This is a genomic window from Martelella sp. FLE1502 (genome assembly GCF_053484255.1).
In genome coordinates, this window is record NZ_JBAKFQ010000013.1 from 1 (window position 1) to 110,216 (window position 110,216).

The 110,216-nt window shown below is 62.2% G+C and carries 124 protein-coding genes, 1 tRNA gene, 2 pseudogenes and 1 riboswitch (1 of these 128 running past the window's edge); of the genes and pseudogenes, 80 read left to right on the forward strand and 47 right to left on the reverse strand.

Features of this window, described 5'->3' with window-relative positions; all coding sequences use genetic code 11:
* Both V6767_RS12445 and V6767_RS12450 read right to left on the reverse strand, forming a co-directional pair.
* A partial coding sequence (locus tag V6767_RS12445; protein WP_448473789.1) for a hypothetical protein occupies positions 1–222 on the reverse strand: 222 nt, incomplete at its 3' end.
* 485 nt (positions 223–707) lie between these two features.
* The gene (locus V6767_RS12450) at positions 708–1,643 is read right to left on the reverse strand and encodes a tyrosine recombinase XerC (protein WP_448473790.1); all 936 of its coding nucleotides are present in this window, start codon (positions 1,641–1,643) and stop codon (positions 708–710) included.
* A gap of 196 nt (positions 1,644–1,839) precedes the next feature.
* On the opposite strand from V6767_RS12450, the gene V6767_RS12455 reads away from it, so the two are divergent.
* The 9 genes from V6767_RS12455 (at position 1,840) to V6767_RS12495 (ending at position 12,488) form a co-directional block, all read left to right on the forward strand.
* Positions 1,840–2,781, forward strand: coding sequence for a GNAT family N-acetyltransferase (locus V6767_RS12455; RefSeq protein ID WP_448473791.1), 942 nt, complete (start codon positions 1,840–1,842; stop codon positions 2,779–2,781).
* 57 nt (positions 2,782–2,838) lie between these two features.
* Positions 2,839–5,055, forward strand: a complete 2,217-nt coding sequence (locus V6767_RS12460; RefSeq protein WP_448473792.1) for a primosomal protein N' — start codon at positions 2,839–2,841, stop codon at positions 5,053–5,055.
* Positions 5,056–5,110: 55 nt separating this feature from the next.
* Complete coding sequence (locus tag V6767_RS12465) at positions 5,111–5,497, forward strand: hypothetical protein (RefSeq protein WP_448473793.1); 387 nt, start codon at positions 5,111–5,113, stop codon at positions 5,495–5,497.
* Between the two features lie 335 nt (positions 5,498–5,832).
* On the forward strand, positions 5,833–6,399 hold the full coding sequence (locus V6767_RS12470) for a F0F1 ATP synthase subunit delta (RefSeq protein ID WP_448473910.1): 567 nt from the start codon (positions 5,833–5,835) through the stop codon (positions 6,397–6,399).
* Positions 6,399–7,934: a F0F1 ATP synthase subunit alpha gene (gene atpA / locus V6767_RS12475; protein ID WP_448473794.1), complete on the forward strand. Its 1,536-nt coding sequence runs from the start codon at positions 6,399–6,401 to the stop codon at positions 7,932–7,934. The genes V6767_RS12470 and atpA overlap by 1 nt, the downstream gene beginning before the upstream one ends.
* Positions 7,935–7,957: 23 nt before the next feature.
* Positions 7,958–8,836, forward strand: coding sequence for a F0F1 ATP synthase subunit gamma (locus V6767_RS12480; protein WP_230719079.1), 879 nt, complete (start codon positions 7,958–7,960; stop codon positions 8,834–8,836).
* Positions 8,837–8,859: 23 nt separating this feature from the next.
* The gene (atpD, locus tag V6767_RS12485; protein ID WP_448427150.1) at positions 8,860–10,296 is read left to right on the forward strand and encodes a F0F1 ATP synthase subunit beta; all 1,437 of its coding nucleotides are present in this window, start codon (positions 8,860–8,862) and stop codon (positions 10,294–10,296) included.
* 68 nt (positions 10,297–10,364) lie between these two features.
* Positions 10,365–10,769 carry a F0F1 ATP synthase subunit epsilon gene (locus tag V6767_RS12490; protein ID WP_448427151.1) on the forward strand — a complete coding sequence of 135 codons (405 nt, stop codon included), beginning with the start codon at positions 10,365–10,367 and terminating at the stop codon, positions 10,767–10,769.
* Positions 10,770–10,934: 165 nt separating this feature from the next.
* Positions 10,935–12,488, forward strand: coding sequence for a putative bifunctional diguanylate cyclase/phosphodiesterase (locus V6767_RS12495; RefSeq protein WP_448473795.1), 1,554 nt, complete (start codon positions 10,935–10,937; stop codon positions 12,486–12,488).
* Here the strand turns inward: V6767_RS12495 and V6767_RS12500 are convergent.
* Both V6767_RS12500 and V6767_RS12505 read right to left on the reverse strand, forming a co-directional pair.
* Positions 12,472–13,458 carry a WD40 repeat domain-containing protein gene (locus V6767_RS12500; protein ID WP_448473796.1) on the reverse strand — a complete coding sequence of 329 codons (987 nt, stop codon included), beginning with the start codon at positions 13,456–13,458 and terminating at the stop codon, positions 12,472–12,474. The two genes, V6767_RS12495 and V6767_RS12500, sit on opposite strands and share 17 nt — an antisense overlap.
* Complete coding sequence (locus tag V6767_RS12505; RefSeq protein ID WP_448473797.1) at positions 13,458–14,519, reverse strand: CobW family GTP-binding protein; 1,062 nt, start codon at positions 14,517–14,519, stop codon at positions 13,458–13,460. The genes V6767_RS12500 and V6767_RS12505 overlap by 1 nt, the downstream gene beginning before the upstream one ends.
* A 217-nt stretch (positions 14,520–14,736) precedes the next feature.
* Between V6767_RS12505 and V6767_RS12510 the strand changes: the two genes are divergently transcribed.
* On the forward strand, positions 14,737–15,777 hold the full coding sequence (locus tag V6767_RS12510) for a LacI family DNA-binding transcriptional regulator (protein ID WP_448427155.1): 1,041 nt from the start codon (positions 14,737–14,739) through the stop codon (positions 15,775–15,777).
* 35 nt (positions 15,778–15,812) lie between these two features.
* Positions 15,813–16,772, forward strand: a complete 960-nt coding sequence (locus V6767_RS12515; RefSeq protein ID WP_448473798.1) for a 2-hydroxyacid dehydrogenase — start codon at positions 15,813–15,815, stop codon at positions 16,770–16,772.
* A gap of 9 nt (positions 16,773–16,781) precedes the next feature.
* On the opposite strand, the gene V6767_RS12520 is transcribed toward V6767_RS12515, so the two are convergent.
* A complete protein-coding gene (locus tag V6767_RS12520) occupies positions 16,782–17,216 on the reverse strand; it encodes a MarR family winged helix-turn-helix transcriptional regulator (protein ID WP_448473799.1) in 435 nt (144 codons plus the stop codon).
* Between the two features lie 75 nt (positions 17,217–17,291).
* Here V6767_RS12520 and V6767_RS12525 point away from each other — a divergent pair, with 75 nt between their 5' ends.
* Positions 17,292–17,726: a hypothetical protein gene (locus V6767_RS12525; RefSeq protein ID WP_448473800.1), complete on the forward strand. Its 435-nt coding sequence runs from the start codon at positions 17,292–17,294 to the stop codon at positions 17,724–17,726.
* A 32-nt stretch (positions 17,727–17,758) separates the two neighbouring features.
* On the opposite strand, the gene V6767_RS12530 is transcribed toward V6767_RS12525, so the two are convergent.
* Positions 17,759–18,532, reverse strand: a complete 774-nt coding sequence (locus tag V6767_RS12530) for a gamma-glutamyl-gamma-aminobutyrate hydrolase family protein (protein WP_448473801.1) — start codon at positions 18,530–18,532, stop codon at positions 17,759–17,761.
* 277 nt (positions 18,533–18,809) lie between these two features.
* Here V6767_RS12530 and V6767_RS12535 point away from each other — a divergent pair, with 277 nt between their 5' ends.
* The gene (locus V6767_RS12535; protein ID WP_448473802.1) at positions 18,810–19,928 is read left to right on the forward strand and encodes a TRAP transporter substrate-binding protein; all 1,119 of its coding nucleotides are present in this window, start codon (positions 18,810–18,812) and stop codon (positions 19,926–19,928) included.
* Positions 19,929–20,236: 308 nt separating this feature from the next.
* Here V6767_RS12535 and V6767_RS12540 read toward each other — a convergent pair whose 3' ends face one another.
* Together V6767_RS12540 and V6767_RS12545 are read right to left on the reverse strand one after the other, a co-directional pair.
* Positions 20,237–22,009, reverse strand: a complete 1,773-nt coding sequence (locus V6767_RS12540) for a TRAP transporter large permease (RefSeq protein ID WP_448473803.1) — start codon at positions 22,007–22,009, stop codon at positions 20,237–20,239.
* A complete protein-coding gene (locus V6767_RS12545) occupies positions 22,002–22,580 on the reverse strand; it encodes a TRAP transporter small permease subunit (protein ID WP_448473804.1) in 579 nt (192 codons plus the stop codon). Before V6767_RS12545 ends, V6767_RS12540 begins: the two co-directional genes overlap by 8 nt.
* Before the next feature lie 444 nt (positions 22,581–23,024).
* Here V6767_RS12545 and V6767_RS12550 point away from each other — a divergent pair, with 444 nt between their 5' ends.
* From V6767_RS12550 to V6767_RS12570, 5 genes are all read left to right on the forward strand, one after another.
* The gene (locus V6767_RS12550; RefSeq protein ID WP_448473805.1) at positions 23,025–23,243 is read left to right on the forward strand and encodes an aa3-type cytochrome c oxidase subunit IV; all 219 of its coding nucleotides are present in this window, start codon (positions 23,025–23,027) and stop codon (positions 23,241–23,243) included.
* A gap of 103 nt (positions 23,244–23,346) precedes the next feature.
* Entirely contained in the window at positions 23,347–24,498 is a 1,152-nt protein-coding gene (locus V6767_RS12555) for a Re/Si-specific NAD(P)(+) transhydrogenase subunit alpha (RefSeq protein ID WP_448473806.1), read from the forward strand.
* Between the two features lie 38 nt (positions 24,499–24,536).
* Positions 24,537–24,911 carry a proton-translocating transhydrogenase family protein gene (locus tag V6767_RS12560; protein ID WP_448473911.1) on the forward strand — a complete coding sequence of 125 codons (375 nt, stop codon included), beginning with the start codon at positions 24,537–24,539 and terminating at the stop codon, positions 24,909–24,911.
* A gap of 11 nt (positions 24,912–24,922) precedes the next feature.
* Positions 24,923–26,320: an NAD(P)(+) transhydrogenase (Re/Si-specific) subunit beta gene (locus V6767_RS12565; RefSeq protein ID WP_448473807.1), complete on the forward strand. Its 1,398-nt coding sequence runs from the start codon at positions 24,923–24,925 to the stop codon at positions 26,318–26,320.
* Between the two features lie 129 nt (positions 26,321–26,449).
* Positions 26,450–27,310, forward strand: coding sequence for an extensin-like domain-containing protein (locus V6767_RS12570; RefSeq protein ID WP_448473808.1), 861 nt, complete (start codon positions 26,450–26,452; stop codon positions 27,308–27,310).
* 9 nt (positions 27,311–27,319) lie between these two features.
* Here the strand turns inward: V6767_RS12570 and V6767_RS12575 are convergent, their stop codons facing one another.
* Positions 27,320–27,682 carry an STAS/SEC14 domain-containing protein gene (locus tag V6767_RS12575; protein WP_448473809.1) on the reverse strand — a complete coding sequence of 121 codons (363 nt, stop codon included), beginning with the start codon at positions 27,680–27,682 and terminating at the stop codon, positions 27,320–27,322.
* A gap of 205 nt (positions 27,683–27,887) precedes the next feature.
* Between V6767_RS12575 and V6767_RS12580 the strand changes: the two genes are divergently transcribed.
* The gene (locus V6767_RS12580) at positions 27,888–28,283 is read left to right on the forward strand and encodes a DUF2325 domain-containing protein (RefSeq protein WP_448473810.1); all 396 of its coding nucleotides are present in this window, start codon (positions 27,888–27,890) and stop codon (positions 28,281–28,283) included.
* Here V6767_RS12580 and V6767_RS12585 read toward each other — a convergent pair.
* A complete protein-coding gene (locus tag V6767_RS12585) occupies positions 28,256–28,498 on the reverse strand; it encodes a hypothetical protein (protein WP_448473811.1) in 243 nt (80 codons plus the stop codon). The two genes, V6767_RS12580 and V6767_RS12585, sit on opposite strands and share 28 nt — an antisense overlap.
* Between V6767_RS12585 and V6767_RS12590 the strand changes: the two genes are divergently transcribed.
* Complete coding sequence (locus V6767_RS12590) at positions 28,498–28,812, forward strand: antibiotic biosynthesis monooxygenase family protein (RefSeq protein ID WP_448473812.1); 315 nt, start codon at positions 28,498–28,500, stop codon at positions 28,810–28,812. The two genes, V6767_RS12585 and V6767_RS12590, sit on opposite strands and share 1 nt — an antisense overlap.
* Positions 28,812–29,183: a bleomycin resistance protein gene (locus tag V6767_RS12595; protein ID WP_448473813.1), complete on the forward strand. Its 372-nt coding sequence runs from the start codon at positions 28,812–28,814 to the stop codon at positions 29,181–29,183. The genes V6767_RS12590 and V6767_RS12595 overlap by 1 nt, the downstream gene beginning before the upstream one ends.
* On the opposite strand, the gene V6767_RS12600 is transcribed toward V6767_RS12595, so the two are convergent.
* From V6767_RS12600 to V6767_RS12610, 3 genes are read right to left on the reverse strand one after another with little or no spacing between them, the layout of a single operon-like run.
* The gene (locus tag V6767_RS12600; RefSeq protein ID WP_448473814.1) at positions 29,184–29,552 is read right to left on the reverse strand and encodes a DUF423 domain-containing protein; all 369 of its coding nucleotides are present in this window, start codon (positions 29,550–29,552) and stop codon (positions 29,184–29,186) included. It abuts the gene before it with no gap.
* Positions 29,553–29,554: 2 nt separating this feature from the next.
* A complete protein-coding gene (locus V6767_RS12605) occupies positions 29,555–29,947 on the reverse strand; it encodes a group II truncated hemoglobin (protein ID WP_448473815.1) in 393 nt (130 codons plus the stop codon).
* A 48-nt stretch (positions 29,948–29,995) separates the two neighbouring features.
* On the reverse strand, positions 29,996–30,760 hold the full coding sequence (locus tag V6767_RS12610) for a DeoR/GlpR family DNA-binding transcription regulator (protein WP_448427179.1): 765 nt from the start codon (positions 30,758–30,760) through the stop codon (positions 29,996–29,998).
* A gap of 230 nt (positions 30,761–30,990) precedes the next feature.
* Here V6767_RS12610 and fba point away from each other — a divergent pair, with 230 nt between their 5' ends.
* Entirely contained in the window at positions 30,991–32,055 is a 1,065-nt protein-coding gene (fba, locus tag V6767_RS12615; RefSeq protein WP_448427180.1) for a class II fructose-bisphosphate aldolase, read from the forward strand.
* Between the two features lie 12 nt (positions 32,056–32,067).
* Here fba and V6767_RS12620 read toward each other — a convergent pair whose 3' ends face one another.
* Together V6767_RS12620 and V6767_RS12625 are read right to left on the reverse strand one after the other, a co-directional pair.
* Positions 32,068–33,732 carry an ABC transporter permease gene (locus V6767_RS12620; protein ID WP_448473816.1) on the reverse strand — a complete coding sequence of 555 codons (1,665 nt, stop codon included), beginning with the start codon at positions 33,730–33,732 and terminating at the stop codon, positions 32,068–32,070.
* Between the two features lie 79 nt (positions 33,733–33,811).
* Positions 33,812–36,700, reverse strand: coding sequence for a PAS domain S-box protein (locus V6767_RS12625; protein ID WP_448473817.1), 2,889 nt, complete (start codon positions 36,698–36,700; stop codon positions 33,812–33,814).
* A gap of 248 nt (positions 36,701–36,948) precedes the next feature.
* Here V6767_RS12625 and V6767_RS12630 point away from each other — a divergent pair.
* The 3 genes from V6767_RS12630 to V6767_RS12640 all read left to right on the forward strand — a co-directional run bounded on the left by V6767_RS12630 (position 36,949) and on the right by V6767_RS12640 (position 40,448).
* Positions 36,949–37,025 (forward strand) — tRNA-His (locus tag V6767_RS12630).
* A gap of 257 nt (positions 37,026–37,282) precedes the next feature.
* Positions 37,283–38,923, forward strand: coding sequence for a hypothetical protein (locus V6767_RS12635; RefSeq protein ID WP_448473818.1), 1,641 nt, complete (start codon positions 37,283–37,285; stop codon positions 38,921–38,923).
* A gap of 253 nt (positions 38,924–39,176) precedes the next feature.
* Positions 39,177–40,448 (forward strand): polysaccharide biosynthesis/export family protein, encoded by a 1,272-nt coding sequence (locus V6767_RS12640; protein WP_448473819.1) that lies wholly within the window; start codon positions 39,177–39,179, stop codon positions 40,446–40,448.
* Between the two features lie 106 nt (positions 40,449–40,554).
* Here the strand turns inward: V6767_RS12640 and V6767_RS12645 are convergent, their stop codons facing one another.
* Positions 40,555–41,589: a Fe(3+) ABC transporter substrate-binding protein gene (locus V6767_RS12645; protein WP_448473820.1), complete on the reverse strand. Its 1,035-nt coding sequence runs from the start codon at positions 41,587–41,589 to the stop codon at positions 40,555–40,557.
* A gap of 162 nt (positions 41,590–41,751) precedes the next feature.
* Between V6767_RS12645 and rirA the strand changes: the two genes are divergently transcribed.
* The gene (rirA, locus tag V6767_RS12650) at positions 41,752–42,219 is read left to right on the forward strand and encodes an iron-responsive transcriptional regulator RirA (RefSeq protein WP_448427186.1); all 468 of its coding nucleotides are present in this window, start codon (positions 41,752–41,754) and stop codon (positions 42,217–42,219) included.
* Between the two features lie 7 nt (positions 42,220–42,226).
* On the opposite strand, the gene V6767_RS12655 is transcribed toward rirA, so the two are convergent.
* Positions 42,227–43,657 (reverse strand): aminotransferase, encoded by a 1,431-nt coding sequence (locus V6767_RS12655; protein WP_448473821.1) that lies wholly within the window; start codon positions 43,655–43,657, stop codon positions 42,227–42,229.
* Positions 43,658–43,776: 119 nt separating this feature from the next.
* Between V6767_RS12655 and V6767_RS12660 the strand changes: the two genes are divergently transcribed.
* Both V6767_RS12660 and V6767_RS12665 read left to right on the forward strand, forming a co-directional pair.
* Positions 43,777–45,444, forward strand: a complete 1,668-nt coding sequence (locus V6767_RS12660) for a glycoside hydrolase family 43 protein (RefSeq protein WP_448473822.1) — start codon at positions 43,777–43,779, stop codon at positions 45,442–45,444.
* A gap of 76 nt (positions 45,445–45,520) precedes the next feature.
* A complete protein-coding gene (locus tag V6767_RS12665) occupies positions 45,521–46,453 on the forward strand; it encodes an ABC transporter substrate-binding protein (RefSeq protein ID WP_448473823.1) in 933 nt (310 codons plus the stop codon).
* Here V6767_RS12665 and V6767_RS12670 read toward each other — a convergent pair.
* From V6767_RS12670 to V6767_RS12680, 3 genes are read right to left on the reverse strand one after another with little or no spacing between them, the layout of a single operon-like run.
* Entirely contained in the window at positions 46,450–47,244 is a 795-nt protein-coding gene (locus V6767_RS12670; RefSeq protein ID WP_448473824.1) for an ABC transporter ATP-binding protein, read from the reverse strand. The two genes, V6767_RS12665 and V6767_RS12670, sit on opposite strands and share 4 nt — an antisense overlap.
* Positions 47,237–48,250, reverse strand: coding sequence for a FecCD family ABC transporter permease (locus tag V6767_RS12675; RefSeq protein WP_448473825.1), 1,014 nt, complete (start codon positions 48,248–48,250; stop codon positions 47,237–47,239). The genes V6767_RS12670 and V6767_RS12675 overlap by 8 nt, the downstream gene beginning before the upstream one ends.
* Positions 48,247–49,239 carry a FecCD family ABC transporter permease gene (locus tag V6767_RS12680; RefSeq protein WP_448473826.1) on the reverse strand — a complete coding sequence of 331 codons (993 nt, stop codon included), beginning with the start codon at positions 49,237–49,239 and terminating at the stop codon, positions 48,247–48,249. Before V6767_RS12680 ends, V6767_RS12675 begins: the two co-directional genes overlap by 4 nt.
* A gap of 95 nt (positions 49,240–49,334) precedes the next feature.
* Between V6767_RS12680 and V6767_RS12685 the strand changes: the two genes are divergently transcribed.
* The 3 genes from V6767_RS12685 (at position 49,335) to truB (ending at position 51,768) form a co-directional block, all read left to right on the forward strand.
* Entirely contained in the window at positions 49,335–50,240 is a 906-nt protein-coding gene (locus V6767_RS12685; RefSeq protein WP_448473827.1) for an ABC transporter substrate-binding protein, read from the forward strand.
* 180 nt (positions 50,241–50,420) lie between these two features.
* Positions 50,421–50,831 carry a 30S ribosome-binding factor RbfA gene (gene rbfA / locus V6767_RS12690; protein WP_448473828.1) on the forward strand — a complete coding sequence of 137 codons (411 nt, stop codon included), beginning with the start codon at positions 50,421–50,423 and terminating at the stop codon, positions 50,829–50,831.
* 4 nt (positions 50,832–50,835) lie between these two features.
* Positions 50,836–51,768 carry a tRNA pseudouridine(55) synthase TruB gene (gene truB, locus V6767_RS12695; RefSeq protein ID WP_448473829.1) on the forward strand — a complete coding sequence of 311 codons (933 nt, stop codon included), beginning with the start codon at positions 50,836–50,838 and terminating at the stop codon, positions 51,766–51,768.
* 24 nt (positions 51,769–51,792) lie between these two features.
* Here truB and V6767_RS12700 read toward each other — a convergent pair whose 3' ends face one another.
* On the reverse strand, positions 51,793–52,965 hold the full coding sequence (locus tag V6767_RS12700) for a serine hydrolase (RefSeq protein WP_448473830.1): 1,173 nt from the start codon (positions 52,963–52,965) through the stop codon (positions 51,793–51,795).
* A 256-nt stretch (positions 52,966–53,221) separates the two neighbouring features.
* Between V6767_RS12700 and V6767_RS12705 the strand changes: the two genes are divergently transcribed.
* Both V6767_RS12705 and V6767_RS12710 read left to right on the forward strand, forming a co-directional pair.
* Positions 53,222–54,844 carry an FMN-binding glutamate synthase family protein gene (locus V6767_RS12705; RefSeq protein ID WP_448473831.1) on the forward strand — a complete coding sequence of 541 codons (1,623 nt, stop codon included), beginning with the start codon at positions 53,222–53,224 and terminating at the stop codon, positions 54,842–54,844.
* A 208-nt stretch (positions 54,845–55,052) separates the two neighbouring features.
* Positions 55,053–56,660: an APC family permease gene (locus V6767_RS12710; RefSeq protein ID WP_448473832.1), complete on the forward strand. Its 1,608-nt coding sequence runs from the start codon at positions 55,053–55,055 to the stop codon at positions 56,658–56,660.
* Positions 56,661–56,732: 72 nt separating this feature from the next.
* On the opposite strand, the gene apaG is transcribed toward V6767_RS12710, so the two are convergent.
* The gene (gene apaG / locus V6767_RS12715) at positions 56,733–57,128 is read right to left on the reverse strand and encodes a Co2+/Mg2+ efflux protein ApaG (RefSeq protein WP_448473833.1); all 396 of its coding nucleotides are present in this window, start codon (positions 57,126–57,128) and stop codon (positions 56,733–56,735) included.
* A 53-nt stretch (positions 57,129–57,181) separates the two neighbouring features.
* Entirely contained in the window at positions 57,182–58,366 is a 1,185-nt protein-coding gene (locus tag V6767_RS12720; protein WP_448473834.1) for an O-succinylhomoserine sulfhydrylase, read from the reverse strand.
* 33 nt (positions 58,367–58,399) lie between these two features.
* Positions 58,400–58,477: riboswitch (SAM riboswitch) on the reverse strand.
* A 70-nt stretch (positions 58,478–58,547) separates the two neighbouring features.
* Between V6767_RS12720 and V6767_RS12725 the strand changes: the two genes are divergently transcribed.
* Positions 58,548–59,636, forward strand: coding sequence for a 2'-deoxycytidine 5'-triphosphate deaminase (locus V6767_RS12725; protein ID WP_448473835.1), 1,089 nt, complete (start codon positions 58,548–58,550; stop codon positions 59,634–59,636).
* Positions 59,637–59,675: 39 nt separating this feature from the next.
* Here V6767_RS12725 and V6767_RS12730 read toward each other — a convergent pair whose 3' ends face one another.
* Positions 59,676–59,966 (reverse strand): YggT family protein, encoded by a 291-nt coding sequence (locus tag V6767_RS12730; protein WP_018062808.1) that lies wholly within the window; start codon positions 59,964–59,966, stop codon positions 59,676–59,678.
* Between the two features lie 132 nt (positions 59,967–60,098).
* Between V6767_RS12730 and V6767_RS12735 the strand changes: the two genes are divergently transcribed.
* On the forward strand, positions 60,099–61,358 hold the full coding sequence (locus V6767_RS12735; RefSeq protein ID WP_448473836.1) for an MFS transporter: 1,260 nt from the start codon (positions 60,099–60,101) through the stop codon (positions 61,356–61,358).
* Here V6767_RS12735 and V6767_RS12740 read toward each other — a convergent pair.
* From V6767_RS12740 to hemC, 6 genes are all read right to left on the reverse strand, one after another.
* Positions 61,349–62,071 carry a glutamine amidotransferase gene (locus tag V6767_RS12740; protein ID WP_448473837.1) on the reverse strand — a complete coding sequence of 241 codons (723 nt, stop codon included), beginning with the start codon at positions 62,069–62,071 and terminating at the stop codon, positions 61,349–61,351. The two genes, V6767_RS12735 and V6767_RS12740, sit on opposite strands and share 10 nt — an antisense overlap.
* Positions 62,061–62,549: a tellurite resistance TerB family protein gene (locus tag V6767_RS12745; RefSeq protein WP_448473838.1), complete on the reverse strand. Its 489-nt coding sequence runs from the start codon at positions 62,547–62,549 to the stop codon at positions 62,061–62,063. Before V6767_RS12745 ends, V6767_RS12740 begins: the two co-directional genes overlap by 11 nt.
* A 114-nt stretch (positions 62,550–62,663) precedes the next feature.
* Positions 62,664–64,439, reverse strand: a complete 1,776-nt coding sequence (locus tag V6767_RS12750; RefSeq protein ID WP_448473839.1) for a heme biosynthesis HemY N-terminal domain-containing protein — start codon at positions 64,437–64,439, stop codon at positions 62,664–62,666.
* A gap of 11 nt (positions 64,440–64,450) precedes the next feature.
* Positions 64,451–65,719, reverse strand: a complete 1,269-nt coding sequence (locus V6767_RS12755) for a COG4223 family protein (RefSeq protein ID WP_448473840.1) — start codon at positions 65,717–65,719, stop codon at positions 64,451–64,453.
* A gap of 110 nt (positions 65,720–65,829) precedes the next feature.
* Complete coding sequence (locus V6767_RS12760; RefSeq protein ID WP_448473841.1) at positions 65,830–66,546, reverse strand: uroporphyrinogen-III synthase; 717 nt, start codon at positions 66,544–66,546, stop codon at positions 65,830–65,832.
* An 8-nt stretch (positions 66,547–66,554) separates the two neighbouring features.
* Complete coding sequence (hemC, locus tag V6767_RS12765) at positions 66,555–67,484, reverse strand: hydroxymethylbilane synthase (RefSeq protein ID WP_448473842.1); 930 nt, start codon at positions 67,482–67,484, stop codon at positions 66,555–66,557.
* Between the two features lie 65 nt (positions 67,485–67,549).
* On the opposite strand from hemC, the gene tsaD reads away from it, so the two are divergent.
* From tsaD to V6767_RS12800, 7 genes are all read left to right on the forward strand, one after another.
* A complete protein-coding gene (gene tsaD / locus V6767_RS12770; protein WP_448473843.1) occupies positions 67,550–68,647 on the forward strand; it encodes a tRNA (adenosine(37)-N6)-threonylcarbamoyltransferase complex transferase subunit TsaD in 1,098 nt (365 codons plus the stop codon).
* Positions 68,644–69,624 carry an NAD(P)H-dependent glycerol-3-phosphate dehydrogenase gene (locus V6767_RS12775; RefSeq protein WP_448473844.1) on the forward strand — a complete coding sequence of 327 codons (981 nt, stop codon included), beginning with the start codon at positions 68,644–68,646 and terminating at the stop codon, positions 69,622–69,624. Before tsaD ends, V6767_RS12775 begins: the two co-directional genes overlap by 4 nt.
* Before the next feature lie 11 nt (positions 69,625–69,635).
* Positions 69,636–69,929: a YciI-like protein gene (locus V6767_RS12780; protein ID WP_448473845.1), complete on the forward strand. Its 294-nt coding sequence runs from the start codon at positions 69,636–69,638 to the stop codon at positions 69,927–69,929.
* Positions 69,930–69,932: 3 nt separating this feature from the next.
* Complete coding sequence (locus V6767_RS12785) at positions 69,933–70,352, forward strand: EVE domain-containing protein (protein WP_448473846.1); 420 nt, start codon at positions 69,933–69,935, stop codon at positions 70,350–70,352.
* Between the two features lie 22 nt (positions 70,353–70,374).
* Positions 70,375–70,563 (forward strand): hypothetical protein, encoded by a 189-nt coding sequence (locus V6767_RS12790; RefSeq protein WP_448473847.1) that lies wholly within the window; start codon positions 70,375–70,377, stop codon positions 70,561–70,563.
* 242 nt (positions 70,564–70,805) lie between these two features.
* Positions 70,806–72,941 (forward strand): sodium-translocating pyrophosphatase, encoded by a 2,136-nt coding sequence (locus tag V6767_RS12795; RefSeq protein ID WP_448473848.1) that lies wholly within the window; start codon positions 70,806–70,808, stop codon positions 72,939–72,941.
* A 39-nt stretch (positions 72,942–72,980) separates the two neighbouring features.
* Positions 72,981–73,361, forward strand: coding sequence for a hypothetical protein (locus V6767_RS12800; RefSeq protein WP_448473849.1), 381 nt, complete (start codon positions 72,981–72,983; stop codon positions 73,359–73,361).
* A gap of 66 nt (positions 73,362–73,427) precedes the next feature.
* Here the strand turns inward: V6767_RS12800 and V6767_RS12805 are convergent, their stop codons facing one another.
* Complete coding sequence (locus V6767_RS12805) at positions 73,428–73,961, reverse strand: outer membrane protein assembly factor BamE (protein WP_448473850.1); 534 nt, start codon at positions 73,959–73,961, stop codon at positions 73,428–73,430.
* 256 nt (positions 73,962–74,217) lie between these two features.
* On the opposite strand from V6767_RS12805, the gene V6767_RS12810 reads away from it, so the two are divergent.
* The 8 genes from V6767_RS12810 to V6767_RS12845 all read left to right on the forward strand — a co-directional run bounded on the left by V6767_RS12810 (position 74,218) and on the right by V6767_RS12845 (position 82,303).
* The gene (locus V6767_RS12810) at positions 74,218–74,802 is read left to right on the forward strand and encodes a ubiquinol-cytochrome C chaperone family protein (protein ID WP_448462788.1); all 585 of its coding nucleotides are present in this window, start codon (positions 74,218–74,220) and stop codon (positions 74,800–74,802) included.
* On the forward strand, positions 74,795–75,370 hold the full coding sequence (locus V6767_RS12815; protein ID WP_448473851.1) for a YceD family protein: 576 nt from the start codon (positions 74,795–74,797) through the stop codon (positions 75,368–75,370). Before V6767_RS12810 ends, V6767_RS12815 begins: the two co-directional genes overlap by 8 nt.
* A gap of 134 nt (positions 75,371–75,504) precedes the next feature.
* A complete protein-coding gene (plsX, locus tag V6767_RS12820) occupies positions 75,505–76,551 on the forward strand; it encodes a phosphate acyltransferase PlsX (RefSeq protein WP_448427232.1) in 1,047 nt (348 codons plus the stop codon).
* 54 nt (positions 76,552–76,605) lie between these two features.
* Complete coding sequence (locus tag V6767_RS12825) at positions 76,606–77,574, forward strand: beta-ketoacyl-ACP synthase III (RefSeq protein WP_448473852.1); 969 nt, start codon at positions 76,606–76,608, stop codon at positions 77,572–77,574.
* 103 nt (positions 77,575–77,677) lie between these two features.
* Entirely contained in the window at positions 77,678–78,022 is a 345-nt protein-coding gene (locus V6767_RS12830) for an integration host factor subunit alpha (RefSeq protein WP_230721976.1), read from the forward strand.
* 149 nt (positions 78,023–78,171) lie between these two features.
* The gene (locus tag V6767_RS12835) at positions 78,172–78,693 is read left to right on the forward strand and encodes a MerR family transcriptional regulator (RefSeq protein WP_448473853.1); all 522 of its coding nucleotides are present in this window, start codon (positions 78,172–78,174) and stop codon (positions 78,691–78,693) included.
* 162 nt (positions 78,694–78,855) lie between these two features.
* On the forward strand, positions 78,856–81,399 hold the full coding sequence (locus tag V6767_RS12840; RefSeq protein ID WP_448473854.1) for a plasma-membrane proton-efflux P-type ATPase: 2,544 nt from the start codon (positions 78,856–78,858) through the stop codon (positions 81,397–81,399).
* 70 nt (positions 81,400–81,469) lie between these two features.
* A complete protein-coding gene (locus tag V6767_RS12845; RefSeq protein ID WP_448473855.1) occupies positions 81,470–82,303 on the forward strand; it encodes a polyphosphate kinase 2 family protein in 834 nt (277 codons plus the stop codon).
* Positions 82,304–82,942: 639 nt separating this feature from the next.
* Here the strand turns inward: V6767_RS12845 and V6767_RS12850 are convergent.
* The 14 genes and pseudogenes from V6767_RS12850 to V6767_RS12915 form a co-directional block, all read right to left on the reverse strand.
* Positions 82,943–84,076: a tyrosine-type recombinase/integrase gene (locus tag V6767_RS12850; RefSeq protein ID WP_448473856.1), complete on the reverse strand. Its 1,134-nt coding sequence runs from the start codon at positions 84,074–84,076 to the stop codon at positions 82,943–82,945.
* Between the two features lie 17 nt (positions 84,077–84,093).
* Positions 84,094–84,261: pseudogene (locus V6767_RS12855) on the reverse strand (helix-turn-helix domain-containing protein); the annotation flags it as partial.
* Positions 84,262–84,263: 2 nt separating this feature from the next.
* The gene (dnaN, locus tag V6767_RS12860; RefSeq protein WP_448473857.1) at positions 84,264–85,382 is read right to left on the reverse strand and encodes a DNA polymerase III subunit beta; all 1,119 of its coding nucleotides are present in this window, start codon (positions 85,380–85,382) and stop codon (positions 84,264–84,266) included.
* On the reverse strand, positions 85,369–85,641 hold the full coding sequence (locus tag V6767_RS12865; RefSeq protein ID WP_448473858.1) for a hypothetical protein: 273 nt from the start codon (positions 85,639–85,641) through the stop codon (positions 85,369–85,371). The genes dnaN and V6767_RS12865 overlap by 14 nt, the downstream gene beginning before the upstream one ends.
* Complete coding sequence (locus V6767_RS12870) at positions 85,641–85,907, reverse strand: DUF2312 domain-containing protein (RefSeq protein WP_448473859.1); 267 nt, start codon at positions 85,905–85,907, stop codon at positions 85,641–85,643. The genes V6767_RS12865 and V6767_RS12870 overlap by 1 nt, the downstream gene beginning before the upstream one ends.
* Before the next feature lie 3 nt (positions 85,908–85,910).
* A complete protein-coding gene (locus tag V6767_RS12875) occupies positions 85,911–86,198 on the reverse strand; it encodes a hypothetical protein (RefSeq protein WP_448473860.1) in 288 nt (95 codons plus the stop codon).
* Between the two features lie 12 nt (positions 86,199–86,210).
* The gene (ssb, locus tag V6767_RS12880; protein WP_448473861.1) at positions 86,211–86,684 is read right to left on the reverse strand and encodes a single-stranded DNA-binding protein; all 474 of its coding nucleotides are present in this window, start codon (positions 86,682–86,684) and stop codon (positions 86,211–86,213) included.
* 209 nt (positions 86,685–86,893) lie between these two features.
* Positions 86,894–87,055 (reverse strand): annotated as a pseudogene (locus tag V6767_RS12885) (hypothetical protein); the annotation flags it as partial.
* A gap of 23 nt (positions 87,056–87,078) precedes the next feature.
* Complete coding sequence (locus tag V6767_RS12890) at positions 87,079–87,738, reverse strand: hypothetical protein (protein ID WP_448473862.1); 660 nt, start codon at positions 87,736–87,738, stop codon at positions 87,079–87,081.
* A gap of 303 nt (positions 87,739–88,041) precedes the next feature.
* Positions 88,042–88,422 carry a hypothetical protein gene (locus tag V6767_RS12895; RefSeq protein WP_448473863.1) on the reverse strand — a complete coding sequence of 127 codons (381 nt, stop codon included), beginning with the start codon at positions 88,420–88,422 and terminating at the stop codon, positions 88,042–88,044.
* Positions 88,419–88,751, reverse strand: coding sequence for a hypothetical protein (locus V6767_RS12900; RefSeq protein WP_448473864.1), 333 nt, complete (start codon positions 88,749–88,751; stop codon positions 88,419–88,421). The genes V6767_RS12895 and V6767_RS12900 overlap by 4 nt, the downstream gene beginning before the upstream one ends.
* Positions 88,752–88,814: 63 nt before the next feature.
* On the reverse strand, positions 88,815–89,036 hold the full coding sequence (locus V6767_RS12905) for a hypothetical protein (RefSeq protein WP_448473865.1): 222 nt from the start codon (positions 89,034–89,036) through the stop codon (positions 88,815–88,817).
* 362 nt (positions 89,037–89,398) lie between these two features.
* Positions 89,399–90,004 (reverse strand): hypothetical protein, encoded by a 606-nt coding sequence (locus V6767_RS12910; protein WP_448473866.1) that lies wholly within the window; start codon positions 90,002–90,004, stop codon positions 89,399–89,401.
* A gap of 37 nt (positions 90,005–90,041) precedes the next feature.
* A complete protein-coding gene (locus V6767_RS12915; protein WP_448473867.1) occupies positions 90,042–90,704 on the reverse strand; it encodes a LexA family transcriptional regulator in 663 nt (220 codons plus the stop codon).
* A gap of 20 nt (positions 90,705–90,724) precedes the next feature.
* Between V6767_RS12915 and V6767_RS12920 the strand changes: the two genes are divergently transcribed.
* From V6767_RS12920 to V6767_RS12940, 5 genes are all read left to right on the forward strand, one after another.
* Positions 90,725–90,931: a helix-turn-helix domain-containing protein gene (locus V6767_RS12920; RefSeq protein ID WP_448473868.1), complete on the forward strand. Its 207-nt coding sequence runs from the start codon at positions 90,725–90,727 to the stop codon at positions 90,929–90,931.
* Positions 90,928–91,095 (forward strand): hypothetical protein, encoded by a 168-nt coding sequence (locus V6767_RS12925; RefSeq protein ID WP_448473869.1) that lies wholly within the window; start codon positions 90,928–90,930, stop codon positions 91,093–91,095. Before V6767_RS12920 ends, V6767_RS12925 begins: the two co-directional genes overlap by 4 nt.
* A gap of 225 nt (positions 91,096–91,320) precedes the next feature.
* The gene (locus V6767_RS12930; RefSeq protein WP_448473870.1) at positions 91,321–91,776 is read left to right on the forward strand and encodes a phage regulatory CII family protein; all 456 of its coding nucleotides are present in this window, start codon (positions 91,321–91,323) and stop codon (positions 91,774–91,776) included.
* Complete coding sequence (locus V6767_RS12935) at positions 91,776–92,060, forward strand: hypothetical protein (protein ID WP_448473871.1); 285 nt, start codon at positions 91,776–91,778, stop codon at positions 92,058–92,060. The genes V6767_RS12930 and V6767_RS12935 overlap by 1 nt, the downstream gene beginning before the upstream one ends.
* Positions 92,057–92,743, forward strand: coding sequence for a hypothetical protein (locus V6767_RS12940; RefSeq protein ID WP_448473872.1), 687 nt, complete (start codon positions 92,057–92,059; stop codon positions 92,741–92,743). The genes V6767_RS12935 and V6767_RS12940 overlap by 4 nt, the downstream gene beginning before the upstream one ends.
* A gap of 11 nt (positions 92,744–92,754) precedes the next feature.
* Here V6767_RS12940 and V6767_RS12945 read toward each other — a convergent pair whose 3' ends face one another.
* A complete protein-coding gene (locus V6767_RS12945; RefSeq protein ID WP_448473873.1) occupies positions 92,755–93,894 on the reverse strand; it encodes a hypothetical protein in 1,140 nt (379 codons plus the stop codon).
* A gap of 86 nt (positions 93,895–93,980) precedes the next feature.
* Here V6767_RS12945 and V6767_RS12950 point away from each other — a divergent pair, with 86 nt between their 5' ends.
* The 24 genes from V6767_RS12950 (at position 93,981) to V6767_RS13065 (ending at position 109,543) form a co-directional block, all read left to right on the forward strand.
* A complete protein-coding gene (locus V6767_RS12950; RefSeq protein ID WP_448473874.1) occupies positions 93,981–94,331 on the forward strand; it encodes a winged helix-turn-helix domain-containing protein in 351 nt (116 codons plus the stop codon).
* On the forward strand, positions 94,328–94,711 hold the full coding sequence (locus V6767_RS12955; RefSeq protein ID WP_448473875.1) for a hypothetical protein: 384 nt from the start codon (positions 94,328–94,330) through the stop codon (positions 94,709–94,711). The genes V6767_RS12950 and V6767_RS12955 overlap by 4 nt, the downstream gene beginning before the upstream one ends.
* Positions 94,702–94,878 carry a hypothetical protein gene (locus tag V6767_RS12960; protein ID WP_448463998.1) on the forward strand — a complete coding sequence of 59 codons (177 nt, stop codon included), beginning with the start codon at positions 94,702–94,704 and terminating at the stop codon, positions 94,876–94,878. Before V6767_RS12955 ends, V6767_RS12960 begins: the two co-directional genes overlap by 10 nt.
* Positions 94,878–95,207 (forward strand): hypothetical protein, encoded by a 330-nt coding sequence (locus tag V6767_RS12965; protein ID WP_448473876.1) that lies wholly within the window; start codon positions 94,878–94,880, stop codon positions 95,205–95,207. The genes V6767_RS12960 and V6767_RS12965 overlap by 1 nt, the downstream gene beginning before the upstream one ends.
* A 5-nt stretch (positions 95,208–95,212) precedes the next feature.
* The gene (locus V6767_RS12970) at positions 95,213–95,914 is read left to right on the forward strand and encodes a hypothetical protein (protein WP_448473877.1); all 702 of its coding nucleotides are present in this window, start codon (positions 95,213–95,215) and stop codon (positions 95,912–95,914) included.
* Positions 95,911–97,152 (forward strand): DUF7146 domain-containing protein, encoded by a 1,242-nt coding sequence (locus V6767_RS12975; RefSeq protein ID WP_448473878.1) that lies wholly within the window; start codon positions 95,911–95,913, stop codon positions 97,150–97,152. Before V6767_RS12970 ends, V6767_RS12975 begins: the two co-directional genes overlap by 4 nt.
* A complete protein-coding gene (locus V6767_RS12980; RefSeq protein ID WP_448473879.1) occupies positions 97,145–98,947 on the forward strand; it encodes a phage/plasmid primase, P4 family in 1,803 nt (600 codons plus the stop codon). The genes V6767_RS12975 and V6767_RS12980 overlap by 8 nt, the downstream gene beginning before the upstream one ends.
* A 410-nt stretch (positions 98,948–99,357) precedes the next feature.
* Entirely contained in the window at positions 99,358–100,125 is a 768-nt protein-coding gene (locus V6767_RS12985) for a hypothetical protein (RefSeq protein ID WP_448473880.1), read from the forward strand.
* Between the two features lie 176 nt (positions 100,126–100,301).
* A complete protein-coding gene (locus tag V6767_RS12990) occupies positions 100,302–100,658 on the forward strand; it encodes an HNH endonuclease (RefSeq protein ID WP_448473881.1) in 357 nt (118 codons plus the stop codon).
* Positions 100,659–100,747: 89 nt separating this feature from the next.
* Positions 100,748–101,242, forward strand: coding sequence for an AraC family transcriptional regulator (locus tag V6767_RS12995; protein ID WP_448473882.1), 495 nt, complete (start codon positions 100,748–100,750; stop codon positions 101,240–101,242).
* Positions 101,242–102,957: a terminase large subunit gene (locus tag V6767_RS13000; RefSeq protein WP_448473883.1), complete on the forward strand. Its 1,716-nt coding sequence runs from the start codon at positions 101,242–101,244 to the stop codon at positions 102,955–102,957. Before V6767_RS12995 ends, V6767_RS13000 begins: the two co-directional genes overlap by 1 nt.
* A gap of 3 nt (positions 102,958–102,960) precedes the next feature.
* Positions 102,961–104,199, forward strand: coding sequence for a phage portal protein (locus tag V6767_RS13005; RefSeq protein WP_448473884.1), 1,239 nt, complete (start codon positions 102,961–102,963; stop codon positions 104,197–104,199).
* On the forward strand, positions 104,183–104,860 hold the full coding sequence (locus tag V6767_RS13010; RefSeq protein ID WP_448473885.1) for an HK97 family phage prohead protease: 678 nt from the start codon (positions 104,183–104,185) through the stop codon (positions 104,858–104,860). The genes V6767_RS13005 and V6767_RS13010 overlap by 17 nt, the downstream gene beginning before the upstream one ends.
* A gap of 29 nt (positions 104,861–104,889) precedes the next feature.
* The gene (locus V6767_RS13015; protein ID WP_448473886.1) at positions 104,890–106,092 is read left to right on the forward strand and encodes a phage major capsid protein; all 1,203 of its coding nucleotides are present in this window, start codon (positions 104,890–104,892) and stop codon (positions 106,090–106,092) included.
* Between the two features lie 54 nt (positions 106,093–106,146).
* Positions 106,147–106,329, forward strand: a complete 183-nt coding sequence (locus V6767_RS13020; protein WP_448473887.1) for a hypothetical protein — start codon at positions 106,147–106,149, stop codon at positions 106,327–106,329.
* The gene (locus tag V6767_RS13025; protein ID WP_448473888.1) at positions 106,326–106,841 is read left to right on the forward strand and encodes a head-tail connector protein; all 516 of its coding nucleotides are present in this window, start codon (positions 106,326–106,328) and stop codon (positions 106,839–106,841) included. The genes V6767_RS13020 and V6767_RS13025 overlap by 4 nt, the downstream gene beginning before the upstream one ends.
* 3 nt (positions 106,842–106,844) lie before the next feature.
* Positions 106,845–107,114: a hypothetical protein gene (locus V6767_RS13030; protein ID WP_448473889.1), complete on the forward strand. Its 270-nt coding sequence runs from the start codon at positions 106,845–106,847 to the stop codon at positions 107,112–107,114.
* Between the two features lie 2 nt (positions 107,115–107,116).
* The gene (locus V6767_RS13035) at positions 107,117–107,293 is read left to right on the forward strand and encodes a hypothetical protein (RefSeq protein WP_448473890.1); all 177 of its coding nucleotides are present in this window, start codon (positions 107,117–107,119) and stop codon (positions 107,291–107,293) included.
* Positions 107,274–107,633 (forward strand): head-tail adaptor protein, encoded by a 360-nt coding sequence (locus V6767_RS13040; protein WP_448473891.1) that lies wholly within the window; start codon positions 107,274–107,276, stop codon positions 107,631–107,633. Before V6767_RS13035 ends, V6767_RS13040 begins: the two co-directional genes overlap by 20 nt.
* Entirely contained in the window at positions 107,633–108,067 is a 435-nt protein-coding gene (locus V6767_RS13045; protein WP_448473892.1) for an HK97-gp10 family putative phage morphogenesis protein, read from the forward strand. The genes V6767_RS13040 and V6767_RS13045 overlap by 1 nt, the downstream gene beginning before the upstream one ends.
* Before the next feature lies 1 nt (position 108,068).
* The gene (locus V6767_RS13050; RefSeq protein ID WP_448473893.1) at positions 108,069–108,485 is read left to right on the forward strand and encodes a DUF3168 domain-containing protein; all 417 of its coding nucleotides are present in this window, start codon (positions 108,069–108,071) and stop codon (positions 108,483–108,485) included.
* 40 nt (positions 108,486–108,525) lie between these two features.
* Positions 108,526–108,975 (forward strand): phage tail tube protein, encoded by a 450-nt coding sequence (locus V6767_RS13055; protein WP_292058037.1) that lies wholly within the window; start codon positions 108,526–108,528, stop codon positions 108,973–108,975.
* Positions 108,975–109,328, forward strand: coding sequence for a gene transfer agent family protein (locus tag V6767_RS13060; protein ID WP_448473894.1), 354 nt, complete (start codon positions 108,975–108,977; stop codon positions 109,326–109,328). The genes V6767_RS13055 and V6767_RS13060 overlap by 1 nt, the downstream gene beginning before the upstream one ends.
* 26 nt (positions 109,329–109,354) lie before the next feature.
* Entirely contained in the window at positions 109,355–109,543 is a 189-nt protein-coding gene (locus V6767_RS13065; RefSeq protein ID WP_448473895.1) for a hypothetical protein, read from the forward strand.
* On the opposite strand, the gene V6767_RS13070 is transcribed toward V6767_RS13065, so the two are convergent.
* A complete protein-coding gene (locus V6767_RS13070) occupies positions 109,540–109,755 on the reverse strand; it encodes a hypothetical protein (protein WP_448473896.1) in 216 nt (71 codons plus the stop codon). The genes V6767_RS13065 and V6767_RS13070 overlap by 4 nt on opposite strands.
* A gap of 30 nt (positions 109,756–109,785) precedes the next feature.
* Here V6767_RS13070 and V6767_RS13075 point away from each other — a divergent pair, with 30 nt between their 5' ends.
* Positions 109,786–110,216 carry the beginning of a tape measure protein gene (locus V6767_RS13075; protein WP_448473897.1) on the forward strand. Its footprint extends 2,158 nt past the window's final position, so only the first 431 of its 2,589 coding nucleotides appear in the window; its start codon is at positions 109,786–109,788; its stop codon lies beyond the right edge, outside the window.

Below are 110,216 nucleotides of genomic sequence, written 5' to 3' on the forward strand. Positions count from 1 at the left end.
GCCGTCTCCGGAAGTGCCTCCGGCGTTCCAGTAAAGATCGTCGGCATAGGCGGCTGCGGGCGCGCCGCAATAGAGCGCAGCGCCACTCGCCAAGAGCAGCGTCGCAAACGCTGTCTCTGAAAGAAAGCGAGAAAGAATACGGCGTGGTTGCGGCTTCTCCAAGGTTAAGCCATTCTTGCAAGTCGCCAGATCTACGAAAATTTTCCTACGCTCTTCGATCATTTTATCCCCCAACGTGAAATTTCACAAATATTATCGCGAGCTTAAATATGGATGAATTTAAACTCATTTAGTGAAAATATATAATTCAATTTAACCAAACGGGCAAAAGATATTTTATTTTGTATTAAATATTATATTTTAATAATGAAAGTTTTTCGAATTTATACATGTAATAAATGTAATAAATATATATAATTTGCGGATTGGGATTCTTGTATAATATGTTTTAGGTCTATGATGAAATCGATTTAATTATTCTGTAGCGGTCAATCTCTGTTTGAAGCGCTTACTTTTTGTCGATGATTACGGAATGCTTGGTGCCCTAGAGGGCGCGCGACCTCCGCCGACCTTGTGTCGCCAGTCAGGAGAAGCATCTTAGCGGTTGCGTTTTACCGGTGACGGATGTTGGCGGCGGCCATCTGAGCAGCTTTGCACTTCGTCACCCGTCGGGCTGATCGGGTTTGAAGGCGGGCCGCCAAGGCTTCCTATCTGCGCGGATGGGCCCTGTCGTAAATCTCCAGCAGGCGGCCGGTGTCGACGCCGGTATAGACCTGGGTGGTCGACAGGCTGGCATGGCCGAGCAGTTCCTGGATGGTGCGCAGATCGCCGCCGGCGGCCAGAAGATGGGTTGCGAAGGAGTGGCGCAGCGCATGCGGCGTCGCCTTTTCGGAGAGGCCGAGCGCGCCGCGCATCGCCTGCATTTCGCGCTGGATGATCGCGCTTTGCAGTTTCTTGCCGCGCGCGCCGAGAAACAGCGGGCCGTCCGGGGCAAGATGATAGGGCGCAAGGCGAATATAGTCTTCAACCGCCGCAAGCGCCGCCGGCAGCAGCGGCACGATCCGCGTCTTGTTCCCCTTGCCGGTGATCCTGAGGCTTTCCGGCGCGCCGGCGAAATCGGCGGGCGTCAGCCCCAGCGCCTCGGAAATGCGCAGCCCGCAGCCATAGAGCAGGCAGAACACGGCGGCGTTGCGCGCCGCAATCCACGGCTCTTCCGCCAGCTGGCTGTCTGCGCGCGACAGCGCCACGGCGTCTTCGGCGTTCAAGGGTTTCGGCAGCGATTTCGGCTGTTTCGGCGCCCGCATGGCGCGCACGCCGGCGGCATTGGCGAGCCCGCGTTTTTCCAGCCACCGCAGAAACGAGCGGATGCCGGCGAGATCGCGTCCGAGCGTGCGCGCCTCCGCGCCGCCCTTGCGGCGAAACGCCAGATAGGCGCGGATATCGGCGGGCCGTAGCGCATCGATATCGGAAAGGCGCACAGGCCGTGCCACATGGCGGCACAGGAACTGTAAAAACTGACGCGTATCGCGCTCATAGGCGTTGATCGTATGGTCGGCAAGCCGCCGTTCGCTGTCCAGCGTTTCAAGCCAGTCGCGCCGAAGCGCCATCAGGGCGTCGTCTGCCGGGATGAGCACATTTTCCATCGATCGCTCGCCGTCATCCACAGGTGTTTATCCACGCCGGCCGGCCCGGGCCATGACCTCGGCGCTTGACGAAATCTTGTTCGGGGACAATCCTGCACTAGATTGCGTTAGAAAAAAGCTAATGCTTCGCGGGGGGTGTCATTGTCTTATCATATCGAGTTGGGATATAGACCTTCCACCATTGACGGGACTTTATATGGCGCGCCGTGATTCCTCATCTGCCTTGACGCATTTTGCCGAGACGCTGGCGCTTGTCTCGCAGGGACGGCCGGGCCATATCGTCGACACGCTGATCGCCGAGCGCGGCGAGAAAATCGTTCACAGCCCGTTCTGGCCGGTGATGCGGCCCTTCCTTTATTCCCTGCTCGGTTACGGCAAGGCAATCGAATTCGCCACCGAAACCCAGTCGATGGACGGTTACGGGGTCTTCAACTATCTCTCCGAAAAACTGACGCTGGACATCCACTGCCAGCGCCGCGAGCGGATACCGGAAGCCGGCGGCTTCATCATGGTTTCCAACCATCCGACCGGCATCGCCGATGGCGTGGCGGTGTTCGATCTTCTGAAGGATCGCCGCCCGGACATGATGTTCTTCGCCAACCGCGATGCGGTGCGCGTCAATCCGCGCCTGGTCGAGATGATCGTCCCGGTCGAGTGGCGCGAGGAGTTCAAGAGCAAGCTCAAGGCGCGCGAAACCCTGCAGGTCACCAATGACGCGATCAAGCAGGAAAAGGCGATGGTGCTGTTTCCCTCCGGCCGCATCGCCTATTGGGCCGAGGGCAAGCTCAACGAGCGGCCGTGGAAGAATTCGGCGATCGGCTTTGCCCGCAAATATAATCTGCCGATCCTGCCGGTGCATCTGAAGGCGCGCAATTCCGGCCTGTTCTACTGGTTCGCCAAATGGTCGACCGAGTTGCGCGACATGACGGTGTTCCACGAACTTCTGAACAAGAAGGGCGACCGGTTCGATTTCACCATCGGCAAGATGATCATGCCGGAGGAACTTAACGGCGATGCCGCCGACGTGACGACCGCGCTCGAAAACCACACCGTGCATGCGCTGGCGAAGGATCCGGATGCGGATTTCGCACTGCCGGCCGTCGAACCCAAGACCGCGGCAGAAGAAGGGGCGGCCTGAGCCGCGATCTGCTTTGGCGCTTCACATTCCAGACCTCGGCAGGCAAGCTTGCCAGCCATGAATTCAGATTCGCTCGATCTTTTCGGAAAGCCGGCAACGCCCGTTGCCAGACGCAGCGTGCCCGTGATGGTGCCGCTGCCGGTGGCGGGACCGTATTCCTATGCAGTGCCTGATGGCATGGCGGTGATGCCCGGCTCCGTGGTGCAGGTGCCGGTCGGACCGCGCAAGGTGATCGGGATCGTCTGGGACGAGGGCGATGAGACCGAAACCGTGGACGCGAAGAAGCTCAGACCCATCGAGCACGTTTTCGATTGCCCGCCGATCAGCCCGGCGATGCGGAAATTCATCAACTGGGTGGCGGGCTATACGCTGACGCCGCCGGGCCTCGTCGCGCGCATGGCGGTGCGTGCGCCGACCGCGCTCGAACCCGAGCCTATGGTGGAAGGCCTGCGGCTGACCGGCACCACGCCGGAGCGGATGACGCCGGCGCGGCAACGCGTGCTGGAACTGGCCTCGGACGGCTTCTCCTGGACCCGGCTCGGGCTCGCGCGCGCCGCCGGCGTCAGCGCCAGCGTGGTCGAGACCATGATGAAGCAGGGCGTGTTCGATACCGTGTTTCTGCCGCCGCCGCCCGCCGTCGGCGCGGCGGATCCCGATTACGCCCCGCCCGAACTGTCGGCGGACCAGCGTGACGCGGCCGAAAAGCTGAAGTCGGCCGTCGGGCAGGGCTTCGGCGTCACCCTGATCGACGGCGTCACCGGTTCGGGCAAGACCGAGGTTTATTTCGAGGCGATCGCCGAAACGCTGAGGCAGGGCCGGCAGGTGCTGATCCTGCTGCCGGAAATCGCGCTGACATCGGCGTTTCTGGAGCGCTTCGAGGCCCGCTTCGGGTCGAAGCCCGGCGAATGGCATTCCGATCTCGCGCCGCGCATGCGCGAAAAGGTCTGGCGGCAGACCGCGGAGGGGCGCATCCGTGTCGTTGCCGGCGCCCGGTCGGCGCTGTTCCTGCCGTTCGAGGATCTCGGCCTGATCGTGGTCGACGAGGAGCACGACACCGCCTACAAGCAGGAAGACCGGGTGTTCTACAATGCCCGCGACATGGCCGTCGTGCGCGCGCGTATTGGCGAGATTCCCGCCGTGCTCGCATCCGCCACTCCATCTGTCGAAAGCCAGGTCAACGCGCTTGCCGGCCGCTATGACCGGCTGCATCTGCCGGGCCGGTTCGCGGAAGCCGCGCTTCCGGACCTGAAGACCATCGACATGCGGCGCGCCCCCCCGGCGCGCGGCGGCTTCCTGTCGCCGGTTCTGCTGAAGGCGGTGGAAAGCGCGGTCGGGCGCGGCGAACAGGCGCTGCTGTTCCTCAATCGCCGGGGCTATGCGCCGCTCACGCTGTGTCGGGTCTGCGGCCACAGATTCCAGTGTCCGAATTGCTCGAGCTGGCTGGTGGAGCACCGGTTTCGCGGGCAGTTGATGTGCCATCATTGCGGCCATGCCGAGCCGGTGCCCGAGGCGTGCCCGGAATGCGGCACGCTCGACCATCTGGTCGCCTGCGGGCCGGGGGTCGAACGCATCGCCGAGGAGGTCGAGCACCACTTTCCCGAAAAGCGCACAATCGTTCTGTCGTCGGACCTTTCCGGCGGCGTCAAGCGGCTCAGGCTCGAACTGGAGGCTGTGGCAAACGGCGAGGCCGACATCGTCATCGGCACGCAATTGGTGGCGAAGGGGCATAATTTCCCGCTGATGACGGTTGTCGGCGTCGTCGATGCCGATATCGGGCTGGCCAATGGCGACCCGCGCGCGGCGGAGCGGACCTTCCAACTGTTGGCCCAGGTGACCGGTCGGGCAGGGCGCACGGGACTTACGAGCCATGGCCTGATCCAGACCTACCAGCCCGCCCATCCGGTGATGCGCGCGATCGTTTCCGGTGAGGCGGAGGGCTTTTATGCCCGCGAGATTGGCGAGCGCGAAAAAAGCGGCCTGCCGCCCTTCGGACGGCTCGCCTCGGTGATCGTTTCGGCGGAAACGCGCGGCGAGGCCGAGGCGCATGCGCGCGCGCTGAGGGCCGCGGCCCCGCAAAGCCGCTCGATCTCCGTGCTCGGCCCTGCGGAGGCGGCCCTTGCGTTGATCCGCGGCCGCTACCGGTTCCGGCTGCTGGTCCATGGCGCGCGCGGCGACGACATGCAGTCGTTTCTGGCGGCGATGCTCGAAAACGGGCCGAGGGCGCGCGGCTCGGTTAAGGTGCAGGTCGACATTGACCCGCAGAGCTTTCTCTAGATAATGAACGCCAGAGGGACGCGGGCGCGCGGCCCGCAATACTGGAGGGTTTGTAATGAGTTTCTATTGGCCGGATAGCTTCGTGGGTCAGATCGCCCTGTTCATGGCGGTGGTGATCCTGATCTGGGGGCTGATCGTGGCGCTGGCGCCGCTGCGCCTGATGGTGTTGACCGGGTTTTCGGGCCACAAGGTCGAAGACGGCGAAACCATCCATGTCCGCTCGCTGATCGGCGGCACCTATGCGGCCATGTCGTTGATGGCGCTGCTGTTCGACCAGCCGATGATCTACCGCACCTTCGGCCTTGCCCTGATTTTCGGGTTTCTGACCCGGCTGTTGTGGATGGCGACGATCAAGAGTCGGTCCATCAAGGGCGGCATCTTTCTTGCCTGCCAGGCGGTGGCCGGCGTGTTCATGCTGCTCTACGGTCTTGGCTGGGCATAGCGCGACCGGTTGAGGCGGGAGGCGAGGCGCTAATGCCTCCTGGATCTGCCGCTCCGGCGTGGTTTCCCGTTTCGGGGAATAAATGCGCTTCGTCAGTTGCCGTAAAATCTCGTCTTTTCAGGGCTTTTCGGAGATTGCGGCAAGAAACGCGCGCCAATGCCTCAAAGGGGCTTTGATCGTGTTGCGAGTCGCTATTACCTGTGCTAGACGGACCCCGACTATCGGGAAAGGCGGGTTTGATCACCGCAGTTCTCCTGGGGATATTGTAAAGTTCTAAGGGGCAGCAACGACGGCCACAACCGCCGTTGCTGCCGGTTTTAAAAAAAAGGGAATCTGTGCCTGTGGCGGACCTATCCCATTCTGTTTCGAGCGTCGCGGAGCGTTATGCCGCTTCGTTGTTCGAACTGGCCAAGGAAGAAGACAAGATTGACGCCGTGGGCGCCGATCTCGACCAGATCGACAAGATGCTCAAGGATAGCGATGACTTCCGGCGTCTGGTCATGAGCCCCGCATTCAGCGCCGACGAGCAGCTGGATGCGATGGCGGCCGTTCTCGAAAAAGCGAAGATCGGCGGCTATGTCGCCAACTTCGTCAAGGTCGTGGCGAAAAATCGCCGTCTGTTTGTCCTGCCGGGCATGATCGCCGCCTATCGCGGCGCGGTCGCGGCCCATCGGGGCGAGGTGACGGCCGAGGTGACGGTGGCCCATGCCCTGTCGAAAGAACAACAACAGGAATTGAAGACTGCGCTGAAGGATGTGACGGGCAAGGATGTTGCCCTCGATATCACCGAGGACGCGTCTCTTCTTGGCGGCATGATCGTCAAGGTGGGTTCGCGTCAGATCGACACATCGCTGCGCACGAAACTCTCCAAACTTAAGCTTTCACTGAAAGAGGTTGGCTGATGGATATCCGGGCCGCGGAAATTTCCGCAATTCTGAAAGAGCAGATCAAAAATTTCGGCGACGAGGCGGAAGTCTCTGAAGTCGGCCAGGTGCTTTCTGTTGGTGACGGCATTGCCCGCGTCTACGGTCTCGACAACGTCCAGGCCGGCGAGATGGTCGAATTTGCCGGCGGTGTGCGCGGCATGGCGCTCAACCTCGAAAGCGACAATGTCGGCGTCGTTATCTTCGGCTCCGACCGCGAGATCAAGGAAGGCGACGTCGTCAAGCGCACCGGCGCCATCGTTGACGTTCCGGTTGGTCCCGGCCTGCTCGGCCGCGTTGTCGACGCGCTCGGCAACCCGATCGACGGCAAGGGCCCGATCAACTCCGATACCCGCGCCGTCGTCGACGTCAAGGCGCCCGGCATCATTCCGCGCAAGTCGGTGCATGAGCCGATGTCGACCGGCCTGAAGGCCATCGACGCCCTGATCCCGGTTGGCCGCGGCCAGCGCGAGCTCGTCATTGGCGACCGCCAGACCGGCAAGACCGCGATCATTCTCGACACCTTCCTGAACCAGAAGCCGATCCACGACAACGGCCCGGACGCCGACAAGCTCTACTGCGTCTACGTTGCCGTTGGCCAGAAGCGTTCGACCGTTGCCCAGTTCGTGAAGACGCTCGAAGAGCGCGGCGCGATGGAATACTCGGTCGTGATCGCAGCGACCGCCTCCGACCCGGCGCCGATGCAATATCTCGCGCCGTTCGCCGGCTGCGCCATGGGCGAATATTTCCGCGACAACGGCATGCATGCCCTGATCGCCTATGACGACCTTTCCAAGCAGGCCGTTGCCTACCGCCAGATGTCGCTGCTGCTTCGTCGCCCGCCGGGCCGCGAAGCCTATCCGGGCGACGTTTTCTACCTGCATTCGCGTCTGCTCGAGCGCGCCGCCAAGCTCTCCGACGAGCGCGGCGCCGGTTCGCTGACCGCTCTGCCGGTTATCGAAACCCAGGGTAACGACGTTTCGGCGTTCATTCCGACCAACGTGATCTCGATCACCGACGGCCAGATCTTCCTTGAAACCGACCTGTTCTACCAGGGCGTCCGCCCGGCCGTGAACGTCGGTCTGTCGGTGTCGCGCGTTGGCTCGTCGGCCCAGATCAAGGCGATGAAGCAGGTTGCCGGCTCGATCAAGGGCGAACTCGCCCAGTATCGCGAAATGGCCGCCTTCGCCCAGTTCGGCTCCGACCTCGACGCCGCCACCCAACGCCTGCTGAACCGCGGTGCGCGCCTGACCGAGCTTCTGAAGCAGCCGCAGTTCTCGCCGCTGAAGACGGAAGAGCAGGTCGCCGTGATCTTCGCCGGCGTGAACGGCTATCTCGACAAGCTGCCGGTTGGCAAGGTGCGTGAATTCGAGAACGGCCTGCTGTCGCATATGCGCGGCGAGGCCAAGGATGTTCTCGAAGCGATCCGCACCGAAAAGGCGTTGAGCGACGATCTGAAGGCCAAGCTGAAGTCCGCCATCGAAGCATTCGCCAAGAATTTTTCGGCCGAGTAACACCAGACGGGGACTGAACACCCATGGCTTCATTGAAGGATCTGAAGCTTCGCATTGCCTCGGTGAAGGCGACGCAGAAGATCACCAAGGCGATGCAGATGGTCGCCGCGGCGAAGCTGCGGCGCGCCCAAGAGGCCGCGGAGAACGCGCGGCCTTACACGGAGCGCATGGCCACCGTGATGGCTGACCTGACGGCGGCCGTCGGCGAGGGCGAGGAAGTGCCCGCGCTGATGAAGGGCACCGGCAAGGATAACGTCCATCTGCTGGTTGTCTGCACGGCCGAACGCGGCCTTTGCGGCGGTTTCAACGCGCAGATCGCTCGTCACGCCCGCCTGCATGCCCGCAAGCTGATTGCCGAGGGCAAGACGGTCAAGATCTTCAGCGTCGGCCGCAAGGGCTATGACGCGCTGCGCCGCGAATTCGCCGACCTCGTTGTCGAGCGCAAGGACCTGCGTGACGTTCGCAAGATCGGTTTCGAAAATGCCGAGGATATCGGCAACCGCATCATCGAGATGTTCGGAGCCGGCGAGTTTGACGTCTGCACGCTGTTCTATTCGGAGTTCCAGTCGGTGATCTCGCAGGTCCCGACCGCGCTCCAGCTCATTCCCGCCGCTCCGCCCGCTGATGCGGAAGAGCGCGAGGGTGCGGCGCTTTACGAATACGAGCCGAGCGCCGAGGCTATCCTTGACGATATCGTGCCGCTCAACATCCGTGTGCAGGTTTTCCGGGCGCTTCTGGAAAATGTCGCCGGCGAGATGGGCGCGAAGATGACCGCGATGGATAACGCCACGCGCAATGCCGGTGAGATGATCGACAAGCTGACGCTGTCCTATAACCGTCAGCGTCAGGAAAAGATCACCACGGAACTGATCGAAATTATTTCCGGCGCGGAAGCGCTGTAAGAGCTTGAAAAGAGGGTTTTATCATGGCTGAGGCCTCTATCGGTAGAGTGACGCAGATTATCGGCGCCGTCGTTGACGTCGCTTTCGACGGCGACCTGCCCCCCATCATGAACGCGCTTGAAACCGACAACCACGGCAACCGTCTGGTTCTCGAGGTCGCGCAGCACCTCGGTCAGAACGAAGTGCGCACGATCGCCATGGACGCGACCGAAGGTCTGGTTCGCGGCCAGGAAGTCAAGAACACGGGTTCGCCCATCGAAGTGCCGGTCGGCGTCGAAACGCTTGGCCGTATCATGAACGTCATCGGCGAGCCGGTTGACGAAGTGGGTCCGATCAAGACCAAGTCCAAGCGCGCGATCCACCAGGAAGCGCCTCCCTATGTCGACCAGTCGACCGAAGCGGAAATCCTCGTTACCGGCATCAAGGTTGTGGACCTGCTCGCGCCTTACGCCAAGGGCGGCAAGATCGGCCTGTTCGGCGGCGCCGGCGTTGGCAAGACTGTTCTGATCCAGGAACTGATCAACAACATCGCGAAGGCGCACGGCGGTTACTCCGTGTTCGCCGGCGTTGGCGAGCGGACCCGCGAAGGCAACGACCTTTACCACGAAATGATCGAATCCAATGTGAACGTCGACCCGGCCGAAAACAACGGTTCGGCCGAAGGTTCGAAGTGCGCGCTGGTCTACGGCCAGATGAACGAGCCTCCGGGCGCCCGCGCCCGCGTTGCGCTTTCGGGCCTGACGATTGCGGAAAACTTCCGTGATGAAGGCCAGGACGTTCTGTTCTTCGTGGACAACATCTTCCGCTTCACTCAGGCCGGTTCGGAAATCTCGGCTCTGCTCGGTCGTATTCCCTCGGCTGTGGGCTATCAGCCGACGCTGTCGACCGACATGGGCGCGCTGCAGGAACGCATCACCACCACGACCAAGGGCTCGATCACCTCGGTTCAGGCGATCTACGTTCCCGCCGACGACCTGACCGACCCGGCGCCGGCGACCTCGTTCGCCCACTTGGACGCCACCACCACGCTGTCGCGCTCGATCGCGGAAAAGGGTATCTACCCGGCCGTTGACCCGCTCGACTCGACCTCGCGCATGCTCGACCCGATGATCGTCGGCGAGGAGCACTATCAGGTGGCCCGTGCGGTTCAGTCGACGCTGCAGCGCTACAAGTCGCTTCAGGACATCATCGCCATTCTCGGCATGGACGAGCTTTCCGAAGAGGACAAGCTCACGGTTGCCCGCGCCCGCAAGATCGAGCGCTTCCTGTCGCAGCCGTTCCACGTGGCTGAAGTGTTCACCGGCGCGCCGGGCATCCTGGTCTCGCTGGAAGATACGATCCGCTCGTTCAAGGGTCTCGTCGAAGGCGAATATGACCACCTGCCGGAAGCGGCCTTCTACATGGTCGGCACCATCGACGACGCCGTCGAGAAGGCCAAGAAGCTCGCCGAAGCAGCTTGATCTTGAAACGGGGCGGCGCAGGCCGCCCGGTTCAACCGGTAATCTTTGAAGACGGAAAGTAGACCCCTATGGCTGACACGTTGGTTTTCGAACTGGTGACCCCCGAGAAGCTTCTGGCTTCGACGGAGACGGATGCGGTCGTCATTCCGGCTTCCGAGGGCGAGATGACGGTCATGCCGAACCATGCGCCGACCATGGCGACGATCCGTCCGGGTCTGGTGAAGTTCAAGAACCATGACGGCAAGGAACTCCAGTTTCTGGTGTTTCACGGCTTTGCCGATATCCAGGGCAAATCCTGCACGCTTCTGGCCGAGACCGCCGTCCCGGTCGGCGAGGCCAGCGGCGCGATCGAGGATCGTATCGCGACCCTGCGCAAGGAGCTGGACGAAGCAAGCCATCACGAGCACAAGAATGCTCTGGAACAGATGTTGGGCGAACTGACCCATCTTGGCCAGACTGTTCTGCCCGCCTGATGTAGCCTTTAAAGACATTGGTATTAAAGCCGCGGTTTATGCTGCGGCTTTTTTCGTTTTTCTGCTAGTCTTGACGATCCAGGCGGCCGATAGAGCCGTAAAATTCGGGTTTGGGGGGGCACAGTAGCCTCCGCATGTCCGTTTTAACGGTCAGGAAATGTGGATTTGCGTCTGCCGAAATACGAAAGAAAGTATCTGAGCGACGTCATCATTCTGTGCCTTCTCGGCGTGGTGGTGATGATCGTTTTGATGGCGGTCGACTCTTTCGAGCTGCTTCACGACTTCTCCAGGGCCCATGAAGACTGGCAGCTCGACGAGATATTCACAGGCTTGATGGTGGCCAGCGTCGGTCTGGCGATATTGTTGTGGCGGCGGTCGCGAAGGTTGCGCACCGAAGTCGACCGGCGCCACAAGGCCGAGCGGCTGGCGCTGGCGCTTGCCAGGCAGGATTCGCTGACGGGCCTGCCAAACCGCCGCTCCTTCGAGGAGGAGTGTGACAGGCGGCTCGCGCGCGCGCGTCGAAAGTCCGACAAATTTGCGCTGCTGTTCATCGATTTCGACAGGTTCAAGCAGATCAACGACAATCTCGGCCACGAGGCCGGCGACCGTCTGCTTCAGGAGGTCGGCGAGCGGCTGAAGAAAAGCCTGCGGCCGGAGGATTTTCTCGGAAGGCTCGGGGGCGACGAGTTTGCCGCGATTGTCGATGGCGATGTCTCCGACGCGGTGATCGGGCAGGTCGCCGAGCGGCTGCTTGCCGCCGTTGGGCAGCCGATGATGCTGCTGGGTCGCGCGCTGACGCCCTCGGCGAGCATCGGCATCGCGGTCTATCCGCGCGACGGACAGGCGCGCGAGATGCTGCTGAAGAAGGCCGATGCGGCGATGTACAAGGCCAAGGAGGATGGCCGCCGGCGGTTCGTGGTTTACGATCCCGATATTATTCATGCCGAGCGTGATCATCAGATGCTGGAACTCGAGCTGAAGGATGCGATTGCCAACGGCGAAATCGTACCGTTCTACCAGTTGATCCGGGGCTGCGAGAAAGGCGATATCGGCACTGTGGAGGTTCTGGCGCGCTGGCGGCATCCAAAACTCGGTCTTCTGAGCGCCGGTGATTTCATTTCCCTTGCCGAGGCCTCGGGCCTCATTCAGGACCTGTTCGAATCGGTGCTCGATCAGGCCTGCCGCGACGCCAGAAGCTGGCCGGGCGGACCGGCGATCGCCGTCAATGTCGTGCCTCACCAGCTTTCCGACAAGGATTTCGCCGAAAAGCTGTTCGCGCTGCTGTCGCGGCACGGCTTTCCGCCCGCGCGACTTGAGATCGAGATCACCGAGGACGCGCTGGTGGTTGACGTCGTGGCGACGCGTCGCTGTATCCGGAAGCTGAAGGAGAGGGGCGTGCGCGTGGTGCTTGACGATTTCGGCACGGGTTATTCGAGCCTGCGGCAGTTGCGCGAACTACCATTCGACCGGGTCAAGATCGACCGCAGCTTTATTGCCGGCGTCGGCACGGACCGGCAGAGCGAGGAGATCGTGGTTTCCACGATCAACCTGTGTCGCGCTCTGGGGCTGCAAACGGTTGCCGAGGGGATAGAGGATCAGGCCCAGGCGGACTGGATCTGTGCCCACGGAGCGGACGCGGCGCAGGGCTTTTTCTACGCCCGCCCCGTTTCTGCCGAAGAGGTTCTGGACAAGCTGAAGGGGCTCAATCCGCGATCGTGATGATGCCGCAATCGCCCGCTTCCGAGGCAAAGGCAAGCCGCTTGCCGTCGTCATCCCAGGAAAGCGCGGAGATCGCGCCCTTGCCGGGCCGGCGCAGCAGCGCTTCCTTGCCATCCGAAATCCTGACCGCCAGCACCATGCCGTCGATAAAGCCGATCGCGAGCATTTCCTCGCTCGGATGAAACGCGACCTGGGTGACGAGAATATCGGAGCGCGTGCCGAGTTCCAGCGGACCCTTGCCCATCGGCCCGTCCTTGCCGGAGAACGGCCAGACGATGGCCGCCGGCGCACCGGACGTGGCGAGCCATTTGCCGCGCGGGCTCCAGGACCAGGATTTGACCTTGGCGGGGTAGCCGCTCATGCGCATGTCGCGGAAACCGTCCTTGGGCTTGCCGTCGAGCTTCCAGCCGTGCAGCGCGTTTTCCTGCATGGTGGTCACCAGAAAGCGGCCGTCGGGCGAGAAGGTGGCGCCAAGATGCGCGCCCTTCCACGGCAGCCAGATCGCCGGCGCGGCCCCGCCGACCCAGCGCAGGCTGACGCCGTCATAACGGGCGACGGCAATCCTCAAGCCCTTTGGCGCGAAGGCAATGCCCTCGACGCTGCGCTCCTCCGGAAAATTCACGGTCTTGCCATCGACGATTACCCGCGACTCGCGGCCGACGGCATAGGCCACCGCGCCCTGCGGGCCGCCGGCGACGACGGAAATCCACTTGCGCGGCTCGTTTGCGAGTTCCGTGATCGCGCCATCCGCGCCGATGCGCAGCACCCGGCCATCCTCGCCGCCGGTAATCAGCGAGCGACTGAAGGGGTCGCGAATGCAGGTCAGCAGTCCGTCGTGGGCCTCGGTGACCTTCTCGCCGTTATCCAGCCGGTGGATCGTGCCGGAGGCGGTGGCGAAAAACGGCACGCCGCCAAGAAAGGCGGCGGCGATGACATGATCGTCGATGTCGAAGGGCGCGACGCTCGGCATTACGACTTCGCCTCGCAGGCGCGGAAGCTCTTTTCAAGCTTTTCGCGGTCGAGGTCGCGGCCGATGAACACCAGGCGGCTCTCACGGGGCTCGCCCTCCTTCCAGGCGCGCTGGTGATCGCCCTCGATGATCATGTGCACGCCCTGCACGACATAGCGCTCGGGATCGTTCTTGAAGGCGAGAATGCCCTTGAGGCGCAGGATGTTCGGCCCCTGGTTCTGGGTGACCGACTGGATCCACGGGAAGAACCGGTTGGGATCGAGCTCGCCGCCGCGCAGCGAGACCGACTGCACCGTCACGTCATGATGGTCGGAGGGGCCATGGTGATGGTGGCCATGATCATGGTGATGATGGTGGTCATGGTCGCAATCCGGCCCGCATTCGTGATCATGGTCGTGGTGGTCGTCATGATCGAGGAAGTGGGGATCGTCCGCCAGCACATGCTGCAGGTCGAAGGCGTTCTGGCCGAGAATGTTCTCGAGGTCTATGCCGGAGCGTTCCGTGTGATGGATCTTCGCCGCCGGGTTGATGGCGCGCACCAGGCTTTCGACATTGGCGAGTTCCTCGGCGCTGACGAGGTCAGTCTTGTTCAGGAGCACGATATCGGCGAAGGCGATCTGGTCCTCGGCCTCGCGGCTGTCCTTGAGGCGCAGCGGCAGGTGCTTGGCATCGACCAGCGTGATCACGGCGTCGAGCGCGGTCTTGGCGCGCACATCGTCGTCCATGAAGAAGGTCTGGGCCACCGGAACCGGGTCGGCAAGGCCAGTGGTTTCCACGATGATGCCGTCAAAGCGCGGGCGGCGCATCAGGCCTTCGACCACGCGGATCAGGTCGCCGCGCACCGTGCAGCACACGCAGCCATTGTTCATCTCGTAGATTTCCTCGTCGGATTCGACGATCAGATCGTTGTCGATGCCGATCTCGCCGAACTCGTTGACGATCACCGCATATTGCTTGCCGTGATTTTCGGAAAGGATGCGGTTCAGCAGCGTGGTCTTGCCGGAGCCGAGATAGCCGGTCAGCACGGTCACGGGAATGGGCTTTGCGAGCGTTTCGGTCATGGTCAATCCTTGAAGCGGGCCTTGAGAGGGCGTTTGCGCCTATATAAGGAGCGCCGCAAGGCGGAGCAAGGAGGCGGCGGGGATGAGCCGTCCCTGTTGATAAGCCGCTTCTATTAAACCGATTGTAGATGGATAGTTGAAATAGCCAAGATTTTTGTTTAAAAAATTTAAATGAACGCGGCGCAGAGGGGTGCTGCAAGTCAATTCGGAGTATGTCGTGGCCCAGAAAGTCAAACTCTCCACCATCGCGGAGTCGCTGGGCATCTCGACGGCCACGGTCTCGCTGGCCTTGCGCGACAGTCCGCTGGTGGCGGCGGCCACGCGCGACCGGATCAAGGAGCAGGCCCGCGCGCTCGGCTATATATACAATCGCCGCGCCGCCAGTCTGCGCACCTCGCGCTCGGGCATTATCGGTGTGGTGGTGCATGACATCATGAACCCGTTCTACGGCGAGATCCTGAAGGCGATCGAGAGCGAGCTCGACCGCAACCAGCATACATTCATCCTTTCCAACCATTACGACTCGGTCGAAAAGCAGCGCAATTTCATCGAGACGCTGCTGCAGCTCGGCGGTGACGGCGTGATCATGTCGCCGGCGATCGGCACGCCGGCCGCCGATGTGCAGCTTGCCGAGGATAACGGCATGCCGGCAATCTTTGTCGCGCGCACGCTGGAGGAACTGGACCTGCCGACCTATCGCGGCGACGACAGCTACGGCATCGCGCTCGCCACCAATCACCTGATCGGGCTCGGCCATCGCTGCATCGCGATGATCGGCGGGACCGACCAGACGTCCACGGGCCGCGACCGTTATGCCGGCTATGTCAACGCGCTGAAGAAGGCCGGGATACCGGTTGATCCGGGTCTGCGCATACCGGGCCCGCGCTCCAAGCAGGGCGGGTTCGAGGCGGCGGTGCATTTCCTTTCGTTGCCGCAGAAGCCGACGGCGGCGGTATGCTGGAACGATCTGGTGGCGATCGGGCTGATGAACGGCATTTCCCGCGCCGGGCTGACGCCGGGCGTCGATATCTCCGTCACCGGCTATGACGACCTCGAGGAAGCCTCGATCGCTACGCCATCGCTGACGACCGTTTGGAACGGCCAGGCCGAGGTCGGCCGGCTTGCCGCGCGCGCGCTTCTGGACCGGCTGGCAGGCTCCAGCGCGCCGAACGGCATGCACCTCATCAAGCCGGAAATGCGTATCCGCCAATCCACCGGTCCCCATCGCGAGGCGGCGGAAAACCCGCTCGCCGTCTAATTCATCATTGAGAAAAGAATACCCTCGGAGGCCCCATGCCCAAACCCGCCGTGCTGCTGTCGCAGAAGCTCAACAAGTTCATCGAAGAGGCGCTGGCCGATGACTACGACCTGCTAGACTTGCCCGAGGAGGGCGTGAATGCGCTCGGCGCCCGCGCGGCCGATATCCGCGCGGTGATTGCCTTTGGCGGGTTTTCGGCGGAGCAGATGGACGCGCTGCCGAACCTTGAGATCATCACCTGCCCGGGCGTCGGCTATGATGGCATCGACACCGACCACGCAGCAAGCCGCGGCATCTTCATCACCCACACGCCGAACGTGCTGAACGACGAGGTTGCCGACACGGCGGTGGCGCTGCTGCTCAACACGGTGCGGCAGTTCTATTTCGCCGAAAAGTGGGTGCGCGATGGCCGCTGGGAGCGCGACGGCGCGTTCGAGCTTTCGCCGTTCACGCTGAAGGGGCGCAAGGTCGGGCTTTACGGTCTCGGCCGGATCGGCGAGGAGATCGCGGCGCGGCTGGAACCGTTCAAGGTCGAGATCTCCTATCACACCCGCAGCCCGAAAAAGGGCGTGGCCTATGCCTATCACCCGACCCTCGCCTCGCTGGCCGAAGCCGTCGATACGCTGATCTGCATCGTTCCAAAAACCGAAGAGACCCACAAGACCATCAACGCCGATATCCTGAAGGCGCTCGGCCCGAATGGCATCCTCGTCAACGTCGGCCGTGGATGGACCGTGGATGAGGACGACCTGATTGCGGCTCTTGAGGCAGGCACGCTCGGCGGCGCGGGCCTCGACGTGTTTTACGACGAGCCGCATGTGCCGGAAAAGCTGCTCTCCTTCGACACCGTCAGCGTGTTGCCGCATGTCGCCTCGGCCTCCGTCGCCACCCGCCGCGCCATGGCGCAATTGGTGGCCGACAATCTGAAATCCTGGTTCGCCGAGGGCCGCCCGGTCACCCCGGTCCCGGAAACGCCGTTCACGCCGAAAGCGTGAGGTCGAAGATTACGATCGCTGCTTTCTGGCCGCGATAATCTTCTGTATGAGTGAGGTGAATTCTGCGCTCTCCTCGTCCGAAAGGGCGTGGAGAGCGTCTTCGTTTTCCGCCGTGGCGGCGGCGATCGCGGGATCGCGCAGGGCGCGGGCGCGCTCCGTCAGCCGGATGCGCTGAACGCGGCCGTCCCCGGGGTCCTTTTCCCGCCTGATCAATCCGTCGCGCTCCATGCGCGACAGGGTGTTGGCCATGGTCGCCTGCTCGATATCAAGCCGCTCCACCAGTTGTTTCTGCGTCAGTCCGTCATTTTCCCATAATTCCAGCAGTGCCGGAAAGGTGCCGGTCGTCAGCCCGAGCGGCCGGATGCGGGCGGCCAGACCGCGCTCCAGAAGCCGTGCGAGGTGGTTGGTCAGATAGCCGGCCGATGAGTCTTTGAAAAAGGTCATGGGGCTGGATAGCAGTTGCATAGCTTGCTATGCAATGATATATAGCTTGCTATATAATTTGACAGGAGCACGACCATGCTGAAGACCATGCATCCCGTAGCCGGCGCATTGGCGCTGGCGATCATCGCCACTTTCTGGCTCTCGACTGTTCTGGCGGAGATTTTTGCCGGCCCCGAACTGGTGACGCTGGTCAAGGTCGCGATCCCCTGGGGCTTTCTGCTGCTGGTGCCGCTTCTGGCGTTGGCGGGCCTTTCGGGCTTCCGCCTTGCGGGGAAGATGCGCGGACCGCTGGTTTCGGCAAAGCGCAGGCGCATGCCGATCATCGCCGCCAACGGCATAATCGTGCTGATCCCCTGCGCGCTGTTTCTCGCGTCAAAGGCGGAGGCGGGCGCATTTGATGCGTCGTTTTATGCCGTGCAGGGGCTGGAGCTTGTCTTCGGCGCGATCAACATCACGCTGATGGTGATGAACATGCGTGACGGACTGCGCATGAAGGGGCGGCGGCGCTGACTTTCGCCATGCCGCGCAAATCTTGCCTGGCTCTACTGAGCGGCGGCGTTGAACCCGTCCTTAGACCGGGCAAAGGTCCGCACCGCGTCGCCGAAGGCTTCGAACAGCTTGCGGGATGCGCTGTCGGTGCGGGCCCAGTATTCGGGGTGCCATTGGACGCCGACGGCGAAATTGGTGGCCCCGATGACCGAGACGGCCTCGACGGTGCCGTCCTCGGCGACGGCCTCCACCGCCAGTTTCGGCGCGAGATCGCCGATCGCCTGCCGGTGCAGCGAATTCACCGTCACCTCGCCGGCACCGAGAATGTCCGCGAGGCAGGTGCCTTCCTTGATGAAGACGGGCTGGCGGATCACGAACTTCTCATCGCGATTGCCGGCCTCGGGTTCGCGATGGTCGATGCGGTCATCAAGCTCATGCACCTCGCTGATCAGCGTTCCGCCGAGTGCGACGTTCAGTTCCTGAATGCCCCGGCAGATGCACAGAAGCGGGATGCCGCGCGAAATGGCGCGGCGGATCAGCGGCAGGGTGATGGCATCGCGGCCGGGATCGAAGGGGCCGTCCTTCTCCTCGGCCTGCTTGCCGTAAAGCTGGGGCGCGACATTGCTGGCGGCGCCCGTGATCATCACGCCTTCCACCCTGTCGAGCACGGCGTCGATGTCTGCGCCCTCGGCATAGGCCGGTACGATCAGGCTCATCACGCCCGCCACATCCAGCGCCGCCCCGACATATTGCTGCTGGGCCGAATGCCAGGTGATCTCGCCCATAACCTTGGTGTCTGCGGGAACGGCAATGATGGGGGTGGACATGGATTTTTCCCTGCCTGTTGCGAATGAGTGAAGTGATGTCGAGTGGCAGCGGCGCTGTCAAATGTTTCCTTTGTCGGCGCGATGCGAATTTCGATTGGCCTGATAAGCGAAATTGATCCGCCGCCTATTAGACCTTCGTTTAAGGCCGGGCATCTGGCGGCCTAAAAACGCGCTTGGCGGCTCGTGCAGGAGTTGAAACCACGGGAGCAAAGTGCTTTCCTCGCATGACGTCCGCCGGAGGAATTTTGTGCGGGCACACCACAACTGGGAGGTATTTATGGACCGTCGTTCCTTTATGAAAAAGGTCGGTGCGGGCGGCGTTGGCGCTGCTGCCGCCACCGCGCTCGCAGCACCCGCCATCGCGCAGGAGAATCCGAAGATCACCTGGCGTCTGACGTCGTCGTTCCCGAAGTCGCTGGATACGATCTATGGCGGCGCGGAGGATATCGCCAATCACGTCGGGGCTGCCACAGGCGGCAATTTCGAGATCCAGTGCTATGCGGCCGGCGAGATCGTTCCCGGCCTGCAGGCGCTCGATGCCGTTCAGGACGGCACGGTGGAAGCGGCGCACACCTGCTCCTACTATTTCTGGGGCAAGGACCCGACATTCGCAATCGGCACGGCAATCCCCTTCGGGCTCAACGCGCGGCTTTCGAATGCCTGGTTCTATCAGGGCAACGGCAACACGCTGATGAACGAGTTCTTTGACGGCTACGGCGTCTATGGGCTGCCGGCCGGCAATACCGGCGCGCAGATGGGCGGCTGGTTCTCCAAGGAAGTCAACACGGTTGACGACCTCAAGGGCTTGAAGATGCGCATCGCCGGCATTGCCGGCAAGGTGATGGAAAAAGTCGGCGTCGTGCCGCAGCAGCTTGCCGGCGGCGATATCTATCCGGCGCTGGAAAAGGGCACGATCGACGCCGCCGAATTCGTCGGCCCCTATGACGACCAGAAGCTCGGCTTCTACAAGGTCGCCAAATACTACTACTATCCCGGCTGGTGGGAAGGCGGTCCGGTGATCCACGGCTTCTTCAACAAGCAGAAATATCAGGAACTGCCGAAGCACTACCAGGCCGCGCTTGATGATGCCTGCGCCTTCGCCAACACCAACATGATGGCGAAGTATGACGTGAAGAACCCGGTTGCGATCCGCGAACTGATCGCCGACGGCGCGCAGATGAAGGGCTTCAGCACGGACATCATGCAGGCCTGCTACAACGCCGCGATGGAAGTCTATGCGGAGCTTGGCGCCGAGAACGCGACGTTCAAGAAGATCTACAACGATCAGACCGTCTACAAGAACGACGCCTATGGCTGGCTGAAGACCTGCGAATTCCGCTACGACCAGTTCATGATGGCCGCCCAGAACGCCGGGCAGATCAAGCCGCTGTCCTGATCGGCGACCGAAAAGGAAAACCCCGGAAGCGGCTACCGCTTCCGGGGCTAAATTGTTGACAAAGCTCGCCCCACTCTCCTTCGTCACCCTCGGGCTTGTCCCGAGGGTCTAAGCACGTTTCAAAACGACAAGCGTCTCGGACAAAAAGTCATTTCAAACAATCTGTTATGGCCCGCCAACTCCGCTCGTGCTGAACGGTGGCTAGATCCTCGGGACAAGCCCGAGGATGACGTCCGTAGAAGGGATAGGTTGTCGGCAAAATTAACCCCGGAAGCTGCCGCTTCCGGGGTTTTTTGTGGTCAGTCGGATTAGTTAAAATTCAGATCCGGCGGATCATCGAGGTTGAAGCCATCCGAGCCGCCGCTTGAGGGCTGGTCGCCGCTGCCGAAATCGGGCAGGGCGAATGGATCGCTGCTTTCGCCGCCGAAGCCGCTGTCGAAGCCGAAATTATCGCCGCCTTCGCCGAAGGACGGCATTTCGATCTGGATCGTGTCCGGATCCACCCGGACGACGTCATCCTGGTAATGGGTGACCAGTTTCGGGAAGAAGATCACCGCCAGGATCGCCAGGAACTGGATGATGATGTACGGCACGATCCCCTTGTAGATCTCCAGCGTTCTGACACCGCGCATCATCCTTCCCGTCGCCTTGTCCCGCCACTCGCCGGCCGGCGTCACCGAACGCAGATAAAACAGCGAGAAGCCGAAGGGCGGCGTCAGGAACGAGGTCTGCAGGTTGAGGCCGAGAATGATGCCGAACCAGATCAGGTCGATGCCGAGCGCCTGGGCCGGCGCCACCAGAAGCGGCACCATGATGAAGGCGATCTCGAAGAAATCGAGGAAGCAGCCGAGGATGAACACGATGATCGTCACCACGATCAGGAAGCCGTATTCCCCGCCCGGCAGGCTGGTCAGCAGGTCCTCGATCCAGACATTGCCGTTGATGCCGTAGAAGGTGAGGCTGAAGACGCGCGCGCCCATCAGGATCATCATCACGAAGGCGGAGAGTTTGGTGGTGCTGTCGAGCGCAGCCTTCAGCGCCGTGAAATCGAGACGGCCCTTGGCGATCGCCAGAACCAGCGCGCCGGTCGCGCCCATCGCCCCGCCTTCCGTCGGCGTTGCAATGCCGAGGAAGATCGTGCCGAGCACCAGGAAGATCAGCGCCAGCGGCGGCACCATCACGATGATGACCTGCTGGGAAAGCCGCGACAGGACGTTGAGCTTGAACCGGTCGTTGGCGATTGCGAACAGATAGATCACGATCACGCCGAAGAACAGCGCCGCCACGAACCGCCAGGCCTCGTCAAGCGCCGTGAACAGCACGTGATAACCGAGGAAGTAGAGCGCGACTGCGATCGCGATCATCACGAACAGCGAGGTGACGCCGTTGCCGAGCGTGCGCGCCTCCACCGGCATGGCCGGCGCCGCCTTCGGGCGGATCAGCGTGGTGATGAACACGTAGAGGCAGTAGGCCGCGATCACCATCAGCGAGGGATAGAGCGCGCCGATATACATGTCGCCAACCGAGCGGCCAAGCTGGTCGGCCATCACGATCAGCACCAGCGAGGGCGGCACGATCTGCGCGAGCGTGCCGGAGGCGGCGATCGTGCCGGTGGCGAACGAGCGGTCATAGCTGTAGCGCAGCATCACCGGCAGCGATATAAGCCCCATCGCCATGACGGAGGCCGCGACCACGCCGGTGGTGGCGCCCAGCAGCGCGCCGACCAGAACCACGGCATAGGCGACGCCACCGCGGATCGGGCCGAAGAGCTGCCCGATCGTATCCAGCAGGTCCTCGGCCATGCGCGAGCGCTCGAGGATGATGCCCATGAAGGTGAAGAACGGAACGGCAAGCAGCGTTTCGTTTGACATGATCCCGCCGAAAAACCGGTCGGGATGGGATTGCAGCAGCGGCCAGAACAGATTGATTTCCGGCGAGATCGAGGAGAACTCGACGCCCAGCACGAAAAAGATCAGCCCGCCGGCGGCCAGCGTGAAGGCGACCGGATAGCCGAGAAGCAGCATCGCCATCACGGAAACGAACATGATGGGCGCGAGATTGTGCGCGACGAGATCAATCATGCGGCAGGTCCTCGGTCATCACATGGGCGGCATTGCCGGCGTCGGCATAGAGTTCTTCGTCTTCTTTCAGATGGCCGGAAAGCGCGGCCGCCCGTTTGATGATCTCGGAGAAAGCCTGCAGCAGAAGCAGGACAAAGCCTATGAGGATGAAGGATTTCGCCGGCCACAGGATCAGCCCGCCGGCATTGGTGGAGTGCTCGCCGGACAGGAACGAGCGCAGGAACCATGGCCAGGCCAGGTAGACCATCATGGACGCGAACGGCACCAGGAAGATGATGTGGAGCACGAGATCGATCCAGTCGCGGGTCCGCCGGGACCACGACCCCGAAAGGATGTCGATGCGGATATGCTCGTTCTTCAAGAGCGCGTAGGCGGTCGCCAGCATGAACACGGCGCCGTAAAGGTACCATTGCAGCTCCAGCATGGCATTCGAGGACAGCGAAAACAGCTTGCGGCTGACCGCATTGCCTGCGCTGACCAGGATCGCTACCAGAAGGAGCCAGGACACCGAATGTCCGATGAATTCGTTCAGCCTGTCGATCGTACGGCTTATTATTATTAGTGGTCTCATTGGGGCCTCCAAACCGTCCGTCTTCCTTAATGGAAGTTGTCAAGGCCACGCAACATGCCTTTGGTACAATACGGACCGAAAAACGGGCAAAAACGAACGCTTTGCTCAAAAGAGTGGTGCCGAGCAGCAGTTTTATTGCGGAAACGCGAAAGGGCGGTTCCTGACCGGTCCGCCAAGGAACCCTCTCATGAGTGAAGTCGTGGTGGCGCGCATGCTTCGATATACCTTCGCTATGACAGCGCGGGATAGCCGGTCAGATGATGTAGGTTGATGCAACCTAACGAGTTGCTGTGAATTCTCCCCATCAATAATCGATTGAATGCGTGCAGTTTCCCGCCGCCATTGTTGAAAGCGTGAAACAAGGTATGGTAATCGAAAGCCCCGAGGGAGTTTGGCCGGCCGAGATGGCGGCGATCGCGGTGACGCCGCAAAGGAGGGAAGTCTATGCAGAATGTCGAAATGTCCCAGCCCGCAGACGAGGCGGATTTTTCGGAACACGCCAAAACCTACAAGATGTTCGTCAATGGCACGAAGTACGGCACAGTCCACCTGATCGCGCTGATGGTTGCGATGGCGGCTGGCCTGCTTGGGCCTTTCGGTTTCATCGGCAGTCTGATCATCTTCATCGTCATCAGCGTGCTTGGCTACGTTATCCTGCGCTGAAAGCCTTGGAAGAAAATCGATTTTCTGCGGAACAGGGCGTGCCGGCAAGCCGGCGCGCTGCTGACGGCTGCCGTCCGTTCCGACTTCAATCTGGGAGCATGTCTTGAGCAAGACACTATTCGTACCGAAGGAGACGGCGGAGGCGGAAACGCGCGTTGCCGCTTCTCCTGACACGGTCAAGAAACTGAAGGGCCTCGGCTTCGATGTTATCGTCGAAAGCGGCGCCGGCCTTAATTCACGCATGGATGACGAGGCGTTCCGCGCCGCCGGCGCCGAGATCGCCGGCCCCGAAGCCGCGGCCAACGCCGATGTCATCTTCCGCGTTCGCCGCCCCGGCGAGCAGGAATTTTCCGGCTACAAGAGCGGCGCGATCGTGATCGCGACCATGGACCCCTATGGCCATGAGGATGCACTTTCGGCGATGGCCGGGAAGGGAATTTCCGCTTTCGCCATGGAGCTGATGCCGCGCATCACCCGCGCGCAGTCGATGGACGTTCTGTCCTCGCAGGCAAACCTTGCCGGCTACCAGGCCGTGATCGAGGCGGCGGCGGTGTTCGACCGCGCCATGCCGATGATGATGACGGCGGCGGGCACCGTTCCGGCCGCGCGCGTGTTCGTGATGGGCGCGGGCGTTGCCGGTCTCCAGGCGATCGCCACCGCGCGCCGTCTCGGCGCCGTGGTTTCGGCCACCGATGTGCGCCCCGCCGCCAAGGAACAGGTCGCCTCGCTCGGCGCGAAATTCATCGCGGTCGAGGATGACGAGTTCACGGCGGCCGAAACCGCCGGCGGCTACGCCAAGGAAATGTCGGCCGAGTATCAGGCCAAGCAGGCCGAACTCGTGGCATCCCACATCGCCAAGCAGGATATCGTCATCACCACCGCGCTGATCCCCGGCCGCCCCGCGCCCCGGCTTGTCAGCCGCCAGATGCTTTCGGCGATGAAGCTCGGCTCGGTCGCCGTTGACCTCGCGGTCGAGCGCGGCGGCAATATCGAAGGCGTGGTCGCCGGCGCGGTGACCGAAGTCGAGGGTGTCAACGTCATCGGCTACGAGAACCTGCCGGGCCGGATCGCCGCCAGCGCTTCTGCGCTCTACGCCAAGAACCTGCTGACCTTCTTCGAAACGCTGGTCGACAAGGAGACCGGCGATCTGAAAATCAACCGGGAAGACGAACTCGTCGCCGCCACGCTTTTGACGCATGAGGGCGCGCTCGTTCATCCGAAATTTGGCGGTCAGCCCGCCGGGGGAGAGGCCTGATGCCGTTAGATGATGTTCACAGCTCGCTCGATCAGGCGATGATGTCGCTGGAGCACGCCAAGAGCGCGCTCGGCAATCTCGAGGACGGCTCGCTTGCCGCCCTTGCCCATGGCGCGACCGGCGGGGTCATCGATCCCTTCGTATTCCAGCTTGCGATCTTCGTGCTCGCAATTTTCGTCGGTTATTACGTGGTGTGGTCGGTAACCCCGGCGCTGCATACCCCGCTGATGGCGGTTACCAATGCGATCTCCTCGGTGATCGTGGTTGGCGCGCTTCTCTCGGTTGCCCTTTCGGCAAGCGGTATCGCCACCGGCATGGGCTTCATCGCCCTGATCCTGGTCGCAATCAACATTTTCGGCGGCTTCCTCGTCACCCAGCGCATGCTGGCGATGTACAAGAAAAAAGAGAAGTGAGGCCATAGACGATGTCTGTCAATCTTGCAGCCTTGCTGTTTCTCGTCTCCGCCGTGCTGTTCATTCTGGCGCTGCGCGGCCTGTCGCACCCCTCCACCAGCCGCAAGGGCAACCTTTACGGCATGGTCGGTATGGGGATCGCGATCGTCACCACGCTGTTGCTCGCCAAGCCGGATTTCCCGGCGCTGATCCTGATCGTGCTGGCGCTTGCGATCGGCGGCGGTATTGGAGCCTATATCGCCCGCACGATCCCGATGACCGCGATGCCGCAGCTTGTGGCCGGCTTCCACTCGCTGGTCGGCCTTGCCGCCGTGCTGGTGGCGGGCGCCGCGCTCTATTCGCCGGAAAGCTTCGGCATAGGCACGCCGGATGATATTCATCTGCGCGCCCTGATCGAGCTTTCGATTGGCGCCGCGATCGGCGCGATCACCTTCACCGGCTCGATCATCGCCTTCCTGAAGCTTGATGGCCGCATGTCCGGCAAGCCGATCCTGCTGCCGGCGCGCCATCTCATCAATATCGCGCTTCTGGCCGGTCTTGTACTGTTCATCGTGTCGCTGTCGGCAACGGCCAATCCGGTCCACTTCTGGCTTATCGTCATTCTGGCGCTGGTGCTCGGCGTGCTGCTGATCGTGCCGATCGGCGGGGCCGACATGCCGGTCGTGGTCTCGATGCTGAACTCGTATTCGGGTTGGGCGGCCGCCGGCATCGGCTTCACGCTCGGCAATATGGCGCTGATCGTCACCGGCGCGCTGGTCGGCTCGTCGGGCGCGATCCTGTCCTACATCATGTGCAAGGGCATGAACCGCTCGTTCATCTCGGTCATTCTCGGCGGCTTCGGCGGCGAGAGCGGCGCTGCCGGCGGCGTTTCGGATATCGACCGCACGGTCAAGACCGGTTCGGCCGACGATGCGGCCTTCCTGATGGAAAACGCCTCCCGGGTCATCATCGTGCCGGGTTACGGCATGGCGGTTGCCCAGGCGCAGCACGCGCTGCGCGAGCTTGCCGACAAGCTGAAGGAAAAGGGCGTCGAGGTGAAATACGCCATTCACCCGGTCGCGGGCCGCATGCCGGGGCACATGAACGTGCTCTTGGCCGAGGCCAACGTGCCCTATGACGAGGTGTTCGAACTGGAGGATATCAACTCCGAATTCGCGCAGGCCGACGTCGCCTATGTCATCGGCGCCAACGACGTCACCAACCCGGCAGCGCGCGACGACAAGGCTTCGCCGATCTACGGCATGCCGATCCTCGATGTCGACAAGGCCAAGACCTGCCTGTTCGTCAAGCGCTCGCTCGGCTCCGGTTATGCCGGCATCGACAACGAGCTGTTCTACAAGGACGGCACGATGATGCTGCTGGGCGATGCCAAGAAGATGACCGAGGACATCGTCAAGGCGATCGAATAGCTAAAGCCTTGAAGTAACTGGAAACCCGGCGGCTCGTCCCGCCGGGTTTTCGTTTGTGGCGGACGCTTGAGCGGAACCGTCCATCACCACTGCACGTTGTCCCATGGCAACATCAACCGAGGACAGCCCGTGGCCATTTCCAGGAAACCCCTGACCGTCGCTCTCATTCCGGCGATGGCATTATGCCTGATGGCGCTCGACGTTCCCGAAAATCCGCCGGTGCCGGAACAGCGTCCGGATAGCGATGCCGCCGTTGAGGCGGAGGCTTCGCCAACGCCGGCGACGGAAGAAACGACGGTGACGGCGCAGCCCGCTCCCGCGGAAGGCGAGGCCGTCGAGGACGTTGAGGAGGATCTCCCGGACGATCCGCCTGTGCCCGAGGAGCGCGCGGATAACCCGCCGCCGCCCGATCCGAAACCGCCGGAGGAAGACGATGGCGAATTCCTGCGCTGCACGGCGGCGCTGACCGCGCTCGGGGCGGTCTATGAAGTGCTGGAGCCGATCGACGAGGAAGGGGCCTGCGGCATGGCGCGGCCGCTGAAGGTCACTGCGGTGATGGAGGGTGTCGCGCTTTCCCCCGAGGGCACGATGCGCTGCAAGACCGCGCTCGCGCTTGCCAGCTGGGCGAAGTCCTATGTCGAGCCGACGGCGAAGATCGCGCTGTCCCCGGATGCGCGGCTGACCGAGGTGGAACAGGCGTCAACCTATGTCTGCCGCAGCCGCAACAATGTGGACGGCGCCAAGATTTCCGAACATGCCAAGGGCAATGCCGTCGATATCCGTTCTCTGACGTTTTCGAGCGGCGAGACGGTGGAAATGCTGCCGCGCATGAAGGACGGCAGCGCCATGGGCGCCTTTCAGCGCACCGTCAGCGCGGCGGCCTGCCTCTATTTCACGACGGTGCTGTCACCCGGCAGCGACGCGACCCATCAGGATCACATGCATCTCGATGTGATCGAGCGTAAGAGCGGCTATCGCTACTGCCGGTAGGGACGGGGACTATTTCTCAAGCCATGAAATGGCTTCGCCCTGACTGTCGGGACCGAAGACCTTCACGTCGGCGTGGAACAGCAGGCCGAACATCTGTACCGCCTGGGTGAAGCCCTTGTTGGCGCTGACGATGGCGATGCTCTTGAACTCCAGCGGTTCGGAGCGGCGGAAGGGCTGACCGCCCATGGCGGTGCCGACATCCGAGCCGGCGAAATCCGAGGCTGTCACCAGCAGCAGGCGCAGTCCGCCACCCTTCGCGCTCTGGGTTTCAAGCGCCGGCAGCAGGACGTTCTGGTAATCATTCGCGCTCAGCGCCTTGTGGATCGTGAAGCCGATCAGATTGTCCGGCAGGCTTTCGATTTTCTCGAGCATGGAAGTCCCTCCGATTTCGCCATGTGTTGTAGCGCGCCCGCCGCGACATTGAAAGCGCCGCCGGAGAGGATTGCCGATTTGTAATGCCCGACGGCGACCAACACAAAAACATGACTATAATTATCATATTTAAACTTTATCTTTTTAATCAGGTTTTATAAGCTCGCCGCGACAAAGTGGAATCGCCCTTGATGAGGAGGCTGTCATGGCGAAGAAAAACCGGCGAAAAGCGGCCAGAGTCGAACAGAAATCCGGTGAGGTGACGCGGGTCGCGGAGGCGCCGGATGGACTTGCCGGCCGGAGTTTTCTCTATGTCGGTGGACGCGACTGTCAGGTCGCCCATTTGCGCGCGGTGGCGGACGGCTTCGGCGCCGAACTGATCCATCACGATGGCGGCCTGCGCGAGGCGGTGTCGCGGATCGACCGGGTGCTGCCCTCCGTCGACTGCGTGTTCTGCCCGATCGACTGCATCAGCCATGATGCCTGTGTGCGGGTCAAATCCGGCTGCAAGAAATTCAACAAGGCGTTCATCCCGCTGCGCAACGGCTCGAAATCCTCGCTGGAACGCGCGCTTCACAGCATGAATGAGCGCGGAAACTGATGATCTGTGATATCGATGGCATTCGCCTGATCGGCCTGCACCGGGTCGATGCGGCCGGCATGCCGGTCAGATGCTTCGCGGCAATGCGCGCCGGCGCTGCCGTCATCCCTTTCCCGGCGGCTCGGCGTGGGGCTGGCATGATGCGCGGGTCCGCCGAGGTGGTTCACCTCGCCGATATCCGCCGCCAGGGCAACAAAATGATAGAGGTAAGACAATGTATATCGCAATGAATCGCTTCAAGGTCGCCTCCGGCTCGGAGGAAGCTTTCGAGGCCATCTGGAAGGGGCGCGATTCGCGCCTTGCCGAACTCGCCGGCTTCATCTCCTTCCATCTGCTGAAGGGCAAGCATTTCGCCGACGAGGGCTACACGCTCTATGCCTCGCACACGATGTGGGAGAGCGAGGAGGCCTTCACCGCCTGGACCAGATCCGAGCAGTTTCGCGATGCCCATAAGAATGCCGGCGAGCGCAAGGCTGAATATCTCGGCCCGCCGGTCTTCGAAGGCTTCAACACGATCAAGGGCGCGTGATGAGCGACCCGGCGGAAATCGAAGTCCTGCCCGTTCTGCCCTCGGTCAATCTTGCCGAGACCAAGGCCTTCTACACCGAAAAGCTCGGGCTCTCGGAAGTGGTGCATGAGGACGATAGCTATCTCATCCTCCGCCGTCCCGGTCTTGAGCTGCACTTCTGGCTGACCGACGACAAGACGCTTTGCGAACGGACCTCGGTCTACATCCGCGGCGGCGGCATCGACGCGCTTTATGCCGAATACGAGATGCGCGACATCCTTCACCCGATGGGCTTTACCAAGCGCGAATGGGGCATGAAGGAGTTCTATGTCTCAGATCCGCACGGCAATCTGCTGCGCTTCGGCCGGATACCCGACGGCGAGGCGGAGTAGTCAGTCGCGGCTTGCCGGCAGCAGCGCGGCGAGCGCCGCCAGCAGCCAGCCGGCGATGATCGCGGTGCCGCCCACCGGGGCCGCCATGCGGAACAGCCCGGACCCCATATAGGAAAGCGCCGCGATATCGCCCGCAAACAGCAGCGTGCCAAGCGCGATCGCGATCCCCGCCGCCGTGGCCACCGCCGTGCGCATCGCGAGCAGCGCCAGCGCCAGCAGCGCCGGGCCATTGGCAAGGCAGACCAGCGCCGCCGATTGCAGCACCGCGCTGTCGCCGTGATAGGCGGCGGCGGCGAGCATGACGCCGGCGGCACCCGTAAGGCCGCCGCAGAACAGCAAGATGCGTGATGAAAGCGTAAGGCCTGCCATGCTCAGTTCCTGTTTTGCATATGATAAGCGAGTTTTTCGATCGGCGGCATGATCACGCCGCGCAGCCGGACATCGGGCACTGTCTCCTCCAGCGCGCGCCGGAAGCACAGCAGCCATTCGTCGCGCTCCTGCGGCCCGATCGGCGCCGGCATATGACGCATCCGAAGGCGCGGGTGACCGTGTTTTTCGACATAGATTGGCGGGCCGCCGAGATAGCCGGTCAGATAGTCGCGAAATTTCGCTTCCGAGCCGGAAAGATCGGCGGGATGGACCGCGCGACACCGCACCGCCTCCGGAAGCGTGTCCATCAGCTCATAGAACCGGCGCGTCAGCCTTTCCACGGCATCGGCTCCGCCTATTGCTTCGTAGAGCGTAATCGTTTCGCGCGTATCCATCGGCATTTCACAACTGAAGTTCTTGGCGTGATCTGATGAATACCGGATTCAGGCGTCAACGCAATGCAGCGCGACGCCTTTTTCCTGCAAGACGGTGCGCTGCTCCGGCGCTAGTTCGGAGCCGGTGAACACGGCGGTGAAGGTTTCGAGCCCGGTCAGGAAATGCAGGCCCGGGCGGCCGAATTTGGTGTGGTCGGCGAGCAGCACGCGGCGTTCGGCGCCCTTCACGATCAGCCGCTTGGTCTGCACCACTTCCGGATCCTGGTGGAAGGCCGCGCCCTCATAGATCGCCGAGGCGGAGATAAAGCCGATATCGGCGCGCAGCCCCCTCAGCGCGTCTTCCGTCAGCAGGCCGAAAAAGCCGTTGAACTTTCGGCTGTACTGGCCGCCAAGCGCCATCAGTTCGATCCCGGCAATGCCCGCCAGTTGCGATATAACACTCAGATTGTTGGAAATCACAGTCAGCGGCAGGCGGTGGGTGAGGTGCTCGGTCAGGTTCGCCGCGGTCGACGAATCATCGATCATCAGCGTCATGCCGGGCTCCACCAGCGCCGCGGCGCTGGCGGCGATCCGCGCCTTTTCATTGGCCGCCATTTTCTGGCGATAGCGGAAATCGGCCTGAAACATCGCAGACGACTGAACGGACGCCCCGCCGCGCACCTTGCGCAACTGTCCGGACGCTTCAAGTTCGTCGAGATCGCGATGCACCGTCATCTTCGAAACATGGAATCTAAGACTCAGTTCATCGACGCTCGCCGTGCCCTTTTCCATCAGCAGCGCCATCATCGCCGCCCGTCTTTCATCGGCTTTCACCGGCCTCTCCATGTCCAATGTTGTGGCGTCTTTGATTTAACACCGCTGTTTATGATACATATCACATTTTATAACGATTAAAATAACAATTAAAGTGTTGTTTGTAAAATGGTATTGTTATTTTCGGCGCAACTCCTATCATCAAAATACAAAGCTGCCATACTCGGGCGGCTGAGGAACATTTGATGAGCCGCCGGCCAAGGCGGCGCGCAATCACAGGAGACTTGGCGATGCCCATGATTACCTTGCGGCAGTTGCTCGACCACGCGGCCGAATACGGCTACGGCGTGCCGGCCTTCAACATCAACAATATGGAACAGGGTCTCGCGATCATGGCCGCGGCGAAGAAGACGTCGTCGCCGCTGATCATCCAGGCGAGCCGCGGCGCGCGCTCCTACGCCAACGACCTGGTGCTTGCCAAGCTGATCGAGGGGCTGTCGGAGCTCTACCCCGACATTCCGCTGGTGATGCATCAGGACCACGGCAACAACGAAGCCACCTGCATGACGGCGATCAAATACGGTTTCACCTCGGTGATGATGGACGGCTCGCTGAAGGCCGACGGTTCGACCCCGGCGGATTACGAATATAATGCCGGCATCACCCGGCGCGTGTCGGATTTCGCCCACTGGGCCGGCGCATCGGTGGAAGGCGAGATCGGGATTCTGGGCTCGCTGGAAACCGGCGAGGGCGAGAAGGAGGATGGTCACGGTTTCGAGGGCAAGCTTGAGCACGACCAGTTGCTGACCGATCCGGATCAGGCCGTGCAGTTCGTCAAGGAAACCCAGGTGGATGCGCTGGCGGTTGCCATGGGCACCAGCCACGGCGCCTACAAGTTCACCCGCAAGCCGGATGGTGACGTGCTGGCGATGAATGTGATCGAGGAAATCCATCGCCGCCTGCCGGATACCCATCTGGTCATGCACGGCTCATCTTCGGTGCCGGAAGAGCTGCAGGAGATCATCAACAAATATGGCGGCGAGATGAAGCCGACCTGGGGCGTGCCGGTGGAAGAGATCCAGCGCGGCATCAAGCACGGCGTGCGCAAGGTCAATATCGACACCGACAACCGCATGGCCATGACCGGCGCGATCCGCAAGGTATTTGCCGAAAACCCGTCGGAGTTCGACCCCCGCAAATATCTCAAGCCCGCCATGGAGGCGATGACCAAGCTCTGCATCGAACGCTTCGAGGCCTTTGGCACGGCCGGCCACGCCGACAAGATCAAGGCGATCCCGATGGCGGATATGGCCAAGCGCTACGCCGATGGCTCGCTGGCGCCGAAGATCGGGTAACGGGCGGCGGGGTCAGCCCCGCCGGTCCATCGACCGCGACACCAGCAGCACCGGGATCAAGCCCGCCAGAATGATGATGATGGCGGGCACCGAGGCGCTTTCGACCTCGGCGCGCGATGCGTCCTCATAGACGAGGGTTGCCAGCGTATTGAAATTGAAGGGGCGCAGCAGGATCGTGGCCGAAAGCTCCTTCAGCGTTTCGATGAACACCAGCAGTGCCGCGGTCCACAGCGCCGGGCGCATGTTGGGCAGCAGCACGGCAAACAGCGCCTTCAGCGGCGTTCGGCCGAGCGTGCGGGCCGCCATGTCGAGATTGGGCGAGAGCTTCTGGAAGCCGGAATCGACGCTGCCCTCGGCCATCGCCAGAAACCGCGCGGTGCATGCATAGACGATCGCAAAGCCGCTTCCTGAAAGCACCAGTCCTGTGGAAATGCCGAAGGCGGAGCGCATCAGCCCGTCGGTCCAGTTGTCGAGGCCGGCAAGCGGTATCAGCACGCCGATCGCCAGCACCGTGCCGGGAATGGCGTAGCCGAGCGAGGCGAGGCGCGCGAGGCTGCGGGTCCTCGGCGAAGCATGGCTCCTGACGGCGTAGGCGAGGGTGAGGCCGAAGATGACGGCGGCGATCGCGGCAAGCCCGGACACGGTGATGCTGGTCACCAGCGCCTCCAGCAGGCGGGCGGATGCAAAATCGTCCAGCCGTTTCAGTGCGAAATCGAGCAGCACCAGCGCCGGCACCAGAAAGCCGATGACGACCGGAATGGCGCAGGAAAGGGTCGCAAGCGCCGCCTTGCCGCCGGTGAGGCGCTGCCGGGCGGCCTCGCCGCTTGCGCGGGAGGCTGCGTAGCGTTGGTTGCGCCGCGCCAGCCGCTCGAGCAGGATCAGTCCCAGCACGAAGATCAGCATGATCGCCGAAAGCTGCGCCGCGCCGCCGAGGTCGCCCCGGTTCAGCCAGGTCTCGTAGATCGAGAAGGTCAGCGTGTTGACGCCGAGATATTGCACCGCGCCGATATCGTTCAGGCTTTCCATCAACACCAGCGTCACGCCGACGATGATGGCCGGCCGCGCCATCGGAAACTGCACCCGCCGCAGCACCCGCCAGCGCCCCGCGCCGAGCGTGCGCGCCACCTCGGCCGCGTTGCGCCCCTGCATGGCGAAAACCGCCCGCGCGGTCAGATAGACATAAGGGTAGAGTACGGCCGACATCACCAGCACCGCGCCGCCCAGCGAGCGGATATCGGGGAAATAGTAATCGCGCGCGCTCTGGAAGCCGAAGATCGAGCGGTAAAGCGTCTGCACCGGCCCGGTGAAATCCAGGAATTCGCCGAAGGCATAGGCGGCGAGATAGATCGGCATGGCGAGCGGCAGCACAAGGAGAGACGAGAGCAGGCGGCGGAAGGGGAAGTCGAACGACACCACTAGCCATGCCGTCATCACTCCGACCGCGCCGGTGATCAGGCCGTTGAACAACAGCAGCCAGAAGGTTCGCCGTGCGGCACCCGGCAGCACCGTCGTCGCCAGGTGGGAAATCGCCGAAAAATCGGAGGTGAAGGCGAGCCAGACGATTGCGGCGAGCGGCAGCAGCATCAGCCCCGCAATCGCGCCCGCCGCGAGCGTGAGCGGCGCAGGCGCAACCCTTCGGAACAGGCGCGTGGTGTTGCTGATCTCTGATGCGGACATTGTGCGGCCTTCCGGAAAGCCGGTTGTGGATGCCCGTTCTTACGGTTTCAGACCGCGCCGGGCAATACGCGCCGCGCGCTCAATAATGCAGCGGCCTTGTCTGCCGCTCGGGCAGGAACACCTCGACCAGCATGCCTTCATTGGGAACCGCCTGCACCTCAAGGCGCGCGCCGAGACTTTCGGCAAGCCTGCGGGCCTTTTCCAGATGGGTGTTTTCCGCGCCGCCCTGTTCGGACCGCGCGCCGCCATTGCCGACGCGCCGGCGCGAGGGCGCAATGCCATTGTCGCGGAACCGCAGCACCGTGGCCCCGTCCGCCGTCAGCGCCGTCGACACCACGACCTGACCGCCCGCCGGGGTGAAATGGACCGCGCCCATCAGCAGTTCATGGGCGATCTGCCTCAGCGTTTCCTCCGAACCCGGCGCGCTGCCGACGCTCGGCGAGAGCGCCGCGCGGATGATGATCCGCCGTCCATTGGCGCGCGGCTGGACCATGCTGACGGCCTCGGCGATGGCATCGTTTATGCGAGCAGCGTCATCCTTCCGGGGCTTGGTTTCAGGTTCGGCGGGGGGCGGAGCGATCTCGGGTTCCGGCTCCGGCTCGCCCAGCAGCCTGCCGATCACGCCGCGCGCGTGACGCCCCTTGAGCGCGATTTCGCGGGCAATGCGGTGATAGCGCTGATCGCCCATCGCGCCAAACGGCTGATGGTCGAGCGTTTCGGAAAGCGAAACGATCGCGTCGATCGGCTGGCGCACTTCATAGCGCAGCGCCGAGATGAAGGCATCGCGGTCGTCCTCGGCCTGCCGCGCTTCGCGCCGGGCGGCGCGCAAATCGTCCTCGCGGCGCTTCAGCGCGGTGATGTCGCGCAGCGCCATGCAGATGCCGTCCGATTGCGGCAGCGGGCCGAGCGTCACATAGAGCGGGATCAGCCCGCCGCCGGATTCCCGGCCGATCACTTCCAGCCCCTCTGTGGCGATCTCACCGGCCGGCCGCTGGCCGAGGCGGTCGAGGTGTCTGCGGAGGTCGCCATGGCTTTCCTCGGCGAACAGGATATCGACGGGCTTGCCCGCGACCTCGCCTGTGTCGGTGGCAAACAGCGCGGCCGCGGAGGCGGAGAGCGAACGCAGTCGCCGCTCCCCGTCCAGAATCAATATGCCGTCGGTGGCGGTGTCGAGAATCGAGGAGAGTTCCGCAACCTCGGCGTCCTTGTCCGCGCTGGGGGCGGGCGCTTCCGCTGGCTTCGGCGCGGCGCCGACCAGAGGCGTTGCGAGCGCGTCGGAATCCTGTGCCGGTCGCAATGTCAGGGCCAGCGCACGGCCATCGTTCCAAGCGATCGCCTGCATGTGGAAGGATACCGGAAGCCTGTCGCCATTGGCGGTGCGCAGGAACAGCCGGTCGTCGCCGCCGCGTTCGACAAAGGCATCGGTGCCGCCGGCGGCGATCACCGCCTCGAGCGAGCCATAGCCGGAGACCGCCAGAAAGGCGGGATTGACATGAAGAATGCGCTCTCCCGCCTGGATCACGATCGGATTCTCACTGCGATCGAATTCGGAGGTGTCCGCTGTGGTTTCGGGTTTTTCGGCAGGCGCGGTGGTGCGACGGATCACCGGGCCGCGGGGCTGAGGTTCCGGCGTTTCCTGCTGCATGTCTTCGGCGGCGGCCTCACGGCGCAAGTCTTCGGCAGGGACCGCGGAGCGCAACTGGCTTGCGATCTCGTCCAGCGCATGGCGCTCGTCATCCGTCAGCGTCTTCGCGCTTTCGGTCTGCCTGGCCTCCGGAACGCGTATCGGGCGCGGCGCTTCCCGCTGCTCGCCGAGCCTGACGAGGCCGAAGCCGCGAAAACCGTCGAAACGACGCTCGCGGGTAAAGGTGGGCAGGGCCGCGAGATCGACTGGGACGAGCATATTGGTGTTGCCGAGCGGCCATTCGACGCTGCGGCCGGACCAGGTTTCCGTCGTTTGCAGCAGGTCGCCGATCGCGCCGGCGCCCTTGACGCCAAGCTGCGTTTCCACCTCGCCGAAGGTGAGGCCGGAAATCGCGCCGGTTTCCTCGCCGACGGCTTCCACCAGTTCGCTCGAGACCTCGGTGATCCGCCCATAAATATCCGTGCGCCAGACGAAGCGGCGCGGAAGCGGTCCTTCCGCGACTTCCTGTTCCGGGGGCCGTGTTTCCTCGACCGCTGCGATTTCGGGCTGTTTCCTGATCACCGGGGCGGCGGGTTCCTCAGCGCTTGCCTCCATCAGCGCGCCGAGACTTTCGTCAATGGCGGCGATGGCGTCGCGGGCGGATCTTTGCGGCGCGGCCGGTTCACTGCGTTCGGGACGCATATGCGGCTTGATCTCCGCCGAGAGGTCCGGCGAGACGGCGAGCAGGAAAAGGTCGGGCGTGCTGGAAAGCCGTCCCAGCGCCACCGGCCAGATCCCGGCTTCGTTGGTGACCAGCCGTTCGATATAGCTTTCGGCCCGGCGCGAAAGGCTGTCGACCATGTCGGCAATATCGGCCTCGCCAATGGCTGTGACCGCGAAATCGTCGGAACGGAGCGTGATCTGGCCGTCGCCATCCACGAGCGCCAGGTGTTGCGATCCGTGCACGAGGCTTGCGTCATCCCGCGCGTCGGATTCGCATTCCAGCAGAAAGTACCGATGGCCGGCAAGAACGAACAGGCTCGCCGTCGCCTTCCTCGTGACCCGCCGGAATCGCTGAGTCAGGTGTATCGTAAGGCTCTCGCTATCGCCCGGCTCGGAAAGCCTGCCGGCGACGGCGGCGAACTGACGGCGGAGAATCGGATCGCTCGGGCCCCTCCCGATCGCCGCATCGACCCCGGAATAGCCGAAAAGCCTGGCGCCGGCATCATTGGCCCAGACGATCGCGCCGTCGGGTGCGTCGAGCACCAGCATGGGCCGCGCCTCCAGGAATCGCTGGCGCAGGGCAGGGTGCGATGCAAAGGCGATGAAGGGCGGGTTGCTCATGAACGGCTGTCCGGTTCGCGTTGTCGGCCTGGCGCTTGGCCTTTTAATGCTTTTTTAATGATAAATGCCAATACGGTCCAGAATGCGGTCCGGTTTTTCGCGCTCCACGGTTAATGTGCGGAAGCTCGGCTTCTCAAATCTTCTCGGGAAGAGATGTTGGGGCTTGCAAATTCGGTTCAGGCATTTTAAACGGGCCGCGATGCATCACGCGTCGCTCATCAAGCGTCGCTCATCAAGCGTCACCTTGTGCGGTTGTAGCTCAGTTGGTTAGAGCGCAGGTTTGTGGCACCTGAGGTCGGTGGTTCAACTCCACCCAACCGTACCATTTCTCCATCTTGTCGTATTTTCTGCGTTACAGACCTTCGGTGGCTGGGCATATGGCCGCGCGTCAACCATAAGTTAAGGTTAACAGCCCATTGTGACCGTTATAAACAAGTCGTTCTGCCGTCGGTATTGCGGCGTTCAGATGTTCTTGGCAATGAAAGAAGACTTTTCGGGCGCTTGTGAACAGCATGGCGATGATCTATGGTTTCGGCGATTTCAGAGACATTTTCGGCCGGGACCTGGCGGTTGACAGATAGTATGACCAACCTGACCGCTTATATCACGGGACTTTGCCTCTCGGCCGCCGCAGGCCTGTGCGCCGGCGCTGGATCTGCGTCAGCGCAGCTGCTGGAAGGGCCGGGCGCCCTGTTCCTCGATCAGACCCCGATCGAGATGATGGCTTCCAACTATTCGAGCTTCGAGACCGGCTATCTTCTGCCGCGCGGCGCCGTGTATCTGCAGGTCGGCTTCGACCAGACGACCGAGGGCGCGGGGACGGGGACGGAGGTTTATACGCTGCGTGGCGACTGGGCCGTTGCCGACTGGCTTCAGCTGGGCGCCTTCGGTCAGGTGTTCGACGATCCGCCGCTCTGCGGAACGCCGGCATGTGCCGACAACCTGACCTTCCTTGCCGGCGGCGGCGGTTTGAAGCTGGGTCTGGTCGAAAGTTATGGTCTTTCGATCGCCGCTTCCGGGTCGCTTGAAGCGCTGTATCTGTCCGGCGATCTCTATGCCAATGAAGCTTCCGGCAATTGGGAGATGGCGGGCAGCCTGCAATTGCCGATGAGTGTGACGGTTACGGACAGTCTCAGGTTTCACCTGACCCCCGGCGTCTCGTTTCTGCCGGAGACCGTCAACGGCGTGCCCTATTACGGCACGATCCCGTATGTCGGCGCGGGGCTCACCTGGCAGCCGATCACCGGCCTTCAGTCCTATGCCACCGTCATGCTGCCCTACGGCACGGATGGCAATGCTCTTTCGAGTTCCGGCGGGTTCGAGGTGACGCCGGTGTGGTTGGCAGGCGTCAAGCTTGCGGTGACTCCCAAGGCGGCCGTCGATATCTTCGCGACCAATGGCTGGGGGCAGACGCCCGCGACCAGTGTTCTGGCATTTCCCGGCAATGACGAGATCGCCTACGGCATCCGGCTGAGCTACACGCCCTGGGTCGGGGTCGCGACGCGCGACGTCTATTTCGACAGCTATCGGGCGGACATGCTGAGCCCGGTCACGCCACTCGAACAGGCGCGCCAGTTCGACGGATTGACGCTGACCAGCGCCAATACGCTCACCCCGCATCGGATTCTGGCGGAGGCCGGGATCGGCAGCCGGGATTTCATGGATGTCCATCTCGGCTACAGTCCGGACCAGGATTTGCAGCTTGACGCGATCTTCTCGCAGTATCCGGGCGGCGGCATGGCTGGTGACGCGGTCAGCCCTTGGGGGGATGAATGGGCCTATATGGTCGGCGGCAAATTGCGGCTGATGGACCAGAACTACGGCGACCTGTTTTCGCTCGCGGGGCAGGTTCTTGCCGGGCGCGACTTCAACAAGCCGACGACCGGTATACTTTACGCCTCGCTGCCGGCGAGCCTTGACCTTTCGGATACCGTCTCCGTGGCTGTCGAGCCGAAATTCGCGGCCTATGGCAACGAACGCCTGAAGGCCATTGGCGGCGGCGTGACCGTGCGTCCGCTGCGTGATCTGGCGCTGATCGGTGAAGTTACGGCGGTTCTGGACGGTGGCGATCCGGTGTGGGCGGGCGGCGCGCGTTACGCCCTTCCAAACACACCCTTCAGCGCGGATGCCTATGTTACAAATGCAACAGGTCTGCACGGAGTCGGAACAATGCTCGCTCAGGATGAGGCCCGCTATGGACTCACTTTACGTTTTGCGTATTAAAGTCACCCCGACCGGCTTGATCGGAGTGTTTAGTCGGTGACTGTTGCAATTGGTTTTGGGGCGGTTTGGCTTTTAATTTTTTTACATGCTTCTTGAGGTAGAACTGCTTTTAATTCATTTTCAACTGTTCGCGCGTATCTGAAAGCGAGTAATGCGTTCCGGTGCATGTGTGCAGAAGGCTCGAATGCCAGGGCAAACAAAAGGCAATTCGGAGAATTTCTAAGTGCGTGCCGTAACAACAATTTGTCTGACAGTGCTGCTTTCCGGCTGCAGCGCCATCTACAACGTGTCGGAAGTGCGCCCGGTCGTGGGCCAGAGCTCGTCGGTGAAGGTGGTGCCGGTCACAAGCGAGAATGTGCTGCTTGCAAATTCTCTCACGCCTTACACACCCCGTTCCCTGCCTCCGGTATTTGATCAGACGGCGACGCTCCAGGGCTCGGCCGTGCCGCAGATTTCCGCTTACAAACCTCAAGTGAAACCCGGCCCCGTCGCCACCAGGCTGCCACCGCTGCAACAACCTAAGTCCTACCGTATCGGGGTCGGCGATGTCGTGCTTCTGGCGACGCCGGACGCTGACTCCGCATTGAACGAGATCAACGGCCTGCTCGCGGCCCAGAACGCAAGGCAGGGCTACACCGTTCAGGACGACGGCGCGATTGCAATTCCCACCGTCGGTCGCGTCAATATCGCGGGTATGACGCTCCAGGAGGCGCAGTCCGCCCTGTTCCAGAAGCTTGTCGCGAGCCAGATTGATCCGACCTTCAACCTCGAGATCACGGAATTCAACTCGCAGCGCGTCTCCGTGGGCGGCGCTGTCGGCAACCCTCAGCTTGAGCCGATCACGCTTACCCCGCTTTATCTCGACGAGGCGATCACGACCGCAGGGGGCATCCAGACGGCCGATCCGAGCTATGCCACGGTGCGGCTCTATCGCGATGGTGAGGTCTACCAGATCGCGGCCAACAAACTGTTCGCCAAGAACGACATCCCGAAAGTGCTGTTGCAGAATGGCGACCGCGTTTTCGTTGACAGCGAGTATTCCGTTGAGCTTGCCGAGGGCTATCTCCGGCAGGAACTCGAACTCGCGAAATTCCAGCGGGACGTGCTGGAAGAACAGCGCGACATCTTTGAGACGCGGGTAAGCATGGACGCGATTGATCGCGACTATGTCTATGTCTTTGGCGAAGTGAAGAATCAGGGCCGTTGGCCGCTGCCCTTCGATCGCTATGCGAGCCTGGCCGACGCCATGTTCGAACAGGGCGGCATTTCCCCTGTGACGGGCAATCCCCGCCGGATATACCTGCTGCGGAAAAACCGCCTGCAAAGTTCTGGTCCGCTGGAGATTACGGCCTGGTCGCTGGATGCGCAAAACACCGCCAACCTGCTACTGGCGACCGAATTGCAGTTGCGGCCGAACGATATCGTCTTCGTCGCCAGCCAGCCGATTACCAACTGGAACCGCGTGATTTCGCAGATCGTTCCGTCGATCTCGATTCTCGGGACTGCAAACGGCATCCTGGATTAAGATGCATAGCGGCCTGACCCTTCGTTTCCGCTGATCGCCATCATCATGACACAATAAAAACGGCGGCACGATGCCGCCGTCGTCATTCGTGAGGCGTTCCTGACAATCAGGGCCCGTCGTTGAACCTTACCTTGTCGACCAGTTCGGAAGCTTCCTTGCGGTGGGCGGCCACCTCGGAAAGCGGCAGCGTATCGGGATTGATCTCGCCGAAGGATTGCACGATCTCGGAGGCCTCGGCGCCGGGCAGGACAGGATATTCAAAGACCTGCTCGGCATAGATTTCCTGGGCCTCGGGCGAGGCGAGGAATTCCATCAGCTTCAGCGCGTTTTCCGGATGGGGCGCATTCTTGGCCATGGCCATGCCGGAAATGTTGACATGTGTGCCGCGGTCATCGGCATTGGGGAACAGAACGGTGATCGCCGCCGCCCAGTCCTTCTGCTCCGGCTCCTTGTCGTTGGTCATCATCAGGCCGACATAATAGGTATTGCCGAGCGCGATATCGCATTCTCCCGACATGATGGCCTTGGCCTGGCCGCGGTCATTGCCGTTCGGCTTGCGCGCCAGATTGGCCTTGAAGCCGCGCAGCCATTCCTCGGTATATTCGGCGCCGTGATGCGCGATCATTGAGGCGATCAGCGCGATATTGTAGGGGTGTTGGCCGTCGCGGATGCAGATCGCGCCCTTCCATTTCGGATCGGCCAGTTCCTCATAGGTGATCGGAATGTCGCCGACGCGATCCTTCGAGGCATAGACCACGCGCCCGCGCTTGGTCAGCGCGAACCACTCGCCGTCTTCGTCGCGGTATTGCGCGGGAATATCGGCATTGATCAGTTCGCTTTCGACCGGCTGGGTGACGCCGCCTTCCTTGGCTTCCGTCAGACGCCCGATATCGACCGTCAGAATGACGTCGACAGGGCTGTTGACCCCTTCGGCCTGGATGCGTTCGACAAGACCCTTGTCGAGGAAGAGGACGTTCGTCTGGATTCCGGTTTCCTCCTCGAACCGCTCCAGGAGCGGCGCGATCAGTTCCGGCTGGCGATAGGAATAGATGTTGACCTCCTCGGCGGAAAATGCCGGCGCGGCGAACGCCACAGCCCCTGCCGTCGCCAGAATGCGGGTGATCGCGGAAAGTCTTGTCATTGCCTTCTCCCTGTGATCTCTTATCTTGAGTATCGTAATCAGGTAATAGCGGGTCCCTGTCAACCATGCCCTGGAAGACTTGAGTGAAAATTTCTTCTTTTGGAATTGTTCAAAAGAGGCAAAGGCGCTATAACGTGGAAAGATTCTAAAGAGGAGCACGGCATGCGCCTGACAAAGCAGACAAATTACGCGGTTCGGATGCTGATGTATTGCGCCGCCAATGACGGCAAGCTGAGCCGCGTGCCGGAGATTGCCAAGGCCTACGGCGTTTCCGAGCTGTTCCTGTTCAAGATCATCCAGCCGCTGCACAAGGCCGGCATCATGGAAACCGTGCGCGGCCGCAATGGCGGCGTGCGTCTCGGCCGGCCTGCCGCCGATATCACGCTCTTCGACGTGGTGCGGGTGACGGAAGAAAATTTCGCGATGGCGGAATGTTTCGAAGTCGGCGCCGAGACGGATTGCCCGCTGGTCGATAGCTGCGGCTTCAATTCCGCGCTGCGCGAGGCGCTCAACGCCTTCTTCGCGGTTCTGGCGAAATACACGATCGCCGATCTCGTGCGCCGCCGCACCGATATCTTCAAGCTGCTCAACATCGAGGAAGACCGCAAGACCGAACAGTCCGCGGCCTGAGCGGCGCTTAGCTGATCTCTGCGAACACCTCTTCGATGGTCTTTTCCAGGGTGTCGAACATCGCATCCATCTCGGCCCGCGTGATGATGAAAGGTGGTGCGAGAACAACGGACGCACCAAGCGGACGGCAGATCAGCCCGTTTTGAAGCGCCTTGTTGGCGATCTTCTCGGAGATGCCGACCTTGCTGTCAAAAGCGGCTTTTGTGGCCTTGTCGGCGACAATCTCTATCGCGCCCATGAAGCCGACACTACGCACCTCGCCGGCATGTGGATGGTCCGCGAACCGGCCAAGCCGTTCCTGAAAATAGGGCGTCAGCGCGCGCACATTGTCGATCAGCCCCTCATTCTCGATCACATCCAGCGCCTTCAGGGCGACCGCGCTGCCGAGCGGGCTGCCGGCAGCGGTGAAGCCATGGGGGAACTCACCGAATCGGTCGGACGCTTCCATCAGCGCGGCTGACAGCGCTTCGCCGAGAATGACCGCGCCCATCGGATAATAACCGGCCGTCAGGCATTTCGAAGCGATGATCGCGTCCGGTTCGATACCGTAGTGATCGCTGCCCCACATTTCGCCAAGCCGGCCAAAGCCGCAGATCACCTCGTCGGCGATCAGCGGAATGCCGTATTTCCTCAGGATCGGGCGGATCGCCTGAAAATAGCCTTTCGAGGGCGGGATCACGCCGCCGGCGCCCTGCACCGGCTCGGCAAACATGCCGGCGATGGTTTCCGGCCCCTCGCGCTCGATCAGGTCTTCGAGGTTGCGCGCCATGCGCTGGGTGAAGGCCTCCTCGCTTTCATCCGGCAGGCCGTAGCGCCAGAAATGCGGGCAATCGGCATGGAGAAAGCCCGGCAGCGGCAGGCCGAATTCGGCATTATAGGGCTTGCCCGTCATCGAAGCGGTGGCGATGGTGACGCCGTGATAGGCGTTGTGGCGGGTGATGATCTTGCGCCGCTCCGGCTCGCCCCTGGCGCGATTGATCATCCACAGCATCTTGACCATGGTGTCGTTCGCCTCGGAGCCGGAATTGGTGTAGTAGACCTTGCCGTCATCGAACGGCGACAGGCCAATCAGTCGCTTCGACAGTTCCACCGTGACATCGGCGACGCGGCCGAAAAAGGAATGGTATCCGGGGAAGCGCTGCGCCTGCGCGCAAAGCGCGTCAATCAGGCCCTGATGGTTGAAGCCGGCGACATTGTTCCAGAGCCCGGAATTGGCATCGAGATAGCGTCTGCCATCGACATCGACCACGTAAATGCCGTCGCCGTGGGAGAGCACGATCGGGCCGATCTCATCCAGCGAGGCGAAATCGGAAAAGCCCGGAAAGACGTTCTCCATCCCTTGTTTTTCCCATGCGTGCATCGTCATCTCCGTCATTTCCCGTGGCAGCGAGGTTTGTCGCGAACGGTCGCCGCCGTCAACCCGTTGTTCGTGCGGCATAAGGGCGGATTTAGGCCACACGGCGATACCAATTCTCTGCGAAACGATTTAAGCAGGACGGGAGCGTTTTGGCTGGCCTCTTTGCGGTCAGCGGCTAAGGCAACTGTCGGGAGGACATCATGACGGATAACGGTATCAGAAACCCCATATTGCCGGGGTTCAATCCCGATCCTTCGATCTGCCGCGTCGGCGATGATTACTATATCGCGACCTCGACCTTCGAATGGTATCCCGGCGTGCAGATCCATCATTCCCGCGATCTTGCCAACTGGCGGCTGGCGGCGCGGCCGCTGAACCGCGCCGGCCTGCTGGACATGCGCGGCAATTGCGACAGCGGTGGCATCTGGGCCCCATGCCTGACGCATGCCGACGGGCTGTTCTGGCTGGTCTACACCGATGTGAAACGCATTTCCGGCAGCTTCAAGGATGCGCCGAATTACCTCGCCACCGCGCCCTCGGTGGAAGGGCCGTGGTCAGACCGGATCTATCTCAATGCCAGCGGTTTCGATGCCTCGCTGTTTCACGCGCCGGACGGGCGGAAATATCTGCTGAACATGCTCTGGGATCACCGCCAGAAAGGCCATGGCGACCAGTTCGCCGGGATCGTGCTGCAGGAATATGATGTCGAGGCGCAGAAACTCGTCGGCCCGATCCACAACATCTTCCGGGGTTCCGAACGCAAGCTGACCGAGGCCCCGCATCTCTACTACCGTAATGGCTGGTACTATCTGATGACGGCCGAGGGTGGCACCGGTTATGAGCATGCGGTGACGCTTGCCCGCTCGCGCGATCTTCTCGGCCCCTACGAGATGCATCCGGATACCCATGTGTTGACCACGTTCGATGCGCCGGACGTGCCGTTGCAGCGCTGTGGTCATGCCGATATCGTCGAGACGCAAGCGGGCGAGACCTATATGGTGCATCTCTGCTCGCGCCCGGTCGATGTGGCATGGGACGAGGGCAAGGCCGCTTTTCGCCGGGGCCTTCCGGGAGAGGAAAACGAGCGTCGCCGCTCGCAGATGGGCCGCGAGACCGGCATTCAGAAAATGGAATGGCGCGATGATGGCTGGCTCTACCTCGCCGAGGGCGGTCACGCGCCGACCAGCCTGATCACGCCCGCCCCGAAAGGGCTTGAGCCCGCACCGTTCGAGGCGCCGCCGGTGCGCACCCGGTTCGCGCCCGGTTCTTTGCCAATCGACTTCCAGTGGCTGCGCAGCCCGGAGCCGGAGCGGATGTTCTCGCTCGACGCCCGTCCGGGTCACCTGCGCATTTTCGGGCGGATGTCGCCGGGCAATGTGTTCGAAAATGCCATGCTCGCCCGCCGCCAGACGGAGCATCGCTTTACGGCGACCACCGCGATCGAGTTCGATCCGATCGATTTCCAGACCTTTGCCGGGCTGATGTGCTGGTACAACATGGCCCAGCACCATTTCCTTGCCCTCTGCCGTGAGGATGACGGCACCAGGGCCTTGCGGATCATGTCGGCGCTCGGCGATTTCCCGTTTGGTAAGACGGTCTTCGGCTGCGATCCCGAGCCGGTGCCGGATGGTCCGCTGGAACTCCGGGTCACGGTCGACAAGGCGGCGCTGCGGTTTTCCTGGCGCAGCGGCGAGGGCGCGTGGCGCGATATCGGGCCGGTGCTCGACGCCACGATCCTGTCCGATGAGGCGGGCGTGGGCGAGGGCAATAATTTCACCGGTGCCTTTGTCGGCATGGCGGCCTATGACACCGGCGGTCGCGGGCACCATGCCGATTTCGCCTGGTTCGATTACGAGCTTCGCGATTGAGGGTGGTCTCGCTCGATTGACAATGGTGACTATTTAACTCAAGTATTGCGCCTGTTCGCAACCAGCAGGGGTCATCATGCATTCGGGCATTCTCGCATCCGCCGTTCTTTCCATCTCGCTCCTTTCCGGCGGCGTCGCGTTCGCCGGGCAGGTGATCGACCACGCCATGGGCACGACGGAGGTGCCGGATGCGCCCTTGAGGGTGATCACGCTGACCAACGAGACCACCGAGGCGGCGCTGGCGCTCGGCGTGACCCCGGTCGGCGCGCCGCAGTCCTGGTACGGCGATCCCTGGTATCCGCATCTTGGCGACAGGCTTGAGGGGACCGAAGTGCTCGGGACCGAGCTTTCCGTCAATGTCGAACTGGTGGCCGCGCTCGAGCCGGACCTGATCATCGGCAGCCGCAAGCGCGACGAGGAGATTTACGGCCAGCTTTCGGCGATCGCGCCCACGGTATTCATCGAGGGGCTTGGCGCCTGGAAGGACAATTTCACCTTCGTCGCCGACGTGCTGAACCGCGAGGCCGAGGGCGAGGCGGCGCTGGCGAGCTACGAGACGCGGGTCGAGGCGCTGAAAGACGGTCTCGGCGACAAGGCGGGCGAGAGCCTTTCGGTGGTGCGCTTTGTGCCGGGCCAGACCTATCTCTACCTGAAGGGCAGCTTCCTTGGTCATGTTCTGGCCGATGCCGGCTTCACCCGTCCGCCGCAGCAGGATGCCGACGGGTTGTCGCTCGCTGTCGGCCGTGAAAGCATTCCCGATATGGATGGCGATCGGATTTTCTGGCTGACCTATGACACCGGCGACGGCAAGGGCGATGCGATGGCCGAGGAATTCCTGACCGATCCGCTCTGGTCGCGGCTTGCGGCGGTCAAGGATGGAAAGGTGTACGAGGTTGATGACGGCGTGTGGGCCACCGCCGGCGGCTGGTTCGCGGCGCAGGAAATGCTGAGTGATCTCGCCGAGGTCTACGGCGTGCAACTGCCGCCGGCGGAGGCGGCCTCGAACTAAGCCGATTGCCGCGACAGCGGCACGATCACCGGCAGGTCGGTGTCCGGCAGCGGCAATATCCGGCAGTCGATATCGAACACCGTGCTGATCAGCTCTTCCGTTAGCACGTCGCGGGTCGCGCCCTCGGCGGCGATCCGGCCGTTTTCGAACAGCACGACGTGATCGGCATAGCGCAGCGCGTGGTTGAGATCGTGCAGCACGATCACGAAGCTGCGTTGTTCGCGACGGTTGAGCATTACCAAGAGATCCAGGATTTCGAGCGCGTGAGCGATGTCGAGATGGTTGGTCGGCTCGTCGAGGAAAATGCGCGGCGCATCCTGCGCCAGCGTCATCGCGATCCAGGCGCGTTGCACCTGTCCGCCCGAAAGCTGGCCGATGCTGCGATCGGAAAGCGCTTCCATGCCGGTGGTGCGCAACGCACCTTCGACCGCGCGCCTGTCCTCGGCGGACGGGCCGGAAAATCGGCTGCGGCGAGAATAGCGGCCGAGCATGGCGAGGTCGAACACGGTCATATCCTCCGGCGCGTCCGGCGATTGGCTGAGCATTGCGATCTCGCGGGCAAGCGCGCGCGGCATCCAGTCGTCAAGCGCCTGGCCCGCCACCTTCGCATCGCCGCCGCTTGGCGCGTGGAGCGCGCGCAGCACCTTGAGCGCGGTGGACTTGCCGCTGCCGTTCGGACCGCAAAAGGCGATGATCTTCTGCTCCGGCAGCGTCAGGTCGATCGCATCAAGCGCGGTGAACCCGTCATAGTGGGCGGAAAGCGTGGACATTTCGGCAAGCGGCTTAGACATTGCTGCGCTGGCTCCTGAGAATAAGCATGAGGAAAAGCGGCGCGCCGATCAGCGCGGTCACCGCGCCCGCCGGCAGTTCCAGCGGACTGGCGATGGTGCGGGCGAGCGTATCGGCGACGAGCACCAGCATGCCGCCGATCATCGCGGTCGCGAGCAGATAGCCGGCGGCGAACTGGCCGTGGAACAGCCGCGCGGCATGCGGCGCGATCAGCCCGATAAAGCCGATCGCGCCGACCTGCGAGATCGCCAGCGCCGTCAGCAGGACCGAGAGCACCATCAGCGCGATCCGGTTGCGGTCGACGGAAAAGCCGGTGGTTGCTGCCGTCTGCGCATCAAGCACGATCTGGCGCATCGGCAGGCGCATGAAGATCAGCACGGGCACCGCCGCCGCAAGGCCGAGCGTCACGACGCCGACATCGACCCAGTGGGCGGCGCTGATCGAGCCGGTGATCCATTGCAAGGCCTGGCTCGCGCGATAGACCGGTCCGATGATCATCATCAGCGTGACGGCGGCCTTGGCGAGTGCGGAAAGCGCGATGCCGTAGAGGATCACCCGAACGGGATCGCGGCGGCGGGCATCGGCGAGAGTCAGCAGCCCGACCAGGGTGGCAAAGGCGAGCGCGCCGATGATCGCGGCGAGCGGTTGCCACTGGATCGAGACGGTCAGCACATTGGCTTCATCCGAAAACAGCCACAGGAAGGTGACGACGCCAAGCGCCGCGCCATCGGTGATGCCGAGGATGGAGGGGGCGGCCATCGGGTTTCTGAGCGCGCGCTGCAGAAGCGCGCCGGCAAGGCCGAGCGCCATGCCGGCCGCGACCGCGAGCGCCACGCGCGGCAGGCGCAGGGTCCATACAATGACGGTGTCCATACGGCTGCCTTCGCCGAGGAGGGCGGCGATCACCCGTTCCGGGCCGATGAAGCTCGAGCCGAGCCCCGTCGCGCCGATGACGCAGAACGCCAGCAAGGCGGCAAGCACGGTCAGGCGAAGGGCAGGGGCGTTCATACGCCAACCTCCCGCAACCGCTTCGCGCGCAAGAGCACGATCAGGAACGGCACGCCGACAAAGGCGAGCACCGCGCCGATCGGCGCTTCGCCGGGGGCGACGATCAGGCGCGCCAGGATATCGGCGAGCACCGCGATGATCGCCCCCGTCAGCATGGCAAGCGCGGCCATGCCGAGAAAGGCCGGACGGCCCGTTGCGAGCCGGCGGGCGATATGCGGCGCGATCAGGCCGAGAAAGGCGACCGGGCCGGACATCGCCACCGCGCCGGCGGAAAGCAGCGCCGCAAGAGAGAGTGCCGTGATGCGGGTGCGCGCCACATCGACGCCGATCCCGGCTGCGCTCTGGTCGTCAAGCCGCAGCGCATCGATCGAGGGGCCGAGGAAGAGGCAGCCGAAAAGCGCTATCACGAGCGCCGAAACGCCCACCCAGAGCAGCGCCAGCGGGCGATCGGCAAAGCCGCCGGAGAGCCAGAACAGCAGCGTTTCCAGCGCGGTTTCGTCAAGAAGCAGGGCAAGCTGGGTGAGCGAGGCGAGCATGGCGGCAACCGTGACGCCGATCAGCAATATGCCCGTTGGCCCCGCCTGCGGTCCGAGCGCCGATGACAGGCCGAAGACGAGCGCGGTGGCGGCAAGTGCGCCGCAGACGGCGATGAGGCCGATCGCGCCGACCGAGACCACGCCGAACAGCACCAGGCCGAAGGCGACCGCGAAGGCGGCGCCGGCATTGACGCCCAGAAGGCCGGGTTCGGCGAGCGGGTTGCGGGTGGTCGCCTGCATCAGCAGGCCGGATATGGCCAGCGCCGCGCCGGTCGCCATCGCGTTCAGCGTGCGCGGCAGGCGCAGCGTGCGGATGATGATGTCGGCCGTGTCATTGCCGCCCGAAAACGCCGACCACACCGTCGCCGGACCATAGATCCGCACGCCGAGATGCAGGCTTGCAATCGCGGCGATCAGCAATGTCAGGCTCAACAGCAGCAGCGTCTTTCGCACGGGCTCCCCTTTCGCAGCGACGATTGACATTGCTGATTGAAATGGTCAACTTTAAAACCGAAAACATGAACGCAATATTCAAGTTGAGAGTATCCGTGACCCGATTGATCCGACTGGCAGCCGCCGCTGCCCTGGCCATCCTGCTTGCAACCCCGCTTGCCGCCCGCGACGTGAGCGATGCCATGGGCACCGTCACGGTTCCGGACCTGCCGGAGCGAATCGTGGTGCTGACCAATGAGGGCACCGAGGCGCTGCTGGCGCTCGGCGTTCATCCGGTCGGCGCGGTCAACTCATGGCAGGGCGATCCGTGGTGGGATCATATCGAGGCGCAGATGGGCGATGCCGAGCCGGTCGGGACCGAAAGCGCGGTCAATCTCGAACTGGTCGCAGCACTCCAGCCGGATCTGATCATCGGCAACCGTCAGCGTCAGGAGGATATCTATCCCCAGCTTTCCGCGATCGCGCCTACGGTAATGTCCAGCGAGCTGCGCGGCGACTGGAAGGTCAACTTCAAGCTCTATGCTGAAGCGCTTGGCCTCTCCGACAAGGGTGACGAGGTCATTGCCGCCTACGATGCCAAAGTCGCCGCTCTTCGGGAAAAGCTCGGGGACGCGACCGACGAGAAAGTCTCGGTGATCCGCTTCCTGCCGGGCCAGATCCGCATCTACCAGCTCGACAGTTTCTCGGGCGTGCTGCTGAAGGATATCGGCTTCCACCGTCCGGAGAACCAGAATGTCGAGGATTTTGCGATCCGCACCGGCAAGGAGAGCATTCCCGACATGGATGGCGACCGGATATTCTATTTCACCTGGGAGGTCGGCAACGGCGAGGGCAAGGCGCTTGAAGAGGAGGTTCTGGCGGACCCGCTCTGGCAGTCGCTCTCCGCCGTCAAGGCCGGAAGGGTCCACGGCGTTTCCGACGCGATCTGGAACACCGCTGGCGGCGTGCTCGCGGCCGACCTGATGCTCGACGACATCGCCCGCATTTACGGCGTTCAGTAACCGTTTCCGCTCTTTCTGACGTGTCGTACCGTGCGGGTGGAAGCCCGCGCGGCTTTTATCGTCAGAGCCTGCCGATTGACCTTGCGGCAACGAAGCGGTAAACGGGCGTCCCATGGCGTCCGGCCGGGTTCGAACCCCGTCAGACCGGATCGAATAGAACACGAACGAACCAGGACTTTTATGACGAGAGCTACCTCCTCGGCGCCCTCCCAGCGCATGCTTCGCGTTGGCGAACAGGTGCGCGCCGCCATCACCAAGGTGCTGCAGCGCGGCGATCTTCTCGATCCGCTGATCGAAAACACCGTGATTTCCATCTCCGAAGTCAGGATGTCGCCGGACCTCAAGATCGCGACCGCCTATGTCACGCCGCTTGGCCAGACCGATCACGATGCGGTGGTCAAGGCTCTGAACCATCATGCGAAATTCCTGCGCGGGCGCATCACGCGCGAGATCCGGCAGATGAAGAACATTCCCGAGCTTCGGTTCCGCGACGACACGAGTTTCGAGAATTTCCGCAAGATCGACGAACTGCTGCATTCGCCGGAAGTGGCGCGCGATCTCGATCATGATGAAGACGACGGTAAAGAATAAGAAAATGGCGCGACAGAGAAAACCCAAGGGCCGCCCGATCTCCGGCTGGCTGATCCTCGACAAGCCGATCGATTTCGGCTCCACCGAAGCCGTTTCCAAGATCAAGTGGCTGTTCAAGGCCCAGAAGGCCGGCCACGCCGGCACGCTCGATCCGCTCGCCTCCGGCATGCTGCCGATCGCGCTCGGCGACGCCACCAAGACCGTGCCTTACGTGATGGATGGCCGCAAGATCTACGAATTCACGGTCACCTGGGGCGAGGAGCGCACCACGGACGATCTCGAGGGCGAAGTCAGCGAAAGCTCCGACAAGCGGCCCTCAAGAGAAGATGTCGAGGCGCTGATCGAGAAATACACCGGCGTGATCGAACAAGTGCCGCCGCAGTTTTCCGCCATCAAGATTGACGGCAACCGCGCCTATGATCTGGCGCGCGAGGGCGAGACGGTGGAAATTCCGACCCGCGAGGTCGAAATCCACCGCCTGACGCTGCTCGGCTGCCCGGACGAGAACACCGCCGAGTTTGAGGTGGAATGCGGCAAGGGCACCTATGTGCGCGCGCTTGCCCGCGACATGGGCCGCGATCTCGGCTGCTTCGGCCATATCTCCTCGCTGCGCCGCCCCTTCGTGGCACCGTTTTCCGAGGATATGCTGGTGCCGCTTTCGGAACTCGTCGCGCTCGAGGAAATCGAGGACGATGAGGAGCGCTTTGCAGCCCTTGAGGAATATCTGGTAGACACCTCGGAAGCGCTTGCCAGTCTCCCGCATGTGCCGGTCAATGAGGACCAGGCCCGCCGGCTGAAGCTCGGCAACCCGATCATCCTGCGCGGCGCCCATGCGCCGGTGGAGGAGCCGGACGCCTACGCCTCGCTTGCCGGCAAGCTTGTGGCGATCGGCGAGATCGCCGAGGGCCAGTTCAAGCCACGGCGCGTTTTCGGCTGAACTTCATCCGGCAGGGCCTCGCCTTCAATGCGAGGCCCTGAGCTGGGACGCCAACGCCGCGAAGGCGCCCGCAACGGTCGCTTCGTTGACGGCGTCGTCGCTGTTGACCGTTACCGAGATGCAGTAGGCTTTACCCTCTTCACCGGTCAGCGCAGCGGTGAGGTTCAGGACTCCCGGTTCGCTGCCACCCTTGTAGGCCACCGATTGCCAACCGCGAACCGGCCCCTTGTTGATGGCGAACACATCCGCCGCTTTGACATCGCCCGCAAGTCGGCAAAGCGTTTCCGCCGAAAGATACCATTCGACCCCTTCGATTGCGGGACCGCTTGCGTCTCTGACGGCCGGCAGGGGAGCATCGGAGATCTCGGCAAGCAATTTGGCCCGCTCCGCGCCGGAGGCGGTTCTGTAGCGTTCGGCAAGAGCGGGATCGGCCTTCAGGGTAAACAGCGCGCGGGTGGTGAGCACGTGATCGAGGCCAAGGGCCGTGGCAACGCGCTCTGGGCCGAGAATCCGCATCAGCATGTCGGTCGCGGTGTTGTCGCTTTCCGAGATCATCAGCGCCGCCAGCGTATGCAGCGTGAAGGGAGAGCCCAGCGGGAAGGTCTGCAGCTTGCCCGAGGGAAGCGATATGTCCTCGGGCCGGAGGGTTTCCACATCCGTCCACCGGCGCTTGCCGGCCGCGATATCGTTCATGAGAACCTTGAGAACGCCGAGCTTGAAGGTCGAGCCGACCGCGAGCGGGGTCTCCGCATTTTGTTCGTGCAGTGTTTCGCCCTCCGCTGTCACCAGATAGGAAACCGTGCCGGGCAAGGCAGTGATATCGGCAAGCGTATCCTCGATGCTTCCGCCGCTCGGCTGGAACGGGTGGAAGAACAGGCCGGTGATCTTGCCCGAAGCGTCGAGTTCGATTTCGGCGGGTATGTCGCCGGCCTCCGCGCGGATAAGGTAGCCGTCGTCATCCTCCGTGATGCCGGTCACCGGTCCGGCCCGGTCGTGGAGGCTTTGAAGTATAGCCGTCAACTGCGCGGTCGGAACGGCTTTTGCGAAGCTTTCGGACACGAGGCCGGCTGCGCTTTCAGGCGTTTCGATCAGGCTCCTGAGCGTTTCGATTTCGCGATCCTCGGCATGGGCGGTCGCGGTCTGCAGCAGCAGCGCGGCGCATGTCGCCGTGGCGATGCGGCGGAGAGCGGGCAGCATGTTTTCCTCCTGCGGTGGTGGGGTCGACACAGTGCTGAGCGCACCTTCTCGCATATAAGGCGGTCTTTCGAAACGGGAGGATGGCTAAGAACGCGAAAATCCGGGCAACAATTGCGCCACCGTTCATCCTGTGTTGGAAAATTTGTTGTAGGGGGAGCGTGTCGTTCCCGCCGGATTTGCTGTCCCGGGCCTTTCCGTTCCGGTGGCAAAAGCGTACAGAGTTTGATAACGCTGGCTTAATACAAGGGGAGGTTGCATGCTGGATATGCTCATGCGGTGCATCGTGCCGATCGCCGCCGCCTTTTTCACCGTCGTCGCGATTGCCACCGGCTGGTTCTGGATCCTGCTGATCACCATTCCGTTGCTGGCGATCGCCTTTTATGACTGGTTCCAGTCGTCCTGGACCATTACCCGCAATTATCCCGTTGCCGGCCGCATCCGCTGGATCGCATTGTCGCTGCGCCCCTTCATCCGCGCCTATGCGGTGGAGGACGACACCCACGGCACGCCCTATTCCTATGCCGCGCGGCAACTGATCCGCACCCGGGCGCACGGGCTGTCGGACACCGTGCCCTTCGGCACGGAGCTTGAGGTCTACGAGGATCCGCACCACTGGATCTCCCATTCGATGGCGCCGCACACCGATCCCGATCGTTCGCCGCGCGTCACGGTCGGCAACGAGCAGTCGTCCAAGCCCTACGAGGCGTCGATCCTCAACATCTCGGCGATGAGCTTCGGCGCGCTGTCGGCCAATGCCGTGCGCGCGATGAATATCGGCGCGAAGACCGGCGGCTTCTATCAGGACACCGGCGAGGGCGGGCTCAGCCGCTACCATCTCGAACATGGCGGCGACGTGGTCTGGGAAATCGGCTCCGGCTATTTCGGCGCGCGCGACAAGGACGGTCGTTTTGACCCCGAAAAATTCCGCGACAAGGCCGCCAATGACGCCGTCAAGATGACCGAGATCAAGGTCAGCCAGGGCGCCAAGCCCGGCCATGGCGGCATGCTGCTTGGCTCGAAGGTGACGCCCGAGATCGCCGAGGTGCGCGGCGTGCCGGTCTACCAGAACTGTCTGTCGCCGCGCGGCCATTCGGCGTTTTCAACGCCGGTGGAGATGCTGGAATTCGCCGCCCAGATGCGCGACCTTTCCGGCGGCAAGCCCGTTGGCATCAAGTTCTGCGTCGGCCAGCCGCATGAACCCTTCGCGCTGGTGAAGGCGATGCTTTCAACCGGCATCTATCCCGATTTCATCGTGATCGACGGCGCCGAGGGCGGCACGGGTGCTGCCCCGCTGGAGCTTGCCGACTGGGTCGGCATGCCGCTCTGGGACGGGCTGATCATCATGCGCAACGCGCTGGTCGGCGCGGGCGTGAAAAAGCATGTGCGGCTTGCCGCCAGCGGCAAGGTGTTTTCCGGCATGGGGCTTGCTCATAACCTCGCGCTTGGGGCCGACTGGTGCAATGCGGCGCGCGCCTTCATGATGTCGGTCGGCTGTATCCAGGCGCAGCGCTGTCACACCGGCACCTGTCCCACCGGCGTCACCACGCAGGACAAATGGCGCCAGCGCGCGCTGGTGCCGGAAGAGCAGGGCGCCAATGCCGCCCGCTTCCACAAGAAGACCGTCGAGGCGCTGTCGGAGATCGTGGCCGCCTGCGGTTATGCTCATCCGCAGGACCTGCAGCCGCATCACATCATGCACCGTCTCGGCTCGCATGATGCCGTGCCGCTGGACAAGCTGCATACCTTCCTGCCGGAAGGCGTGCTGGTGGACGATCCCGATTCGACGCTCTATGCCGACTGGTGGCGGGCGGCGAGCCCGGACAGTTTCCGCCCCACCGCCGATCTGGTGCGCATGCGCGCCAGCGCCGGCCAGGCTTGATGGCCGATCGGCAGCGCCGGGACTTGATCGGCTTCGGTTGCAAGTTGGACGCAATGGCGATGAATTTGAACGCAGGGCGCGAAACCGATTGACTCGGTTTCGCGCCCGTTCAAATAATTGAAGCCGGAAATTGCATATTCGCTGTAGTAAGCCAGCAGGGGTGGTCGGCTGCACTCGTTGAAGCGCATTGAGCTAAGGGGGATTTTCTATGGCAATGCGACGCGAAATCGGGCTGATCGGACTGACATTTGTCGCGGTCGGCGGTGTTCTGGGCTCCGGCTGGCTGTTTGCCCCGCTTGATACGGCGCAGCTTGCGGGGCCTGCCTCCATCATTGCGTGGCTGATCGGCGCGGTGGCGATGCTGCTGATCGCGCTCACCTATGCGGAAAATTCCACCCTGTTTCCGATTGCCGGCGGCATCGCCCGCATTCCGCAATTCTCCCACGGACGGCTGCTGGCGCTCGCCATGGGCTGGAGCGCCTGGGTCGGCTACTGCACCACCGCGCCGATCGAGGTGAAGGCCTCGCTCGGCTATGCCTCCTCCTATCTGCCGTGGTTGACCAACAGCGCCGGCGGGCTGACCGTTTCCGGCTATCTCGCCGCGGCCGTGTTCCTCGCGGTGCTGACGGTCATCAACGTTTTCGGGGTGGCCTGGTTCGCCCGCATCAACACCGCGATGACATGGTTCAAGCTGTTTGTGCCGGTGGTGTTCATCGTGGTCATCGTCGCGTCCCGGTTCGAGTCCTCGAATTTCACATCCGCCGGCGGCTTCGCGCCGTTCGGCGTTCCCGGCATTTTCGCCGCCGTCTCCACCGGCGGCGTGGTTTTCGCCTTCATCGGCTTCCGCCACGCGATCGACCTTGCAGGCGAGGTGCGCAATACCCAGCGCGTCATTCCGCTGGCGCTGATCCTGTCGGTGCTGATCTGCCTTGCGATCTATGTCGGCCTGCAGATCGCCTTCGTCGGCGCGATCGACCCGGCCTCGCTTGCGAATGGCTGGCAGACCATCGAGGCGACCCATGAACTCGGCCCGCTCGGCGCGCTGGCAACCTCGATCGGCGTCTTGTGGCTGCTCAGCATGCTGAACGTCGCAGCCGTGATCTCGCCTGCCGGCAGCGGCCTCGTTTCGGTCAGTTCGAATGCGCGTCTGGCGCTGGCGATGTCGAACAATGGCGTGTTTCCGCGCCTGTTCGCCAAGCTCAACCAGTATGGCGTGCCGCTCTGGGCGCTGATCCTGAACTATGTGGTGGCGCTGTTCATGCTGATCGTGCTGCCGTTCCAGCAGATTCTGGCGCTGAACAGCGCGGCCGTGGTGCTGTCGTTCATCGCCGGCCCGGTATCCATGGTGGCCTTCCGCTATCTCGCGCCCAACGCGCACCGGCCCTTCGTGGTGCCGGCCGCGGGCTTCATCGGCGCCGTCGCCTTCGTGATCGCGAGCCTGATGATCTTCTGGTCCGGCTGGAGCACGATCTGGCTTCTGCTGGCGCTGCTTGCCGTCGGCGCGGTGCTGTTTCTGCTCCGTTTCGCGGTGATCGGCCGGGAGGATCTGGAGCCGAAGAGCGCGGTCTGGTTCGGCGTCTACATGGCCGGCATCGCCGTCATCTCCTATCTCGGCGGCTATGGCGGCGGCCTCGGCGTCATTCCGCACCCGCTCGATTCCGTGCTGGTCGGCCTGTTTGCCGTGGTGATCTTCCTGATGGCCGTCCGCGGCCGCGTCTCCCAGGACGTCTTCGACCGCTTCCGCCACGAGCAGCACGAAATCGAACGCCAGGAATATGACGGCGACGACATCGAGGACGCGATGACGCGGGAGTAATCCTGTCGACCTGTCTCAGCCGCCCGTTGTCATCGACGGGCGGTTTTTATGTCACTTTTTCTGGCCCGGAGATCAATGCCGGCTGCCGGCGTCGTAGGGCGAGTCCAGCGAGAAGGCGGGGATGTCGATCTTGAGGAGGCGGTTGTCGGCGGTTTTGACGATGTAGTGGCCGACCATGATGCCGGAGGGCGTGTCCAGCGGCGCGGCGGATTGGTAGCTGTAGCGCTCTTCCGGGGCGATCATCGGATGCTTGCCGGCAATGCCGTCGCCCGACACGGTTTCGACAATGCCGCTGGCATTGGTGATCGTCCAGTGGCGGGAGACGATCTCGATCCGGTCTCTCCGGTGATTGGCGATCTCGATCTCGTAGGCCCAGACGAAATGCGCGTCCTCCGGCATGGAGTGGTTTTCCAGAAAGCTTGGCCTGACGCTGACCTCGATCTCGTGGGTGATCGCCCTGTAGTGCACTGGTTCTCCCTGTAGGCCCCGGGCGGCTTAACCGCCCGTGAAGCCAATGTGGCTCAGACCGGCAGTTTGGCAAGGGCCTGGGCGAAATCCTCGATCAGATCGTCGGTGTCCTCAATGCCGGCCGAGAACCGGATCGTGCCGCCGGTAATGCCGAGTTCGAGGCGAGCTTCCTCCGCGAGGTTCTTGTGCGTCGTGGTCGCCGGATGGGTGATCAGGCTCTTGGCGTCGCCGAGATTGTTGGAAATCGAGACGATCTCCAGTTGGTCCTGCAGCGCGAAGGCGGCGTCCTTGCCGCCCTTCAGTTCAAACGCGACCAGAGTGGAGCCGGCGGCCATCTGCTTCTTCACGATCTCGGCCTGGGGGTGGTCATCGCGGCCGGGATAGATGACGCGCTCGATCTGTTTCTGGTCGGCCAGGAAATCGGCAATCCGGCCCGCGGTCTCGGTCTGCTGACGCACGCGCAGCGGGAAGGTTTCGAGACCCTTCAGAAGCAGCCAGGCATTGAACGGGGAGAGGGCAGGGCCGGTATGGCGATAGTAATCCTGCAGCTCCTCCTCGATCCACTCCTTCGACGACAGCACGATGCCGCCAAGGACGCGGCCCTGACCGTCGATATGCTTGGTTGCCGAATAGACGACGATGTCGGCGCCGAGCTCCAGCGGCTTCTGGTAAAGCGCGGTGGCAAACACATTGTCGACCACGGTGCGGGCGCCGGCCTGTTTGGCAAGCGCCGCGACGCCGGCGATATCGACCACTTCCAGCGTCGGGTTGGTCGGGCTTTCGAGGAAGAACAGCTTCGTATCGGGCCGGATCGCGGCTTCCCAGTTGGCAAGGTCGCGGCCATCGACCAGCGTGCATTCGATGCCGTATTTCGGAGCGAGCGTCTCCACCACCCAGCGGCAGGAGCCGAAAAGAGCGCGGGCCGCGACGATATGATCGCCGGCCTTCAACTGGCACAGGATCGCCGCGGAAACGGCGGCCATGCCCGAGGCGGTGGCGCGGGCATCCTCGGCGCCTTCCAGCGCGCACATGCGTTGCTCGAACATCGCATTGGTCGGGCTGCCGTAGCGGGCGTAGATGAAGCCCTCTTCCTCGCCCTTGAAGCGGGCCTCGGCGGCGGCGGAATTTTCATAGAGAAAGCCCTGGGTGAGGAAGATGCCCTCCGACATTTCGCCATATTGCGAACGGAGGCTGCCGCCGTGAACGAGCTTGGTCTGAGGACGCCAGGAATTCTTCATCTTTGATCTCCAAACAAAAAAACCGGTCGCGCGGGACCGGTTCACCCGGCCTTTTAGCTAGTTGTTTAACGTGGCTGCAAGCCGACCGGCCAAATCACCACGGGTATAAAGGCGGCATAATCCCTATAAGCGCTTGCGTCAATTCTGAAAGCTTGGTTTTGTCGCGCAACAGGAGCAAAACATGTCACAAAAGCCCGGAATTCTGGCCGATCGCGCGATCGCCAGCCTTTTTGAGAACGGTAATCTGATTGCAGCCGCACCGCGCGACCACGACCAGATCCAGCCGGCAAGCCTCGATCTGAGGCTCGGCGCCAAGGCCTATCGCGTGCGCGCAAGCTTCCTGCCGGGCCCCGGCCACAAGGTCGAAGACAAGCTTTCGCGCCTTTCCCTGCACGAGATCGACCTCACCGAGGGCGCGGTGCTGGAGACCGGCTGCGTCTATATCGTGGAATTGATGGAGGCGCTGAAGCTTAAGGACGGGCTGTCGGCCTCGACCAATCCGAAAAGCTCCACCGGCCGCCTCGATATCTTCACCCGGGTGATCTCCGACTACGCGCAGGAATTCGATATCATCCCGGCCGGCTACGAGGGCCCGCTTTATCTTGAAATCTCGCCGCGCACCTTTCCGATCATCGTCCGGCAGGGGTCGCGGCTGTCGCAGATCCGCTTTCGCACGGGGCAATCCGTGCTCACCGAGTCCGCCCTTCTGGCGCTGCACGAGCGCGAAACGCTGGTGGCAAGCGAGATGCCGAATGTCTCCGGCGGCGGGATCGCGCTGTCGATCGATCTGGCGGGTGAGGGGCTGGTCGGCTATCGCGGCAAGCATCATACCGGCGTGATCGATGTCGACCGCAAGGCCGGCTACGACGTGCTGGATTTCTGGGAGCCGATCCATGGGCGCGGCAAGGGCGAACTGATCCTCGATCCCGACGAGTTCTATATTCTGGTCTCGCGCGAGGCCGTGCACGTTCCGCCGCTCTGCGCCGCCGAGATGACACCGTTCGATCCGCTGGTCGGCGAGTTCCGGGTGCATTACGCCGGCTTCTTCGATCCCGGCTTCGGCCATGCGGGCGCCGGCGGCAAGGGCGCGCGGGCGGTGCTGGAAGTGCGCAGCCACGAGGTGCCGTTCATCCTCGAACACGGCCAGATCGTCGGCCGGCTGATCTATGAGAACATGCTGGAAATGCCCGAGACGCTTTATGGCGCGGGACTCGGCTCAAACTATCAGGCGCAGGGCCTCAAGCTTTCCAAGCATTTCAGGGCCGGCTGAGCGGCCAACTCTGCGTTGCGGCGGGCCTTGCGGGCGGGCTCAGTAGAGCCGCGGCATGACGCCGGTCAGGATCAGGCGCTGCAGGAAGAACACGATCAACAGCACGATCACCGGCGAGATGTCGATGCCGCCGAGATTGGGCAGGAAATTGCGGATCGGCCGGTAGACTGGCTCGGTGACCGCGTAGAGCCCGCGCCCGATCGAATTGATGAACGGGCTGTGCGCATTGATGATATTGAAGGCATAGAGCCAGGAGAAGATAGCGCTGGCGATGATCACCCACTTATAGATTTCAAGTGCGTAGTAAATCGTCTCGAACAGCGCGATCATGAAGGACTCCCGTTTTTTCCTTGCAAACATTTAGACATTCAATTCTAAACGAGCAAGGGGCGGTGGGTTTTGTCCGGTATTTATTGCCGGTTGCGCCCTCAGCGCATTGTGTCTCCCGAAAGCTTATCCAAGATGACCCTGTCCCCCTCCGGCGCCCGCTTCGATGCCTTCCGCCACAAAGGCTATTCGCTCTATTTCTTCTCGCGGTTTCTCGGCACGTTCGCGGTCCAGATCGTTTCCGTCGCCGTCGGCTGGCAGATGTATGACGAGACCGGCAACGCCTTCTATCTCGGTCTGATCGGCCTGTTCCAGTTTTTGCCGGCGTTGCTTCTGACGCTGGTGACCGGCACAGTCGCCGACCGCTACAACCGCCGGATGATTGCCGCGATATGCTTTGCGGTGGCCACCGCCTGCGCCGCCTGCCTTCTGGCGATCACCGTGCTTGGCCTGTTTTCGCCTTGGCCGGTGTTCGCGCTTCTGGCGGTATTCGGCACGGAACGTGCCTTTTCCGGCCCGGCACTGCAGTCGCTCGCACCCAACCTTGTGCCCGAAAAGGATCTCGCCAACGCGATCGCCTGGAACTCCTCGTCCTGGCAGATCGCCTCGATCGTCGGCCCGGTCGCGGGCGGCCTGCTTTACGGCGGCGGCGCAACCCTTGCCTATTCCACCGCGCTTGCGCTGTTCGCCGCCGCCACGGTGTTGATGATGACCGTGCCGAAACCGAGCCAGCGCCGCCCGACAAGCGCGGTCACGCTCAACACCATTCTCGCCGGCTTCCGCTTCATCACATCCGAAAAGGTCGTGCTCGGGGCAATCTCGCTCGATCTGTTCGTGGTGCTTTTGGGGGGCGCGGTGGCGTTGATGCCGGTCTTCGCCCGCGATATTCTGGATCTCGGCCCGTGGGGCCTCGGGCTGTTGCGCGCCGCGCCCGGTTTCGGCGGCGTGCTGGTCGCGCTGCTGCTTGCCAGCGTGCCGATCCGCCACCATGCCGGCTATTACATGTTCGCCGGCGTGGCGATTTTCGGCCTTTCCACCGTGGTCTTCGGCCTGTCCGAGAGCGCCTGGATTTCGATCGCCGCACTCGCCGTCATGGGCGGAGCCGACATGATCTCGGTCTATGTCCGCGAAACGCTGATCGCGCTGTGGACGCCGGACGAACTGCGCGGCCGCGTCAACGCCGTCAACATGGTGTTTGTCGGGGCCTCAAACGAGCTTGGCGAGTTCCGCGCCGGCACGATGGCGCATGTCATCGGCGCTGTGCCGGCGGTCGTCTTCGGCGGGGTGGGGTCGCTGGCGGTCGCGGTGGCATGGGCGATGACCTTCACCAAGCTGAGAAAGGTCGACAGCCTGGAGACGCCCGAGCACCTGCTGGGCGAATCGGATCAGCCCTGAAGCGATTGCGCCGTCGTGCGCTCGAACACGATGTCGAGGAATTCGCTGAGCCAGGCCTTCAGCGCCCGGTCATGCAGCATCCGGCCTTCGAGGTGAAGATGGCCCGCCTGCGCCTGGGGCAGCGAGAACCGGCTGGCGCCATGCACCACCCATCTCTGCATCATCGCCCGGGTCAGTTCGGCGTGAAACTGCACGGCATAGGCTTTCTCGCCATAGCGGAAGGCCTGGTTCGGGTAGAGGTCGCCGCTGGCCAGCAACTCGGCGCCATGCGGCAGCTCAAATCCCTCGCGGTGGAACTGATAGACCATGGACGGCCATTTCATCAGGAGCCGGCCGTGCTCGGTCGCGTGCAGCGGATACCAGCCGATCTCGACCGAGCCGTCGCTGTTGCTCTGGACCTTGCCGCCGAGCTGGCGGGCCAGCATCTGGGCGCCCAGACAGATGCCGAGATAGGGACGGTTTTCCTTCAGCGGAACCGAGAGCCAGTCGATCTCACGACGGACATAGTCCTCATTGTCATTGGCGCTCATCGGGCCGCCGAACACCACCGCGCCCGAATGGGCGGCGAGCGTCTCCGGCAATTTGTCGCCAAGCGCCGGGCGGCGGATATCGAGGCGGAAGCCCTTTTCGACAAGCATCTGGCCAACGCGGCCGGGGGTCGAGCGTTCCTGGTGAAGGATGACCAGGATCGGTCGTGTCGGTTCAATCGTCACCTGGCAGTTCTCCATCGTCGACAATGGCCGCGCGCTTGAGCGCGGCCTGACGCTCCAGCACCCGCTCGCGGCTAGATACCCCGATCAGTTCGGCAATCCGCCAGACGACATTGTCTTCCATCTCGCTGCGGCTGCCATCGGCATAGGCGATGTCCCACAACAGCCCGATCAGGCGCACGCGCTGGTCCTCGTCGAGATGGCGCTTGACGTCGGAGGTGAAGCGGTAGAAATCGACCGCCTCGTTGCCGGCTTCCTCGCCGGCGGAAATCAGCTCTTCCAGGCCGGCGCCGTGCAGGTCGTACTGGTTTTCGATCAGTTCCCGAAGCCTGCTGCGCTCGCTGTCGCTGATGACGCCGTCGGCCTCCATCACCTGATAACAGAGCGCAACAACGGCCACGCGGGCATCGTCGGGCCGGGCCTCGCCCCTTGGAGCGTCATTGCCGATGTCCTGGAGAAACCTGCTGATCTTTTCAAACATTCTGGGAGATTCGCCTTGTTCACTGCGCCATCATGACCCGACCGAGCCGCTACGCCAATAGATCACTTAACATCAGTCAATCAAATTACGGTTACGACACATGAGCGGACCGGATCAGAAAAACAGGCGTTTTTTCGCGGGCGGGGGCGTTTCGTCGTCGCTGTCGTCGATGCCCGGATCGTCCGGCGTGCGTCCGCCGAATGGCTTCAGCGGAGCGTTGGCGTCATCGTCCTCTTCCACGCTGCCCTCGGCGGGTTGCGGCGGAATATCTTCCGAGCGGGCCTCCACAACGAGCGGCTTTTCCTCCGGCGCGACCTTCGCTTCATCCGATTTGATCGCGGATGCGCCGGAGGGCGGGTCCATAATCACCGGTCGGACGGATTCCGTTTTCGGGGGCTCTTTCTTGCCTTCGTCCTCGGCGGGGGCCGCAGGCTCGGGCGCTTGGGCCGTCTCGGCCTCAGCTTCAGGCTTGGCGTCCTCCTGGAAGATCGGAGCGTCGTCCGCGGGCATTTCCGGTTCCGCCCGGCTTCCGCCGACGGGCGGCAGGCTCTTCAGCGCCTCGTCGAGACGCGAGGCGCTGCCTTCCTCGATCGGGCCGGCGATTTCGCCGTAGGGTACCTTCCATGAGAAGGCGTCGAGCTGGCCGGTCGTGGGCGAGAACGGTCGCCAGTATTCCGACACCAGCCCATCGGCGACCCAGGTCGGATCGCGTTCGGAGCGGAGCGCCTGCGCCATCCAGTGGCGCACGCGGCCCTGATCGCCGGTTTCGGCCTCCTCAAGATCGGCCAGCAGCAGGAAGGCGCTTTCGCGCGGCTGCATGCGCGCGGCGGCTTCGGCCTTTTCGCGGGCCTTTTCGAATTCGCGGGCGTCGAGCGCGGCGCGCGCCACGACCATCAGCGAGACCCAGTTGTTGGGCTTCAGCGCCTCCAGCTTTTCGGCGCGCTTCAGCCGGTCGACGGCGCTGTCGCCGCCGCGGGCGCGCACGTAAAGCGCGCCGGTCTGGGGATGCGGTTCCTTCTTCCACACCATCTCCAGCACGCCGGCGGATTTGCGGAGATTGCCCTGCGCCAGATAGGCCTTGGCGGCGATGATCGCGGCGGGGTGGAAATCATCGCGCAGCTTCAGCGCCTGCAGCGCATCGGCGGCCGCCGCCTTCGGGTCGGTATCGAGCCTGCTTTCGGCGCGCGCGGTCAGCACGACCGATTTCAGCCGCGCCGATTCGTCCTTGTCGGTCACTTTGGCGGAGCGCTGCTGGTCCAGAAGGCGGATCGCGTCGTCCCAGCGGCCCTGACGGGCGCGCGCTTCCAGCGTCGCCTTGGCGGCCCAGGCGAGATAGGGCGCCTTGTCGGCGGCCTGCTCGGCAAAATGCTGGGCGGCCTCGTCGGCGCCGACGCGCTTGGCCTCAAGATAGAGACCGCGCAGGCCGAGTTCGGCGGTTTCCGGATCTTCCGACATCGCCTCGAACAGACGCCGCGCCTTGTCGTAATTGCCCTCGGTCAGCGCCACCTGCGCGTCGAGCACATGGATGAGCGGCTCCTGATCGGCGCTGAGCAGCGCATGGGCGCGCGTGCTCATCTTGCGCGCCTGAACCAGATTACCGGCGCCCACCGCGATCAGCCCGGTCGAGATCGCCTGATAGCCGCGGTCGCGCTTGCGAGCGCGGAAATAGCGGGTGACGCTTTTCGGCGAGGTCCAGATCGCGCTGATCAGCCACCACACGATCATCACCACGAAGATGAGGGCGATCAGCAGCGCCAGTGCGGTGGTCAGCGGGGTTTCGAACATCTGGCCCTGCCAGACGAGCGTCAATTCGCCGGGCCGGTCGGCAAACCAGGAAAAGCCGAGCGCGAAGGCAAGAACGATGATCGCGAAAATCAAAAGTCTGATCATATCCTACCTCCTCAATTGCCGGACGGCGTGACGGGCGCGCCGGCGGTTGCGCCGAGCGCGCTCGATAGCGTGGTGGAGACCAGATCATCCGCCTCGATCCGCGCCTTCAGCCCGTCGGCGAATTTCTGCGAGGCCTGTTTGGCGGCCGCGGGCAGGGCTTCCCATTCGCTCTCAGCCGTCTTCAGGTCGCCCTTGGTCAGCGCGCTCTCGATGCGTGCGACGATCGCCGGCACGGTGTCGCCCTCGACATCGCCGACGGGGCGCACGCTGACGAGGCCCTTGGCGCTGTCGACCAGACGATTGAAGATATTGCCTTCCGGCGGCGGCGGTTCGGCCGCGGCGATGATGGCGTCGGCGGCGTCGGAAAACTCGGCGGCGAGTTCCTCACGGGTCGGGATGCCGCTCGTCGCGAGCGCCTTCAGCTTCGAGAGGTCTGCATTTTCCGGCGCGACTTCGGCATAGGTCGCAAGCTCGGTCGCGAAATTGTCGCCCCGGTCGATCGCGGATTTCAGCGCGGCGGCGGCGATGGCGCGGGCGACGGCCAGATCCTTGCCGGGCGTATTCACCTTGGCCTCCAGTGCCGAAAGCTTCTGCTGGATTGCCTGCTGGTCGGAGCTCAGGCTGGATTTCAGGTCGTTAAAGGCTGATTGCAGGTTCTTGACCGCGCCAACATCGTTCTGCTGCGTGCTCTGGATGGAGTTTACCTGTTGCTTGAGAGAGGCAATGTCCTCGCCCGAGCCTTTGGAGCTCTGGACCTGCTGTTTCAAGGCATCAAGCTGTGACTGCAGTTCGGACGAGCCGTCATTGGCCTTGAGGGTGGCGAGTTCTTGACGCAGCGAAGTAATCTCGTCATTGATCTTGCCGCCTACGCTACCGCCCAGCATGCCCGCCGACGACAACGCGTATGCGCCGGCGAGTGCAATCACGGCGCCGGCGACGCCGGCCAGAAGCACCGGGCCGAAGCCGGGGCCTTTGCGTGGCGGTACGGCCGATGTCGGGGGCTCCGGCGGTGGCGGTGGTGGGCTGTCTGCGTTTTCGTCGACGGTCTCTCCGTCAGCTCGCTCTTCATCGCCGAGGCTCGCCGCCTCCGAAACTTCCTTGTCCTGATGCTCCTCATGGCGCTTGATCGCCGCGGCGACATCGGCCATCGCGGTCTCAACGGCGGCATCATCGGTGCGGGGCGGGACGGGCGCTTGCGCGTTCGGGGCTTCCGGCGCCGGGTCTTCTGTTGTCGCGTCGTTTTTCTTGTCGTTTTTCGAAGACGGCGTATCCGAAACCATGGCTACCTCTTTTGCAGTTCTCGGTTCTAGGGTAGTGGCCGAGTGGTATTAAGAAAAGGCTTTTGTTGAAGACTTGTTCCCCGCAGCCCCGGCCTTTCTGGCGAAACCCCTCAGGCGAGCAGCGCAAGCAGGCTTTTCTCGGTCGTCCTGTCGGCAATGCGCACGTGATCGGACAGCTCCGCCGGCACGGCATGCGCGACATTGGCCGAAAGACAGATGAGGGCCGGCGGCTCGTCGCGTTTCGTGAGCGCCCTGCCTGCGCCGAGCGCGAAGAAGCGGGCGGCCGTCATATGGGAATAAAACAGGACCGCGTCAGCCGTTTTGACCAGGGTATCGATTTCCGCCGCATCATAGTTCAGCGGCTCCATGGCATAGACGGTCGCGGTTACGAACGGTACATGCAGCGCCTCGAGCCGGCGCTCCAGATAGGGCGCGCGGGGTGAGCCTGCCAGATAGAGAAGCGGGGCGCGGACGAACAGCGATGGTTCGGCGGCGATCGCCTCGGCGAGCCGCTCGCCATTGCCCTGGCCGGTGAAGACGCGCGCAAAGCCGGCCTCCTTGGCTCTACCGGCGGTCTCGGTTCCGACGGCGAACAACGGTCGGTCGATCATGTCCGGCGCGTCGCGCTTCGCCTCGATCCCGTGCAGGGCCTCGGTGCTGGTGACCGCAAGCGCCGTCCAGCTTTCGCGGGCGATTGCCTCCCTGGCGTCGTCCACATGGTGCACGGTCTTAAATAGCGGCATCGCAACCGGCTGATGGTCCATGGCGGCAAGCAGCGCGCCGGTCTTCTCGGCCTTGTTTTGCGGACGGGTTACCAGAACGCGCATCGCAAACCTCAGACCCAGTCCTCGAAGAAGCGCGGGCCGGCCCGCCCGCGCAGCGTCTCGCCGGCCGCGCGGCCGAGCGCCTCGGCCTCGGCGCGCGTGCCTTCAACGGCAATGTCGTGGGCCTGCCGCCCGTCCGGCGTCAGGATCAGGCCGGAGAAACGGATCGTTTCGCCATCGAGCAGGGCATGGCCCGCGATCGGCGTGCGGCAGGAGCCGTCGAGGGCCGCCAGAAAGCCGCGCTCGCAGGCGACCGCGTCATAGGTGTCGCGGTCGTTGATCGGGGCGAGCAGGGCCGATATCCGTTCGTCAGTCTCCCGCTGCTCGATGCAGATTGCGCCCTGGGCCGGGGCAGGAATAAATTCCTTCGGATCGAGAACCTCCGTCGCCACATCCTGCATGCCAAGCCGCGTCAGGCCGGCATAGGCAAGGAAGGTGCCGTCGACGGCGCCATCGGCGAGCTTCTGCAGCCGCGTCTGTACCGAACCGCGGAAGATCACCACTTCGATATCAGGCCTCAGCCGGCGAATCATCGCCTGGCGTCTGAGCGAGGAAGAGCCGACGATCGCGCCCGCCGGCAGGTCGGAGAGGTTTTTCACGGTGCGGCCGATGAAAGCATCGCGCGGGTCGGCGCGCGGCAGGAAGGTGGAAAGCGTCAGCCCTTCCGGCAGTGCCGTCGGCATGTCCTTGGAGGAATGCACGGCGAAGTCGAGCGCGCCGGAAAGCAGTTGTTCCTCGATCTCTTCGGTGAAAAGCCCCTTGCCGCCGATCGCCGCCAGCGCGCGGTCGGTGATCCGGTCGCCCTTGGTGGAGAGCACCACGATCTCGAACATCTCCTCCGGCAGGTCATGGGCGGCCATCAGCCGGTCGCGGGTTTCATGCGCCTGCGCCAGCGCCAGCGGGCTGCCGCGCGTTCCGATCCTGTAAGGTTTCGTTTGCATCCTGCGTCCACCATTGTTACCGGGTGTCTCGTAAACCGGATTGCGCCCTGCCGCAAACAATCGCGATGAAAAAACAGACACTCTTTCTCGGCATCGAATCGAGCTGCGACGAAACCGCCGCCGCCATCGTGGCGATGGACGAGGATTGTCGCGGCGAAATCATCGCCGATCTGGTGCTGAGCCAGTTGGAAGAACATGCGGCCTTTGGCGGCGTGGTGCCGGAGATCGCAGCGCGCGCCCATGTCGAGGCGATGGACGGGCTGATCGCCGGCGCGCTTGCGGAAGCGGGGATCGGGTTCGGCGATCTCGACGGCATCGCCGCGACAATCGGTCCCGGTCTGATTGGCGGGCTGATCACCGGCGCGATGAGCGGCAAGGCGATCGCCTATGCCGCTGAAAAGCCGTTTTACGGAATCAATCACCTCGAAGGCCATGCGCTGACGGCGCGGCTGACCGATGGCGTCGCCTTTCCCTTCCTGATGCTGCTGGTCTCGGGCGGCCATACCCAGATCGTGCTGGTCAAGGGCGTGGGCGAATACGAGCGTTGGGGTTCCACCATCGACGACGCGCTGGGCGAGGCCTTCGACAAGACGGCGAAGCTCCTCGGGCTCGGCTATCCGGGCGGGCCGGCGGTCGAGCGCGCGGCGGCTAAGGGCGATCCGAAGCGGATCAGACTACCGCGGCCGATGAAGGGCGAGGATCGGCTCGATTTTTCTTTCTCCGGGCTCAAGACGGCGGTGCGTCAAGCGGCGCAGGGACTGGCGCCGGTGAGCGGGCAGGATATCGCCGATATCTGCGCCGCCTTCCAGCTTGCCGTCACCGATACGCTGGAGGACAGGATTGCCCGCGCGCTTCGGCGATTCAGGGCGGAAGGTCTCGCCGACGATAATCAGTCCGCGCTGGTGGTGGCGGGCGGCGTGGCCGCCAATGGCGCGATCCGTGCCATGCTGACCGGGCTTTGCGCGCGGGAGGGTTTTACTTTCGTCGCGCCCCCCTTGCGGCTCTGCACGGACAATGCGGTGATGATCGCCTGGGCGGGGCTGGAGCGCCGGCGCGCCGGATTTCATCCGGACGACATGGAAATTTCGGTGCGCTCGCGCTTTCCGCTCGACGGCAATGCTGCGGCGCTGATCGGCAGCGGCAGAAGAGGGGTCAAGGCATGACCAGGAACACAGTCGTCATCGGCTCCGGTGCATTCGGCACCGCGCTTGCCGCTGTCTTTGCCCATGAGGGCGAGGACGCCGTCACCCTGCTCGGCCGGGATGCCGGGTTGATCGGGATACTGAAAACGACCCGACGGCATCAGGCAGCGCTTCCCGGCATTGCCCTTCCGGCCGCACTGTCGTTCACGATCGATCCCTCGGTGCTTGAGACGGCCGATATCGTGGTGCTGGCAATGCCGGCGCAGGCCCAGCGCGCTGCGGCGCTCTATTACGGCCCCTATCTCAATCCCGATGCCGTGATCGTTTCGGCCGCCAAGGGCATCGACCGCGCCAGTGGCCGGCTGATCACTGAGGTCATGAACGAGACGCTCCCGAACCATCCTGCCGGCGCGCTGTCCGGTCCCGGCTTCGCCGTCGATCTCGCCGCCGGCAAGCCGATCGCCATGGTGCTCGCCTTCGCAAACGGGGAGCGCGCCAAGGAGACCGCGACCATTCTTTCCGGGCGCACATTCCGGCTCTATGCCTCGAGCGATCCCGTCGGCGTGCAGATCGGCGGGGCGCTCAAAAATGTGCTGGCGATCGCCTGCGGCATTGTCGAGGGCGCGGATCTCGGCGAATCCGCCCGCGCCGCGCTGATTTCGCGCGGCCTTGCGGAGATGTCGCGGCTGGCGGTTGCCATGGGCGGCGAACCGGAAACCGTGCGCGGGCTTTCCGGCCTCGGCGACCTGGTGCTGACCGGCACCTCGCGCCAGTCGCGCAATTTCCGCTATGGGGTGGCGCTGGCCGAAGGTAATTTCGAGAGCGTCAATGCGGCGCTGGTCGAGGGCGTCTACAGCGCCTCCGTCGCCAGCGAACTTGCCGCGAGCCATGGCGTGGAGATGCCTATCTCAAGCGCCGTTGCCCGCGTGCTCGAGGGCAAGCTCGGCATTCCGCAGGCGCTCGAGGAACTGATGAGCCGGCCGATCACGACCGAATGAAGGAGAAGACCATGCTCTACGCCGTCTTGTGCAAGGACAAGCCCGATCACCTCCATATCCGTATGGAAAACCGCCCGCGCCATCTCGAATGGCTCGATGGGCTCAACGCGGCCGGCACGCTGAAGATCGCCGGTCCGTTTCTTGACGGCGACGACAAGCCCTGCGGCTCGATGCTGCTCATCGAAGCCGACACCCAGGCGGACGCGGAAGCGATCGCGGCCGAGGACCCTTATGGCAAGGCCGGCCTGTTCGATAAGGTCGAGGTCAAGCCCTACAAGTGGCTCTACAACAATCCGGAGGCATGAGGCATGGCCTATTGGCTGTTCAAATCCGAGCCGTTCAAATTCTCCTGGCAGATGCTGAAGGACAAGGGCGAGGCCGGGGAAGAGTGGGACGGCGTGCGCAATTATCAGGCGCGCAACAACATGCGGGCGATGGAAATCGGCGACAAGGGCTTCTTCTACCACTCCAATGAGGGGCTGGAAGTCGTCGGCATCTGCGAGGTCTGCGCGCTCGCCCATCCAGACAGCACGACCGATGACCCGCGCTGGGAATGCGTCGATATCCGCGCGGTCGAGGACATGCCCAAGCCGGTGACGCTGAAGGATGTGAAGGCCAATCCAAAGCTCGCCGACATGTCGCTCGTCACCTCCATGCGGCTCTCCGTGCAGCCGGTGAAGGAAGACGAGTGGCTGGAAGTCTGCCGCATGGGCGGGATGGACGTCTGACAGGCGGAACAGGAGCGATTTCATGAGTATCTGGCATTTGTTGGTTCTCGCGGTTCTGGCGGTTGGTTACATCTGGCCGGTCACGATCATCCTCAAGCGCATGGGCTATTCGCCGTGGTGGGCGCTCCTTTCGGTGTTCACGCCGCTGAACATGATTGGCCTGTGGGTGCTGGCCCGCGCCCGCTGGCCCCGGGTTGAGGAAAAGCTTTAGGCCCCACACAGCCCGCCATGTCTATCGTCTAAAGTGCGCGAAGGGCACTTGACGCTTCGCGCCCGGCCCATCACTCTCCCTTTGGCTGCGGGACGCGGGAGGAACAGGACGTCCCGGCAGCGCTATACGGCGGTTTCGGACCAGCCGGCAGGTGGGAAACCTTCCGACAGGGCGAGTTTCGCCGTGAGGTCAATTCGGCCGTCCTGCGCTTTTGCGCCGGCCGTAGAGGGAAGGAAAGCGAAATGACGATACTGCTTGCCGTGATTGTCTGCGGCCTTTTGTCGATCGTATACGCCCTTTGGGCGATCCGCTCGGTCATGGTCGCCGATCAGGGAACCCCGCGCATGAAGGAAATCGCGGGCTATATCCGGGAAGGGGCGCAGGCCTATCTGACGCGCCAATATACCACGATCGCCATTGTCGGCGTCGTCGTCTTCATTCTGGCCTGGCTGCTGCTTTCGCTGACGGCGGCAATCGGCTTCGTCATCGGCGCGGTGCTTTCGGGCGCGGCCGGCTTCATCGGCATGCATGTCTCCGTGCGCGCCAATGTGCGCACCGCCCAGGCGGCGTCCTATAGCCTGGCATCCGGCCTCGATATCGCCTTCAAGTCCGGCGCGATCACCGGCATGCTGGTGGCCGGTCTCGCGCTGCTCGGCGTCTCCGTCTATTACTACATTCTCACCGTCATTCTCGGCCACGCCCCCGATGACCGTCATGTCATCGACGCACTGGTCGCGCTCGGCTTCGGCGCATCGTTGATTTCCGTGTTCGCGCGTCTCGGCGGCGGCATCTTCACCAAGGGCGCCGATGTCGGCGGCGATCTGGTCGGCAAGGTCGAGGCCGGCATTCCGGAGGACGACCCGCGCAACCCCGCGACCATCGCCGATAATGTCGGCGACAATGTCGGCGACTGCGCCGGCATGGCGGCCGACCTGTTCGAGACCTATGCCGTGTCGGTGGTCGCGACCATGGTGCTCGGCGCGATCTTCTTCGGCGGTGCGGCGGTGCTTGCCGATGTCATGCTGCTGCCGCTCGCGATCTGCGGCGTCTGCATCCTGACATCGATTGTCGGCACCTTCTTCGTCAAGCTCGGCACCAATGGCTCGATCATGGGCGCGCTCTATCGCGGCCTTATCGTGACCGGCCTGCTGTCGATCGTCGGCATCGGCCTTGCCACCTGGGCGACCATCGGCTTCGGCTCGATCGGAGAGGTCGCCGGCCGCAACATCACCGGTCTGGCGCTGTTCATCTGCGGCATTGTCGGCCTGATCGTCACCGCGCTGATCGTGGTGATCACCGAATATTATACCGGCACGGGCAAGCGCCCTGTGACCTCGATCGCCCAGGCCTCGGTTTCCGGCCACGGCACCAATGTCATTCAGGGGCTTGCGGTTTCGCTTGAGGCGACCGCGCTGCCGGCGCTGGTGATATGCGGCGGCATCATCGTCACCTATCAGCTTGCCGGCCTGTTCGGCACCGGCATCGCGGTCACCGCCATGCTCGGCCTTGCCGGCATGATCGTCGCGCTCGACGCTTTCGGCCCGGTCACGGACAACGCCGGCGGCATCGCGGAAATGTCCGGGCTTCCGCCGGAAGTGCGCAAATCCACCGACGCGCTCGATGCCGTCGGCAATACCACCAAGGCGGTCACCAAGGGTTATGCGATCGGGTCAGCCGGTCTCGGCGCGCTGGTGCTGTTTGCGGCCTATTCCAACGATCTGGCCTTCTTCGCCGCCAATGGCGATCAATATCCGTTCTATGCGGATATGGGCGATATCTCGTTTTCGCTCTCCAACCCCTATGTGGTCGCCGGCCTGATCTTCGGCGGGCTGATCCCCTACCTCTTCGGCGGCATCGCGATGACGGCCGTGGGGCGGGCGGCAAGCGCGGTGGTGGCCGAGGTGCGCCAGCAGTTCCGCGACAAGCCGGGCATCATGGGCGGCACGGAGAAGCCGGATTACGGCCGGGCCGTGGACATGCTGACCCGCGCCGCGATCCGCGAGATGATTGTGCCGTCGCTGCTGCCGGTGCTGGCGCCGCTGGTGGTGTTCTTCGGCGTCTGGCTGATGTCGGGCTCCAAGGCCTCTGCCTTTGCAGCCCTCGGGGCATCGCTGCTCGGCGTGATCGTCAACGGGCTGTTCGTCGCGATCTCGATGACGTCTGGCGGCGGTGCCTGGGACAATGCCAAGAAGAGCTTCGAGGACGGCTTCGTCGATGCCGACGGCGTCACCCACGAAAAGGGCTCGGAAGCGCACAAGGCGTCGGTCACCGGCGATACCGTCGGCGATCCCTACAAGGACACCGCCGGCCCCGCCGTCAACCCGGCGATCAAGATCACCAATATCATGGCGCTGCTGCTGCTGGCGGTGTTGGCGTAAGGTTCATTCCCCCGGCTTCGGCCGGGGGAACTTTTCGGGTTGAACGAGTTCACGGAAAAAATGAGGAATTGCATGAAAAGACTTTTGGTCGCCGCTCTCGGTTTTGGCCTTCTTGCGGGCTGCCAGTCGACGCAGGAAGCAAATGAATTTGCGGTGGCCCAGACGGCGCTGGCCGGCAGCAAGGCCATGCAGAGAGAAGTTTCAAAAGAGTGCGTCAACGAGATGAAGGCGCTCAGCGCCGAAGACATACGCATGATTGCGGTCGTGCTCGACACGACCAAGTCCAAGGCTCTGCCCCTTCTGTGCTCGCGCATCGTAACCGGCATGGCCAATGGTGATCTGACCTACCAGGATTACAAGGCCGCCCAGCGTGGAAAGCTTTCGCCGAAGGTTGTTCGGGTGATGCAGGGCACGAACTGAGCGCCTGCGAAAATCGCCGGTCAAATGAAATGGCAGGCCCGGGGGCCTGCCATTTGTGTTTGTGGATTAGGGCCCGACCACACCGGCATTGTTGCCGGCGCCGAAGAAGTCGCGGGCGGCGCTGCTGCCGGTGCCCTGCAGGATCTGCTGGATGAAGGTGATGTCCTTGCCGCCGGTCGGCGTCGTCTCGGTCGCCATGTCGATGACATTGCCGTCCTGCAGCGTGTAGCGGCCGATGCGCTCGACGCGGCCATTGCCATCGAAATAGACAGCCAGAATTTCCTGGTCGACAAGACGCGGCTTCTGGAAGGTGAAGCGCTTTTCCTTCTTCTGCGAGATGTAGAAGAACACCTCGTTGTCGAAGGTCGCGGTGGTCGAGGGCTCGCCAAGCGTCAGAATAACCTGCTCGCGGCTGGAGCCGACCTTGACGAGCTGCAGCATCTGCTCGTCGACGACATAGCCCTGGTAATAGACGTTCTTGCTGCCGATGACATCGCTGGTCGAGCAGCCTGCAACCAGAAGGGTGACGGCGACAAGGGCACCGGCGGCTGCCGGGCGGGCCGGCTTCAGATCAAATTTCACACCGTGCGTCTTCAACATACACTCCCTGGCAGGTCTCGGCGCCGATCGGGCGAACCCGCCGGCTGATTGTTTTCATCTTTCGCCAGCTTCAGGCAATACCTGTTGCCGGCGACGATTCCCGGTTGCGGCCAGCCCCCGCGCAAACTACCATTGTCCATGGTTGGTTCATGGGGACTTCAGCCATCTTCGGTCGGCCCGTCATCGAGCTTCGCGTTTTCCAGGGTAACTGGATAAACCAGCTTGGGTCCGGATGCAATTGCATCGGGCGGGTGCGATGCCATGGAATTTTTGTAGAGAGAGTGGGACGACCTTGGGACTATTCAGCAGAAGACGCGGCAACCGTCAGGTGGTGGAGCGCCAGTATGGCGTGATCACGACGACGGCGCGCCAGCCGTGTTTTTATACCGATTACAACGTGCCGGACACGGTGATGGGGCGTTTCGAGATGCTGTCATCGGTAATGATCCTGTTCCTGTGGCGCACCGCGAAGTCATCCGACAGCGGCAAACAGCTCTCGCAGGAAGTGGTCGACGCCTTCTTCCTCGACATCGACTACTCCATCCGCGAACTGGGCGTCGGCGACAATTCCGTGCCGAAGCGGATGAAGAAGCTCGCCGGCATGTTCTATGGCCGGCTGGAACGCTATGTGCGCTGCCTTCAGGACCGCGATCTTGGCCAACTCGCGATCGCGCTTTCGCAGAATTTCCACGGGGTCGAGTCCGAGCCGGTCGATATGGCGGAGCTCGCGCGCTGGATGCTGGCCAATGCCGATCATCTCGGGCGCATGGACGAGGTCATGGTCGAAACCGGCATGGTGAGCTTCCTGGTGCCGGAAAGCACGGAGGTTGCCCGTGGCTGAAGAAAACGCCGATGACAGAAAACTGCCCTTCTCGCGGCCGTTCGCCGTTGCCCGCGCCTCATCCGCAGCCTTCGACATGCGTCTCGAGGCCGATGAGGCGGAGCGCGCGGCGACCGCGGCATTTCTCGATGTCCGTTCGGTCGAAAGCCTTTCGGCGGATTTGAGGATTTCGCCCTGGCGGCGCGATGGCGTCCGGCTCAAAGGCACGGTCAGGGCTGAGATCACCCAGAACTGCGTGGTCACGCTCGAGCCGCTGGAAGCGAAAATCGAGGAAGAGGTCGATGCCACTTTCCTTCCGGAAAATTCTCGCCAGTTTCACCGCAAGTTCAACGAGGAAGGCGAGCTGATCGTCGATCCTAACGGACCCGACGAGCCGGAGCCGTTCGCCGGAAGCGAGGTCGATATCGCTGCATTGGTGCTTGAGACGATCGGCCTTGCGGTCGACCCCTATCCGCGCAAGCCCGGTGCGGCCCTGCCCGACGACCTCGCGGACGACGACGGTTCCGATGATGACGCCGCGCCGTCTCCCTTTGCCGCGCTGAAGGACTGGAAAAACAAATCCGAATAGATTTTTGCTGATTGTCGGCTTGGCCGCAAACGGTGGAAACTGATGTTTTTCAACCGGGCTAGTTGTCTCGGGAAGCAAAAAGGGTATTTTGGCCCGGCTCCGCCGATGCAAGTGTAAACAGGGACCTGGAACGTTTGATTAGAATTTCCATTGATGTCATGGGGGGAGATGTCGGGCCGGAAGTCGCGATTGGCGGCGCTGCCCAGTCGCTGATGCGGCATCCCGATATCAGCTTTCTCCTCTACGGCAGGAAGGACGCGATCGAACCGCTTCTCGCAGGCTATCCGAAGCTTGCCGAGCGGGCCGAGGTCATCGATTGCGAAGTCACCGTCGAGATGGATGAGAAGCCGAGCCAGGCGCTCAGGCGCGGTCGCAATGTCTCCAGCATGTGGCGCGCGATCGACGCGGTCAAGGAAGGCCGGTCCGATGCCGCCGTCTCCGCCGGCAATACCGGCGCGCTGATGGCGATGGCGATGTTCTGTCTGAAAACCATGCCGGCGATCGACCGCCCGGCAATCGCCGGCATCTGGCCGACGCTCAGGGGCGAGAGCATCGTGCTCGATATCGGCGCCACGATCGGCGCCGATGCCAAGCAATTGCTCGATTTCGCGCTGATGGGCGGGGCGATGGCCCGCGCGCTGTTCGAGATCAAAAAGCCCACGGTCGGCCTCGTCAATGTCGGCGTCGAGGAGGTCAAGGGCGTGGAGCAGGTCAAGGAAGCCGGCAAGCTTCTGCGCGAGGCCGATATCGACAATCTCGAATATGCCGGCTTCGTCGAGGGCGATGATCTCGGGCGCGGAACCGTGGACGTTTTCGTGGTCGAGGGTTTCACCGGCAATATCGCGCTGAAGACGGCGGAGGGCACCGCCCGCCAGATCGCCGAATATCTGCGCTCTGCGATGTCGCGAACCTGGATGACCCGGCTTGGCTATGTGCTTGCCCGCGGCGCGTTTCAGATGCTGCGCGACAAGCTCGACCCGCGCAAGGTCAATGGCGGCGTGTTCCTCGGGCTGAACGGCATCGTCATCAAGAGCCATGGCGGCACGGATGCGGAAGGCTATGCCTCGGCGATCGACGTTGCCTATGACATGGTCCACAACGGATTGCAGGCCAAGATTCAGCATGATCTGAACGAGTATCACGCCCGTAACGAATCACCGATGGGTCCGGAAGCGGCCTGAGGCCGGCAATACCGGATAAACGCAGCCCTGCTGCTGCCAATAAGGAAAAGAAACATGACCCGTTCAGTCGTTTGCGGTTTTGGTAAAGCCCTGCCCAGACGCGTCGTGACCAACGATGAACTCCGGCAGTTGGTCGATACCTCGGATGCCTGGATCCAGCAGCGAAGCGGCATCAAGCAGCGCTATATCGCGGGCGAGGGCGAGACCTCGGCGTCGCTTGGCGAGGCCGCCGCGCGGGCAGCCCTTGCCAATGCCGGTCTGACGCCCGACGACATCGATCTCATCGTGGTCGCGACCTCGACGCCCGACAACACCTTCCCGGCCACCGCCGTCAATATCCAGCATCGCCTGGGGATGAACCACGGCTTCGCCTTCGACATGCAGGCGGTCTGCTCGGGTTTCGTTTACGCGGTGACGACGGCGGACAACTTCATCCGCGCGGGGCGGGCGAAGCGGGTGCTGGTGATCGGCGCCGAGACCTTCTCGCGCCTTCTCGACTGGACCGACCGCACCACCTGCGTGCTGTTCGGCGATGGCGCCGGCGCGATCATCCTTGAAGCCGTTGACGACGCGGCGGCGGGCGATCGCGGCATCATCGCCGCCAGCCTGCGCTCCGATGGCGCGCATTGCGAAAAGCTCTATGTCGATGGCGGCGTATCGACGACCGGCGATATCGGCCATCTGCGCATGCAGGGCCGCGAGGTCTTCAAGCATGCTGTCGGCATGATCACCGACGTGATCGAGGCCGCCTTCGACGAGGCCGGCATCACCGCCGACGAACTCGACTGGCTGGTGCCGCATCAGGCCAATCGTCGCATCATTGAGGGCTCGGCCAAGAAGCTCGGCATCCCGATGGAAAAGGTCGTGGTTACGGTCGACCAGCACGCCAATACCTCGGCGGCCTCGATCCCGCTGGCGCTGGCCGCTGCCGCCGGCGATGGCCGGATCAAGCGTGGCGACACGGTAATGCTGGAAGCCATGGGCGGCGGTTTCACCTGGGGCGCGGTGCTTTTGCGCTGGTAGCGGCGCTCATCGCGGATTCCGTCCCATCAGGCGCTTGACCGCCATGCCGGTCGGCAATAGTGTTCTGGGCGACGGGGAAATAGACAAAAATCGGGATGCGGTAATGCCTGGCAAAACTGTGACGCGCGCGGACCTGGCCGAATCGGTTTTCCGCAAGGTGGGACTTTCGCGAACGGAATCCGCCGAACTGGTGGAAACGGTGATCGACGAAATCTGCGACGCGATCGTGCGCGGCGAAACGGTCAAGCTCTCTTCCTTCGCGACCTTCCAGGTGCGCGACAAGAACGAGCGCATCGGCCGCAACCCGAAGACCGGCGAGGAAGTGCCGATCTCGCCCCGCCGCGTGATGACCTTCAAGGCGTCCAACGTGCTGAAGCAGAAGATCCTGAAGTCGCACTTGATGCGCCGCAACAAGGCCGAAAAGGCCGCCGCCAAGTCGGCTGGCTGATCCGTCCCCTGTCAATTTTCGATTCCGCCTTGTCATCGCGGCGCGTTCGCGATGAAATAGCTGCGATTCGATAGTGTTTTCGCGCGTCCGGGCGGGAGACCCACCTCAACTTTTTCTGGACGCGCTTTAGCGGGGAGCGTTTGACTGGCATGGACAAAAGTCCCGAGGCGTTTCGCACCATTTCCGAGGTTGCCGAAGAACTGGAACTGCCGCAGCACGTGCTCCGGTTCTGGGAAACGCGCTTTACCCAGGTCAAGCCGATGAAACGCGGCGGCGGGCGGCGCTATTATCGGCCGGAGGATATCGAACTCCTGAAGGGCATCCGCCACCTCCTCTATGATCACGGCTACACCATCAAGGGCGTTCAGAAGCTTCTGAAAAGCAACGGCAATCGGTTTGTCACCGCTGTCGGCAGCGGCGATGCCGAACTGATCGAGGCGCTGGCGCCGCAGCCCGAGGCCCGCAAGGACGAACAGCATTCGATCTTCGACGACGACCAGGTCGTCGGACGGCCCAAAAAGGCAAGCAGCAAGGGGTTTTTCCGCCGCGCCAAGGAAGGCGAGGGCGATGTCGATCCGGCGTTCGGCCTTGCGCGTTCCGACGACGCGATGCTGAAGGAGGTGCTTTCCGACCTCCTGGAATGCAAGCGGCTTCTCGATCAGGTTCGATAGGCGCTGCCAAGAACATGCCGGTTTGATCGACGTCATCCAAATATCGCGTTTTTCGTGTAGCGATCCTTTCGTACACGCATATTGCCAAACCGCCCGCGTTCTGTTTCCACTTATGGTGGCGAGACCGTGCGGTTTCGCAGGCGCCTTTGCTGGAGTTGGACGATGGCAGATGAAGCGGCAGGAACGGACCTCGAAAACGCGCCGGTCGACGCGGTTGTTGAAAAGCTGAAAACCGATATTGCGTCGGGGCTTTCCGAAGATGAGGCCGCCAGGCGGCTTGCGACCTATGGCCCGAATGCGCTGCCGGAGGAAAAGACCAGCCTCGCGCGGCAGATATTGCGGCACTTCGTGGGACCTATCGCCTTCATGATCGAGGCGGCGGCGCTGGTCTCGCTCGTGCTTGGCGACACCGGCGATTTCGTCATCATTTTCGGCCTGCTGCTCTTCAATGCGGGCCTCGAATTCTATCAGGACAGCAAGGCCACCAGCGCGCTCGCCGCGCTGAAGAACTCGCTCGCCCCGCAGGCAAGCGCGGTGCGCGGCGGCGTGGCCAAGACGGTGGATGCCGCGACGCTGGTGCCCGGCGATATCGTCAACATTCACCTCGGCGGCATCGTGCCGGCCGATATCAGGCTGGTCTCCGGCGACTACGCCTCGATCGATCAGGCCGCGCTGACGGGCGAATCGCTGCCCGTTACCAAGAAGGTCGGCGATCTCGCCTATTCCGGCAGCGTGGTGAAGCAGGGCGAGATGGCCGGCGTGGTGATCGCTACCGGCGGCAACACGTTCTTTGGCCGCACGGCCAAGCTCGTCGCCGGAGCCGGCGCCGTCAGCCAGGCGCAGAAGGCGATGTTCCACATCGGCAATTTCCTGATCGTGCTGGCCGTGGTTCTGGCGCTGATCATGGTGGCGGTTCAAGTCTATGTCGACATCGTGAAGGCCGACAATTGGGGCCTTGCCGATGCGCTGGCGATCCTGCAATTCGTGCTGGTGCTGCTGGTTGCGTCGATTCCGGTCGCCATGCCTGCCGTGTTCTCGATCACCATGGCGCTCGGCGCGCTGGCGCTGTCGAAGGAAAAGGCGATCGTCTCGCGGCTCTCCTCGATCGACGAAATGGCCGGCGCCGACATCCTGTGTTCCGACAAGACCGGCACGCTGACCAAGAATATCCTGACGCTGGGCGATCCGATCCCACTCGATGGCGCTGATCCCGCCGAGATCGTGCTGGCCGGCGCTCTTGCCTCGCGTTCCGAGGATAGCGATGCGATCGACGGTGCGGTGATTGCGGCGCTGCCGGACAAGACGGTGCTCGGAAAGTACCGGCTGGCGCGGTTCACGCCGTTCGATCCGGTTTCGAAGCGCACGGAGGCTGCCGTTGCCGGGCCGGATGGCTCGGCGTTCCTGGTATCCAAGGGCGCGCCGCATGCGATCGTGGAGCTTTGCGGCGGGGACAATGCGTCGGCGGTCGACACCCATGTCGCGGCGCTGGGCGAAAAGGGCTACCGCGCGCTCGCCGTGGCGCGCTCGGATGATGACGGCGCGCATTGGCGGTTGCTCGGCATTCTGCCGATGTACGATCCGCCGCGCGATGATTCGAAACAGACCATCGACAATGTCCGCACCAAGGGCGTGACGGTGAAGATGATCACCGGCGACGATACCGCGATTGCGCGCGAAACCGCCCGCCAGCTTGGCCTCGGCGCCAACATTCTCGCCGCGGCGGATGTGTTCCCCAAGGATATGGACCCCGATAACGTGCCCGGTCCGATCGCCAACCGCATCCTGACGGCGGACGGTTTTGCGCGCGTGTTTCCCGAGCACAAATACGCCATCGTCAAGACGTTCCAGAAGAACGGCCATCTGGTGGCGATGACCGGCGACGGCGTCAACGACGCGCCGGCGCTGAAGCAGGCCGATTGCGGGATCGCGGTCTCGGGTGCAACCGATGCCGCGCGCAGCGCCGCGGCGCTGATTTTGACGGCCCCCGGCCTTTCGGTGATCGAAAACGCGATCGACGAGGCGCGGCGGATTTTCGGCCGGATCACCAGCTACACGGTCTATCGCGTGGCGCTGACGATGACGATCATGTTCCTGGTGGTGCTGTCGACGATCTTCCTCGGTTTCCAGCCGCTGACGCCGATCATGATCGTGCTGATGTCGCTGCTTGACGACATTCCGATCATGACGGTCGCCTATGACAATACCACTGTTTCTGATCAGCCGATCCGATGGCGGATGCCGCATCTGCTGACGGTCGCGGCGGTGCTCGGTTTCGCCTCGATCGTCCAGTCCTTCGGACTGCTGATGATGGGGATGGAGGTGATGTCGGAGCCGGCGCGCTGGCCGGGGCTTGGCATAACGGACACCGCGCATCTGCAATCGATGATGTTTCTGCAGCTTGTGGCCGGCGGCCATCTGCTGCTGCTGGTCGCGCGCAAGGAAAACTGGTTCACGAAGAGGCCCTATCCGGCGGCGCCCTTGTTGATCGCAATGGTCGCCACGCAGCTGGTGGCGGTGCTGATGTGCGGTTTCGGCATTCTGGTCCCGCAGATCCCGTGGTTGGTGATCGGTCTCGTCTGGGTCTACCTCATCGTCTGGCTGTTCGTGCTGGGGCTGGTGCGGATCGGCGTCGACTATGTGCTCGAAAACCGCAGCGCGCGCCGGGCGATGTCGATCGATGTGATGAACGAGCGCCTGTTCCGGTAGTAACAATTTAATGCCGTTTTTGCCGCTCGTGCGTTAGGTTTGATGAAAGCGCAGAGCATGGGAGCATGTCATGGATTTTCGCAAGAAGCTTGCTATCGAGCCCGGCAGCACGGTTTCGCTTGCCGATATCGATCCGCACCAGGACGGCGGGATCGAGAGCAAGGAGGAGGGCAAGGAAAAGCTCTCCGGGATACTGGACGAAATCACGCCGCTGCAGGAAATGCTCTATGCGGAAAAGAAGCATGCGCTGCTCATCGTGCTGCAGGGCATCGATGCCGCCGGCAAGGATGGCGTCTGCTGGCACGTGATCCGCGCCATGAACCCGCAGGGCACCTATGTGGCGAGCTTCAAGCAGCCGACCGAGGTCGAGAAGGCGCATGATTTTCTCTGGCGCGTGCACCAGCGCGTGCCGGCCATGGGCCAGGTGGCGGTCTTCAACCGCTCACATTACGAGGACGTTCTTGTGGCCCGGGTGCACAATCTGGTCTCCAAGCAGGAATGGTCGAAGCGCTATCACCAGATCAACAATTTCGAGGAGTTCCTGACCGAAAACGGCGTCACCATCGTCAAGTTCTTCCTCTATATCTCCAAGGATGAGCAGCTCGAACGGTTCGAGAAGCGGCTGGAGGACAAGGACCGCCAGTGGAAGATCTCTCTTTCCGACTATGCCGAGCGCGATCATTGGGACGAGTATATCGAGGCCTATGAGGCGATGCTGTCGCATTGCTCGACGGCCCATGCGCCCTGGTATGTGATCCCCGCCAACCGCAAATGGTTCCGCAATCTCGCCGCCGCCGATATCATTCACCGCGCGATGCTCGATATGCGGATCGAAAGCCCGCACCCAACAGTGGATATCGATGAGATTTATCGGCGCTATCATCACGCCGTGCGCGAGCAGTGATTTGCCGGACTGGCTCGAACGCCGCTTAGGATTGCTATTTCTTGTCTTGTCCGTCAATGTATAAAATAAAATTGACGAATCTCAATTTATGCATGGATGAAACTATAAAAATACTATCTATATATTATTGTAATTTACTATAGAATTAACTAATATGTAAAGATTATGAAATATTGATATTTTTGAAGTATTTTGTTGAATAAAAATTGGAGGTGTGGCTTAATTTACTTATTGTGGCGGCTTTAGGAGAGCCGATATGCGTCTTTTCCGGTGCAGTAATTGCAGGCATCGCCTTCGCTATGGCAGGGCAGTCTGCTCGGTTTGTTACACGCCAACTCCGTTTGCCAACAGAAAATGGTTTTTGCTGACTTTCATCGTTGCGATGGTCGGCTTGACCTCCTCTGTCTTCCCCTTTTTTTCATCGACATTCGGCGCGGGGGTGGACGTTATCCAGCCCGATCCGTCCTTTTGGCAAACAAAGGCTGTCTGAAAACCCGTCGCGGTTTTTGTGCGCAAACCCGGTTTTGCCTCTTGCGCCTGCTCTAGCGAGAGTCTAAAGGGAACGGGCCGTCTAGACGGTTGGTCGGGGTGTAGCGCAGCCCGGTAGCGCACTTGACTGGGGGGCGGTGAGCCTCGGAGTTATTTTTCTTGCTTTTTCAGATCGTTGTCGCGGATGCCGTCGGCCTCCGTGGGATTTCTCGTGGGACTGGATGTCGCGTCCAGGGCGGCGCGGATGTCCTCGTCGAGGGCGTGGGCGTATTTTGTCGTCGTCTGGATATCGGCGTGGCCGAGGAGGCGCTGGGCGACGCGGAGGTTTGATTTTCGAAGCACCCGGGTCGCCGCCGTGTGGCGGGTGTCGTGGAAGCGGAAATCCTCGACGCCGGCGGCCGGGACGGCGCGGCGCATGGCCGTCTTGAGGCCGGCTTCCGTCAGCGGATAGCGGCGGCCCTTGATCAGGTTGCGCTTCTTCAGCGTGCGCCTAGCGACATAGGTGAAGACGATTTCGGGGTGGTGGTCCTTCTGCGACCATAGCAGATCATAGATCGCCTGCGACATGGGGATCACGCGCCGCCTGTCGCCCTTGCCGGTGACCGTGAACTGACGGCCGAAGAAATCGACATGTGGCCATCTGAGGCCGAGGATTTCCATGCGGCGGCAACCGGTGAGGAAGGCGAACAGAACAGCCTCGGCATAGCCGGGGCTGAGTTCCGACAGGATCCTGTCCTCCTCGGCCGCGCTCGCCTCGCGGACGCGTTCCTGCCGTTCCTTCAACAGGTGCTGGCCGAAATGGAAATCGGCCGTCTTGACCTTCCAGACGTTTTTCGCGCGCAGCATGATCTCGCGCAGCGGCTGGGTGCAGGTGCGGTTGACGGTGGCCGCCGAGACGAGCGGGCGCTTCGGATCGCCCTTGATGTGTTCGCCGCGACGTCTGGCGACGATCGCTGCGATCCGGGCGTCATCGATCTTCGCCAGATCGGTGTTCTTGCCGACGGCGTCATTCAGCCAGGCGAGGACCTGGAGCGTGGTTTCCACATTCTTGTGATGCTGGCCGATCTCCAGCCACCAGCGCGAGGCCGCCTCCTCGAAGGTCATGCGATCGGCCGGGCGGGTCTCGGCGGCGATCAGTTCGGCGCGGACCGATTCCTTGATGGCGTCTTCGACGCGCTTTGCTTCCCGCTTCGAAGTTGCGCCAGTTTTCCCCGAAAATCGACGACCCCTGACGACGAAGTCGTAAGAGTATGTCGCCTCGCCTGATCGCTTGTAGACTGACACTCGCGCCTCCTCGCATCAATGAACTCATCGAGATCGGCGCGGGTGTAGCGCCGCGTCGGCCGTTTCTCGCCGAGGCCGATATTAATCCAGCGCAGGCTTCCCGCCTGCGTCAAGTGGGCAAGCTGCTTTTTCGATATGTTGAGATAGCTTGCCGCCTGATCGGCGTTAAGAAGCCCTTCGCTCATGGTTACACCCGCATCAACATGATGACGATCAGGTCGTCGGCGTGGCCGTCGGGGCTGGTGAGCCTGATCTGTCCAGCGCCTGCGCCGGTGTGGATGGCGATGCGGGCGCCGGGCATGTGATCCAGCGCCCCGGCGAGGTATTGCTGTTTCACGCCGATGCGGGCTTCGATCTCGCCGTCGATTTCAAGGTCTTCGCTGGCGTCGCCGGCTTCGCGGTCTGCGGCCTCGATCGTCAGCAGGCCTGCAGAGAATGTGAGGACGGTGGCCTGGCTCATGGCAGTGAGTACCAGTCCGACGCGCTTGGATGCCTCCAGCAGCTTCTTGCGTTCCACCGTGATCGTGTCTTCAAGGCCGGCGGCGATCAGGCGCGGATACTCCGGATAGGTCGCCTCGACCAGCTTCGCCGTGATCGTGCGATTGCCGATCTCGGCCGAGATGCGGCGATCGTCTATTCTTAGCGATATTGTTCCGGTTTCCGGCAGCGCCTTCGAAAGTATGCCGACCATCTTGTCGGAGATGATGATGCCGGGCAGATCGGCCGGGCTGTCGAAGGAATCGATCACGCGCACCGTCAACAGGTGGCCGTTCGACGCGACCAGCGCAATATCATCCGCGCGCCGGTGAAGATGGACGCCTTTCAGATAGACGCGATCCTCCTTCTGGCCCGCCATGGCGAAAGCAGTTTCAACGAGCGCCTGGCGGAAGGGCTGGGCGTCAACGGTGATGGGCTTGGCGGTCATCTCCGGCAGGGTGGGGAAGTCCTCGGCCGGGAGGACGGGCAGGCGGAATTTCGAGCGGCCGGATTTGACCGTGACATCGTGCAGGGCGTTCGCCTTGGCGTCCGCATTGGCGATGGTGATCGCGCCGTCGGGCAGGCTCTTGACGATCGATAGCAGCATGCTGGCCGACACCGTGAAGGGCTCGAAGCCCTCCGCCGCATCGGCCGCGAAGCTGACCACGATCTCGATATCCAGATCCGTTGCCCGTAGCGTGAGCCTGTCAGGATCATCCGCCCGCTCAAACAGGACATTGGCGAGGATCGGGATGGTGTTGCGGCGCTCGACCGCGCTGTTTGCCGTTTCGAGCGCGGCGAGCAGCGCGGACTTTTCAGCGGTGAACATGGGCAGGCTCCGACGGTTTACCGGTGATGCGGCGGCGTTGACGCATGATCGTTTCGGGGGGGGGCAGGCTGGCGGAGGGATGGATTTCCCGAAGATGGTGAAGTGCCTCGACCGTATCGCCATCAGCGATGAGCTCGCCAAGGCGCTCTATATTTCTCCGCCAGTCGAGGCCGCTGAGCCTTTTGTGCGGCAGCGCTCCACGCCTCCTCAGTTCCGCCTCAAGTTGCGGCGTGTCGAATTTTTCGAGCGGATTTTCCATCACGCATCCTCCGGCGCGGGGATCATGCCGAGCGCGATCATGTAGGTGTCGAGCACGGCTTCCTCTTCCATGCGCTCGCTCTCGTCGAGCTTTCGCAGGGCGATGATCTTGCGGAGCGCCTTTGTGTCGAAGCCCGTGCCCTTGGCCTCGGCGTAGACATCCTTGATGTCGTCGGCGATCGTCTTCTTTTCCTCCTCCAGCCGCTCGATCCGTTCGATGATCGAACGCAACTGGTCGCGGGCAATGCCATGTGCATCGTTTGACATAAGCTACTCCTGAGGTGTTTTTGGAGGGATGGGATTTCTCAGCGCCGCCCGAATGTGAGCGGCGTATGCGCCGACGGCCTTCCAGTAAGCCGCCATTGGCCCTTTGTTCTGGAGCCAGCTTTTTTGCGCTCGCTGCCGAGCGTCTTTCGCGAGGTCATCCATTAGACGAGCAATAGCCTCGCGATCATCGATCGGCAGTTCCGCAAGCTCTCGCATGGCTGGCAGAGCGAGAACCGGATTTCGTATCTCCCGACGATTACTGCGGCTGATAGCCTTCTGCTGTTCTGACATTTTGCTGCAGCCTCAGAACGGAATGTCGTCATCGAGATCGGGCGAGATCGGCCGGGCGAATTCACCGCCCGGGTCACGCGTGGTTTCGCGGCCGTAATCGTCTGGATCGGTCGCGGGCGGCGGGCGGTTTCCGCCCGTGCTGTCGAGCATGGTGAGGACGGCGTTGAAGCCGTTCAGCACGATTTCGGTCGTGTAGCGGTCTTGGCCGTCATTGCCCTGGTATTTACGGGTGGAAAGCTGGCCCTCGATATAAAGCTTCGCGCCCTTCTTCAGGTATTGCTCGGCGATCTTCGCCAGGGCTTCCGAGAAGATGACGACGCGATGCCATTCGGTGCGTTCCTTGCGCTCGCCGGTGGTGCGGTCGCGCCAGCTTTCCGATGTGGCGATCGACAGGCTGGCGATCTTGCGGCCATCCTGCGTTGTGCGGATATCCGGATCGCGGCCGAGATTGCCGATCAGGATGACCTTGTTGACGGAACCTGCCATGATCAGCGCTCCCAGCAATCGATATCGGCAAGCGCGCAGGACTCTGGCCCTTCGACCCTTTGTGAGGGGTCGTCGAAGAAGGTGGGGGCGATCTCGGTCGCATAGTCGGCGATCGAGTGGCCATCGGTGAAGCGCTCGCCCGCCACCTCGACCATCTTCTTAACGAAGCGGTCGATGAACTCTTGGCGGGTCGGCGGTTTTACCGTCGTTATCAGCTCCAGCGCAGCCGCTGGATATATCTGGACGGAGCCCTTTTCAAAAAGGCTTTCGACACAATAGCCTTCCGACGTCAGGTCCGTCGAATATTCACCGACGATGATGCCGTGCCACGATGATCCAGCCCGTTTGCGCACGGGATCGCCACGAAGAAATTTCGGCATTTCGATATCCTTCCTTACACTCTGGCCGCGCGGGGATGCTGACCGGCGAAGATCGGCAGGAGGCGGCACATGTCGTTGAACTTTTCCTCGGCCTTCATCGGCGGCCAGGGCTTGATTGCTCCGCGCGTTTTCGGCGGCTTCGAGGGCGGCAGCGTGCGGGCGGTGGCGGGGCCGAACAGGGCTTCCACCTCGGCGCGCAGCATGCGGGCATCCATGTCGTGCACGGCGGCATGGCGGGCATTGGTCCAGTGCTCGGGCGGGGGCAGGCCGGCGGCGTGGCAGATCGCGCGATCCCAGCCTTCCTTGATGCGCGCGGTCGCGAGCATGAAGTGGTTCGCCGCCTCGGCGCTTTCCGTGCGGATGGTGGCGGCGATCAGTTGCTGGGCCGGGCGCGTCCAGTCGCCGATCAGGTACTCATGGGCATCATGAATGAGGAAGATCGCCGCGGTGAAATGATCCGCGCCCTCGTTCAACAGGGCGTCGGCGCCCATGACGGAATGCTGGGCGACGGAATAGGCCGGGCCGGGCGCCATGCCGTTGAAACGGGCGATCTTCGACAGGCCTTGCGCGATCTGGTCAAAGAATATCTCTGCGGCATCCGGCGCGCCAAGATCAACCAGCGTTCCGCTCGGGCGAAAGGCGTGGACGGGGTATTCGGTGAGGCGGGGGATCATCAGCAATCCTTTCAACCGTGGACGGAAAGCCATGCGTCCAGCCGAAGCCAGAACAAGGCGGTGAGGGCGAGGAGGGCGCAATAAAGCGCGGCGTAGGAAAGACGGGTGGTCATGATGTTGCTCCCTTCTGGTAAGGAGGAAGCTCAACCTCGGGGCAGGGCTCGTCGTGATATTCCTGCCATTCACGGCGTTTCCGGGAGCGTGCCTCCGCAATCTCAGAGCAGTCGGGGCAAAAGTCGAAACCCCATTCCCAATGCTCATAACCGACGGGATCGCCGCAAAACTTGCACTTTCTTGCGCCGCTCATGCCGCACCGCCTTTGCCGGTCAGGCGGGTGCGGGCGTCGTCGGAGAGGGGGAGGAGGGCGGCTTGCCAGTCGCCCTTGATCCATGCGCTGATCGCGCCCTTGATGACGGGGGCGTCGAGGCCTTCGGCGAGCAGGGCGGCGACGAAGGCTTCCATGGTGCAGGGGCGTCCGTCGGAGATCGCCGTGAGTTGCCATGCCGCGAGAAGACGTTCGACGATCTGTTGACCGGCGTCCTCGTCTTGATCGCCTTCGTCGGCGCAGAAATTGAGAGCCGTGCAGATCAACTCCTGGTCATCTGGTTTCCACTCGATATTCCGAGAAGGACCGGCGAAATTCGCCCAATCGAGCAGTGGTTCCGTTGCGTCGCGCCGGTTCATGCCGCACCGCCTTGTTCGGTGGACGCATTGCTGATCAGGGTTTCGATTTTCTTCGCGCTAAGGGGAAAGACAGCTTCGGCCCAATCTCCGTTTACCCAGGCTTTAACCGCATCGTGGATTTCGAATTCGTCGCATTCGGCAAGCAGCGCATTGACGAATTTCTCCATGCTGCACGGATAGCCATGTGGCTGCCGGACATAGCGGGTTGCGCGCGGGTTTTCGCGGTCGTGCTCTTCCCAGCCGCCGATGAGCTGGCTGCGGCCGCTGAGAACGTCCGTCCGCGCTCCGTTGACGGTGGCGTAGATGATTTCAGGTGCATTGCTTTTCATGCCGAACCTCCGTTCCGTTCGGGATGCCGGCTCGCGGGGAGCCGGACACCGGAGCGGAACGGGTTACTCACTCAGGTGATCGATCTCGACTTGGAGAAGCTTGATCAGGGTCGCCTTGCCGATGTTGAAAGAGGCAATAGCGACGTAGTTTTCAAGAACGCGGCCCGCGTCGCCGATTTCCTCGCTCAGATCGAGAATGCTGCGCGGCGTCGGCTCGCCTTCCGCCGTTGCCTGGTCGGGGCGGTCGATAGCGCCAACTCTGGCGTAGGATTTCAAGGGTCGCATGATTGTCTCTTCCTTCCCGTGGGGTGATGCCGCCGTGCGGACGGGCCTGCGCGGCGGCGGGGTGCGGGCCGGACGGTTGGCCTGCTGGGAGGAATGTTACCCAAAATGGGGATTATAGCAACCCCATATTGTGTAATTCTTATTACGCGCTATTTTCAACTATTGTCGGCAGTTGTCTGAGGTCATAAAAAAAAGCCCGCACGAAGCGGGCTTTGTCGGCTGTCGATTTTTTTATCCCCGCCAGTTGGGCGTGATGTATCCTGATATTGAGTAGATCGGCAGAGCACCCGAAATGACACAGCCGGAGGCTAGTTTTATGGATGAGAAGGCACTGAAATCCGCCTATACCGCAAAGGATGTGGTTATGACGCCTGAGATGCAGGAGGCAGCCGTGAGGCGTCTAGAAGAAATAGGATCGGCTTCTGCAGCCTATCTGGCAACTGAGGTCTTTCAAGCGGCCGTGAAGGTAGCTTTGAGCCAGGGCGTGCTGCAATACCCGAAAGATGACCAAAAGTGAGATCGACGTAGCGCTTTGCTTCGTTAAGGTGTCTGGATATTTCTTCCAGTTCATGGATTTCAATCACGGCCTGATGGAGCTTGAGGCGGGATCTTGCTGATACGCTCTGGCTTACACCAATCGGCGGGCCGCTTCTGCCCCCTTTGCGCGTAACCGCTTTTATGCCGTGTACGTAGTAATTACGGTACGAGCGTAGACGGTCAAACATGGTGGCAATGAATTCCAGGTCGTCTCTATATTCCTCGGGAGCAAAATCGTTAGCAAGCGTTCTAAATGCATCTAAAAGCATTGTGTTGTTCATGTGTGCAGTTAGTACGTCTATATGCTTGCCACCCCCAGACAGGGTGTAGACGAGCAATTCCATTGATGCTTCAAGCGCATTCCAGTCAACAACAACATTTCCGATGCTGGCGAGGAGCTTCTGCTCCTCGGCGTCTGGTGCCTTATGCATTGAATTCCTCCATCTTGTTCGTGAACAGATTAGGCGTCTAAGCCCCATTCCCCAAGCTCTCGCGCGGCAAGATCGCGAAAATCTCGCCAAGCCACACCGGCACGGCATTTTCGATCGGCGGTGCATTTGTTGAGTAGAGCGTTGTCGGGTTGCCGCGCATGATGGTCTTGACGAAACGGCGGCCGTCTTCGGTGCGCACTACCGCCTCTTTGCCAAAGAACCATTCGCCCGGCCGCCGCTGCTCGCGATAGACCACAAGCACCATGCCGTCGCGATAGACGGGCAGCATGGAGTCTCCCCGGATCTGGAAAGCGATCATTTCAGCGGGAAGCGCAAAGGGTATGTGTATCTGTTCCAAGCCCTCCGGCGGGACCTGTTCAAACTCTGGCTGAACCTCGGCGCCCGCGCCGACGTAGCCCACAAGCGGGACATTCGTTGGGGGAGGGTCGTCCGAGATTATGTCGGCTGGTGACACCCCGAAAGCGGATGCTGCGCGTTCGATGTAGTCGATGTTCAGCCGCCTCTCATTGCGCTCGAGCTTTATGTACTGGCTCTTGGAAACGCCCATGGCGGCCCCAGCCTGCTCGTGCGTCATGCGCGCTTTTTCCCGGTGGAATTTCAACTTGTTACCCATAGCAGGGAAGATACGCGGCTGAAAAAATCTGTCGCGCCCCATTTTGGGGTTGTCGATATTCCCCATATTGTGTAACTTCAGCGATCATGAAGCTGAAGCAGTACCTCACAGAGAAGAACATCACGCCAGAAGCGTTTGCGGCTCTGGTGGGCGGCGTTTCTGAAAGCGGCGTCCGCAAGTGGATGTATGGCGAACGGGTGCCGAGGCGGGAGCAGATGATTGCTATTGCCGAAAAGACTGACGGCCTCGTCATGCCCAATGACTTCCTGTTGCCCCAGGTGCCTGCCCAATGATGATCCGTGTGACGATCGCTCTGCTGGCCTGGGCTTTTCTGATGCCGATGCACTGGCCCTATGCCGCCTTCGCCATTGGCGCGATGTGGCTGGCATGGTCGGTTCGCCAGTTCATTGGCGGGTTTCGCATGGGGATCGACGAGATGACGCGGGGGCGGGAATGATGCCGCGCGTTTCAAGCCTTCCGCGCATCGGGCGCTCCTCCTCCCCGCCCGCGGGAAATGCGCGGTTGCGGCCCGGCCTGTTCGTTCCTGCCGGACAGGCCGGGCGGGTTTGCTGTTCATGGTCGTGTTCTCCGTTTTCCGATGGGGTGACGATAGGCCCGCGCGCGGGGCGGATCACCGCAGAATTTTTCGAAAAATCTTCCTTGCAATTTCCGGAGGCTCGCCATGCGCGTGATCACTGAAGACGACGGGCGCGCGCTGAAGGCCGCATCGCGGCGCGCGGTGAAGGCGGCGGGCGGCGGCGAGGCGCTTTCGCTGGTCTCGCGGGTTTCTGCCGCGCAGCTTTCCAAATACGGCCTTGCCGGCGAGGATCATGCCGAAACCTTCATGCCGCTGGACGTGGCGCTTGAGGCCGACCGCGAGGCCGGCGCGCCGATCATCGCCGCCGCGCTTGCGGCCGCGCAGGGGTTCCGTCTGGTCTCGGCCGATGGCGAGGATCATGCGCATGATCTCGATTACCGCGACGTGACCACGGTGAGCGTTGCCTTTGCCGGGTTTCAGACCCGGATGCATGAGGCGCTTTCAGACGACGGCAAGGTGGACGAGGCTGAACGGCGCGCGATCATGCGCGACTTCGACAAGCTGATGCGGGCGCTGTTTCAGGTGATGGGGCGGGTGTGATGAACGAGCTTGCCCGCATCATTCCGATCCCGCTGCCTTTTTCCCATGGCTATGAGGCGCATACCGACATGCGGGCGCGGCTCGCCGTGGAAGGCGGGCGCGACTGGCGCGGGCCGGAGCAGATGCGGGCGCGGATGCCGGGGCATGCCATCACCCGGGAGAGGTACAAGCCGCAGCCGCCGCGCGCCTGCAAGCTGACCGAGGTTTGCGGCTTCAGCATGTGCCATGTGTGCGGCGGCAATGACATCTATGACGCGCCGTTTACCTGCGGGGTGGCGTCATGAAGTGGACACCTGCCAAACTGCGCGAAGCGGCCGCAATGAAGCGGGGCGGCTGCACCTATGGCGATATCGCTGCGCATTATCGGGTTTCGCGGTCATCCGTGCTCGGGATCGCGAACCGCAACCGCGATCTGTTTCCCAAGGAAGACGAGAGCGAGCGGGCTGCGCGCTATGAGCAGCGTCGCGGCGCTGAGACCGCGCCGGAAGCACCGGCCGCGCCGCGCTTTCAATGGACGGATGCGCTGCGGGCCGATGCGGCGCGGCTTTATGCCGAGGGGCAAAACGCGCGGCAGATCAGCGAGGCGATGGGGTGTTGCTATTCGAGCGCGACGAAGATGATCGCGGCGAACCCGGCTCTGTTTCCGAAGAAGAAACGCGTTGTCGAAACGAAGCCGTCGATGGCGGTCAAGCCCTCGGCTCGGCTCGCAGGCCTGGCGCTGCCGGGGCGGCCGGATGGTTCCGCCGCCAAGCCGCGCCCGGTGGAGGTTGACCTTTCGCAGTTCGCGATCGCCGGGGTTACCCCGAAAACCATACTGACGGTCGGCGCTGGCGAATGCCGGTTTCCGCTTTCGGCCGCCGATGCCGCCGGCGGGCCGGATATGCCTGTCTGCGGCGCGCCGGTGCGGGCGGGCGCGAGCTGGTGCCCGACGCATTGCCGGGACGTGTTTGAGGGAGCGGCGGAATGATTGTGATGTCGTCAGGGCGTGATTGGTGCGCGCGTCCATCCACCGCTCTGATCGGGGATGGCATTGAACCAATGATTCGCTTCAAGGATCTTTGGCTGAAGAAACAAAGCCCAATCGCTGAAGCCGTCTTCAGCTCGGGGTGGTGTAGCTACATCATAGTAGGAGCCGGCAAATTTCTCTTTAGTCAGAGAAAGAGCGGTCGAGCCGAAGACGTCATCTTCGCCAGCATAGATTTCTGCGCCGCTAAAGCAGCAGGCAGAGAACTGATTAAAGGCGAAAGTAGCTCTACTGATCCTGCCGATTTTGCACTCCTTAAAGTCGCAGTCGAAAAAGGCTGTTCGGCGTTCGCCAATATCATCCGTGATGAAGCTACGAATTATTGTGACCAACATAAACTCGCTAAACGGGTCGCGCTGAATTTCGAAAAGTGGTCCAACATTCGCGCTCAAGTCTTCGGTCGCGGATGCATGACCAAAATTCTGAATGACGCCACCCCTGTAACTTTGGGAAGCGAAGCCGCGAACGGAGCGCCAAAAGCTCATTTGATCTTCCGTCTTGAACGTGGCGTGGATAGAGGACCTAAGTCCCATATCATCAGCGCGCAGCAATTCGTCACGTATGCGTTGCAAGTAATTGTCTGCTTCCAATTTTGTCGAATTCTGGCGCCACTCGCTTCCGATGCTGTCAAGCGCCTGGATCGAGTAGCGTCTTTTGGGATCGCCAATGACCGTCGCGAGGGCTGCAATAGCAGCTCTCTTGCTGCTGTCTCCTTCTTGATTCAGAAGCTTCGTGCCTTCCATGAGGAGATCGACGTAAGAGGCGTTATCATTTGCGTCATTCTGACGAATTATCTGGTTGATCTGCTCCCTTTGCAGATTGACCTGTTGGTCGGTCATCATGCCGCGCCAGACGACTGTGGTGAAGGTTATCAAGGCGATAAATCCAGCTCCGATGCGCCAGAATATTTCGACACGTTTTTCGGCTTCGCCTGGAAATTTGTCACTCTCAAAGACGTACCAGCCGGAAAACAGCAGAAATGCAAGCAGAAGGCACAGAAGAGTGAGCGAGACGGACAGCCAGAAGCGCGGGTCGCGTATTGGCCATCCACTACGATCGTTCTCTTCGTCTGTCTCGTTCTGATTGCTCGCCATGACGCCCCCCACTTCGTTCGCGGTCTGAGAAAACATGGCATGGCAGCATCGCTGCCTTCAAGCGCAATAGTTGCGGGGAGGGCGGAATGAGTGGGTGTCTGGTTTCCCTTGAAGAGATGGAAGAGCTTCGGGAGCGCAACCGCCAGCTCGAAGCTGCACTGGTCGGACTGGCCGATACCGCGCTTGCCATGGACCTTGGCCTGACTCCGATCGAATTCACCATTTTCCGGGTGTTGAAGACGCATCGCGTTGTGAGCCGCGAGGCGCTGATGACGGCGCTCTATAGCGGGCGGCCGCAAGATCCTCCTGATCCCAAAGTCATCGACGTGTTCATCTGCAAATTGCGGAAGAAGCTTGCGGCGCACGGTTTTGACATTGCGTCGCAATGGGGAACCGGGTGGCGTCTGGAGCGCGGGCCGGAAGGCGGTGCGCGATGACCGGCACGCCCAGAAAGCGGCTTTACATCATCACCGACGATGCGCGGCGCGCGTGCCTGACGGTGTTCGGGATCGGGCTTTACGGATTGCCGGACTGGGCCGAGATCGTCACCACGCCGGAAGGGATCGAGGCTATTCCCGCAGGTTCTTTGCACCGGGGTATCTGGCATATCGAGAGTTCCGATAGCCGCACAATGCAGCGGTTGGCGACCGAGCGCTGGGCGCGGGGCGAGCTGGTGACTGCGCCGCAGGCCTTCATGGACAAGATCGAGGCGATGATTGCCGAGCGCGACCGCAGGCCGGATGCGCCGGGCGCGGCCGCGATCGCCAGCGAACAGAACCGACAGCCAACAGCGAGGAAGGCGAGCAAATGGCACTGATCGAATTGAACGCCGACTGGGAAAAGCGCGAGTTCGGCGTGTTCGGCCTGGCGCGCGATGCGTGGCGGGTTTTGAGCGAGGCCGAACGGCGGGAGGCGGAAGCCTTGCGCCGGGAGAAGCTTGCCGAATGGGGCGAGCGGCCCGCGCGGACGCGGGAGGCGGGCTGATGCGGCGATACCGGATGCGCGGCGAGCGGGTGCCGATCCTGCTGGTGATTGCCATGAACCGCCATGAGGCGGCGCGGGCGATGGAGGAGCATGGGCTGGATTTCGGGCGCATGGAAAACATGCGGATCGTGACGAAGGCCTATCTGCTTTCGCAGTGGTCTGCCGGGGCGGCTTATATCACCGCGTTTCGCGAGACATGGGGCGCCACGGCCGAGGGTCGGGCGCTGGACGACGTGCTTTCGATCCGCACCCGCAGCCATGCGCTGCGGCCAGCGAACGAGCGCGATCTGGCGCCGTTGATGCGGGTGATGAGGGAGGCTGCGGAGTGAAGGCGATGCGCGTTCTGATCGGCTGCGAGACCTCGGGTCGGGTGCGGCGCGCCTTTGCAGCGCTTGGGCATGATGTATGGTCGTGCGACCTGCTGCCTGCGGAAGATGGCAGCAACCGGCATCTCATCTGCGATGTCCGTGACCTTTTGCGTGATGGCTGGGACTTGCTCGCCGTGATGCATCCGCCGTGCACGCGGCTTTGCAATAGTGGCGTCCGCTGGCTTTCAGGTCCGCCGACAAATCCGCCTGTCGAGGCGACAGCGGCCGAACGACAGTCCTGGGCCGGCCTGGGCAAGGATGACCGGCTCGCGATCATGTGGCGGCTTCTGGATGAGGGCGCTGCGCTTTTTTCCGCCTGCTGGAATGCGCCGATCCCGCGTATCGCCATCGAAAACCCGGTCATGCACCGGCATGCCAAGCAGCGCATTGTGAATTATCAACCGCCGGCGCAGACCGTGCAGCCCTGGTGGTTTGGCGACCCCGCCTTCAAGGCGACATCGTTCTATCTGCGCGGTCTGCCAAAGCTGGAGGCAACCGCCCGGCTGACGCCGCCGAAGTCCGGAACAGACGACCATCGCGCATGGTCGATCGTGCATCGCGCGCCGCCCGGACCTGAGCGCTGGCGGCTTCGTTCGCGGACCTATGAAGGCATTGCCGCTGCCATGGCGTCGCAATGGGGCGGGGCGGCGATGGAGGCTGCGGAATGAGCGCGGCCATTGATGCCTTTGTTGCCGAGGCGCGGGCGATCGATCTTGCCGATTATGCGGGGCGGATCGGGCGGGTTCCGGTGCGCGGCGCGGAATGGGTCGGGCCGTGCCCTTCAGCCGGCGGCAAGGACGGGTTTGCGGTGAACCCCGGCAAGGGCGTGTGGAACTGCCGGAAATGCGGGCTTGGCGGGCATGATGCGATCTCGCTGGCCGCGCACGAGCTGGGGCACGACCTGAAGAGCCGGACGGGGTTTCTGGAGGCGTGCGCTGCGGTTCTGGACCGCGCCATACCGGATCCTGACCAGCGGGAGACGGACGAAGAACGGGCGGTGCGGGAAGCGCGGATGGCGGCGGCGCGGGAGAAGGCGAAACGTCAGGCCGAGGCTCACGCCGAAAAGCAGAACCGGTATCGGCAAATAGAGATCACGAAGGCGCGCGGCATCTATTTTCATGCATCTATGGTGGCCGGATCGGCCGGGCGCGCCGTGCGGGACTATCTGCGGCTGCGCTGCGGGGCGGATATGGATGACGCCGTGTTCGAGAATATCCGGTTCGACGACCGGCATACCTATTGGCACGACAAGGATGAATTTGACAATCCGCTTTCGCTCCATGTCGGGCCGGCGATGATTGCGCCTTATGTCGATCTGACCGGCAGCGTGACCGGGTGCCATGAGACGTGGATAGACCTTCAGAACGCGCCGAAATACCGGCCGGTGCTGATCTGCCCCAAGGAAGGCAAGCGGCTTTCCGCCAAGAAGATGCGCGGCGCGAAGAAGGGATCGGTGATCCCGGTTTGCGGCGATCTTTCGGCGCGGCGGTGGGTGCTTGGCGAAGGAATCGAGAATGTCGCCGCGGTGGCTGCGCTGGAAGGGTTTCGCGCCGACACATTCTATGGCGCGGCCGGGGATATTGGCAATCTTTGCGGCCCGGCCGAGGGGCGCGAGCGCCACCCGACGCTGACCATGACCGACAAGCGCGGCCGGGTGCGGGCGGTGACCGTGCCCGGGCCGCTGCCGAAGGCGGGGCTTGCGCCCGGCGAATGCCTGGATGCGCCAGACCATGTCGACGACCTGGTGCTTGTCGCCGATGGCGACAGCGAGCCGGTGGAAACCGCCTTTGCCATGGCGCGGGCGGAACGGCGGTTTGAGCGGCCGGGACGCGTGGTGGCGACCGCGTGGCCGCCCGAAGGGGCAGGGGACTTTTCAGAGGTGATGACGGAGGCCGATTTTGCCTGAGAACAAGAAGAAAAAAGGCGGGCTTTCGCCGGAGGCTGAGGAGGCGATTGCCAAGAGGGCGGCCGGACGTACTGCCTATCTGAAAAACCCGGACCCTTTGCCGGTGCTGGAGGCTGAGGAGGAGGAATCTGTCCTTGATCTCTCAGCCGAAGAGATCACCGAAGAATGCGCTGCGCTGCCCGAGACCGATATTGGCAATGCCAACCGGTTTTTGACGCGGTATGGCGATCGCGTTCGCCATGTCACGCATGTCGGCTGGCATGGCTTTGACGGCAAACGCTGGCTTGAGGATCAATCCGGCGCGAAGGTTCGGGTGTGGGCGCACCGCACGGCCGAGATGATCGACGAAGAGGCGATCAGCCTTGATTGCTCAGAGCGGGAACGCGCGGACATCGATGCCGGTCGGCAGGCGCGCGAGGAAATGCGGGAGCTTGGAAAGCGCGGCAAGGACTGGGATGCCGAGAAGCTGGCGAAGTTCGACAAGCTCCAGAAACTTATCGATGCTGACGATCTGGCGGACAAGGACCGGCGCGGGCGGCAATCCTCCCGGCATAACCACGCCAAGAGCTCGGCGGGATCTTCGAAGATCAACAATATGCTTGCCGAGGCTGCGCCCTATTGCTCGCTGTCCGTCCAGGACCTCAATACCGACCTTTACGCGCTGAACACCGTCAACGGCACGCTGCGCTTCTTCACCGTCACCTCCGCTGCCGGAAAACCGGTCTGGCAGTGCCGGTTGGACAGGCATCGCTCGACAGACCTGATTTCGAAGCTGGCAGAGGCCCAGGTGTTCTCCGATGCGGGTTGCCCGACCTTCCTCCAGTTCCTCATTCGCGTGATGCCGGACCCGGACAGGCGGGCTTTCCTGCAACGCTATATGGGCTATTGCCTGCTTGGACTGACCGGCGAGCAATGCCTTGTGTTCTTCTACGGTGCGGGCCGGAACGGGAAATCCACCTTCGTCGACCTGATGGTGGAAATCCTTGGCGACTATGCCGTTTCTATGTCGATCGACAGCTTTGCGGGCGACAGCCGCAGAGGCGGGGCCGAGGCGACGCCTGACCTTGCCCGATTGCCCGGCGCGCGCCTGGTGGCGGCTTCCGAGCCGGAAATGGGTGTTCAACTGAAGGATGCGCTGATCAAGACGCTGACCGGCGGCGAGCCGATCGCGGTGCGGCGGCTGCATCAGGACTTCTTCGAGCTGATACCGCATTTCAAGATCATCCTTTCCGGCAACCACAAACCGCAAATCCGCGATGACAGCGACGGCATATGGCGGCGCGTTCATCTGGTGCCTTGGGAAATCCAGATACCGGAGGAAGAGGTTGACCGCGATCTGCCGCGCAAGCTGCGGCAGGAGCGCGACGGGGTGCTGGCATGGATGATCAAGGGCGCGCTCGACTATCTCCAGAACGGGCTTCAGGTGCCGGACAGCATACGGCTTGCCACTGCGGAATACCGGGAGGAGAGCGACCCGATTGGGGCGTTCCTGCGGAATGCGTGCGATATCACGGGCAAGGATGACGATACGGAACGGCCGGACGTGCTCTACGAGGCTTATTGCCGATATGCGAGCCGAGAAGGCTTGTCCGAGTTCAAGAAGGCGACCTTCACCAAGCGGCTTCCAGATCAGACCCGGAAGACCTGGAAGGGTCGCGATGGGATGATGCACTCGTTTCGGAGGGCCCGTTCCAACGGGACCGTCTACTACGGCATTCGCATTGGCGAGGAGTGGCGTTCTGGAGGTGATGGCGTTCCGCCTCCCCCAAACGAGGATTGGCCCGATGCATTTTGAGCGTGAAACCCGGACCCTTCGAAGGGCAGGCTGGGCAGGTGCCGCCTTACTTGCCCTTGAGTTCATATCTGAGGGTGCGGACTTCGGACACGTAGGACAGCAAAAACAAAGTGCTGGACAGGAAAGCCACTAACAGAAGGTTCGGAAAATTGAGGATAATCATAGGCTTGATGCGCGACGGACAGGTAGGACAGCAAATCTGCACGTTTATGTGATGCGCGCGTAAATGAGAGAAAGAAAGTGGTGGTGGCCTCATCACGTAAACCTCACAATTTGCTGTCCTACCTGTCCGCTTGTTCATAAGTATATGTATTTGTTTGATTTATACGCCCTTCTTAAGGGCGTTCTACCTGTCCATTCTAAATATCCATCTGTCCTAGATGTCCAAAACGGCAAAAGGAGCCTGGAAAATGAAGAAAATGACCATTCAGCAGTTGCTGACCTGGGCTTTCACGGAGGAGCTCTGCAAGACGGAAGCGACGGGCGGTCGGATGTCGCCACGGCTGAGCAGCGCGAATGCTGGGCTGAACGCTGCCGGCGAGCTTGGCACGATCATCGCCCGCACGCCGAACGAATGGGGCGTCGTGCCGACATGGGAGGAGGGTGTTGCGCCGGACCCTGATGCGCTGATCGTGGGCGATGCCGTGAAGGCGCTCACCGGAACGGGGTTCGACATTCCCGAAGGCTGGCAACCGTTTCCGGAATGGGTGAATGACGATCACGGGTTGATCGCCGGCGAGGTTGACCGGGTGCTTGCCGAAGAGCGCGGACATGGCGTGCGGCGCACCGGCTCGCATGCCTTCAGCCTGATCGTGACATGCGCGGTGCTGAAGCGCGGGCCGGACTGGTATGCCGAGCGACCGAAGGTGCGGATGGTGGAACGGCAGGGCAAGCCGGTCTGGTTCATCGCCAAGCGCCAGAAGGACAGCTTCGGGCGCTGGCATGAGGTGGAGACGGATGGCTATGACCGCAAAGCCAAGCGGCCGAAGCGCGGGGCCTATCGGAAATACGTGCTGTCTCACGGGTTGCGCGGCGAAATCCAGTCTCGGATCGACTGGATCGTGTGGCAGGCGGCGCTGCAGATGCTGGAACGGGAGCTTGCTGGCAGGCTGGGCGAAAAACAAATCACCCCCATGCGTATCAACATGGCACCGTGGATGAGGGAAGTTCACGCGTGAGGCGTTCGGTTATCATTTTGATTTAGAAGGGGAAATGTGGCCTCATTTTTCCCTTGATTTGCGGCAGTGAGTTGACATACCTTGATAGCATAGAAAAGGTTTACGTAGACCCGCCAGCGGATAGCCCGCTCGGCGGGTTTCGTTTTTGCGGAATAGCCGCAGCATCATCGGACATCATGGGCAGACTTCACAATCTCGCACCGCGCATCACGTCGTCGGCGCCGCGCATCGGTTCGTCCGTTGGTGACAGCCGGTCGCATGATCGGGAGCGGGAGGCGCGGGCTCCGTGGCGCAAATGGTATCGGACCGCGCGATGGGGCCGGCTTCGGCTCAAGGTGTTCGAGCGTGATCTGTTCCAGTGTCAGATGGAAGGTTGCGGGCGCATTGATGGTGACCTGTCGAAGCTCGTTTGCGACCACGTCAAGCCGCATCGCGGCGACCAGCGGCTGTTCTGGGATGAACGCAACCTGCAAACGCTCTGCAAGCCCTGCCACGACAGCCTAAAGCAGCGGCAGGAGCGCCGCGAGGGCTGACCGCTCAGGCGAGGCAGGGGGGGCAAAAAGTCTGGAGGGTCGGCCGACCGCGAACCGGCGGCTCTCTCATTCGGAGATTTTTTTTCGACATGACCGAGTATTTCGACCTGTTCGGCGATCCGGACACGTTTCCGTCGGGCAGGCGCGGCCGTCCGGCGCATAAGGTGACGCGGAAATCTCGTAATAAAGTCAAGATGTTACTTGCTCTTGGCTGGTCGAATGACAGGATTGCAAACGCGATCGATTGTTCGCTGCCGACGCTGAGAAAGCATTATTTTTCAGAGCTTAAGCAGCGAACTAGCCAGCGAGATCGCCTCGAAGCCTGGAAGTTCGAGAAGCTTTTCGAACAGGCGGAAAAAGGGAATGTCGGCGCGATGCGTGAACTTGATAAGGCGATCGAGAAGAACGACCGCATGCTGGCAGCGAAAGTCATTCGCGATGCGCAGGGCGACGATGATGCGCCGGTTCCGGCGGAGAAGATTGGGAAGAAGGAAAAGGCCCGCCGTGAAGCCGCGCAGATTGTGGCGACCAGCGACGGTGAGGATGGCTGGGGCGGCCTTCTGAAGCCGGGATATAAGCACTGATGTCGAAGATGGTAGACCGTTCCACCGCGAAAACGTGGTCGACGGCTGTTCTCGACTGGGAAAAGCGGCTTCTGGCACAGGAATCTCTGATACCGGATCTTCCGCTTTTCGATGAGCCCGCCGAAAAGGCGCTCAGGATTTTCAAACGCCTCAAGGTTCCGGACCTCGTCGGAACGCCGACATTCGGCGAGGTGTGCGAGGAGTGGGTGTTTGACCTTGTCCGCGTGATATTCGGCTCCTACGATCCGGAGAAGCGGCGTCGCATGATCCGCGAATTCTTCGTGTTGATCCCGAAGAAGAACGGAAAATCAGCTATCGCCGCCGGCATCATCGTGACGGCCGCAATCCTGAATGAGCGCCCGGAAGCGGAGCTGATCCTGATCGCGCCGACGCAAAGGATTGCCGGCATCGCGTTCAAAACGGCGCTCGGCATCATCCGCCTCGACAGCACGCTGACAAAACTATTCAAGCCTCAGAGCCATCTGAAGCAGATCACCCATCACGACACACTTGCGGTGATCATGATCCTTTCGGCCGATGGCGATGTCATTACGGGCTCAAAGGGCACGTTCATCCTCGTCGACGAAACCCATGTTCTTGGCAGTAAGGCCAAGGCTGGCGAAATCTTCGTCGAGCTTCGCGGCGGCCTGGCATCGCGAGACGATGGGTTTCTTCTGCAGATCACGACGCAGTCGAAGACGCCGCCGACAGGACAGTTCGAGCGTGAGCTTCAGCAGGCGCGGGACGTTCGCGACGGCAAGCTCGACCTGCCGTTGCTCGCAGTGCTTTACGAGCTTCCGAAGAAGCTGCAGGAAGACGAGACCTGGAAGGACGAAAGCGTCTGGCCGCTGGTCAATCCGAACCTCGATCGGTCTGTTTCGCTCGAATATCTGCGCGACGAATACCGCAAGGCCGAGCGCGAGGGCGCCGACGCCATGGCGTTGTTCGCCTCGCAGCACCTCAATGTTCAGGTCGGCGTCGGGCTCGGGACCGGGGCTTGGGCCGGCGCCGAATACTGGTTGCAGGCAAAGCGTGATATCTCGTTTGACCGCATCGTCGAGACCTCTGACGTCTGTGTTGTCGGCGTTGACGGCGGCGGCCTCGACGACCTTCTCGGTCTCGCCGTCCTCGGGCGTCACGCGGAAAGCAAGGTCTGGCAGCACTGGGGCAAGGCCTGGGCGGACAGGGATGTCCTGAAACTGCGCAAAAGCATCGCGCCCGAGTTGCAAAAGCTTGTCGATGCCGGCGATCTGACGCTGGTCGACAACCTTGAGGAAGAGGCGAACACCGAGATCGTCGATATTTGCGTTCAGCTTCGCGAGGCCGGAAAGCTGCCGGAACAGCGCGCGATCGGCATGGACCCGGAGGGTGTTGCCAGCATCATCGATGCGCTGATCGATGCCGGTTTCGAGATTGATGATATCGAAGCCGTCTCGCAGGGCTATCGCCTAAATGCCGCGATCAAATCCGTGCCGGTCAAGTTGAAAAACCGGTCATTCGTTCATTGCGGCCAGCGGATCATGACGTTTTGCGTCGGGAACGCCAAGGTCGAGAAGCGCGGCAACGCCGTGATCGTCACCAAAGCGCAGAGCGGCACGGCGAAGATCGACCCGCTCATGGCGCTGTTCAACACCGTCATGATTATGAGCCGCAACCCTGTCGCCAACGAAAATGCGAAAAACATGGACGGCTACTTTGCCGCACTTGAGGCCTGAAACATGGGACTGATGCAGAAGGCTCTTTCGGCTATCGGCCTGCAGCTTAAATCCCAGACCACGATAACCTGGGCGGATGGTCGTGATGTTATGGGTTTTGGTGGAGCGGGGGATGCTGGCGAGATCGTAACACCACGGTCAACACTCGGTCTTTCTGCGGTGTGGGCATGCGCGAACCTGATCAGCGGCACAATGTCTTCGCTTCCATTTGAGGTGCATCGTCGCGACGGCAAATTCTCGGAGGTCGATAGAGAGCACCCTTTGCATCGCGTGATCTATGAGAGCCCGAATTTCGACCAGACTGCGCTCGATTTCTGGGATTTCATGAATCTGTCGCTTGAGCTTTGGGGCAACGCTTACGCGAGCATCACGAGAAACGGTTCGGGCTCTGTCGTTTCGCTCTATCCGATACACCCCGAAGCTGTATCGGTTCGCCGTATCGAAAGCGGGCGCATAGAATATCGCTGGACGGACGAGCGCGGCGCATGGCGGAAGATAGATCGCGATGTTCTGCATGTTCGCGGGCCGGGCGGTAACGCCCTTGGCGGCATGTCGACCTTGTCGTTCGGCCTTCAGACGTTCTCGTCGGCCCAGGCGGCCGATCGGGCGGCTGCCAGCATGTTCCGCAACGGTCTGCGTCCCTCTGGCGTCATCAGCTTCAAGGAATGGCTAAACCCGGATCAGCGTGCGGCGGCCGAAGAAGGCGTCACGCGTAAATATCAGGGCGCGATAAATGCAGGGAAGCCCTTCATCGCCGAAGGCGGCATGGAGTGGAAGGACATCAGCATCAGCCCCGAGGATGCTCAGATGCTCGAAACCAGACAGTTCTCGATTGAAGAGGTTTGCCGCTTCTTTCAGGTTCCGCCTGTGCTGATCGGTCATGCCGGCAAAACAACCGCCTGGCCGACAAGCGTCGAGCAACAGATGCTGATGTTTACGAAATTCTATCTTCGGCGCCGTGTGAAGCGGATGGAGCAGGCTGTCTATCAGCAGCTCTTCACCACTGACGACAAAGCGCAGGGATATACCGCCCGGATCAATATGGATGGGCTTCTGCGCGGCGACAGCAAGACCCGATCGGACTTCTATCGGACTATGACCCAGATCGGCGCCATGACTATCAACGAAGTCCGTGCTCTCGAAAACCTCCGTGCCGTCGACGGCGGCGATGAGCCGAGAATGCAGTCACAGAACATTCCTATCACACAGACTGAAGGTCTGACCAATGATGCACAAGGCTAGTCCCGTCCTCGCCATCAAGGCGATGGACGATGAAACCGGTGAATTTTCCGGCTACGGATCGACGTTTGGCGGCGAACCGGATGCCTATGGCGACATCGTCATGAAGGGAGCGTTCGAGGCGTCTCTGGCCGCTCACAAGGCCAAGAGTACGATGCCAAAGATGTTCTGGCAGCACAATTCCGGTGAAGTCATCGGCAGGTGGCTTGAGGCCAAGGAAGACGACCACGGCCTGTTGATGAAGGGCAGGCTGAACATGGATGTTCAGAGAGGTCGTGAAGCATACGCCCTGCTGAAGGCCGGCGATATCGATGGCTTGTCTATAGGCTACGGCATCGTCGACTACGAGGCCGATAAGAAGAATGCGGTCTGGTACCTGAAAGAACTCGATCTCTTCGAGGTATCGGTGGTTTCCATCGGCGCCAACGAGAACGCAACTGTTTCAAGCATCAAGGCCGCTCGTGCCGCACATGAACTCATTGAACGCTTGAAGGCCGGGGACCGGCTGACGGAGCGCGAGTTCGAGGATTTGCTCAAGGGGAGCTTGGGGTTCTCGAATTCACAGGCGGAGCGTGCCGCACGCCTCCACCTGAAGGGGCAGGGGGAGCCTGCCGAAGCGGCGGATGACGAGGCTCAGTTCTGGGCCGCAATGCGGGGCAATTAGCCCCATCACCCGACAAACAGGAGGTTCCCATGACGGAACAGAAAACGGCTGCCGAGCTTGCGGCCGAAACCAAAGCTGCATTCGAAAAGTCGATCGATGCGGTCAAGAAGATTGCAGAGGATGCGCTCGGCAAGGCTGCTGCCGGCGAGAAGCTGTCGAGCGGCGTGAAAGAGCAGGCCGACGAAGCTCTTCTCAAGATGAACGGCTTTAAGGCCAAACTGGAGGAGATCGAGCAGAAGCTCGATCGCGGCGGTCCGACCGAGGATGAGCACAAGACCTTCGGCGAGCACTTTGTGGACGATGAGGGCGTCAAGGCCTGGCTTGCGTCTGACCCTTCTTCGGGCCGCAAGGATCTTCGCATCAAAGCCACACTCACCACGGCGACGACTGATGCAGCGGGCTCGGTGGGCGCCGCGGTTCAGACCACAAGGTTGCCGGGTATTCAGGAGCTGCCGCAGCGGCGCATGACCGTTCGCGACCTGATTTCTCCCGGTCGCATGGACGGCAATTCTCTTGAATACGTCCAGGAGAAGGGGTTCAACAATAATGCCGCTCCGGTTGCCGAAGGTGCGGCCAAGCCTTCGTCGGACATCCAGCTCAACCTGATCACCACGTCGGCCAAGGTCATCGCGCACTGGATGAAGGCGTCGAAGCAGGCTCTTTCCGACATTTCGCAGTTGCGTTCGCTGATCGATAACCGGCTTCTTTATGGCCTCTCTTTCGTCGAAGAACAGCAGCTTCTTAACGGCGACGGAACGGGGCAAAACCTCAATGGCATCATCCCCCAGGCGACGGCGTACGCAGCACCGACGGGCGCTCCGGCGGCGGGTACCTCGCTTGATGTCCTTCGCATCGCGATGCTGCAGGCGGTTCTGGCCGAGTATCCTGCCACCGGGCATGTTCTGAACCCGATCGACTGGACGGGCATTGAGATGCTGAAGGATGCCGATGGCCGATACATCATCGGCAACCCGCAGGGGACGGCGACGCCCACGCTCTGGAACCTCCCCGTCGTTTCGACGCAGGCTCAGCAGCAAGGCAAGTTCCTCACCGGTGCTTTCCGTCTCGGCGCTCAGCTTTTCGATCGTTGGGATGCCCGTATCGAGGTCGGCTACGTGAATGATGATTTCACCAAGAACCTCGTCACGATCCTCGGCGAAGAGCGCCTTGCTCTCGCGGTCTATCGTCCGGAAGCCTTTATCTACGGCGATATCGCCGTTTCCGCACCGTAAACAGGGTCAACCATGAGAGGGGCGCATTGCCCCTCTCAATCTATGGAGAGTGAAATGGCAAGGTTCCTGGTGAAGCGCATTCACATCGGCGACAAGCCCTATCAGGTTGGCGATACACGCGAGGCCAATCCGTCGGAAGTCGCACATCTCGTTCAAAATGGCGTTCTGAAGCCGATCAAATCCAAGGCGAAGAACGTGGCCAACAACAAGGCCATGAAGGCGCCGAACAACAAATGACAACGCTTATCCCGGTCCTCGTGACGCCGCCGGACGAAAAGCCTGTCTCCCTTGAAGATGTCAAACGGCACCTAGCCGTTGATTTCGCTGATGATGACAGTCTGATCGCCGACCTGATCGATGGCGCAATAGCGCATCTCGATGGCTGGCGGGGCGTGCTCGGTCGGGCAATCATGCCTCAAACGTGGTTGGCAAAATCGACTTGTGGCGGTCGTTATCTCCTTCCATTGCCGGATGTGACATCGGCCAGCGTTGTCTACGGTTCCGAGGATCCTGTCTCGCTTGAATTGGAGACTACTGCTGGGGGGGCTCTCGTCACCCTTACCGGTGCTGGGTCGGTGGAATTTGAATGCGCCCTGCCGGCATCGCAGCTTTCGGTCTGCAAGGTGGCGATCATGATGTTGGTCGCGCACTGGTATGCCAATCGCAGCGCCGTCTCCAATGTCGCCATGGAAGAGGTGCCTTTCTCGGCGGCTATATTGATCAATGGGTTAAGGCACAAAAGGATCTAGTCCATGTGGAACCGCGAAGCCAATCAGCCTTCCGCTCTTACATTCGGGAGTAAAGGCAGCGCAATCGATCTATCGGGCGGCGACGTCACTCTCGGCGCGAGCGTCAAGGCCGTGGTCGTCACCTCGGAAGGCACGGTGAGCTATCGTCCTTATCGCGAAAATGCCGGATCGATCGACTTCGGCAATCTACCGGTCGGCTATGCGCTGCCGCATGTCCCCGGCATGATTTTCGCCAGCGGCACGTCCGCAGAGCTGGCGACGGTGGAGGACTGAGCGTGGTCTGGGTTGTGTTCAGCGAGCCGTATCGGTGGGTTCCGCCGCTGCGGAAGTCCGTTACGCTGAAGCATCAGCCCGGCATCGCGATCAATGTAACGCGCGATTGCGCGCGGGCGGCGATCCGCGACGGGAAGGCCGTGAAGGCGGAAAAGGTCAATGGCAATACCGGAAAGTGATGGCGGCGGGCTGCGCTTCCGGCTGCATTTCCAGAAGCGCGGCACGGACGATGATGGCTTCGGCAATCCGGTCGCTGGGCCATACGAGACGGTTTTCACCCAGCGGGCGAAGATGATCGCGCGGATGGGGACCGAAACCGTGATGGCTTCGCGGCTGCAGGGCGTCCAGCCCTATACCGTTCGCATCCGCTACAGCGCGCAGGCCGCCGCAGTGACGGCAGACTGGCGGATCGTTGACGCGCGCAATGGCCGGGTGTTCGCGATCAAGGCGCCTCCGGTCAATGTCGACGGGGAAAACCGCTGGATTGAAATCCTGGCGGCGGAGGGCGAGCCGAACTGATGGCTCGCCGTTCGACGATCCTGAACCGCGCGCGGCTTCAGCGCAAGCTCGACCGACTGCCGGCCGAGGCGAAGTCGGCAATCAAGGGCGCGATGGCCGAAGCGGCCGACGATATCGTCCGCATGATGAAATCGCTCGTGCCGGAGGATAGCGGCGCGCTGAAGGACAGCATCGGCTGGACCTGGGGCAGGGATATTCCGAAGGGCGCGGTGATCGCCGCCGTGGTGAAATCGGCGCTCGGCAATGATCTCACCATCACGGTCTATGCCGGCAATGACGAGGCATTCTGGGCGCGGTGGGTTGAATTCGGAACCGTGAAGATGCCGGCGCAGCCATATTTTTACGTGTCCTATCGCGCCAACCGGAAGGCGGCGAAACGCAAGATCAGAAAGGCGACACGGGACGCAGCCCGGAAGGTCGCGAAAGGCGGCTGAGATGGACGCGGGTTTCGAGCTCTATGTGGCGATCATCGCCAGGCTGAAGGCGTCCGCCGCTGTTTCGGCGTTTGTCGGCAGTGGCGTTTATGACAGGGTCCCTTCCGATCCGAAACCGTCTTCGCCGTATATCTCGATGGGGCCGAGCGATGCGACGCAGGATGACGCGGAATGCATTGCCGGTCTGGCTTTCTATTTTCAGATCGACATCTGGTCCTGGGGCGCTGGCGAGGCCTTCGGATCGGCGGAAGTCCGCAAGATTTCGGGCGCCGTGCGCGATGATCTGCACGAGGCTCCCATTGTGCTTTCGAACAATGCCCTGGTGATGATCGAGCATCGGGTCACCCGCGTGATGCGCGATCCCGATGGCGTCACCAATCACGCCGCCATGTCGTTTTCGGCTTTCATCGAAACCTGATTAACCGCTGCCGCCGGCAGCATAACCATGGAGATGTCCAATGGCACCCCCCGTAACAGCGCGCTTCGGAAAGATGCTCATCAAGCTCGGCGATGGCGCGACGCCGACCGAGGTTTTCGCCGCGCCCTGCGGTTTGACTTCGAAATCTATTACCTTTTCGAAGAACCTGTCCGAGGTCGATCTCCCGGATTGCAACGATCCGGATGCCGCGACCTGGCTTGGCCGCGACGTGCAGAACCTCTCGGCCTCGGTCTCCGGCGACGGCGTTCTTCCCGCCGATGCGGTCGAGACATGGTGGAACGCCTTCAAGGCGGTAGAGTCCATCAACGTCGAAATCTCCATCGAATATTCCACCGGCACGATGCTCTGGGAAGGTGCGGTGCACCTCGAAAGCTTCGAGCCCAGCGCCGAAAAGGGCGGCCGCGTTCAGGCATCGATCTCGATGCAGAGCGACGGCGCTCTGACCGGAACCTGGACGGCGGCGACCTGATGCGCGATGCCAGGATCGAACAGCCCTTTGCCGATGGCGACTATAGTTTTCGCCTCGGCTGGGGACAATTCGTTGAGCTCCAAGAAAAGGTCGATTGCGGGCCGTTCGCGCTGCTTGACCGGATCAATTCCGGACAATGGTTGGTCGGCGACCTGTCCGAAACGATCCGCCTCGGCCTGATCGGCGGCGGGTCGAAACCGACTGATGCCAAGAAGCTTGTCGATCGTTATGTCACCGATCGCCCCCCTCTGGAAAACCTCGAGCTTGCGCGCGCCGTCCTGATGGCCGGGCTTGTCGGCGCGCCGGATGAAGCGCCGGGGGAGCCCGAAGCGCCAGCCGCAGAGACGCCATAGACGACCTTCCGCGCGGAAAAATCCGCGTGAGAAAGATATACGCGGCTGGCGCCGTACTGGGCTTCACCCCCCAGCAGGTCAACGCAATGTCGATGTTCCAATTTCAGGCGGCGATCGATGGATACGTCGCGGCGCACAGCTCTGATGACGGGGCCGGAAAGCTCAGCGAAAGCGACGCCGACGAAATCTGGGACTGGATGCAGGACAGGATCTAGTCCCTGCTGGAGTATTCTCTCCCGATCAGCATGAGCGGCAGGGCGGCGATCGCGAGAAAGGCGCCTATGCCCATCAGGACCATGTCGAACGTGCCCGGACCATAGGCGTTTCCGGTCATGCGGTAGATTCCTGTCAGGAATACCGCCGGTCCGACAAAGCAGCATACGACCCCCAAAATGCCATGTCCGGTAAAATACTGGGTGGTTTTCATGAATTCCCTCCTTGATCAGAAAGTAGCCTCGTGCCCGCAACCGATCTTGAAAAATTGGTCGTGCAACTCTCGGCCGATGTCAAGGCCTATGAGCGCAACCTTGCCAAGGCGTCCGGGGCCACGACGCGCGAGCTTCGCAAGATCGATCGCCGCGTTGCCGAAATGGACCGCAGGCTTGCGAGTTTCGGGCGCAATGCCTTTCGCGGCTTGCTGCTTTCGACAACCGCGCTCGGCTCGGCATTGTCCATCCGTGAGGTGCAGCAATATGCTGATGCCTGGACCGGCGCGAAGAACGCGCTTGCGGTCGCTGGCGTTGTCGGCCGGAACCAGGTCGAGGTGCTGGACGCGCTATATGCATCGGCGCAGAAGAATGCGACGCCGATCACGGCGCTGACCGGCCTTTTCGGAAAGGCGGCGCAGGCGAATGACAATCTGCAGCAGTCGCAGGAACGTCTGTTGCA

Coding starts and splice junctions, on each gene's coding strand:
- V6767_RS12450 (WP_448473790.1), bottom strand. CDS start 1,643: ATGGAAAATGTGCTCATCCCGGCAGACGACGCCCTGATGGCGCTTCGG.
- V6767_RS12455 (WP_448473791.1), top strand. CDS start 1,840: ATGGCGCGCCGTGATTCCTCATCTGCCTTGACGCATTTTGCCGAGACG.
- V6767_RS12460 (WP_448473792.1), top strand. CDS start 2,839: ATGAATTCAGATTCGCTCGATCTTTTCGGAAAGCCGGCAACGCCCGTT.
- V6767_RS12465 (WP_448473793.1), top strand. CDS start 5,111: ATGAGTTTCTATTGGCCGGATAGCTTCGTGGGTCAGATCGCCCTGTTC.
- atpA (WP_448473794.1), top strand. CDS start 6,399: ATGGATATCCGGGCCGCGGAAATTTCCGCAATTCTGAAAGAGCAGATC.
- V6767_RS12480 (WP_230719079.1), top strand. CDS start 7,958: ATGGCTTCATTGAAGGATCTGAAGCTTCGCATTGCCTCGGTGAAGGCG.
- atpD (WP_448427150.1), top strand. CDS start 8,860: ATGGCTGAGGCCTCTATCGGTAGAGTGACGCAGATTATCGGCGCCGTC.
- V6767_RS12490 (WP_448427151.1), top strand. CDS start 10,365: ATGGCTGACACGTTGGTTTTCGAACTGGTGACCCCCGAGAAGCTTCTG.
- V6767_RS12500 (WP_448473796.1), bottom strand. CDS start 13,458: ATGCCGAGCGTCGCGCCCTTCGACATCGACGATCATGTCATCGCCGCC.
- V6767_RS12505 (WP_448473797.1), bottom strand. CDS start 14,519: ATGACCGAAACGCTCGCAAAGCCCATTCCCGTGACCGTGCTGACCGGC.
- V6767_RS12515 (WP_448473798.1), top strand. CDS start 15,813: ATGCCCAAACCCGCCGTGCTGCTGTCGCAGAAGCTCAACAAGTTCATC.
- V6767_RS12520 (WP_448473799.1), bottom strand. CDS start 17,216: ATGACCTTTTTCAAAGACTCATCGGCCGGCTATCTGACCAACCACCTC.
- V6767_RS12525 (WP_448473800.1), top strand. CDS start 17,292: ATGCTGAAGACCATGCATCCCGTAGCCGGCGCATTGGCGCTGGCGATC.
- V6767_RS12530 (WP_448473801.1), bottom strand. CDS start 18,532: ATGTCCACCCCCATCATTGCCGTTCCCGCAGACACCAAGGTTATGGGC.
- V6767_RS12535 (WP_448473802.1), top strand. CDS start 18,810: ATGGACCGTCGTTCCTTTATGAAAAAGGTCGGTGCGGGCGGCGTTGGC.
- V6767_RS12540 (WP_448473803.1), bottom strand. CDS start 22,009: ATGATTGATCTCGTCGCGCACAATCTCGCGCCCATCATGTTCGTTTCC.
- V6767_RS12545 (WP_448473804.1), bottom strand. CDS start 22,580: ATGAGACCACTAATAATAATAAGCCGTACGATCGACAGGCTGAACGAA.
- V6767_RS12550 (WP_448473805.1), top strand. CDS start 23,025: ATGCAGAATGTCGAAATGTCCCAGCCCGCAGACGAGGCGGATTTTTCG.
- V6767_RS12560 (WP_448473911.1), top strand. CDS start 24,537: ATGATGTCGCTGGAGCACGCCAAGAGCGCGCTCGGCAATCTCGAGGAC.
- V6767_RS12565 (WP_448473807.1), top strand. CDS start 24,923: ATGTCTGTCAATCTTGCAGCCTTGCTGTTTCTCGTCTCCGCCGTGCTG.
- V6767_RS12575 (WP_448473809.1), bottom strand. CDS start 27,682: ATGCTCGAGAAAATCGAAAGCCTGCCGGACAATCTGATCGGCTTCACG.
- V6767_RS12580 (WP_448473810.1), top strand. CDS start 27,888: ATGGCGAAGAAAAACCGGCGAAAAGCGGCCAGAGTCGAACAGAAATCC.
- V6767_RS12590 (WP_448473812.1), top strand. CDS start 28,498: ATGTATATCGCAATGAATCGCTTCAAGGTCGCCTCCGGCTCGGAGGAA.
- V6767_RS12595 (WP_448473813.1), top strand. CDS start 28,812: ATGAGCGACCCGGCGGAAATCGAAGTCCTGCCCGTTCTGCCCTCGGTC.
- V6767_RS12600 (WP_448473814.1), bottom strand. CDS start 29,552: ATGGCAGGCCTTACGCTTTCATCACGCATCTTGCTGTTCTGCGGCGGC.
- V6767_RS12605 (WP_448473815.1), bottom strand. CDS start 29,947: ATGGATACGCGCGAAACGATTACGCTCTACGAAGCAATAGGCGGAGCC.
- fba (WP_448427180.1), top strand. CDS start 30,991: ATGCCCATGATTACCTTGCGGCAGTTGCTCGACCACGCGGCCGAATAC.
- V6767_RS12620 (WP_448473816.1), bottom strand. CDS start 33,732: ATGTCCGCATCAGAGATCAGCAACACCACGCGCCTGTTCCGAAGGGTT.
- V6767_RS12625 (WP_448473817.1), bottom strand. CDS start 36,700: ATGAGCAACCCGCCCTTCATCGCCTTTGCATCGCACCCTGCCCTGCGC.
- V6767_RS12635 (WP_448473818.1), top strand. CDS start 37,283: ATGACCAACCTGACCGCTTATATCACGGGACTTTGCCTCTCGGCCGCC.
- V6767_RS12645 (WP_448473820.1), bottom strand. CDS start 41,589: ATGACAAGACTTTCCGCGATCACCCGCATTCTGGCGACGGCAGGGGCT.
- rirA (WP_448427186.1), top strand. CDS start 41,752: ATGCGCCTGACAAAGCAGACAAATTACGCGGTTCGGATGCTGATGTAT.
- V6767_RS12655 (WP_448473821.1), bottom strand. CDS start 43,657: ATGCCGCACGAACAACGGGTTGACGGCGGCGACCGTTCGCGACAAACC.
- V6767_RS12660 (WP_448473822.1), top strand. CDS start 43,777: ATGACGGATAACGGTATCAGAAACCCCATATTGCCGGGGTTCAATCCC.
- V6767_RS12665 (WP_448473823.1), top strand. CDS start 45,521: ATGCATTCGGGCATTCTCGCATCCGCCGTTCTTTCCATCTCGCTCCTT.
- V6767_RS12670 (WP_448473824.1), bottom strand. CDS start 47,244: ATGTCTAAGCCGCTTGCCGAAATGTCCACGCTTTCCGCCCACTATGAC.
- V6767_RS12675 (WP_448473825.1), bottom strand. CDS start 48,250: ATGAACGCCCCTGCCCTTCGCCTGACCGTGCTTGCCGCCTTGCTGGCG.
- rbfA (WP_448473828.1), top strand. CDS start 50,421: ATGACGAGAGCTACCTCCTCGGCGCCCTCCCAGCGCATGCTTCGCGTT.
- truB (WP_448473829.1), top strand. CDS start 50,836: ATGGCGCGACAGAGAAAACCCAAGGGCCGCCCGATCTCCGGCTGGCTG.
- V6767_RS12700 (WP_448473830.1), bottom strand. CDS start 52,965: ATGCTGCCCGCTCTCCGCCGCATCGCCACGGCGACATGCGCCGCGCTG.
- V6767_RS12705 (WP_448473831.1), top strand. CDS start 53,222: ATGCTGGATATGCTCATGCGGTGCATCGTGCCGATCGCCGCCGCCTTT.
- V6767_RS12710 (WP_448473832.1), top strand. CDS start 55,053: ATGGCAATGCGACGCGAAATCGGGCTGATCGGACTGACATTTGTCGCG.
- V6767_RS12720 (WP_448473834.1), bottom strand. CDS start 58,366: ATGAAGAATTCCTGGCGTCCTCAGACCAAGCTCGTTCACGGCGGCAGC.
- V6767_RS12725 (WP_448473835.1), top strand. CDS start 58,548: ATGTCACAAAAGCCCGGAATTCTGGCCGATCGCGCGATCGCCAGCCTT.
- V6767_RS12730 (WP_018062808.1), bottom strand. CDS start 59,966: ATGATCGCGCTGTTCGAGACGATTTACTACGCACTTGAAATCTATAAG.
- V6767_RS12735 (WP_448473836.1), top strand. CDS start 60,099: ATGACCCTGTCCCCCTCCGGCGCCCGCTTCGATGCCTTCCGCCACAAA.
- V6767_RS12745 (WP_448473838.1), bottom strand. CDS start 62,549: ATGTTTGAAAAGATCAGCAGGTTTCTCCAGGACATCGGCAATGACGCT.
- V6767_RS12750 (WP_448473839.1), bottom strand. CDS start 64,439: ATGATCAGACTTTTGATTTTCGCGATCATCGTTCTTGCCTTCGCGCTC.
- V6767_RS12755 (WP_448473840.1), bottom strand. CDS start 65,719: ATGGTTTCGGATACGCCGTCTTCGAAAAACGACAAGAAAAACGACGCG.
- V6767_RS12760 (WP_448473841.1), bottom strand. CDS start 66,546: ATGCGCGTTCTGGTAACCCGTCCGCAAAACAAGGCCGAGAAGACCGGC.
- hemC (WP_448473842.1), bottom strand. CDS start 67,484: ATGCAAACGAAACCTTACAGGATCGGAACGCGCGGCAGCCCGCTGGCG.
- tsaD (WP_448473843.1), top strand. CDS start 67,550: ATGAAAAAACAGACACTCTTTCTCGGCATCGAATCGAGCTGCGACGAA.
- V6767_RS12775 (WP_448473844.1), top strand. CDS start 68,644: ATGACCAGGAACACAGTCGTCATCGGCTCCGGTGCATTCGGCACCGCG.
- V6767_RS12780 (WP_448473845.1), top strand. CDS start 69,636: ATGCTCTACGCCGTCTTGTGCAAGGACAAGCCCGATCACCTCCATATC.
- V6767_RS12785 (WP_448473846.1), top strand. CDS start 69,933: ATGGCCTATTGGCTGTTCAAATCCGAGCCGTTCAAATTCTCCTGGCAG.
- V6767_RS12790 (WP_448473847.1), top strand. CDS start 70,375: ATGAGTATCTGGCATTTGTTGGTTCTCGCGGTTCTGGCGGTTGGTTAC.
- V6767_RS12795 (WP_448473848.1), top strand. CDS start 70,806: ATGACGATACTGCTTGCCGTGATTGTCTGCGGCCTTTTGTCGATCGTA.
- V6767_RS12805 (WP_448473850.1), bottom strand. CDS start 73,961: ATGTTGAAGACGCACGGTGTGAAATTTGATCTGAAGCCGGCCCGCCCG.
- V6767_RS12810 (WP_448462788.1), top strand. CDS start 74,218: ATGCCATGGAATTTTTGTAGAGAGAGTGGGACGACCTTGGGACTATTC.
- V6767_RS12825 (WP_448473852.1), top strand. CDS start 76,606: ATGACCCGTTCAGTCGTTTGCGGTTTTGGTAAAGCCCTGCCCAGACGC.
- V6767_RS12830 (WP_230721976.1), top strand. CDS start 77,678: ATGCCTGGCAAAACTGTGACGCGCGCGGACCTGGCCGAATCGGTTTTC.
- V6767_RS12835 (WP_448473853.1), top strand. CDS start 78,172: ATGGACAAAAGTCCCGAGGCGTTTCGCACCATTTCCGAGGTTGCCGAA.
- V6767_RS12840 (WP_448473854.1), top strand. CDS start 78,856: ATGGCAGATGAAGCGGCAGGAACGGACCTCGAAAACGCGCCGGTCGAC.
- V6767_RS12845 (WP_448473855.1), top strand. CDS start 81,470: ATGGATTTTCGCAAGAAGCTTGCTATCGAGCCCGGCAGCACGGTTTCG.
- dnaN (WP_448473857.1), bottom strand. CDS start 85,382: ATGTTCACCGCTGAAAAGTCCGCGCTGCTCGCCGCGCTCGAAACGGCA.
- V6767_RS12865 (WP_448473858.1), bottom strand. CDS start 85,641: ATGGAAAATCCGCTCGAAAAATTCGACACGCCGCAACTTGAGGCGGAA.
- V6767_RS12870 (WP_448473859.1), bottom strand. CDS start 85,907: ATGTCAAACGATGCACATGGCATTGCCCGCGACCAGTTGCGTTCGATC.
- V6767_RS12875 (WP_448473860.1), bottom strand. CDS start 86,198: ATGTCAGAACAGCAGAAGGCTATCAGCCGCAGTAATCGTCGGGAGATA.
- ssb (WP_448473861.1), bottom strand. CDS start 86,684: ATGGCAGGTTCCGTCAACAAGGTCATCCTGATCGGCAATCTCGGCCGC.
- V6767_RS12890 (WP_448473862.1), bottom strand. CDS start 87,738: ATGATCCCCCGCCTCACCGAATACCCCGTCCACGCCTTTCGCCCGAGC.
- V6767_RS12895 (WP_448473863.1), bottom strand. CDS start 88,422: ATGAACCGGCGCGACGCAACGGAACCACTGCTCGATTGGGCGAATTTC.
- V6767_RS12900 (WP_448473864.1), bottom strand. CDS start 88,751: ATGAAAAGCAATGCACCTGAAATCATCTACGCCACCGTCAACGGAGCG.
- V6767_RS12905 (WP_448473865.1), bottom strand. CDS start 89,036: ATGCGACCCTTGAAATCCTACGCCAGAGTTGGCGCTATCGACCGCCCC.
- V6767_RS12910 (WP_448473866.1), bottom strand. CDS start 90,004: ATGCATAAGGCACCAGACGCCGAGGAGCAGAAGCTCCTCGCCAGCATC.
- V6767_RS12915 (WP_448473867.1), bottom strand. CDS start 90,704: ATGGGGAATATCGACAACCCCAAAATGGGGCGCGACAGATTTTTTCAG.
- V6767_RS12920 (WP_448473868.1), top strand. CDS start 90,725: ATGAAGCTGAAGCAGTACCTCACAGAGAAGAACATCACGCCAGAAGCG.
- V6767_RS12925 (WP_448473869.1), top strand. CDS start 90,928: ATGATGATCCGTGTGACGATCGCTCTGCTGGCCTGGGCTTTTCTGATG.
- V6767_RS12930 (WP_448473870.1), top strand. CDS start 91,321: ATGCGCGTGATCACTGAAGACGACGGGCGCGCGCTGAAGGCCGCATCG.
- V6767_RS12935 (WP_448473871.1), top strand. CDS start 91,776: ATGAACGAGCTTGCCCGCATCATTCCGATCCCGCTGCCTTTTTCCCAT.
- V6767_RS12940 (WP_448473872.1), top strand. CDS start 92,057: ATGAAGTGGACACCTGCCAAACTGCGCGAAGCGGCCGCAATGAAGCGG.
- V6767_RS12945 (WP_448473873.1), bottom strand. CDS start 93,894: ATGGCGAGCAATCAGAACGAGACAGACGAAGAGAACGATCGTAGTGGA.
- V6767_RS12950 (WP_448473874.1), top strand. CDS start 93,981: ATGAGTGGGTGTCTGGTTTCCCTTGAAGAGATGGAAGAGCTTCGGGAG.
- V6767_RS12955 (WP_448473875.1), top strand. CDS start 94,328: ATGACCGGCACGCCCAGAAAGCGGCTTTACATCATCACCGACGATGCG.
- V6767_RS12960 (WP_448463998.1), top strand. CDS start 94,702: ATGGCACTGATCGAATTGAACGCCGACTGGGAAAAGCGCGAGTTCGGC.
- V6767_RS12965 (WP_448473876.1), top strand. CDS start 94,878: ATGCGGCGATACCGGATGCGCGGCGAGCGGGTGCCGATCCTGCTGGTG.
- V6767_RS12970 (WP_448473877.1), top strand. CDS start 95,213: ATGCGCGTTCTGATCGGCTGCGAGACCTCGGGTCGGGTGCGGCGCGCC.
- V6767_RS12975 (WP_448473878.1), top strand. CDS start 95,911: ATGAGCGCGGCCATTGATGCCTTTGTTGCCGAGGCGCGGGCGATCGAT.
- V6767_RS12985 (WP_448473880.1), top strand. CDS start 99,358: ATGAAGAAAATGACCATTCAGCAGTTGCTGACCTGGGCTTTCACGGAG.
- V6767_RS12990 (WP_448473881.1), top strand. CDS start 100,302: ATGGGCAGACTTCACAATCTCGCACCGCGCATCACGTCGTCGGCGCCG.
- V6767_RS12995 (WP_448473882.1), top strand. CDS start 100,748: ATGACCGAGTATTTCGACCTGTTCGGCGATCCGGACACGTTTCCGTCG.
- V6767_RS13000 (WP_448473883.1), top strand. CDS start 101,242: ATGTCGAAGATGGTAGACCGTTCCACCGCGAAAACGTGGTCGACGGCT.
- V6767_RS13005 (WP_448473884.1), top strand. CDS start 102,961: ATGGGACTGATGCAGAAGGCTCTTTCGGCTATCGGCCTGCAGCTTAAA.
- V6767_RS13010 (WP_448473885.1), top strand. CDS start 104,183: ATGATGCACAAGGCTAGTCCCGTCCTCGCCATCAAGGCGATGGACGAT.
- V6767_RS13015 (WP_448473886.1), top strand. CDS start 104,890: ATGACGGAACAGAAAACGGCTGCCGAGCTTGCGGCCGAAACCAAAGCT.
- V6767_RS13020 (WP_448473887.1), top strand. CDS start 106,147: ATGGCAAGGTTCCTGGTGAAGCGCATTCACATCGGCGACAAGCCCTAT.
- V6767_RS13025 (WP_448473888.1), top strand. CDS start 106,326: ATGACAACGCTTATCCCGGTCCTCGTGACGCCGCCGGACGAAAAGCCT.
- V6767_RS13030 (WP_448473889.1), top strand. CDS start 106,845: ATGTGGAACCGCGAAGCCAATCAGCCTTCCGCTCTTACATTCGGGAGT.
- V6767_RS13040 (WP_448473891.1), top strand. CDS start 107,274: ATGGCAATACCGGAAAGTGATGGCGGCGGGCTGCGCTTCCGGCTGCAT.
- V6767_RS13045 (WP_448473892.1), top strand. CDS start 107,633: ATGGCTCGCCGTTCGACGATCCTGAACCGCGCGCGGCTTCAGCGCAAG.
- V6767_RS13050 (WP_448473893.1), top strand. CDS start 108,069: ATGGACGCGGGTTTCGAGCTCTATGTGGCGATCATCGCCAGGCTGAAG.
- V6767_RS13055 (WP_292058037.1), top strand. CDS start 108,526: ATGGCACCCCCCGTAACAGCGCGCTTCGGAAAGATGCTCATCAAGCTC.
- V6767_RS13060 (WP_448473894.1), top strand. CDS start 108,975: ATGCGCGATGCCAGGATCGAACAGCCCTTTGCCGATGGCGACTATAGT.
- V6767_RS13070 (WP_448473896.1), bottom strand. CDS start 109,755: ATGAAAACCACCCAGTATTTTACCGGACATGGCATTTTGGGGGTCGTA.